Annotated in this window: 103 protein-coding genes and 2 pseudogenes (1 of these 105 running past the window's edge); 50 read left to right on the forward strand and 55 right to left on the reverse strand. The window is 73.9% G+C overall.

All coding sequences use genetic code 11. The features are described from left to right. Positions 1-161: 161 nt before the first annotated feature. Positions 162-473, forward strand: a complete 312-nt coding sequence (locus tag ACGFSC_RS17805) for an MTH1187 family thiamine-binding protein (RefSeq protein ID WP_359912440.1) — start codon at positions 162-164, stop codon at positions 471-473. Between the two features lie 57 nt (positions 474-530). Here the strand turns inward: ACGFSC_RS17805 and ACGFSC_RS17810 are convergent, their stop codons facing one another. Beyond that, entirely contained in the window at positions 531-1004 is a 474-nt protein-coding gene (locus ACGFSC_RS17810; protein ID WP_359912443.1) for a DoxX family protein, read from the reverse strand. A 152-nt stretch (positions 1005-1156) separates the two neighbouring features. On the opposite strand from ACGFSC_RS17810, the gene ACGFSC_RS17815 reads away from it, so the two are divergent. From ACGFSC_RS17815 to ACGFSC_RS17825, 3 genes are all read left to right on the forward strand, one after another. Next, positions 1157-1735 carry a helix-turn-helix domain-containing protein gene (locus tag ACGFSC_RS17815; protein ID WP_359912446.1) on the forward strand — a complete coding sequence of 193 codons (579 nt, stop codon included), beginning with the start codon at positions 1157-1159 and terminating at the stop codon, positions 1733-1735. A 77-nt stretch (positions 1736-1812) separates the two neighbouring features. Beyond that, positions 1813-3240, forward strand: a complete 1428-nt coding sequence (locus ACGFSC_RS17820) for an MFS transporter (protein WP_359912449.1) — start codon at positions 1813-1815, stop codon at positions 3238-3240. After that, positions 3237-3998, forward strand: coding sequence for a glucose 1-dehydrogenase (locus ACGFSC_RS17825; protein ID WP_359912452.1), 762 nt, complete (start codon positions 3237-3239; stop codon positions 3996-3998). Before ACGFSC_RS17820 ends, ACGFSC_RS17825 begins: the two co-directional genes overlap by 4 nt. A gap of 65 nt (positions 3999-4063) precedes the next feature. Here ACGFSC_RS17825 and ACGFSC_RS17830 read toward each other — a convergent pair whose 3' ends face one another. Continuing rightward, a complete protein-coding gene (locus tag ACGFSC_RS17830) occupies positions 4064-4750 on the reverse strand; it encodes an SMI1/KNR4 family protein (RefSeq protein WP_359912455.1) in 687 nt (228 codons plus the stop codon). A gap of 226 nt (positions 4751-4976) precedes the next feature. On the opposite strand from ACGFSC_RS17830, the gene ACGFSC_RS17835 reads away from it, so the two are divergent. The 3 genes from ACGFSC_RS17835 to ACGFSC_RS17845 are packed head-to-tail and all read left to right on the forward strand — an operon-like array spanning position 4977 to position 8266. Further along, positions 4977-5909 carry a sugar ABC transporter permease gene (locus ACGFSC_RS17835; protein WP_359912458.1) on the forward strand — a complete coding sequence of 311 codons (933 nt, stop codon included), beginning with the start codon at positions 4977-4979 and terminating at the stop codon, positions 5907-5909. Then, a complete protein-coding gene (locus tag ACGFSC_RS17840; protein WP_359912461.1) occupies positions 5906-6820 on the forward strand; it encodes a carbohydrate ABC transporter permease in 915 nt (304 codons plus the stop codon). Before ACGFSC_RS17835 ends, ACGFSC_RS17840 begins: the two co-directional genes overlap by 4 nt. A 51-nt stretch (positions 6821-6871) precedes the next feature. Next, positions 6872-8266, forward strand: coding sequence for an ABC transporter substrate-binding protein (locus tag ACGFSC_RS17845; protein WP_359912464.1), 1395 nt, complete (start codon positions 6872-6874; stop codon positions 8264-8266). A 162-nt stretch (positions 8267-8428) separates the two neighbouring features. Here the strand turns inward: ACGFSC_RS17845 and ACGFSC_RS17850 are convergent, their stop codons facing one another. From ACGFSC_RS17850 to ACGFSC_RS17860, 3 genes are all read right to left on the reverse strand, one after another. After that, a complete protein-coding gene (locus ACGFSC_RS17850) occupies positions 8429-9391 on the reverse strand; it encodes a DMT family transporter (RefSeq protein ID WP_359912466.1) in 963 nt (320 codons plus the stop codon). Between the two features lie 106 nt (positions 9392-9497). Next, on the reverse strand, positions 9498-10535 hold the full coding sequence (locus ACGFSC_RS17855) for a lysine-2,3-aminomutase-like protein (RefSeq protein WP_359912469.1): 1038 nt from the start codon (positions 10533-10535) through the stop codon (positions 9498-9500). A 268-nt stretch (positions 10536-10803) separates the two neighbouring features. Beyond that, complete coding sequence (locus tag ACGFSC_RS17860) at positions 10804-11073, reverse strand: helix-turn-helix transcriptional regulator (RefSeq protein ID WP_359912472.1); 270 nt, start codon at positions 11071-11073, stop codon at positions 10804-10806. Positions 11074-11171: 98 nt separating this feature from the next. On the opposite strand from ACGFSC_RS17860, the gene map reads away from it, so the two are divergent. The 5 genes from map to ACGFSC_RS17885 all read left to right on the forward strand — a co-directional run bounded on the left by map (position 11172) and on the right by ACGFSC_RS17885 (position 17371). After that, entirely contained in the window at positions 11172-11939 is a 768-nt protein-coding gene (map, locus tag ACGFSC_RS17865) for a type I methionyl aminopeptidase (protein ID WP_359912475.1), read from the forward strand. Between the two features lie 40 nt (positions 11940-11979). Further along, on the forward strand, positions 11980-12675 hold the full coding sequence (locus ACGFSC_RS17870; protein ID WP_359912478.1) for an HAD-IA family hydrolase: 696 nt from the start codon (positions 11980-11982) through the stop codon (positions 12673-12675). A 99-nt stretch (positions 12676-12774) separates the two neighbouring features. Continuing rightward, entirely contained in the window at positions 12775-13200 is a 426-nt protein-coding gene (locus ACGFSC_RS17875) for a thioesterase family protein (RefSeq protein WP_359912486.1), read from the forward strand. A 178-nt stretch (positions 13201-13378) separates the two neighbouring features. Continuing rightward, the gene (locus ACGFSC_RS17880; RefSeq protein ID WP_359912489.1) at positions 13379-14890 is read left to right on the forward strand and encodes an alpha/beta hydrolase; all 1512 of its coding nucleotides are present in this window, start codon (positions 13379-13381) and stop codon (positions 14888-14890) included. Between the two features lie 171 nt (positions 14891-15061). Further along, complete coding sequence (locus ACGFSC_RS17885; RefSeq protein ID WP_359912492.1) at positions 15062-17371, forward strand: transglycosylase domain-containing protein; 2310 nt, start codon at positions 15062-15064, stop codon at positions 17369-17371. Positions 17372-17465: 94 nt separating this feature from the next. Here the strand turns inward: ACGFSC_RS17885 and ACGFSC_RS17890 are convergent, their stop codons facing one another. Further along, positions 17466-18479 carry an asparaginase gene (locus ACGFSC_RS17890; RefSeq protein ID WP_359912527.1) on the reverse strand — a complete coding sequence of 338 codons (1014 nt, stop codon included), beginning with the start codon at positions 18477-18479 and terminating at the stop codon, positions 17466-17468. Positions 18480-18721: 242 nt separating this feature from the next. Here ACGFSC_RS17890 and ACGFSC_RS17895 point away from each other — a divergent pair, with 242 nt between their 5' ends. Continuing rightward, positions 18722-19372, forward strand: a complete 651-nt coding sequence (locus tag ACGFSC_RS17895; RefSeq protein WP_359912495.1) for a GntR family transcriptional regulator — start codon at positions 18722-18724, stop codon at positions 19370-19372. A 69-nt stretch (positions 19373-19441) separates the two neighbouring features. Here ACGFSC_RS17895 and ACGFSC_RS17900 read toward each other — a convergent pair whose 3' ends face one another. Beyond that, on the reverse strand, positions 19442-20053 hold the full coding sequence (locus tag ACGFSC_RS17900) for a hypothetical protein (protein ID WP_359912498.1): 612 nt from the start codon (positions 20051-20053) through the stop codon (positions 19442-19444). A 41-nt stretch (positions 20054-20094) separates the two neighbouring features. After that, the gene (locus ACGFSC_RS17905) at positions 20095-20643 is read right to left on the reverse strand and encodes an alpha/beta fold hydrolase (protein WP_359912501.1); all 549 of its coding nucleotides are present in this window, start codon (positions 20641-20643) and stop codon (positions 20095-20097) included. Positions 20644-20899: 256 nt separating this feature from the next. Here ACGFSC_RS17905 and ACGFSC_RS17910 point away from each other — a divergent pair, with 256 nt between their 5' ends. From ACGFSC_RS17910 to ACGFSC_RS17920, 3 genes are all read left to right on the forward strand, one after another. Then, complete coding sequence (locus ACGFSC_RS17910) at positions 20900-21466, forward strand: DJ-1/PfpI family protein (RefSeq protein WP_359912504.1); 567 nt, start codon at positions 20900-20902, stop codon at positions 21464-21466. Positions 21467-21687: 221 nt separating this feature from the next. Next, complete coding sequence (locus ACGFSC_RS17915; protein WP_359912507.1) at positions 21688-22995, forward strand: serine hydrolase domain-containing protein; 1308 nt, start codon at positions 21688-21690, stop codon at positions 22993-22995. A gap of 57 nt (positions 22996-23052) precedes the next feature. Continuing rightward, positions 23053-23571 carry a gamma carbonic anhydrase family protein gene (locus ACGFSC_RS17920; protein ID WP_359912510.1) on the forward strand — a complete coding sequence of 173 codons (519 nt, stop codon included), beginning with the start codon at positions 23053-23055 and terminating at the stop codon, positions 23569-23571. A 27-nt stretch (positions 23572-23598) separates the two neighbouring features. On the opposite strand, the gene ACGFSC_RS17925 is transcribed toward ACGFSC_RS17920, so the two are convergent. Continuing rightward, positions 23599-24792 carry an MFS transporter gene (locus tag ACGFSC_RS17925; protein ID WP_359912513.1) on the reverse strand — a complete coding sequence of 398 codons (1194 nt, stop codon included), beginning with the start codon at positions 24790-24792 and terminating at the stop codon, positions 23599-23601. Between the two features lie 199 nt (positions 24793-24991). Between ACGFSC_RS17925 and ACGFSC_RS17930 the strand changes: the two genes are divergently transcribed. From ACGFSC_RS17930 to ACGFSC_RS17945, 4 genes are all read left to right on the forward strand, one after another. Beyond that, positions 24992-25237, forward strand: coding sequence for a DUF2277 domain-containing protein (locus tag ACGFSC_RS17930; RefSeq protein ID WP_359912516.1), 246 nt, complete (start codon positions 24992-24994; stop codon positions 25235-25237). 15 nt (positions 25238-25252) lie between these two features. Beyond that, on the forward strand, positions 25253-25489 hold the full coding sequence (locus ACGFSC_RS17935) for a DUF6296 family protein (protein WP_359912519.1): 237 nt from the start codon (positions 25253-25255) through the stop codon (positions 25487-25489). A gap of 86 nt (positions 25490-25575) precedes the next feature. Next, complete coding sequence (locus ACGFSC_RS17940) at positions 25576-25860, forward strand: DUF427 domain-containing protein (protein ID WP_359912522.1); 285 nt, start codon at positions 25576-25578, stop codon at positions 25858-25860. 51 nt (positions 25861-25911) lie between these two features. Continuing rightward, positions 25912-26808: a hypothetical protein gene (locus ACGFSC_RS17945; RefSeq protein ID WP_359912524.1), complete on the forward strand. Its 897-nt coding sequence runs from the start codon at positions 25912-25914 to the stop codon at positions 26806-26808. A 92-nt stretch (positions 26809-26900) separates the two neighbouring features. Here ACGFSC_RS17945 and ACGFSC_RS17950 read toward each other — a convergent pair whose 3' ends face one another. The 6 genes and pseudogenes from ACGFSC_RS17950 to ACGFSC_RS17975 all read right to left on the reverse strand — a co-directional run. Further along, complete coding sequence (locus tag ACGFSC_RS17950; RefSeq protein WP_359908827.1) at positions 26901-27239, reverse strand: hypothetical protein; 339 nt, start codon at positions 27237-27239, stop codon at positions 26901-26903. A 104-nt stretch (positions 27240-27343) separates the two neighbouring features. Continuing rightward, a complete protein-coding gene (locus ACGFSC_RS17955) occupies positions 27344-27508 on the reverse strand; it encodes a hypothetical protein (protein ID WP_359908824.1) in 165 nt (54 codons plus the stop codon). A gap of 183 nt (positions 27509-27691) precedes the next feature. Continuing rightward, on the reverse strand, positions 27692-28906 hold the full coding sequence (locus ACGFSC_RS17960) for a cytochrome P450 (RefSeq protein ID WP_359908821.1): 1215 nt from the start codon (positions 28904-28906) through the stop codon (positions 27692-27694). Positions 28907-29009: 103 nt separating this feature from the next. Continuing rightward, positions 29010-29225, reverse strand: coding sequence for a ferredoxin (locus tag ACGFSC_RS17965; RefSeq protein WP_359908818.1), 216 nt, complete (start codon positions 29223-29225; stop codon positions 29010-29012). Positions 29226-29525: 300 nt separating this feature from the next. Next, positions 29526-31070, reverse strand: a complete 1545-nt coding sequence (locus tag ACGFSC_RS17970) for an ATP-dependent DNA ligase (protein ID WP_359908815.1) — start codon at positions 31068-31070, stop codon at positions 29526-29528. Between the two features lie 19 nt (positions 31071-31089). Beyond that, positions 31090-31434 (reverse strand): annotated as a pseudogene (locus tag ACGFSC_RS17975) (nuclear transport factor 2 family protein); the annotation flags it as partial. Between the two features lie 346 nt (positions 31435-31780). Between ACGFSC_RS17975 and ACGFSC_RS17980 the strand changes: the two are divergent. The 3 genes from ACGFSC_RS17980 to ACGFSC_RS17990 all read left to right on the forward strand — a co-directional run bounded on the left by ACGFSC_RS17980 (position 31781) and on the right by ACGFSC_RS17990 (position 35122). Then, positions 31781-32260, forward strand: a complete 480-nt coding sequence (locus tag ACGFSC_RS17980) for a GNAT family N-acetyltransferase (protein ID WP_359908812.1) — start codon at positions 31781-31783, stop codon at positions 32258-32260. A gap of 115 nt (positions 32261-32375) precedes the next feature. Continuing rightward, complete coding sequence (locus tag ACGFSC_RS17985) at positions 32376-33368, forward strand: CAP domain-containing protein (RefSeq protein ID WP_359908810.1); 993 nt, start codon at positions 32376-32378, stop codon at positions 33366-33368. Positions 33369-33541: 173 nt separating this feature from the next. Further along, the gene (locus tag ACGFSC_RS17990) at positions 33542-35122 is read left to right on the forward strand and encodes a sigma-70 family RNA polymerase sigma factor (RefSeq protein WP_359908808.1); all 1581 of its coding nucleotides are present in this window, start codon (positions 33542-33544) and stop codon (positions 35120-35122) included. 34 nt (positions 35123-35156) lie between these two features. Here the strand turns inward: ACGFSC_RS17990 and ACGFSC_RS17995 are convergent, their stop codons facing one another. Both ACGFSC_RS17995 and ACGFSC_RS18000 read right to left on the reverse strand, forming a co-directional pair. Then, positions 35157-35393 carry a hypothetical protein gene (locus tag ACGFSC_RS17995; protein WP_359908806.1) on the reverse strand — a complete coding sequence of 79 codons (237 nt, stop codon included), beginning with the start codon at positions 35391-35393 and terminating at the stop codon, positions 35157-35159. Positions 35394-35627: 234 nt separating this feature from the next. Then, positions 35628-37208: a M1 family metallopeptidase gene (locus ACGFSC_RS18000; protein WP_392863588.1), complete on the reverse strand. Its 1581-nt coding sequence runs from the start codon at positions 37206-37208 to the stop codon at positions 35628-35630. Between the two features lie 340 nt (positions 37209-37548). Here ACGFSC_RS18000 and ACGFSC_RS18005 point away from each other — a divergent pair, with 340 nt between their 5' ends. Then, positions 37549-38466: a carbohydrate kinase gene (locus ACGFSC_RS18005; RefSeq protein ID WP_359908801.1), complete on the forward strand. Its 918-nt coding sequence runs from the start codon at positions 37549-37551 to the stop codon at positions 38464-38466. Between the two features lie 15 nt (positions 38467-38481). Here ACGFSC_RS18005 and ACGFSC_RS18010 read toward each other — a convergent pair whose 3' ends face one another. Beyond that, positions 38482-39012 (reverse strand): GNAT family N-acetyltransferase, encoded by a 531-nt coding sequence (locus ACGFSC_RS18010; protein ID WP_359908798.1) that lies wholly within the window; start codon positions 39010-39012, stop codon positions 38482-38484. Between the two features lie 229 nt (positions 39013-39241). Between ACGFSC_RS18010 and ACGFSC_RS18015 the strand changes: the two genes are divergently transcribed. Further along, the gene (locus tag ACGFSC_RS18015) at positions 39242-40297 is read left to right on the forward strand and encodes a polysaccharide deacetylase family protein (RefSeq protein ID WP_359908795.1); all 1056 of its coding nucleotides are present in this window, start codon (positions 39242-39244) and stop codon (positions 40295-40297) included. A gap of 90 nt (positions 40298-40387) precedes the next feature. Here the strand turns inward: ACGFSC_RS18015 and ACGFSC_RS18020 are convergent, their stop codons facing one another. After that, entirely contained in the window at positions 40388-40819 is a 432-nt protein-coding gene (locus tag ACGFSC_RS18020) for a YchJ family metal-binding protein (RefSeq protein WP_359908792.1), read from the reverse strand. Between the two features lie 331 nt (positions 40820-41150). Between ACGFSC_RS18020 and ACGFSC_RS18025 the strand changes: the two genes are divergently transcribed. Further along, on the forward strand, positions 41151-41525 hold the full coding sequence (locus ACGFSC_RS18025) for a cytochrome C oxidase subunit I (RefSeq protein WP_359908789.1): 375 nt from the start codon (positions 41151-41153) through the stop codon (positions 41523-41525). Positions 41526-41614: 89 nt separating this feature from the next. Here the strand turns inward: ACGFSC_RS18025 and ACGFSC_RS18030 are convergent, their stop codons facing one another. Further along, on the reverse strand, positions 41615-43237 hold the full coding sequence (locus ACGFSC_RS18030; protein WP_359908833.1) for a cytochrome bc complex cytochrome b subunit: 1623 nt from the start codon (positions 43235-43237) through the stop codon (positions 41615-41617). Positions 43238-43645: 408 nt separating this feature from the next. On the opposite strand from ACGFSC_RS18030, the gene ACGFSC_RS18035 reads away from it, so the two are divergent. The 3 genes from ACGFSC_RS18035 (at position 43646) to efeB (ending at position 47623) form a co-directional block, all read left to right on the forward strand. Beyond that, complete coding sequence (locus ACGFSC_RS18035; RefSeq protein WP_359908787.1) at positions 43646-43972, forward strand: hypothetical protein; 327 nt, start codon at positions 43646-43648, stop codon at positions 43970-43972. Between the two features lie 241 nt (positions 43973-44213). Then, complete coding sequence (efeU, locus tag ACGFSC_RS18040; RefSeq protein ID WP_359908784.1) at positions 44214-46301, forward strand: iron uptake transporter permease EfeU; 2088 nt, start codon at positions 44214-44216, stop codon at positions 46299-46301. Further along, positions 46301-47623: an iron uptake transporter deferrochelatase/peroxidase subunit gene (gene efeB / locus ACGFSC_RS18045; RefSeq protein WP_359908781.1), complete on the forward strand. Its 1323-nt coding sequence runs from the start codon at positions 46301-46303 to the stop codon at positions 47621-47623. The genes efeU and efeB overlap by 1 nt, the downstream gene beginning before the upstream one ends. Positions 47624-47677: 54 nt before the next feature. On the opposite strand, the gene ACGFSC_RS18050 is transcribed toward efeB, so the two are convergent. Together ACGFSC_RS18050 and ACGFSC_RS18055 are read right to left on the reverse strand one after the other, a co-directional pair. Further along, complete coding sequence (locus tag ACGFSC_RS18050) at positions 47678-49111, reverse strand: ATP-binding protein (protein ID WP_359908778.1); 1434 nt, start codon at positions 49109-49111, stop codon at positions 47678-47680. Next, positions 49108-49788: a response regulator transcription factor gene (locus ACGFSC_RS18055; protein ID WP_359908776.1), complete on the reverse strand. Its 681-nt coding sequence runs from the start codon at positions 49786-49788 to the stop codon at positions 49108-49110. The genes ACGFSC_RS18050 and ACGFSC_RS18055 overlap by 4 nt, the downstream gene beginning before the upstream one ends. A 188-nt stretch (positions 49789-49976) precedes the next feature. Between ACGFSC_RS18055 and ACGFSC_RS18060 the strand changes: the two genes are divergently transcribed. Beyond that, on the forward strand, positions 49977-51527 hold the full coding sequence (locus tag ACGFSC_RS18060; protein WP_359908773.1) for a glutamate synthase subunit beta: 1551 nt from the start codon (positions 49977-49979) through the stop codon (positions 51525-51527). A gap of 79 nt (positions 51528-51606) precedes the next feature. On the opposite strand, the gene ACGFSC_RS18065 is transcribed toward ACGFSC_RS18060, so the two are convergent. Further along, positions 51607-53106 (reverse strand): hypothetical protein, encoded by a 1500-nt coding sequence (locus ACGFSC_RS18065; protein WP_359908770.1) that lies wholly within the window; start codon positions 53104-53106, stop codon positions 51607-51609. A gap of 239 nt (positions 53107-53345) precedes the next feature. Here ACGFSC_RS18065 and ACGFSC_RS18070 point away from each other — a divergent pair, with 239 nt between their 5' ends. Continuing rightward, on the forward strand, positions 53346-53873 hold the full coding sequence (locus tag ACGFSC_RS18070; RefSeq protein ID WP_380356746.1) for a YcxB family protein: 528 nt from the start codon (positions 53346-53348) through the stop codon (positions 53871-53873). A gap of 71 nt (positions 53874-53944) precedes the next feature. On the opposite strand, the gene ACGFSC_RS18075 is transcribed toward ACGFSC_RS18070, so the two are convergent. Further along, positions 53945-55258, reverse strand: coding sequence for an MFS transporter (locus tag ACGFSC_RS18075; protein WP_359908764.1), 1314 nt, complete (start codon positions 55256-55258; stop codon positions 53945-53947). Positions 55259-55385: 127 nt separating this feature from the next. Here ACGFSC_RS18075 and ACGFSC_RS18080 point away from each other — a divergent pair, with 127 nt between their 5' ends. Together ACGFSC_RS18080 and ACGFSC_RS18085 are read left to right on the forward strand one after the other, a co-directional pair. Next, positions 55386-56066, forward strand: coding sequence for a TetR/AcrR family transcriptional regulator C-terminal domain-containing protein (locus tag ACGFSC_RS18080; protein WP_359908761.1), 681 nt, complete (start codon positions 55386-55388; stop codon positions 56064-56066). Between the two features lie 9 nt (positions 56067-56075). Beyond that, complete coding sequence (locus ACGFSC_RS18085; RefSeq protein ID WP_359908758.1) at positions 56076-56588, forward strand: isochorismatase family protein; 513 nt, start codon at positions 56076-56078, stop codon at positions 56586-56588. Positions 56589-56627: 39 nt separating this feature from the next. On the opposite strand, the gene murQ is transcribed toward ACGFSC_RS18085, so the two are convergent. Next, positions 56628-57533, reverse strand: a complete 906-nt coding sequence (murQ, locus tag ACGFSC_RS18090; RefSeq protein WP_359908755.1) for an N-acetylmuramic acid 6-phosphate etherase — start codon at positions 57531-57533, stop codon at positions 56628-56630. A gap of 169 nt (positions 57534-57702) precedes the next feature. On the opposite strand from murQ, the gene ACGFSC_RS18095 reads away from it, so the two are divergent. Next, complete coding sequence (locus tag ACGFSC_RS18095; protein ID WP_359908752.1) at positions 57703-58347, forward strand: endonuclease; 645 nt, start codon at positions 57703-57705, stop codon at positions 58345-58347. A gap of 32 nt (positions 58348-58379) precedes the next feature. Here ACGFSC_RS18095 and ACGFSC_RS18100 read toward each other — a convergent pair whose 3' ends face one another. From ACGFSC_RS18100 to ACGFSC_RS18120, 5 genes are all read right to left on the reverse strand, one after another. Next, entirely contained in the window at positions 58380-59060 is a 681-nt protein-coding gene (locus tag ACGFSC_RS18100) for a DUF6445 family protein (RefSeq protein WP_359908749.1), read from the reverse strand. A 255-nt stretch (positions 59061-59315) separates the two neighbouring features. Then, on the reverse strand, positions 59316-60512 hold the full coding sequence (locus ACGFSC_RS18105) for an ABC transporter permease (protein ID WP_359908746.1): 1197 nt from the start codon (positions 60510-60512) through the stop codon (positions 59316-59318). Further along, the gene (locus ACGFSC_RS18110) at positions 60509-61219 is read right to left on the reverse strand and encodes an ABC transporter ATP-binding protein (RefSeq protein WP_359908743.1); all 711 of its coding nucleotides are present in this window, start codon (positions 61217-61219) and stop codon (positions 60509-60511) included. The genes ACGFSC_RS18105 and ACGFSC_RS18110 overlap by 4 nt, the downstream gene beginning before the upstream one ends. Further along, a complete protein-coding gene (locus ACGFSC_RS18115) occupies positions 61216-62307 on the reverse strand; it encodes a peptidoglycan-binding protein (protein WP_359908740.1) in 1092 nt (363 codons plus the stop codon). The genes ACGFSC_RS18110 and ACGFSC_RS18115 overlap by 4 nt, the downstream gene beginning before the upstream one ends. Further along, positions 62297-62743, reverse strand: coding sequence for a hypothetical protein (locus ACGFSC_RS18120; protein ID WP_359908737.1), 447 nt, complete (start codon positions 62741-62743; stop codon positions 62297-62299). Before ACGFSC_RS18120 ends, ACGFSC_RS18115 begins: the two co-directional genes overlap by 11 nt. A gap of 220 nt (positions 62744-62963) precedes the next feature. Between ACGFSC_RS18120 and ACGFSC_RS18125 the strand changes: the two genes are divergently transcribed. Further along, the gene (locus tag ACGFSC_RS18125; RefSeq protein ID WP_359908734.1) at positions 62964-63629 is read left to right on the forward strand and encodes a response regulator transcription factor; all 666 of its coding nucleotides are present in this window, start codon (positions 62964-62966) and stop codon (positions 63627-63629) included. Between the two features lie 89 nt (positions 63630-63718). Then, the gene (locus ACGFSC_RS18130; protein ID WP_359908830.1) at positions 63719-64891 is read left to right on the forward strand and encodes an ATP-binding protein; all 1173 of its coding nucleotides are present in this window, start codon (positions 63719-63721) and stop codon (positions 64889-64891) included. Positions 64892-65101: 210 nt separating this feature from the next. Here ACGFSC_RS18130 and ACGFSC_RS18135 read toward each other — a convergent pair whose 3' ends face one another. The 6 genes from ACGFSC_RS18135 to ACGFSC_RS18160 all read right to left on the reverse strand — a co-directional run bounded on the left by ACGFSC_RS18135 (position 65102) and on the right by ACGFSC_RS18160 (position 73555). Beyond that, positions 65102-65875: a maleylpyruvate isomerase family mycothiol-dependent enzyme gene (locus tag ACGFSC_RS18135; RefSeq protein ID WP_359908731.1), complete on the reverse strand. Its 774-nt coding sequence runs from the start codon at positions 65873-65875 to the stop codon at positions 65102-65104. A gap of 223 nt (positions 65876-66098) precedes the next feature. Next, positions 66099-67658 carry an alpha/beta hydrolase gene (locus ACGFSC_RS18140; RefSeq protein ID WP_359908729.1) on the reverse strand — a complete coding sequence of 520 codons (1560 nt, stop codon included), beginning with the start codon at positions 67656-67658 and terminating at the stop codon, positions 66099-66101. A gap of 128 nt (positions 67659-67786) precedes the next feature. After that, positions 67787-68557, reverse strand: coding sequence for a CPBP family intramembrane glutamic endopeptidase (locus ACGFSC_RS18145; protein ID WP_359908726.1), 771 nt, complete (start codon positions 68555-68557; stop codon positions 67787-67789). Between the two features lie 508 nt (positions 68558-69065). Then, a complete protein-coding gene (locus tag ACGFSC_RS18150; RefSeq protein WP_359908724.1) occupies positions 69066-70265 on the reverse strand; it encodes a hypothetical protein in 1200 nt (399 codons plus the stop codon). A gap of 368 nt (positions 70266-70633) precedes the next feature. After that, positions 70634-72967 carry a protein translocase subunit SecD gene (gene secD / locus ACGFSC_RS18155; protein ID WP_359903652.1) on the reverse strand — a complete coding sequence of 778 codons (2334 nt, stop codon included), beginning with the start codon at positions 72965-72967 and terminating at the stop codon, positions 70634-70636. A gap of 177 nt (positions 72968-73144) precedes the next feature. After that, on the reverse strand, positions 73145-73555 hold the full coding sequence (locus ACGFSC_RS18160; protein WP_359903654.1) for a hypothetical protein: 411 nt from the start codon (positions 73553-73555) through the stop codon (positions 73145-73147). Between the two features lie 769 nt (positions 73556-74324). Between ACGFSC_RS18160 and ACGFSC_RS18165 the strand changes: the two genes are divergently transcribed. Then, positions 74325-74810 carry a hypothetical protein gene (locus ACGFSC_RS18165; RefSeq protein ID WP_359903656.1) on the forward strand — a complete coding sequence of 162 codons (486 nt, stop codon included), beginning with the start codon at positions 74325-74327 and terminating at the stop codon, positions 74808-74810. A gap of 96 nt (positions 74811-74906) precedes the next feature. Here the strand turns inward: ACGFSC_RS18165 and ACGFSC_RS18170 are convergent, their stop codons facing one another. Beyond that, a complete protein-coding gene (locus tag ACGFSC_RS18170) occupies positions 74907-75278 on the reverse strand; it encodes a hypothetical protein (protein ID WP_359903659.1) in 372 nt (123 codons plus the stop codon). A 1049-nt stretch (positions 75279-76327) separates the two neighbouring features. Between ACGFSC_RS18170 and ACGFSC_RS18175 the strand changes: the two genes are divergently transcribed. The 3 genes from ACGFSC_RS18175 to ACGFSC_RS18185 all read left to right on the forward strand — a co-directional run bounded on the left by ACGFSC_RS18175 (position 76328) and on the right by ACGFSC_RS18185 (position 79204). Further along, entirely contained in the window at positions 76328-76567 is a 240-nt protein-coding gene (locus ACGFSC_RS18175) for a hypothetical protein (protein WP_359903662.1), read from the forward strand. 141 nt (positions 76568-76708) lie between these two features. Then, positions 76709-77527 (forward strand): hypothetical protein, encoded by an 819-nt coding sequence (locus ACGFSC_RS18180; RefSeq protein WP_359903665.1) that lies wholly within the window; start codon positions 76709-76711, stop codon positions 77525-77527. A gap of 1245 nt (positions 77528-78772) precedes the next feature. Then, a complete protein-coding gene (locus ACGFSC_RS18185; protein ID WP_359903668.1) occupies positions 78773-79204 on the forward strand; it encodes an Imm1 family immunity protein in 432 nt (143 codons plus the stop codon). Between the two features lie 131 nt (positions 79205-79335). Here ACGFSC_RS18185 and ACGFSC_RS18190 read toward each other — a convergent pair whose 3' ends face one another. Further along, a complete protein-coding gene (locus tag ACGFSC_RS18190) occupies positions 79336-80835 on the reverse strand; it encodes an MFS transporter (RefSeq protein ID WP_392863597.1) in 1500 nt (499 codons plus the stop codon). A gap of 109 nt (positions 80836-80944) precedes the next feature. On the opposite strand from ACGFSC_RS18190, the gene ACGFSC_RS18195 reads away from it, so the two are divergent. Continuing rightward, positions 80945-81475: a MarR family transcriptional regulator gene (locus ACGFSC_RS18195; RefSeq protein WP_359903673.1), complete on the forward strand. Its 531-nt coding sequence runs from the start codon at positions 80945-80947 to the stop codon at positions 81473-81475. Here ACGFSC_RS18195 and ACGFSC_RS18200 read toward each other — a convergent pair. The 5 genes and pseudogenes from ACGFSC_RS18200 to ACGFSC_RS18220 all read right to left on the reverse strand — a co-directional run. Then, positions 81472-81864: pseudogene (locus ACGFSC_RS18200) on the reverse strand (transposase); the annotation flags it as partial. The gene ACGFSC_RS18195 and the pseudogene ACGFSC_RS18200 overlap by 4 nt on opposite strands. A gap of 143 nt (positions 81865-82007) precedes the next feature. Beyond that, complete coding sequence (locus ACGFSC_RS18205; RefSeq protein WP_359903676.1) at positions 82008-82562, reverse strand: hypothetical protein; 555 nt, start codon at positions 82560-82562, stop codon at positions 82008-82010. A 731-nt stretch (positions 82563-83293) separates the two neighbouring features. Beyond that, positions 83294-83530, reverse strand: a complete 237-nt coding sequence (locus tag ACGFSC_RS18210; protein ID WP_359903680.1) for a hypothetical protein — start codon at positions 83528-83530, stop codon at positions 83294-83296. Positions 83531-83748: 218 nt separating this feature from the next. After that, entirely contained in the window at positions 83749-84600 is an 852-nt protein-coding gene (locus tag ACGFSC_RS18215) for an NAD(P)H-binding protein (RefSeq protein WP_359903683.1), read from the reverse strand. Positions 84601-84814: 214 nt separating this feature from the next. Next, positions 84815-85696, reverse strand: a complete 882-nt coding sequence (locus ACGFSC_RS18220) for an SDR family oxidoreductase (protein WP_359903686.1) — start codon at positions 85694-85696, stop codon at positions 84815-84817. Between the two features lie 86 nt (positions 85697-85782). Here ACGFSC_RS18220 and ACGFSC_RS18225 point away from each other — a divergent pair, with 86 nt between their 5' ends. The 4 genes from ACGFSC_RS18225 to ACGFSC_RS18240 all read left to right on the forward strand — a co-directional run bounded on the left by ACGFSC_RS18225 (position 85783) and on the right by ACGFSC_RS18240 (position 88039). Further along, complete coding sequence (locus ACGFSC_RS18225) at positions 85783-86361, forward strand: helix-turn-helix domain-containing protein (RefSeq protein ID WP_359903689.1); 579 nt, start codon at positions 85783-85785, stop codon at positions 86359-86361. A gap of 29 nt (positions 86362-86390) precedes the next feature. Further along, a complete protein-coding gene (locus ACGFSC_RS18230) occupies positions 86391-86543 on the forward strand; it encodes a hypothetical protein (RefSeq protein ID WP_359903691.1) in 153 nt (50 codons plus the stop codon). Between the two features lie 309 nt (positions 86544-86852). After that, positions 86853-87320, forward strand: a complete 468-nt coding sequence (locus ACGFSC_RS18235; protein ID WP_359903694.1) for a hypothetical protein — start codon at positions 86853-86855, stop codon at positions 87318-87320. 269 nt (positions 87321-87589) lie between these two features. Then, on the forward strand, positions 87590-88039 hold the full coding sequence (locus ACGFSC_RS18240) for a TIGR03618 family F420-dependent PPOX class oxidoreductase (RefSeq protein WP_359903696.1): 450 nt from the start codon (positions 87590-87592) through the stop codon (positions 88037-88039). A 625-nt stretch (positions 88040-88664) separates the two neighbouring features. Here ACGFSC_RS18240 and ACGFSC_RS18245 read toward each other — a convergent pair. After that, on the reverse strand, positions 88665-89240 hold the full coding sequence (locus ACGFSC_RS18245; RefSeq protein ID WP_359903817.1) for a helix-turn-helix transcriptional regulator: 576 nt from the start codon (positions 89238-89240) through the stop codon (positions 88665-88667). A 185-nt stretch (positions 89241-89425) separates the two neighbouring features. On the opposite strand from ACGFSC_RS18245, the gene ACGFSC_RS18250 reads away from it, so the two are divergent. Both ACGFSC_RS18250 and ACGFSC_RS18255 read left to right on the forward strand, forming a co-directional pair. Then, on the forward strand, positions 89426-90415 hold the full coding sequence (locus tag ACGFSC_RS18250) for an alpha/beta hydrolase (protein WP_359903698.1): 990 nt from the start codon (positions 89426-89428) through the stop codon (positions 90413-90415). 340 nt (positions 90416-90755) lie between these two features. Beyond that, positions 90756-91811, forward strand: coding sequence for a hypothetical protein (locus tag ACGFSC_RS18255; protein ID WP_359903701.1), 1056 nt, complete (start codon positions 90756-90758; stop codon positions 91809-91811). 532 nt (positions 91812-92343) lie between these two features. On the opposite strand, the gene ACGFSC_RS18260 is transcribed toward ACGFSC_RS18255, so the two are convergent. Further along, positions 92344-92991, reverse strand: a complete 648-nt coding sequence (locus tag ACGFSC_RS18260; RefSeq protein WP_359903703.1) for a TetR/AcrR family transcriptional regulator — start codon at positions 92989-92991, stop codon at positions 92344-92346. Positions 92992-93187: 196 nt separating this feature from the next. On the opposite strand from ACGFSC_RS18260, the gene ACGFSC_RS18265 reads away from it, so the two are divergent. Together ACGFSC_RS18265 and mca are read left to right on the forward strand one after the other, a co-directional pair. Further along, a complete protein-coding gene (locus tag ACGFSC_RS18265) occupies positions 93188-94633 on the forward strand; it encodes an MDR family MFS transporter (protein WP_359903706.1) in 1446 nt (481 codons plus the stop codon). A gap of 40 nt (positions 94634-94673) precedes the next feature. Next, on the forward strand, positions 94674-95591 hold the full coding sequence (mca, locus tag ACGFSC_RS18270; protein WP_359903709.1) for a mycothiol conjugate amidase Mca: 918 nt from the start codon (positions 94674-94676) through the stop codon (positions 95589-95591). Between the two features lie 104 nt (positions 95592-95695). Here mca and ACGFSC_RS18275 read toward each other — a convergent pair whose 3' ends face one another. From ACGFSC_RS18275 to ACGFSC_RS18290, 4 genes are all read right to left on the reverse strand, one after another. Further along, positions 95696-97204 carry a PHB depolymerase family esterase gene (locus ACGFSC_RS18275; RefSeq protein ID WP_359903711.1) on the reverse strand — a complete coding sequence of 503 codons (1509 nt, stop codon included), beginning with the start codon at positions 97202-97204 and terminating at the stop codon, positions 95696-95698. Positions 97205-97626: 422 nt separating this feature from the next. Next, a complete protein-coding gene (locus tag ACGFSC_RS18280) occupies positions 97627-98625 on the reverse strand; it encodes a YdcF family protein (protein WP_359903714.1) in 999 nt (332 codons plus the stop codon). Positions 98626-98731: 106 nt separating this feature from the next. Then, entirely contained in the window at positions 98732-99694 is a 963-nt protein-coding gene (gene pip / locus ACGFSC_RS18285; RefSeq protein ID WP_359903717.1) for a prolyl aminopeptidase, read from the reverse strand. 71 nt (positions 99695-99765) lie between these two features. Further along, positions 99766-100464, reverse strand: a complete 699-nt coding sequence (locus ACGFSC_RS18290; protein ID WP_359903720.1) for a TetR/AcrR family transcriptional regulator — start codon at positions 100462-100464, stop codon at positions 99766-99768. A 124-nt stretch (positions 100465-100588) separates the two neighbouring features. On the opposite strand from ACGFSC_RS18290, the gene ACGFSC_RS18295 reads away from it, so the two are divergent. After that, positions 100589-102154 carry an MFS transporter gene (locus tag ACGFSC_RS18295; RefSeq protein ID WP_359903723.1) on the forward strand — a complete coding sequence of 522 codons (1566 nt, stop codon included), beginning with the start codon at positions 100589-100591 and terminating at the stop codon, positions 102152-102154. Between the two features lie 82 nt (positions 102155-102236). Here ACGFSC_RS18295 and ACGFSC_RS18300 read toward each other — a convergent pair whose 3' ends face one another. The 6 genes from ACGFSC_RS18300 to ACGFSC_RS18325 all read right to left on the reverse strand — a co-directional run. Beyond that, on the reverse strand, positions 102237-103058 hold the full coding sequence (locus ACGFSC_RS18300; protein ID WP_359903726.1) for a lysophospholipid acyltransferase family protein: 822 nt from the start codon (positions 103056-103058) through the stop codon (positions 102237-102239). Continuing rightward, positions 103055-103888, reverse strand: coding sequence for a GNAT family N-acyltransferase (locus ACGFSC_RS18305; RefSeq protein ID WP_359903728.1), 834 nt, complete (start codon positions 103886-103888; stop codon positions 103055-103057). Before ACGFSC_RS18305 ends, ACGFSC_RS18300 begins: the two co-directional genes overlap by 4 nt. Before the next feature lie 293 nt (positions 103889-104181). After that, the gene (locus ACGFSC_RS18310; protein WP_359903731.1) at positions 104182-105564 is read right to left on the reverse strand and encodes a serine hydrolase domain-containing protein; all 1383 of its coding nucleotides are present in this window, start codon (positions 105562-105564) and stop codon (positions 104182-104184) included. A gap of 215 nt (positions 105565-105779) precedes the next feature. Next, positions 105780-107105 carry a M1 family metallopeptidase gene (locus tag ACGFSC_RS18315; protein ID WP_359903733.1) on the reverse strand — a complete coding sequence of 442 codons (1326 nt, stop codon included), beginning with the start codon at positions 107103-107105 and terminating at the stop codon, positions 105780-105782. A 47-nt stretch (positions 107106-107152) separates the two neighbouring features. Next, complete coding sequence (locus ACGFSC_RS18320) at positions 107153-111124, reverse strand: Pls/PosA family non-ribosomal peptide synthetase (protein ID WP_359903736.1); 3972 nt, start codon at positions 111122-111124, stop codon at positions 107153-107155. 390 nt (positions 111125-111514) lie between these two features. Then, positions 111515-111647: the 3' end of an NmrA family NAD(P)-binding protein gene (locus tag ACGFSC_RS18325; protein ID WP_359903739.1), read on the reverse strand. It continues 734 nt past the right edge of the window; the window shows 133 of its 867 coding nt (coding positions 735-867); its start codon lies beyond the right edge, outside the window; the stop codon is at positions 111515-111517.

Consider the following 111647-nt stretch of genomic DNA (forward strand, 5'->3'; position numbering starts at 1 on the left):
GCTCGGGGGCCCCCCCCCCCGGGGCCCGCACCCCCGGGCCGGGGGGGGCCGCCCCGCGGCTGCGGCGCGTCGCGTGGGGGGGGCGCCGCCGTGCCGGGGGGGGGGGGGGGGGCGGGCCCGCCCCCGCGACCAGTGTCGTCCAGCACAAGGAGCGCAGAGCCGTGATCGCAGCCTTTTCGGTGACCCCGCTGGGGATCGGCGAGGACGTGGGGGAGGCGGTGGCCGCCGCCGTCCGGGTGGTGCGGGAGAGCGGTCTCCCGAACCGCACGGACGCGATGTTCACCAGCATCGAGGGGGAGTGGGACGAGGTGATGCCGGTGATCAGGGCGGCGATCGAGGCGGTGAAGGCGTACGGCAACCGGGTGAGCACGGTCATCAAGATCGACGACCGGGCCGGGGTCACCGACGGCCTCACCGCCAAGGTCGCCTCGGTCGAGCGGCACCTGGCCGCTGGGAGCCCGTCGGACCGCTGATGGCCGATGGACCGTCAGGTGGGCTTTGCTAGACGGTAGTTGGTGCTGGCAAGCCGGTCAGACCGTCGACGTCGGCCGGATCGCCGGTTCGGCCGCGACGGCCGGCGGCCGGCGGGTGAGCAGCCGGTCCAGGGCGTACGGGCCGGAGCCGAGCGTCGCGATGGCCAGGAAGGCCCAGCAGAACAGCACCGAGGCCTCGCCCCCGTTCTGCAGGGGCAGCAGGGCGTGCTCCTGGTGGACGGTGAAGTAGGCGTAGGCCATCGAGCCGGAGCAGAGCAGGGCGGCCACCCTGGTGCCGGCGCCGAGCAGCACCAGGGCGCCGCCGACCAGCTGGATCAGCGCGGCCCACCAGCCGGGCCACTGGCCGAGCGGGACGGTGCCGCCGCCCTTGGCGCCGCCGAGCACGCCGAACAGCGAGGCGGCGCCGTGGCAGGCGAAGAGCAGGCCGACGACGATCCGAAAGGCCGTCAGCACGACGGGTCTGGCGGCGTCGGCGGTCTGCCGGGGGTGGTTGGGGCGGTGTGCGGGCATGCGAAACGCCTCCTGTGGGGGAAGGAGGTGGATGGGAGCGGTAAGGGTAGCCTTGGTCTAGTCCACTTGGCAATGCTCCGTCAGAGATCAGGTCTGGACCAATAGTTGCTCTTTCTTGACCGCTCGGTCCAGAAAGGGCTACTGTTCCCGACATGGCGCGAACGAAGGAATTCGACCCGGACGCGGCGCTGCAGGCGGCCTTGGAGCTGTTCTGGCAGCGCGGCTACGAGGCGACGTCGATGGCCGACCTGGTCGAGCGGCTCGGCATCGCCCGGGCCAGCATCTACGCGACCTTCGGCAGCAAGCGCGAGCTGTACCTGCGGGCGCTGGAGCGCTACTGCGAGCAGAGCGACTCGGCACGGCTGCTCGACCTCTCCCGGCCCGGCCCGGCACTGCCGGCGGTCCGGGCGCTGGTCCGCCGGTACGCCGTGACGGACGAGGAGGAGGGTCGGCGCGGCTGCTTCGTCACCAACACGGCGGTGGAGCTGGCCCCGCACGACCCGGCGGCGTCCCGCCGGGTGGAGGCGAGCCTCGACCGCCTGGAGACGCTGCTCACCGCCGCCCTGGCGCGGGCCGCCGCGCAGGGCGAACTGCCCGCCGGGCGGGATCCGCGGACGCTCGCCCGGATGCTGGTCGTGCTGCTCCAGGGCATCCGGGTGGTGGGCAAGACCGCCGACGGCGCGCCCCGGGCGCGGGACGCCGCCGAGCAGGCGCTGGCGCTGCTGGACTGACGCCGGCCGGTCCGGGCCGGCGTCTTTTCCGGGGCTCATTCTGGACCGAACGGTCTTTATAGGGGGGAGGGTTTTACATGGCCGTCATCACTACCGGCCGGTACGGCTTCGCGCTGCTCGGTGTCGTCCAGGCGGTGCTGATCTTCACGATCATGATCCTGACCGTGCCGCTGCCGCTGGTGGCGCGGGAGTTCGGGCTCGGCCCGTCCGGGGTGCTGCTGCTCAGCGCCGCCTACGGGCTCTCCTTCAGCTCCCTGCTGCTGCTCGGCGGCCGCCTGACGGACCGCCACGGCGGACGCCCGGTGCTCCGCGCCGGCCTGGCGCTGCTCGCCGCAGCCTCGATCGCCTGCGCCCTCGCGCCCGGCTACCCCGTCCTGCTGGCGAGCCGTTTCGTGCAGGGCGTCGGCGCCGCCCTCACCGCCCCGGCGGCGGTCGCGGTGGTCCGGGTGCTGCACCCCGAACCGGCCGCCTACCGGCGGGCGATGGCCACCTGGGGCGGTCTGTCGGTGCTCGGCGCCACCGTCGGCAGCGTGGTCTCGGGCGCGGTCGCCGCGGCGGTCTCCTGGCGCTGGCTGTTCGCGGTGCCCGTCCTGGTCGCGCTGCTCGGCCTCGTCCGTTCCGCGGCCCTGCCCGCGGCCGCCCCGGTCGGCACCCGCCCGGCGCTGGACCTGCGCGGTGCCGCCCTCGCCACCGCCGGTGTCTGCGCGGCGAGTTACGCCCTGGTGGCCTCCACCGAACACGGCTGGCGCAGCCCCGGGACGTACGGCCCGCTGGTCGCCGGGGTGCTCCTGCTGTCGGCCTTCGCCGCCGCCGAACGCCGCACCGCCGACCCGCTGCTGCCGCCCGGCTTCCTCGCCGACCGGCGCCGGGCCACCGCGCTCGCGGCCGTCATGGCCACCGCCGCCGGCACCGCGCTCACCTTCGTCCTGCTGTCGCTCTACCTCCAGCAGCTGCGCGGCTGGAGCGCCGCGGCCACCTCCGCCGCCTTCCTGCCCTACGCGGCCGTCCTGCTGCTCTCCGGTCGGCTCGCCGGCCCGCTGAGCGTCCGGTACGGCCCGGTGGCGGTCACCGCCGGCGGCCTCGCCCTGGCCGCCGCCGGACTCGGCCTGCTGGCCGGGCTCGGCCCCGGCAGCGGCTACGCCCTCGGACTGCTGCCCGGACTGCTCCTGCTGCCCGCCGGCGCCGCCGCGGCCTTCGCCGGTGCGACCGTGCTCGCCACCGGCGGGGTGCCGCCCGAGCGCACCGGACTGGCCGCGGGAGTGTTCAACACGGCCATGGAGCTCGGCCCCACCGCCGGACTGGCCGCCCTGATGGCGCTCGCCGCCACCCGCCCGAGCGTGGTCGGCGGCTACGCCGCGGCCTTCGCGGCGGCCGCCGTCGGGCTGGCGCTCACCGCCGTCGCGGTCGCCGCACTGCCCCGGACCATCGGGCCCACCAGCCCCACCAGCCCCACCAGCTCCACCGCAACCGAACGCACCGACCGCATCAAGGAGTTCACCTCATGACCACGCGTTTCGCCGACAAGTCCGTCCTGGTCACCGGCGCCGGCAGCGGCATCGGCCGGGCCATCGCGCTCGCCTTCGCCCGCGAGGGCGCCCGGGTCGCGGTCGCCGGCCGCGGCGCGGGCCCGCTCGCCGGGACCGTCGAGCTGATCGAGCGGGCCGGCGGCAAGGCGGTCGCGCTCACCGGCGACGTGACGAACGCCCAGGACGCCGCCCGGCTGGTCCGGGAGGCCGTCGAGCGGTTCGGCGGCCTGGACGTCGCCGTCAACAACGCCGGAGTGTTCGGCGCCGCCGGCCCGGTCGCCGACATCGACGAGGCGGAGTGGCAGCGGGTGATCGGCGTCAACGTCACCGGAACCCTGCTCGCCATGCAGGCGCAGATCGCCCACATGCGGGCCCACGGCGGCGGCGCGATCGTCAACGTCTCGTCCAACCTCGGTGCCCACAAGCGGATCGCGGGCGTCGGCGCCTACGCCGCCAGCAAGGCCGCGGTCACCGTGCTGACCCGGGCCGCCGCCCTCGACCACATCGCCGAGGGCGTGCGGATCAACACCGTCAGCCCCGGCGCGGTGGACACCCCGATGTCCTCCCGGCCGGGCGAGGACGCCGAGGCCAAGGCCGAGCGGATGAGGGCCGAGGTCCCGGTCGGCCGGGTCGGCGCGACGGAAGAGGTGGCCGCCGCGGTGCTGTACCTGGCCTCCGACGAGGCGGGGTACACCGTCGGCAGCGACCTGGTGCTGGACGGCGGCTCCTCCGCCTGACCCGCCCCTCCGCCGGGCAGTCCATCCGCCCCTCCGCCCGGCAACCTCCTCCGCCTGACCGTCGGCTACTCGCCCAGCCACTCCCCGGGCAGCACCCCGTAGAGCGCGTCCAGCGCCTGCGGGGTGCGGGCGCGGGCCGCCACCCAGGCCTCCTCGGCCACCCCGACCAGCACCTCCGGGCCCTGGTACCAGCGGAAGTTGCGGCCGAGCGCGGGCAACTCCACGAGACCGTCCGGCAGTTCGTCCTCCAATTCGAGGAAGTCGGTCAGCTCGTGCTCCTCCAGCAGCTTCTCCGTCATCGCCATCGCCGCGGCCGCCGTGGAGAAGCGCTCCTCCCAGGGCTCCCACCGCTCCTGTGACTTGTCCGCCAGGTCGAGCCGGCCCACCGTCGGCGGGTCCTCCCGGTCGAGGGCGTCCAGCGGCACGCCCCAGTGCGCGCAGCCCTGGTTCTCCGCCCGGTACACCAGCGCGCCGTCCAGCACGTGCAGCTCGTCCGGCGTCAGCAGCACGTCCTGGCTGCTGGTCAGGTCCGCCCGGCGGCCGAACAGCCGGTACGCCTCGCGCAGCGCCACCGGCAGCCGCAGGCCCAGCCGCAGCTCGGCCGCGTCCAGCTCCTCGTCCGTGAAGCCGTCGGCCGGCCCCAGGGGCTCGCCCCAGTAGGCGGCGAAGCCCCTGACGAGCGCCCAGGCACCCGCGCGGGAGCGCACACTTTCGGCCATTGCCGCCGGGATGTCGAATTCCGTTTCGTCCACCCGCGCACCGTACGCCACCCCTCCGACAGCGCGGTGAACCGCTCGACAGCCCGCCCGCCGCCGCTGCGCAGCCCCTCCGCAGCCCGTCCGGGCACGACCGGCCGGATCTGACGCGAACGCGTAATCCCGGCGACACCCGTTGATCACCACGGGGTTTCCACGCCGTCGTTCGGGCAAGACACGGTTTCGGCCGGAACCGACATCACGAAAGGCGGACGCGCGAAAGATGCCGACCGCACCGCACACCGGGCCCCTCCCGGGCCGCCGCTCCCCACGGGGAGGGCGCTGGGGCGAACACGGGCTCGCCTGGGCCTTCCTGCTGCCCTCCCTGGTGGTCTTCGTCCTCTTCATCGGCTACCCGCTGGGCCGGACCGTCTACCTCAGCGGGCACGCCAACGACCTCTTCGGCGCGCCCTCCCGCTACGTGGGGACGAAGCACTACACCGACCTGTTCGCCTCGGCGGACTTCGGCCGCACCCTGACGACCACGGCCCTGTTCACCCTGCTCACCGTGGTGCCCGGGGTGCTCGGCGCGCTGGCGCTGGTGCTGCTCCTGGAGAACCGGATCCGCGGCGTGCGGCTGCTGCGCTCGGCGTTCGCGCTGCCCTTCGCGTTCTCGGTGGCCAGCGCCTCGGTGGTCTTCGCGGTGTTCTTCAACCCCGCCAGCGGGGTGCTCAACGGCCTGCTCTCGCACGTCGGCCTCGGCCCGGTCGGCTGGCTGACCGACTCCCGGTACGCGCTGCTCTCGGTGGCCGTCACCACGGTGTGGATGAACCTCGGCTACAACGTGCTGGTGCTCTCCGCGGGCATCGGCTCGATCCCGGGGGAGGTCCTGGAGGCGGCCCGCATCGACGGCGCCTCCGGCCTGCGGCTGGCCCGCTCGATCACCGTCCCGATGCTCGGACCGAACCTGTTCTTCCTGACCGTTGTCTCCACCGTCCACGCGCTCCAGAGCTTCGGCCAGATCCACATCCTCACCAAGGGCGGGCCGGACGGCTCCACCCGGACCCTCGTCTACTCCGTCTACGAGAAGGCCTTCGCCTACGGCTCCAGCGACTTCGGCACCGCGAGCGCCCAGGCCGTGGTGCTGCTCGTGGTCGTCCTCGCCTGCACGGCCGTCCAGTTCGGCGTCCTGGAGCGGAAGGTGCACTACGCATGACCACCCTGACCACCGAGACCGAGACCGAGACCGAGACCGGGGCGCGGGCCGAGGCGCCCCGACCGCGCGCACGTGCCCTCGCCGGGCGCTCCCCGCGCGACCTGCTCGGCCGCGCCGCCGTCTACCTGCTGCTCGCCGTCGCGGTCGTCACCGTGGCCTTCCCGGTCTACTACGCGATCGCCGGCGCCTTCATGGGCCCGTCCGAACTCTCCTCCTACCCGCCGGCCCTGGTGCCGCACTCGGTCACCGGACGGAACTTCTCCGGCGCCGTGGAGGCCATCCCGCTGGCCCGCCAGTACGCCAACTCGGCGATCGTGGCGACCGTCATCACGCTCGCCCAGCTGTTCACCTCGGTGCTCGCCGCGTACGCGTTCGTGTTCCTGCCGATGAAGGCCCGGGCCGTGGTGTTCGGGGTGTTCCTGGCCACGCTGATGGTCCCGTGGGAGGCCATCATCATCCCCAACTACCTGACGCTGTCCGGCTGGGGGCTCGGCAACACCTACTTCGGCCTGGTGCTGCCCTTCCTGGCCTCCGGCTTCGGCACCTTCATGCTGCGCCAGGCCTTCCGCCAGCTGCCCGGCGAACTGCGCGACGCGGCCCGGATCGACGGGGCCGGCCACTGGCGGTTCCTGTGGCGGATCGTCGTCCCGCTCAACAAGCCGGCCCTCGCGGCGCTGTCGATCTACGTCTTCCTGTCGGCCTGGAACCAGTACTTCTGGCCGCTGATCATCACCCGCACGGCGAACATGCAGACCCTCCAGATCGGTCTGACCTCGCTGCGCGACTCCGAGATGGCCGATCCCGGGCTGATCCTGGCCGGTGTCGTGCTCTCCCTGCTGCCCACCCTCGCCCTGGTGGTCTTCGGCCAGCGCTTCATCGTCCGCGGCCTCACCGCGGGCGCCGTCCGCTGACCGCGTGTCCCGTCCACGTCCCCCGCTTTCCCGGATAGAGAGAGAACCCTCGTGAAGAAGAGTGCGCGCGCGCTCGCGGCCCTGCTGGTGGCCGGCCTTTCCCTGACCGCCTGCAGCTCCAGCGGCTCCGGTTCCGGTTCCGGCGGCTCCTCCGACGCCGGAGCGCCCGGCGCCCAGGCGCTCGACCAGGCCTCCGGTGTCACCAGCGTGGAGTTCTGGCACTCGATGACCGGCAAGAACGCCGACGTGCTGAACGGGCTGGTCGGCCAGTTCAACGCCGCCCACCAGGGCAAGATCGAGGTCAAGGCGCAGTTCCAGGGCAAGTACGACGAGCTGGTCACCAAGTACAAGGCCGCCGTGCAGCAGAAGGGCACCCCCGCCCTGGCGCAGGTCTACGACATCGGCACCCGGTTCATGATCGACTCCAAGCAGACCGTCCCGGCCCAGGCCTTCGCCGACAAGGACGGCTACTCGCTGGACGACCTCGACGCCAACATCCGCAACTACTACTCGGTCGGCGGCAAGCTCCAGTCGATGCCGTTCAACTCCTCGATGCCGCTGCTCTACCTGAACAGCGACGCCTTCAAGGAGGCCGGCCTCGACCCGGCGCAGGCGCCCAAGGACCTCAACGAGCTGGGCGAGCTGGCCAAGAAGCTGACGAAGAAGGACGCCGACGGCAAGACCGTCCGGTACGGCTTCGGCGCCGCCATCTACGGCTGGTTCGTGGAGCAGCTGCTCGCCGAGTCCGGCGCCATGTACTGCGACAACGACAACGGCCGCGGCAACAAGGCGGGCAAGGTCGTCTTCGACTCCGCCCAGGGCGCCCGGATCGTCCAGTGGTGGGCCGACCTGGTCAAGGGCGGCTACGCGGCCAACACCGGCCGCACCACCGACGACGCCCAGGCCGCGTTCAAGGCCGGCACGGTCGCGATGCACCTGGAGTCCACCGGCGTGCTGCGCGGCTACACCGAGGCCGCGAAGTTCGGCGTCGGCACGGCGGCCTTCCCCAAGGTCGACGCCGCCGACCAGGGCGGCCCGGTGATCGGCGGCGCCTCGCTGTGGATCAGCGGCCCCGGCCACTCGGACGCCGAGAAGCGCGCCGCCTGGGAGTTCGAGAAGTTCGTCTCCGCCCCCGAGCAGCAGGCCGTCTGGCACACCGGCACCGGCTACTTCCCGGTCAACACCAAGTCCCTGGACGACCCCAAGGACAAGGAGTGGGTGGCCAAGTACCCGCAGTTCCAGACCGCGATCGACCAGCTGAAGGCCACCAAGCCGACCCCGGCCACGGCCGGCTGCCTGCTCGGCGTGATGCCGCAGGCCCGCAAGGGCGTGGAGACCGCGATCGAGCAGGCCATCGCGGGCACCAAGCCGGCCCAGCAGGCCCTGGCCGACGCCGCGAAGGAGCTCCAGCCGGCGATCGAGAGCTACAACAGCTCGGTCGGCTGAACCGCCCCGGCCGAACGACGGAGAGGCCGCGGACGAACCGCCGCGGTCGAACGCCGGAGCCGCCGCGGCTGACCTTCGGAACCGCTGCGGCCGAACGCCGGCACGACGACGGCCCGCCCCGCGCACCGCGCGCAGGGCGGGCCGCCGCCGTCGGGGCCGCCGCTACGCCGTGTCCGCCTCGGAGAAGAGGAAGATCCCGGCCAGGATCAGCGCGGCCCCGCCGTACTGCCAGGCGTCGATGCGCTCGCCCAGCAGCAGCACCGCGAAGGCGAGCCCGAACACCGGGATGATGTTCAGCAGCACGCCCGCCGTGGTGACCGGGGTCCGGGTCACGGCGCGGTTGTACATCAGGAACGCGCCCGCCAGCCCGCCGCCGCAGACCCCGGCCGCGACCAGCCAGTGCAGCGGGCGGGCCCCGCCGGTGGTCAGGTCGCCGCCCAGCAGCCACTGACCGGCGATCAGCGGCACGGTGAACAGCAGCCCGAAGCCGAACTGGTAGGCCGTGGCGACCAGCGGATCGGTGTCCCGGACGATCCGTCCGGTGAGGATGGTGGCCGCCGCGGCCGCCACCGTGCCGAGCAGGACGAGGAGGTCCCCCGTACCGAGCCCGAACACGGCGTGGCTGCCGCCCAGCGCCGCGATGCCCACCGCACCCAGCACCACGCCGCCGACGGCGCGCGGCGTGGGTGCCCGGCGGCCGGCCAGCGCGGCCAGCGCGACCACGAAGCAGGCCTCCGAGCCGCGCAGGACGGAGGCCTGGGTCGCGTCGATGTGCGCCATCCCCAGCCCGATCGCCCCGTACCCGACCATCGGCTCGAACAGCCCGAGGAGGGCGAGCCGCCGCAGCTGGTCGCGCGGCGGGCGCCGGTGGCCCCGGCGGAGCAGGAGGGCCCAGGGCAGGGCGGCGGCGGTGACCAGCGAGACGGCGAGCACCGTCACGACCGGGAGCCCGCGCAGGGCGTACTTCTCCGCGGTGGTCCACAGGCCCCAGATCGCCGAGGCCCCGATCAGGGTCAGCGTTCCGCCCGGGTGGCGGACGGCGTTGCCGATCACGCCGGTCGCGGAGCTCCGGGAGCGGGTCGGGACGGCGGAGTCCGGTCGGCACGGGGTGGGTTCGGTGACCATGGGCCGGTGGGTTCCCTTCGGCGTCGGGCGGTCGGTCCTCGGTGCTCGGTCGTTTCAGTGCTCGGCGCTCGTCGGACCGGTCGGCTCCCCGGGCACTGCCGCAGGGTCAGTCCGTGCTGCTCCGGGGCGGGTAGGTGTGGGTGATGCCCCACGGGTCGGTCACGGTCCCGTCGCCGTTCAGGTAGCCCGGGCCGATCGGCACCTTGCCGTGGCCGCCGGGGATGTCGAGCACGTACGTCGGCTGGCACATGCCCGAGACCCGGCCGCGCAGCCGGCGGACGAGCGCCTGCCCCTCCGCGATGGTGGTGCGGAAGTGGCTGGTGCCGACGGCGAGGTCGCCGTGGTGCAGGTAGTACGGCTTGACCCGGTTCACGATCAGGGTGCGGAACAGGTCCTCCAGCGCCTCGGGGGTGTCGTTGACCCCCTTGAGCAGCACCGTCTGGCTGACCAGCGGGATGCCGGAGCCGGCCAGCAGCCGCAGTGCGCGACGGGCGCCGGGGCCGATCTCCTGGCTGTGGTTGGTGTGCACGACGACCCAGACCGGGGTGTCCAGGGTGAGCGCCCCGACCAGTTCCTCGGTCACCCGGTCCGGATCCACCACCGGCACCCGGGTGTGGAAGCGGATCACCTTGACGTGCTCGATGGCGTCGAGCGCCGCCAGGATCGGCCGCAGCCGGCTCGGGGACATGATCAGCGGGTCGCCCCCGGTGAAGATCACCTCCCAGATCTCCGGGTGACTGCGGATGTAGTCGAGGGCGGCGGCGAGCTGGCCCTCCTTCAGCATGGAGTCGCCCGGGCCGACCACCTCCCGGCGGAAGCAGAAGCGGCAGTACACGGGGCACACCAGCACCGGCTTGAGCAGCACCCGGTCCGGGTAGCGGTGGGTGATGCCCTTGACGGGGGTGAAGGGGTCGTCGCCGATCGGGTCCTCCCGCTCCTCCGGCAGGGAGATCAATTCCTGGCCGGTGGGCACGAACTGACGGGCGATCGGGTCGTCGGGCCCGACGATCCGGTCGCGCATGGCGGGGGTGATGCTCAGGGCGTACTTCTTGGCGACGTCGGTGATCGTCGCGAATTCTTCCTCGGGGACGAGTTGCTGTGCGAGCAGTTCCTTGGGCGTGCGAATCGGGCGCGGGGCGACCATGTCTTCAGCTCCTGGGGAAACCGATGAAGATCGTTCGGCGGACGGTGCCGCGTCGCGTTTCGACGGACACCGAAATTCCCGCGAGCGACATCATCACGGGATTTGAGGAGGGCTTCGGAAATCGATTCGGCGGTGAAAACCAAGAAGGCCGACGAACGACGACGCTAGTCCGGTGGCATAAACGCGTCAAGTTTTGATTGTGACAATATCCGGGAGGCCGCGTCACCGGATGTTAACGGTCCGCGTACGGGCGCCGCGGAGCGGTGCGCTAGGCGGAGAGCGCCTCGCCGCTCTCCGGGGGCGCGCACGCGGCGGCCAGTTCGTCCATGGACAGGTCGAGCGCGAAGGCCAGTGCCGCGATGGTGAAGAAGGACGGTGTCGGCGCCCGGCCGGTCTCGATCTTCCGCAGCGTCTCGGCCGAGACGCCGGCCGCCGCGGCCACCTCGACCATGCTGCGCTCGCCGCGCGCCTCGCGCAGCAGCGCCCCGAAGCGCTCGCCGCGCTCGCGCTCCCACGGGGTCAGCGGAGTCCTCACCATGCCGACGAGTCTACGGCCCCCTCGCCGCCCGGCGTCCATGCCCCGCGACCGTGATACAAATACCGGTATAAGAATTGGATCCAGGGGAGAGAAGCACCATGGTCGAACTCAAGTCGGACGCCGGGCTGGCCGCGATGCGCGAGGCCGGACGGGTGGTCGCGCAGGCGCTGGCAGCCGTCCGGGAGCAGGCGGCGCCCGGCGTGAGCCTGCTGGAGATGGACGAGGTGGCGCGGGGCGTGCTCAAGGCCGCCGGGGCCGCCTCGCCGTTCCTCGGCTACCGCCCGTCCTTCGCGCCCGTTCCGTTCCCGGCCGTCATCTGCGCCTCGGTGAACGACGCCGTGGTGCACGGCATCCCGAACGGCTACCGGCTGCGCGACGGCGACCTGGTGAGCATCGACTGCGGCGCCCTCCTGGACGGCTGGGCCGGGGACTCGGCGGTCAGCTTCACCGTCGGCACCGCCCGCCCCGAGGACACCGCCCTGATCGAGACCACCCGGCGCGCCCTGGAAGCGGGCATCGCCGCCGCCGTGGTCGGCAACCGGACCGGGGACATCGCCCACGCCATCGGCACCGTCGCCCGCGCCGGCCGCTACGGCCTGCTGGACGGCTACGGCGGGCACGGCATCGGCCGCCGGATGCACGAGGACCCGCACGTGGCCAACGAGGGCCGCCCGGGGCGGGGTTACCCGCTGCGCCCCGGACTGGTGCTGGCGATCGAGCCGATGCTGCTGGCCGGCGGGCGCGACGACCACCGCACCGATCCGGACGGCTGGACCCTGCGCACCGTCGACGGCAGCCGCGCCGCCCACGTCGAGCACACCGTCGCCATCACCGAGGACGGTCCGCGCATTCTCACCCTGCTCTGATCCGACAAGATCCACATGGCACGCCCTAAGCTCGGGGTCCATGACCAAAGGCGTGATGTTCGATTTCTCCGGCACCCTCTTCGGCGTCGTCTCCACCGTCGAGTGGCTGGCGGCCCACACCGCCGCCACCGGCCTCGTCCTGCCGGCCCGGGAGGAGGCCGAACTGGTGGCCCGGCTGGAGGAGTTCGGTGCCCTGCCCGGCGGGGTGCCGCCGCGGCGGATCCGGCCGGAGGTCCAGCCGGCGTGGGACACCCGGGACTTGACCCCCGAGCTGCACCGGGCCGCGTACACAGCGCTGACCCGCGACGCCGAGCCGCCCGCCGCCCTCGACGTGGACGCCCTCTACGAGTCCCACTGGGCGCCCGCGAACTGGCGGCCGTACCCGGACACCGCCGCCGTGCTGCGCGAGCTGCGCCGCCGGGGCGTGCCGGTCGCGGTGGTGAGCAACATCGGCTGGGACCTGCGGCCGGTCTTCCGCGCGTACGGTCTGGCGGAGCTGGTCGACGTCTACGTGCTGTCGTACGAGGTCGGCGCGCAGAAGCCCGATCCGGTGATCTTCGAGACCGCCTGCGAGCGGCTCGGGCTCGCCCCGGCCGACGTCCTGATGGTCGGCGACGACCGCACCTGCGACGGCGGTGCGACCGCGCTCGGCTGCGGCTTCCACCCCGTCGAGCACCTGCCCGTCGACCGGCGCCCGGACGCCCTCACGCCGGTGCTGGACGTCCTGACCGGGTGATCCCCGTGGCCGGACCCGACGGGGTGACGGCGTGACGGCATGACCGGGGTGACGCAGGACACGAGGTGGCGCGCCCGCGGCCCGGAGTAGCGTGCGGGCATGAGTGATCAGGACTTCACCACACGCATCACCGTCCGCGGGTACGAGACCGACTCCCAGGGTCACCTCAACCAGGCGGTCTACCTCCAGTACGCCGAGCACGCCCGCTGGGAGTACCTCCGGGCGGCCGGGATCCGCCAGGCGGACCTGGTCGCCGAGGGGGTCGGCCCGGTCGTCCTGGAGACCACGGTCAAGTACCTGCGGGAGCTGCGCGCGGGAGACTCGGTGGAGGTGGGCTGCTCGTTCACCTGGCGGGAGGGCAAGACCTTCCAGCTGGTGCAGCGGCTGGTCCGCGAGGACGGCGTGCTGGCCGCCGAGATCACCGGCGTCGGCGGCATCCTCGACCTGACGGAGCGCAGGCTGGTCGCCGACCCGCGCGAGCCGCTGCGCGCCCTGGCCGCCGACCCGGGCCTGCTCGGCCTCTGAGCGAACAGGCCCGGCGAACCCGGCCCGGCGAAACCGGCCCCGCCCACCGCCCCCACCCTCCACGGCTGGAGACCGCGACCGACGGCGGTCTCCACCCCGTCCCCGGGGGATTTCCCCACCCCCGACCGGCCCGCTGCCCGGATGGGACCAAGTCCCGTACCGCAGCAGACTCTTGGGCATGACGAAGCCCACCCGCACCATCACCGCCGCGGTCACCGCGGCCGCCGCCCTCGCCGTGACCGCGCTGAGCGCCCTGCCCGCCGGCGCGACCGGCACCGCGCCGCCCGGAAGGGACGGCCTGGCCTGGGCCGCCTGTCCGGACGCCCCGGCCGACAGCCCCCAGCGCTGCGCCGAGGTCGCCGTCCCGCTGGACTACGCCGACCCGAACGGCCCCCGCATCACCCTCGCCGTCTCCCGGATCACCGCCGCCGATCCAGGCCTGCGCCGCGGCGTGCTGCTGGCCGTCCCCGGCGGACCGGGCGGCTCCAGCCTCGACCTCGTCCACGGCATGGCGGGGCACCTGCCGCAGTCCGTCCGGGACCGCTACGACGTGGTCGGCTTCGACCCGCGCGGCGTCGGCCGTTCCACCCCGGTCAGCTGCGGACTGGACACCGCCGACCTGTCGATGGTCAAGGTGCGTCCCTGGCCGGCCGCCGACGGCTCGATCGACGGGAACCTGGCCACCGCCCGCCGCGTCGCCGAGACCTGCGCGCGCAACGGCGGCCCGGTGCTGCGCAGCATCTCCACCGCCAACGAGGCCCGCGACATCGACAGTGTCCGCCGCGCCCTCGGCGAGCGCCGCCTCTCCCTGTGGGGCGTCTCGTACGGCACCTACGCGGGCGCGGTCTATGCCACCATGTTCCCCGAGCGCACCGACCGGATCGTGCTGGACAGCAACGACGACCCGGACCCGACCCGGGTCGGGCGCGGCTGGCTGGACAACTACGGCCGGGGCGTGGAGGACCGCTTCCCCGACTTCGCCGCCTGGGCGTCGGCCCCGGACAACCCGGACCGGGTCGCGGACACCCCCGAGGAGGTCCGCCCGCTCTTCCTCGACCTCGCCGCCCGCCTCGACCGGGCCCCGCTGCCCTGGGAGGGCGCCAACCCGGCGGAGCTGAACGGCAACGTGCTGCGCGAGACCCTGCTGGAGAGCATGTACGCGGACGCGAAGTTCCCGGTCCTCGCCCGGCTGATGCTGGCCGGTCTCGGCCGTGCTCCGCTGCCCGCCGCGCCCAAGCCGGGCGAGCGGGAGCTGCGGGCGGTGCAGAACACCCTCGCCGTCTCGGTCGGCACCCTCTGCAACGACGTCAAGTGGCCCACCGACCCGGCGAGCTACGCCAAGGCCGTCACCGCGGACCGCGCCGCCCGTCCGCTCACCGCCGGCCTGCCGGTGAACGTGATGCCCTGTGCCTTCTGGCCGTTCGCGCCCGCCGAGCCGCCGGTGCGGGTGACCGACCGCGGCCCGGCCAACGTGCTGCTCACGCAGAACCTGCGCGACCCCGCGACGCCGTACGCCGGTGCGCTCAAGCTGCGGGCGGCCTTCGGGGACCGGGCGCGGATGGTCGCGGTGGACTCGGGCGGCCACGACGTGTACCGGGCCAACGGGAACGCCTGCGGCGACCAGGTGGTGACGGACTACCTGGTCACCGGCCGCCGTCCGGCCCGGGACGTCTTCTGCCCGGCGGGCTGAGCGGGGGCGGGAGGTGGCGCGCGGGGGCAACGGGCCGTGGACGAACGGCCCTTGTTCCTGCGTGCACGGCCGTTCGGACCTCGGGAATGAGTCGAATCCGTCGCGATTTTGTGACAATCCTTCACCGGCACCCGCCCCCCACGGCCTGTTGACGGCCGTAATGTTCGATCTATGTCACCGAAGAGCCGCATACCCGCCGCCTCGGACCCGGGCGACACCTGGGTGCCGCGCCCGAGGCGCCGCGAGACCCCGCTCGGCATCCTGGGCCACGCGGCCACGTTCCTCGGCGCCAGCGTGCTGGGCGGCATCCTGCTGGCGGGCCTGATCCTCCCGGCGGCCGGGGCGGTCGGACTCGGGGCGAAGAACGGCGCCGAGGGCTTCGAGAGCATCCCCGACGACTTCAAGACCCCGCCGCTGAGCCAGGCGACCCAGATCTTCGACGCCAACGGCGGCCTGATCGCCAAGGTGTACGAGCGCGACCGGACCGTCATACCCGCCGACCAGATGTCCCCGCTGATCCGTACGGCGCAGGTCGACATCGAGGACGCCCGGTTCTACGAGCACGGCGCCGTCGACCTCAAGGGCATCCTGCGCGCGATCACCAAGAACGCGGAGAGCGGAGCCGCCGTCCAGGGCGCCTCCACCCTGACCCAGCAGTACGTGAAGAACGTCAACGTCGAGAAGGCCGGGGACGACCCGGACGCGGTGCGCGAGGCGCAGCGCAAGACGCTCGGCCGCAAGATCCAGGAACTCCGGTACGCCATCAAGCTGGAGGAGGACCTGACCAAGGAGCAGATCCTCACCAACTACCTCAACATCACCTTCTACGGCCACCAGGCGTACGGCATCCAGGCCGCCTCCCAGCGCTACTTCGGCAAGGACGCCAAGGACCTCGTCCTGCCCGAGGCGGCGATGCTCGCCGGGCTGGTGCAGAACCCGTCCCAGTACGACCCGAAGCTGCACCCGGTGGCCGCCCAGAAGCGCCGCGACACCGTCATCGACAAGATGGTGGAGAACAAGCACATCACCGCGGAGCAGGCCAGGGAGGCGAAGGCCGCCCCGCTCGGCCTCAACTACAAGGACCCGCGCAACGGTTGCATCACCGCCCAGGCCGGGATGGGCTTCTTCTGCGACTACGTGCGCCACGTGGTCAAGCAGGACCCGGCGTTCGGCAAGAGCGCGGCGGAGCGCAAGAAGCTGTGGGACACCGGCGGCCTGAACATCTACACCACGATGGACCCGGACAAGCAGGCCGCCGCCCAGAACGCCGTCTCCACCAAGGTGTACGTCACCGACCCGGTCTCGGCCGCGATGACGATGGTCGAGCCCGGCAGCGGCAAGATCCTGGCGATGGCGCAGACCCGCCCGTACGGCCTGGCCAAGGAGAAGAACGAGACCGTCGTCAACTACAACGTGGACGCGGCGATGGGCGGCGGCATCGGCTTCCAGCCCGGCTCCAACTTCAAGCCGATCGTGGCCGCCGCCGCCCTGGAGGCCGGGCTGTCGTCCACCCAGCGGTACGACTCGCCCAACCGGATGGACTGGCCGACGATGCGGACCTGCGACGGCACCTGGAAGAACCTCGGCAAGGGGAAGAAGGAGGGGACCATCCCCAACGAGAGCACCTCCGAGGTCGGCCCGTACGAGCTCAAGCAGGCCATGGCGCTCTCCGTGAACACCTACTTCGTGCAGATGGAGCAGGAGATCGGCCTCTGCGCCGTCAAGCAGATGGCCAACAAGCTGGGCATGGAGGGCAAGGCCGACGGCTCGGCGCTGCAGGAGGTGCCGGCGCTCGGCCTCGGCACCCAGGAGGTCAGCCCGCTGACCATGGCCAACGTGTACGCGACCTTCGCCGCCCGGGGCACCTACTGCGCGCCGATGGCGATCAACCGGATCACCACGGTGGGCGGCGCCGACGTCCCGGTGCCCCAGGCCCGGTGCACCCCGGCGATGTCCGAGGACACCGCCGACGTGATCAACAGCGTGCTGCTCGGGGTGACCGAGAAGGGCGGCACCGCGCGGGACCTCGGCCTGGACGACCGCCGCCAGATCGCCGGCAAGACCGGGACGACGGACGAGAAGAAGTCGGCCTGGTTCACCGGCTACACGGGCAACCTGGCGGGCTCGGTCTGGCTGGGCAGCCCCGGTACCAAGGTGCCGATGCGCAACATCAGGATCGGGGGCAAGTACCAGGCCGAGGTCTTCGGCGCCACCGGCCCCGGCCCGATCTGGCAGCAGGCGATGAGCGACGCGGTGCGGAACATGCCGGAGAAGGACTTCACCACCGTCTACATCCCGGACCCGGTGCGGCGGGACACCAACTGCCCCACCCCCGGCGGCACGCCGGGCACGGCCACCTGCACCGTCGCCCCCGCCACCGGCGGCCCGGGGAACACCGGCAGGCCGCGCGGGGGCACCCCGACCCCCGGCCGCACCGGGCCCTTCGCCCCGCCCGGCACCGCGGACCCCGAGGACCGGTGAGCCGCCCGGCCCCGCACGAGTACCCGTACTCGTGCGGGGCCGCGGCGCGCGGGCGGACGGGGGTTCCGCCGTGCGTCCGGGCGGCGGCAGGCCGTCAGGCCGTCGGGGCGGTGGCGCCGGGCTCGGTGGCGCCGGGTTCGGTGGGCCGGAGCGGCGAACCGTCCAGGAGCGCCCGGGCCGGGCGCACCGCGCCGACCGGTTCGCCGTGTCCGAGGACGGGGACGACGGCCAGTTCGGCGAGGGTGTCGTCGGTGTCCACCGGGACGCCGAGCCGTCGCAGCGCGGCGGCCAGCACCACGGGACGGGCCCGGGTGGAGCCGTCCGCGATCTTGAGCGCGACGGCGGAGCCGTCGGGGAGCGCCAGGGCGTAGACCCCTTCCGCGCCGTCCTTGGCGACCGAGCCGGGAAGCGCGCGCATCAGGCGGGTCACGTCCCGACCGGTCCCGCCGACGTATTCGGCGTGCTGGTTCATCGCCCGGGCGACCCGCCGCTCCGGGGACCCGGCGGGGCCCGTCGCCAGCGCGGCGAAGGCCCGGGCCAGGCCGTGGTAGCCGATGGCGAACAGGGGGGCTCCGCAGCCGTCCACGCCGGTCGCGGCGACCTTCTCGCCGGCCAGGTCCTCGACGGTGTCGAGCAGGGCCCGCTGCAGGGGATGGCCGGGGTCGAGGTAGGTGGCCGTGTCCCAGCCGTTGGCGACGCAGGTGGCGAGCATCGCGGCGTGCTTGCCCGAGCAGTTCATCGTCAGCGGAGTGGGGCCGCCGCCGGCCGCCAGGTGGTCCCGCAGTGCGGCTTCCCCGATGGGCAGCGCGGCCGTGCACCGCAGAGCGCCGGTGTCGAGGCCGGCGCCCCCGAGGATCTCGCGGACGCCGTCGAGGTGGAAGGGCTCGCCGGAGTGGCTGGCGCAGGCCAGGGCCAGCAGTTCGCCGTCCAGGTCGAGTCCGGCACGCAGCATGCCGAGGGCCTGGAGCGGCTTGTTGGACGACCGGGGGTACATCGGGCGGTCGGTCTCGCCGACGCTCAGCACCGTCCGCCCGTCAGGACCGAGCGCGAGGACCGTCCCGTGGTGCACCGACTCCAGGAAGTCACCTCGCCACACCTCCGCCACCATCGCGTGCACAGCGCATTCCCCTCTCCTCGGCCCCACGGCCGAAAGGACGACTCGAAGTGTCAACAGTTATCACTTTAACGTGGTCCGCGCCGATGCCCCCGCCGGGTGCTGACATACTCGGACGCGGCCCTGTGCCACCGTCGGCCGCCGACGCCACGGCGCTCCGGCCCATCACCCCGGGCACACCCCCCGACCTGGCCGGACGACAGCGGCGGCCAGTCCCGAACGGACGGACACCACCCATGCCAGAGACCCTCCGGCGCGGCCTGGCGGGCCAGCTCGTGGGCACGCTCCGCGAGCGCGTCCTCACCGGCGAGATCCCGTCCGGAACGCGGATCAACGAGGTGGAGGTCGCCCGCGAGCTGGGCATCAGCAGGGGACCGCTGCGCGAGGCCATCCGGCAGCTCGTCAGCGAGGGCCTGCTCGTGCACGTGCCCAACAAGGGCGCCGTCGTCTTCGAGGCCGGCCCGCGGGAGGTCGAGGCGCTGTTCGAGCTGCGGTCCGCGCTGGAGACCGCCGCCGCGCGCCTGGCCGCCGAGCGGCGCGACCGCAAGGACGTCACGGCCCTGCGCCGGGCGTGCGAACAGTCGAGGAAGCTGATGACCGGGGGCCGCCGGTTCGTCCACCGCAGCAGTCTCGACTTCCACCAGGCGCTGCTCGACGCGGCCCGCAGCCCCCGGATCGCCGAACAGGTGGAGCGCGTGCACCAGCAGATCGCGGTGCTCCGCAGCCGGCACAACGTGCCGGCCTCGCACACCGAGGCCTCGATAACCGACCACGAGCACCTCGCGGAGGCCGTCGCCGAGGGCCGGGCCGACCGCGCCGCCGAGGTGATGGCCCGCCACCTCGACCGGGTCCGGGAGCAGATGATCGCGCACATGACGGAGCAGTGACGCCCAGCTGACCAGCTGCCCGCGGGCGACGGGCGACGGGCGACGGGCGACGGCCTCGGGCCGGTCGGGCTACCGCGCCGCGACCGGCTCCCCGCTGTCCTGGTCGAGGTTGAACACCCGCCGGTAGGAGTCGGTCACCACGGTGATCTGCTCCCGCCCGGTCCAGCTCGCCTCCACCAGCCGGGCGTCGCCCTGGTCCCTGCCGACGTCCGCCAGTGACCAGCGCCGGGCCGACCAGCCCTCACCGCTCTCCAGCAGCACCTGCCAGTGCTCGCCCGACTCCGGCCCGGTGGCGTACGAGCGGTGCACCACCACCAGGGCGCGCTCGGCCCCGGCCGGGGCGTCCTCCCGGCTGCGGGTCTCGGCCGCCGACACCTTGTGCGCGGCCACCACGCCGAGCAGGAACACCACCCCGGCGGTCACCGTGACGGCCCGGGTGGCCGTCCGCACCGCGGCCCGCAGATCGCCGAGCCAGGCGGCCGCGATCAGCGCCGCCAGCGCACCGCCGAGCAGCAGCTCCGGCCGGTTGAACAGGTCGGCCACCAGCATCCGCCCGCCCGACCGGCTCTCCCACTGCCCCTCGGTGTAGAGCAGCACGGCGGCCAGCCCGCCGGCCGCCAGCAACCGGACCAGGACGCGCCTGGACCGGGACGTGCGTCGGTTCGTCGTCCTCCGGTTCATCGACCCTCCGCCCCCGTTCCCCGTTCCCCCCGTGGTCGCGGTCACAGCTCGGCGAGCAGCTTCCGGCCCTCCGGCCAGTCGCCCAGTCCGGAGTCGGAGTTGAGGTGCCCGTACGCGCCCGGCTCGACGTACCGGGCGCCCCAGGCGGCGGCGAACGCGCGGGCCCGCTCGGGGGAGACCCACGGGTCGTCGGTCGAGGAGACCACCACGGCCGGGAACGGCAAGGGCTCCAGCGCCACCGGGCGGAAGCCCACCAGCTCCGGGACCTCGGCGGTGTCGACGTCCGCCGGGGCCACCAGCAGCGCGCCCCGGACGGCGGCGGTCCGCCCGGCGGCGGCGGTGGCCGCCCAGTGGGCCGCCGTGACGCAGCCCAGGCTGTGGGCGACCAGTACCACCGGGCCCCGGGCGGCGGCCGCGGCCACCGCCGCGTCCACCCGGGCCACCCAGTCCGTCCGGTCCGGGTGGTCCCAGTCCGCCTGTTCGACCCGGCGGAAGGAGTCCGGCTCGGCCGCCTCCCAGCGGGTCTGCCAGTGCTCGGGGCCGGAGTTCTGGTAGCCGGGGAGGACGAGGTAGGTGGTGCGGTCGGGCATGGGCTTCTCCGGGAGGGGGACGGTCGCGGGCAGCAGGAGTCTAGGACCCGGGCCGCCGGCCTCCGCAGCCGGGCGTCCCACCGGCGCGCACTCCCCGCAACCGGCGCGCGCACGTCCGTATGCGCCGTTGCGCGCCCGGTGCGCCCCGTTGCCAACGGTGACCCCGGTACGGGAGGTTGGACCGGGCCCGGGCCGGCTGCCACCGCCCGGCGCCCGTACCCGACCTGAGGCTCGACCACGTGGAGGGATGTCGGCGATGACATCGAAGATCCTGCTCGTCACCGGGGACGCCGCCGAGTCACTGGAGGTGTTCTACCCGTACCAGCGGCTGCGCGAGGAGGGCTACCAGGTCGACATCGCGGCCCCGACGAAGAAGCGCCTCCAGTTCGTGGTGCACGACTTCGTCGAGGGGTTCGACACCTACACCGAGAAGCCCGGCTACACCTGGCCCGCCGACGTGGCCCTCGCCGACGTCGACCCGGCCGACTACGTGGCCCTGGTCATCCCCGGCGGCCGCGCCCCCGAGTACCTGCGCAACGACCCGGACGTGCAGCGGATCGCGCAGCACTTCTTCGCCGAGGACAAGCCCGTCGCCCAGATCTGCCACGGCCCGCTGATCACCGCAGCCGCCGGCGTGCTGAACGGCCGCCGCACCTCGGCCTACCCGGCGCTCGCCCCGGACATCAAGGCGGCGGGCGCCGAGTTCGTGGACGGCGAGGCCGTGGTGGACGGCACGGTCGTCTCGGCCCGCGCCTGGCCCGACCACCCGGGCTGGCTGCGCGCCTTCGTCGAGGTCCTGCGCACCAAGGCGCCGCTCGCCTGACGCGCGCCCCGGAGCCGTTCCCGCCGGCGTTCCCGGAGTCGCACCCCGAGCCGTACCCCGAGCCGTCTCGGGGTACGGCTCCGGGGCCGTTCCGGGTTCGCTCCGGGTCGGACCCCGCCCCCAGGCCGAGGACCGGTGGCGGAAGCCGTGACAGGGTGTCAGAAGTAGGGGCCCGCGCTCCGGTTGACGACTCTGCCACGACCCAGACCAGGGAGGCCGGCATGACCGCCGCCCCGACCGTTCCGTCCACCGCCCGGACCGCGCCGACCACCGGGCGCCGCCGGCCGATCCTCCGCACCGCCGTCGCGGCCGCCGTCGGCGCGGGCCTGCTGGTCGCGCTCGCCCCCGCCGCCGTCGCCCGGCCCGCCGCCGGTCCGGCCGCTGCCGGGTGCGGAGGCCCGCACGGCTCCGCCGCCGTCCGCGCCGGCGCCGTCGCGACCCCCGAGGGCCGCGCCGACTGGGAGGCCGCCGACGCCGCCCTCGCCGGGATGACCGACCCCGGCTACGCGACCTCCGCCCTCGCCGCCGTCCGCCAGGACGGCCGGGTGGTCTGGCGCAACGCCACCGGCGTCGCCGAACTCGCCACCGGTGCGCCCGCCGACCCCCGGGGCTCCTTCCGGATCGGCAGCGCCACCAAGCCCTTCGTCGCCACCACGCTGCTCCAACTGGTCGGCGAGCACCGGCTGGACCTCGACGACCGCCTGGAGTGCCTGCTGCCGGGCGTCGTCCCCAACAGCACCGCGATCACCGTCCGGCAACTGCTCAACCACACCAGCGGCGTCGCCGACTACACCCAGGACCAGGCCTTCGACTTCCGGCGGCCGCAGTGGCTCGACGGCGGCCGCTTCCGGCACTACGGCCTCCAGGACCTGGTGGACATCGCCAACCGGTACCCGTCCGCCTTCCCGCCCGGCCAGGACTGGCAGTACTCCAACACCAACTACATCCTGATCGGGATGATCATCGAGAAGCTCACCGGCCACAGCTGGAACGAGGAGGTGACCCGCCGGATCATCCGCCCGCTCGGCCTCACCGGCACCCGGATGCCCGGCGACTCGCCCCTCCTCCCCGGCCGGTACGCCCACGGCTACTACAAGGCCGACACCGGCCCGGTGGACGTCACCCTGTTCAACCCCTCGATGGCCGGCCCCTCCGGCGCCGGCGTCTCCACCACGGCCGACCTGACCGCCTTCCTCGACGCCCTGCTCGGCGGCCGCCTGCTGCGCCCGGCCGAACTCGCCGCCATGCAGCAGACCACCGCCAACGGCGAGGGCCGCAGCTACGGCCTCGGCCTGCAGCGCCTGGACACCCCCTGCGGCTCCTTCTGGGGCCACGCCGGCGGCATCCCCGGCTACAGCACGATGATGCTCGGCTCGGCGGACGGCAGGCGCGAGTTCGCCGCGAACGCCACCGTCTACGACGCCCCGGACGACGCCGCCAACGCCGCCTGGAACAAGGTGATCGAGACCGCGCTGTGCGGAGCCCGGCCGGCGGCCGCCGGAACCGACCTCGCCCGCACGGCGCCCTGACCGACCCCCTACGCTGACCGGCGGGCGAACGGCCCACCGTCACCAGGAGGACGAGACATGGCAGAGCCGCTGATCGCCGCCGTCGGGGGCAGGGTGCCCGCCGTCGACCCGGGCGCCTTCGTGGCGCCGAACGCCGTCGTGGTCGGGGACGTGACCGTCGCCGCCGGCGCCGGTGTCTGGTACGGCGCGGTGCTGCGCGGCGACGCCGAGTCGATCAGCGTCGGCGCGGGCAGCAACATCCAGGACAACTGCACCCTGCACGCCGACCCCGGCTTCCCGCTGGTGGTCGGCGAGCGGATCTCGGTCGGCCACAACGCCGTGCTGCACGGCTGCACCGTCGAGGACGACGTGCTGGTGGGCATGAACGCCACCGTGCTCAACGGCGCCCGGATCGGCACCGGCTCGCTGGTCGCGGCCGGCGCGGTGGTGCCGCAGGGCATGGTCGTCCCGCCCGGCTCGCTGGTCGCCGGCGTCCCGGCCAGGGTCCGCCGGGAGCTGACCGAGGACGAGAAGGCGGGCATCAGGGCCAACGGCGCCGGCTACCAGCTGCTCGCCGAGGCCCACCGGGAGATATGAGGCCCACCGGGAGACACCGGGCCCGCGCTAGGCGGTGGTCATCGCGGCCGCCGCCGGTTCCGTCGCCACGGGGGCGGGCCGGCGGCGGTCGACCACCCAGGCGAGCACCGCGATCAGCGTCCCCGCGGCGGCCAGGACCGCGCCGACCAGCGTCGGCGCGGTCCAGCCGAGCCCGGCGTCCAGCGCCAGCCCGCCGAAGTACGCGCCCTGGGCGTTGGCCAGGTTGAAGGCGCCCTGGACCGTCGCCGAGGCGAGGGTCGGCGCGCTGCGCGCCTTCCGGAGCACCAGGGTCTGCACGGCCGGCACGATCGCGAAGCCGAACAGCCCGATCAGCACCACCGTGACGGCCGCCGACCAGCGGGCGTGCGCGGTCACCGCGAACAGCGCCAGGGTGGCGGAGAGCAGCACGAAGGCCGCACACACGGTGGGCCGCAGCGCCCGGTCGGCGGCGAACCCGCCCAGCACGTTGCCGATCGTCATGCCGACGCCGAACAGCGCGAGCACCAGGGTCACCGAGCCGGTGGCGTACCCGGAGACATTGGTGAGCAGCGGGGCGATGTAGCTGTAGCAGGCGAAGAAGCCGCCGCAGCCGAACACCACGGTGGCCAGCGCCAGCCAGAGCTGCCCGCTGCGGAAGGCCCGCAGCTCGTTCCGGAGCCCGGACTGGCCGGAGGAGGGCAGCGCGGGCACCAGCCGGGCGATGGCGAGCGTCCCGGCGGCCGCGATCAGCACGACCACCAGCATGGTCGCCCGCCAGCCCAGGTGCTGGCCGAGCAGGGTCGCGGCCGGGACGCCGACGATGTTGGCGACGGTCAGGCCGGAGAACATCACGGCCACCGCCCGGGCCCGGCGGTCCGGTGCGACCAGCTCCGCCGCCGCCACCGCGCCCGCCCCGAAGAAGGCGCCGTGCGGCAGTCCGGTGATCAGCCGGGCGGCGGCCAGGGTCCAGAAGTCCGGCGCCACCGCGCACAGCAGGTTGCCGGTCGCGAACAGTCCGGCCAGCGCCACCAGCACCGCCTTGCGGGGCCGCCCGGCGGCCAGCGCGGTCAGCAGCGGCGCACCGACCACCACCCCCAGGGCGTACGCCGAGATCAGCCAGCCCGCCTGCGGGATGGAGACGTGGAGGCTGTCGGCGACCTGGGGGAGCAGCCCCATGGCGGCGAACTCGGTGGTTCCGATGGCGAACGCGGTGACGGCCAGCGCGAGCAGCGCGAGAGGCAAGGGGGTGACTCCGGAGTGATGCCGACGGACCGGGGAAGCGCGCGGCGGGACGAAGGTGGCACGGTGGTGGGACGGCGGTGGCACGGCGGTGGGACGAATTCGTTCGTCCGGCATCCTAATCCGGCCGGATGACGGCGCTGTGAGGTGCGTGTGACGAAAGGGGGTCGCCGACACGGCTCCCGCGCGCGAGACTGGGAGCATGTGCCGCAACATCAAGACGCTGCGACCCCCCGTCACGCCCGACGCCGACGAGGAGGACTTCCACGCCGCCGCGCTCCAGTACGTCCGCAAGGTGTCCGGGTTCCGCGCCCCCGCGGCGCACAACCGGGAGGCCTTCGACCGGGCGGTGGAGGCGGTCGCGGAGGCCACCGCCCGGCTGCTCGCGGAGTTGGAGGTCCGCGGCCCGCACACGCGGGCCGCCGTGCCGGCCGAGGCCGCCGGGTAGGCAGGAGCAGGTGTGATGAAACCCGCCGAGCGCTACGCCCTCACCTTCCCCGGGACCCCGGGCACCCAGGCCCCGCAGGACGTCGTGGTGGTCACCCGCACCGACGCGAGCGGGCCGGGCGGCCACCCGGTGTACGAGGACGAGAGCGGCATCGTCCGCGCCGAGATCAGCGGCACCGGCGAGGTCCGGATGCTCGCCAGCGGCGGCCACCAGAGTCCCCACGTGCCGGTGCACGCCCACCCGCTGACCTGACCGGCGCCGCCCGGCCGCCGCCGGACCGCCGGACAGCCCGGAACCGGGAAGGGGTGAGGCTGCCCGTGGTCGGGAACAATCGCCGTATGACCACAGCGAGTTGGCAGGGCGTCGTCATCGCCGAGAGCGACGACACCGTCGTCGTCGAGGGCAACCACTACTTCCCGGCCGAGGCGGTGCGCACCGAGTACCTGCGCCCCTCGGACACCACCACGGTCTGCGGCTGGAAGGGCACCGCCGGCTACCACACCCTGGAGGTGGACGGGCGGACCAACCCGGACGCCGCCTGGTTCTACGCCGACCCCGAGCCCGGGGCCGAGCACGTGCGCGGCCGGATCGCCTTCTGGCACGGGGTGGAGGTCGCCGAGTAGGCGGCCCAGGGCCGTGCCGTGCCGTCGTCGCGAAAGGGGTACCGGGTTCCCATGGCAGTCTTCCGCAGGCCGGGCCGCTCCCGGCCGGCCCCCGAGCCCGATCTGAGCGAGCAGCTCGCCGAACTGGTCGAGGAGTCCGAGCAGCCCGTCGGCCCGGTCGCCGAGTACGCCGCGAAGCAGCGCGGCCGCGGCCGGGCCGTGGTGCTGCACACCGCCCGGCTGCTCGGCCACGGCGGGCGGGCCGCCGCCAGGGGAACGGCCAAGGGCGCCGCGTACGGCGGCCGGGCCCTGACCGAACAGCTGGTGCGGACCGCGCCCCGGATCCCGGTGCGCGACCTCGCCACCCTGCGGGCGCAGCACCCGGACGCGGCCTTCCCGGAGCAGCTGGCCGACCTGCTGGTCACCGGCGCCGTCCGGGCCTCCAGCGCGCTCGGCGCGGGCGTCGGTGCGGCGGCGATGCTGCCGGTGCCGCCCGCGATGCCGCTGGAGATCGCCGCCGAGACGCTCGCGGTGGCGGCCGTGGAGATCAAGCTGATCGCCGAGCTGCACGAGGTCTACGGCACTCCGGCGCAGGGCGGCGCCACCCAGCGGACCGGCGCCTACCTCGGCGCCTGGGCCAACCGCCGGGGGATCGACGCGAACCTGCTGGTGCGGCCCGCCGGCTTCGCCGCGCTGGCGATCAGCTCGGAGGTCCGCCAGCAGGTCCGCCGCCGGCTGACCCGCAGCTCGCTGCGCCACCTGCCGGCGGTGATACCGCTGCTGGTCGGCGCCGGCATCGGCGCGACCATGAACCGCCGCGACACCCGCCGGCTGGCCGGCGAGGTGCGGGCGGACCTGCGCGGGCGCCGCCCGGCGGACGGCGGCTACTGGGCCGAGGCCGCGCCGGTGCCGAAGGGCGGGGCGGCGCCGAAGGGCGGGGCGGTGGAGGCCGACGGGAAGGCTCCGTAGCGGCGAGGAGCAGGACGGCGCGCCCGGGACCGGTCCCGGGCGCGCCGTCGTCCTGCCGTTCCTCCTGGAGCTGCCGGGAGCCCCCGGAGTTCCTAGGGTTTGGGCGGGGCCGGGGCACCCGCGCCCCGGCCGGCCTTGACGCCGTTCACCATCGCCTGGTGGACCGCCCGCGCGGTGCTCTCGTCGTGTGCCGGCACCGGGCTGCCGGCGACCGTGTACCAGTCCAGCGCGCCGGTGTACTGGACGGTCAGCCTCGCCTCGCCGTCCACCCAGGTGGTGTGCACGGTGAGGTCGCCGGAGATTGGGCCGACCTCGGTGGTGGTCACCCCACCGGGGCCGCTGATGATCGATTGGGTGGTCCAGGTCGCCCACGACGTGCGCGGGTCCGCGGACGGCCGGGCCTGGCGGTTGCCTTGGTCGTGTTCGGTCATGCGCCTATCCTCCCCCGCGGGTGGCCCGCCGCCGGAGCAGCGACACCCGCGGTCGCGGCGACCGCCCGGTCCCACCGGGCGGTCGAGTCGGTACGGCGGACGATTCAGTCGGGTTGGCCGGGTTCGTCCAGCATGGGGGCGCCCTCCGCCCGGGAGGTGTCCTGGGCGTGCAGGTTCTGCATCGAGGGGATGCCCTCCTCGGGGTCAGCGGCGCGGACGTCCTCGTCGTCCTCGGTGCTCACCTTGGACCGGTCGCTCATGTCGGTCATCGCGGGCTCCGTCTCCTCGGCCGGTCCCGGCGCGCCGGGTCGCGGGCGCGGCAGGACCGGAGGTGTCTCTTCGCCCCTCCAGCCTGCCTCCGCCCCGGCGTCGGGGCCAGCCGGGTGACCCGGCGGGCCTCCGCGGACCTCGCCCGGACCTCGCCCGGACCTCGCCCGGACCTCGCCCGGTCGTCACCAGGTGACGGGCAGTGACCGCATGCCGTAGATGAACGATTCGGTGCGGAACACCAGCTCGCTGCGGGGGACGGTCAGCCGCAGCCCGGGCAGCCGCCGGAACAGCGTGGCCAGCGCGATCTGCAGCTCGGCGCGGGCGAGCGGCTGGCCGAGGCACTGGTGCACGCCGAAGCCGAAGGCCAGGTGCCGCCGGGCGTCCCGGCCCAGGTCCAGCTCGTCCACCGGCAGCCGGTCGGCGCCGCCGAACACCTCCTCGTCCCGGTTGGCGGTGGAGAGCATCGCGATCACGCCCTCCCCGGCGCGGACCGTGGTGCCGCCCAGTTCCACGTCCTCCAGGGCCACCCGGGCCACCCCGGTGTGGACGATGGTGAGGTGGCGCAGCAGTTCCTCCACCGCGCCGGGCAGGGCGGCCGGGTCGGCCAGCCTGGCGATCTGCTCGGGCCGGTCCAGCAGCAGGGCGGTGGAGAGCGAGATCATGTTCGCGGTCGTCTCGTGCCCGGCGATCAGCAGCAGGATGCCGGTGCTGGCGACCTCGCGCGGGGTGAGGTCGTCCCGGACGGCGAGCCGGCTGATGATGTCGTCCCGCGGCTCCGCCCGCTTGCGGGTCGCCAGCCCCTCCAGGTACTCCAGCATCTCGTCCCGGGCCGCCAGGCGCTGCTCGACCTTGCTGGCGTTGCTGAGCAGCGTCCGGCCGACGCGCTGGAAGAACTCGTGGTCCTCGTAGGGGACGCCGAGCAGCAGGCAGATCACCAGGGAGGGGACGGGCAGCGCGAAGTCGGCGACCAGGTCGGCCTCGGTGCGGCCATCGGTCATCGTGTCCAGCGCCTCGTCCACGATCCGCTGGATGTCCGGGCGCATCGCCTGGACCCGTTTGACCAGGAAGTCCCCGGTGACCATGCGGCGCAGCCGGGCGTGCTCGGGGTCGTCCAGGTTCAGGAAGCTCGGGGTGGCGGTGATCTGCTCCCGGTCGCCGGCGACCAGCAGCGGGAAGGAGGGGTGGCGTATGTCGGCGCTGAACCGGCGGTCGGAGAGGATGGTGCGGACCTCGGCGTAGCCGGTGGCCAGCCAGCAGGAATCGCCGCCGGGCAGATCGCCGCGGGTCAGCGGGGCGCTCGCGGCGGCCTCGGTGTACGCGGGCGGCGGGTTGAACGGGCAGCCGGCGGAGTGCCGGGCCGGAAGCGGGACGGCGGGGACGATGGGCGTGCTCGTCAAGGCGGGGTCTCCTTGCGTCGCGATGGTTCTCCGGTGGGGGTGGTGTGGTGACCGGACGTCCGTCGGGGGGCCGTCGCGGTGTCCGGAACGGCCCGGCCTCGGCCTACTCGGCCTGTGCGGGCCCGTCCTCGACCACGGTGATCGCGCCGCCCGGGCAGAGCTGGGCGGCCAGTCTGAGATCGTCGAACTGGTCCGGCCGGAACGAGGTCTGACGGAGTCTCACCAGGCTGTCGTGGTCGTCCTGGTCGAAGACCTCGGGAACGTTCGTGACGCACATCCCGGAGCTGCAGCAGCGGTCCCGGTCGACATTCACCCGCATGGTCGGGCACCTCTCGCCAGTGCGCCGCCGGCTGCCCGGCGGCCGCCTCTCGTTGTCATTGCCAACCTAACCGGCGCTGCTCCGTCCACGGAGGGCGCGGTGGCGGGATCACCGAGAATGGCCGATTCGGCTCCCGTCGGAGCCTCCGGGCGGTGAACCAGGTTTGAATTGACGCCGTGGTGACAAGTGCGCGCCCCGCAGCCACCGGCACCTGAGCCGGCCCGGATCCGGCCCGGCACGCGGCCCTTCGGCGACGGCTCACCGCCTCTCGACGACGGCCCACCGCCCTTCGCCAGCGGCTCACAGCCCCTCGGCGGCGGCGATCTCCCGTACGGTCGCGACGGTGTCGGCCTCGTCGGCGCTCTTGTCCGGCCGGTAGCGCACCACCCGGGCGAACCGCAGGGTGAGACCGGCCGGATATCGGGAGCTGCGCTGCACCCCGTCGAAGGCGATCTCGACGACCAGTTCCGGTCGGACCCGCACCGTCCAGGCGTCCCGCCCGGTCTCCCGGGCCAGCAGTTCGGCGGTCTGCCGGGCGAGCGTCTCGTCGGTCAGGCCCTTGAAGGTCTTGCCGAGCATCACCCACGGGCCCAGCCCCGGTTCGCCCGCCGCCCGGGCGCCCAGGTGCAGGTTGCTGAGGAAGCCGCGCCGCCGCCCGCTGCCCCACTCGGCGGCCAGCACCACCAGGTCCAGGGTGTGCCGGGGCTTGACCTTGATCCAGCCCGCGCCGCGCCGCCCGGCCGCGTACGGGGCCGCCGGATCCTTCACCAGCACGCCCTCGTGGCCGAGCGCCAGCGTCTCCCGGAAGAAGGCCAGCGCCCGGTCGCGGTCCCCGGTCTCGACGCGGGCCGGCCGCAGGCCGTCCGGCACCGCCTCGGCCAGCGCCGCCCAGCGCTCCCGGCCGGGACGGTCCACCAGGTCCTCGCCGTCCCGGTGCAGCAGGTCGAAGAAGTAGGCGTCGAGCGGGACTTCGGCACGCAGCCGGTCCGGCTCCCGCCGGGAGGCGGTGCGTGCGGCGGTCTCCTGGAAGGGGCGCGGCCGGCCGTCCGGGCCGAGCGCGATCGCCTCACCGTCCAGCACCGCCGAGCGCAGCGGCAGCGCCAGCGCGGCCTCGGCCACCTCGGGGACGCGGGCGGTGATGTCCTCCAGGCCGCGGGTGAACACCGCGACCTCCCCGCCCTCCCGGTGCACCTGCACCCGGACGCCGTCCAGCTTCCATTCCACCGCGGCCGGGCCGGTGCGCTCCAGCGCGGTGGCCACGTCCGGCGCCGAGGCGGCCAGCATCGGCCGCACCGCCCGTCCCACCTCCAGCCGGAACGCCGCGAGCGCCGGCTGCCCACCGGTCAGCGCGGCCTGCGCCACCGCGCGGGCCGAGCCCCGGAACATCAACGCCCGCCGCACCGCCGCCGCCGGCACCCCGGCCGCCCGCGCCACGGCGTCCCCCACCACCGCGTCCAGCGCCCCCTGCCGCAGGTCCCCGACCAGCACCGCCCGCAGGAACCCCTGCTCCACGGCGGTCGCCCGCGCGAACAGCCCGTGCAACAAGCGCCGCCGCTCCGCCTGGGCCCCCGCCCCGTGCACCCCCGCGATCAGCTCCAGCTCCCGCTCCACCTCCCGGACCCCGAGCGAGGCCTCCGCCGCCGGCTCCGGCAGCCCCCGCAGTGCCGCGGGCCCGATCCCGGTCCGCAGCCGCTGCGACTCCCCGGACAGCAGGGCGACCGCCGCCGCCCCCTCCACCGGCCCCAGGTCCCGCAGACAACCGGCCAACAACTCCGTCTTCGCCCGCCGTCCGGCCTCCGCCGCCACCTCCCGCGACACCGACGCCAGCCGCAGCAACCCCGCCACTGCACCACCTCCACCCCCCTCAGCATCCGCCCCGGCCGCCGGCCCCGCACCACGGTCGGCGCTCCCGGGGCGCGCCGGGCCGCGGCGGAGCGCGTCGTCCCGGGGCCCGGGCGGCCGCCCACCGGATCGCGTCGGCCCGGGACCGCACCACCTGCCACCGGCCGTCGGTCCTCTCGTAGGTGTCGGTGCGCCAGTACTGCTCCCTCGGTATGGCGATGCCGTCGAAGACGACCTCCGGGGTGGCCCGGTAGCGGACGACCGCGGCGTCGCCGTGGACGCGCACCTCGATGGGGCCGGGCTCCCACTCCGGGTGGTCGATGCCGTCGTCGGCGATCGCCGCGAGGCAGGCCGGCCCCGGGCAGGGCCGTCCCGACGGGCGTGCTCAGCTGGCGGTCGGGCGCGTGCGGCCGTCGACGCCACGCCCGAGGACGTCGTGCGGTTGCTGCTGCTCCTCGCCGACGCGCTGAAGGGGAGCGCGCCCGGCCCCCGGGTCCGGCGCGAACGCAGGGCCCTGTTCTTCCGTCTGATCCGGGCGGGGCCACGACCCCCGCCCTCCCGCCGCCCCTCCCGCGCGGCACCGAGCGCCCGTCGCCGCAAGGCGCCGCGATGGCGCAGGGGGCGGGTGCTCTTGGCCGGGCCGGTGATCAGCGACGGGGCGACGGGGCGTCATGCTGAGGGCCCGCACCGCCTTCCGAGTGATGGAGACCGAGATGAGCGACACCCCCACGACCCGCTGGAGCGTCGGCGCGCCCGAGGCCGGCGACTTCGAGGCCTGGCGCGAATTGTTCCGGGGGTACGGCGAGTTCTACCGGGTCCCGGTTCCGGAGGAGAAGGCCGAGCTGGTCTGGTCCTGGCTGATGGACCCGGGGCACGAGGTGGCGGGGCTCCTGGTGCGGGACGGCGACGGTAGGCCGGTCGGCCTCGCGCACTACCGGCCGTTCGCGCGACCTCTGCACGGGGCCGTCGGGTGCTTCCTGGACGATCTGTTCGTGGCACCGGAGGTCCGGGGCGGCGGCGCGGTGGACGCGCTGTTGGGCCGGCTGCGGGAAATCGCGGCGGAACGCGGCTGGAACACCGTCCGCTGGATCACCTCCGAGGACAATTACCGGGCCCGTGGAAAATACGACAAGGTCGCCGTACGGACCAGGTTCCTCACCTACGACATGGCCCCGGAGGCACCGGTCGGCTGAGGCCGCGGCCCGACCGCCGGACATTCGTCCGGAGTTTCTGTTATCGGCGCCCGGCCGGGAGGTCTCCCATGTGTCGACACCCGACCAGTCGACCCGGAACAGAAAGCGTGGCCACGTGAACAGCGACGACAGGACGACCATCCTCCCGGCGAGCGGAGGCGGTGCCGGCAGCGACAACGGGAGTGGAGCCGGCGGCCGCTCCGGCGGCCGGGCGGCACGGCGGGCTGCCGAGCGGCACACCGGGCGGGGCCGGCGGGCGCGTCGGCGCGGCGGGATCGTGCCGGTCACCGCGGTCGTCGCGGCCGTGGCCGGCACCGGGCTGTTCGCCGCGCTGGCCGGCGCGGGCTACGCGGCGTACGGCGGCAAGCAGACCGACCGGGACACGGCGGCCCAGTCGCTCTCCGCCGACATGCTGATCTCCGCGGAGCTGGGCACGCGCGAGGGCATCCAGGTGCCCGGAGCCGGCGGGACGAACCCGGACGTCCTTCCCCCGGCCACCCCCACCGCCACCGACCCGGCGGCCGTTCCGAGCACCTCGCTCACGCCGACCACGCCCGCTCCGGCCTCCCCGGCGGCCGCGGCCACCGCCGCCCCGAACGCCGCGCCCGCCCCCACGGCCTCCGCGCCCAAGGCGGCCTCGAACGCCGCCCGGGCCGCCACCGGCGGCTTCCCGTTCCCGCCCAAGCGGCCCACCGCGCCCCCGCCGGCGGGCGGCGGCGCGGCTCCGTCGTACGTCCAGCAGGTCGTGGACCTGGTCAACGTCGAGCGCAGCAAGGCCGGCTGCGGGCCGGTCAGCGCCGAGCCCCGGCTGGCGAGCGCCGCCCAGACGCACAGCGACGACATGGCCAACCGCAACTACTTCGACCACGCCAGCCCCGAGGGTTACCACGCCGACCACCGGATCGAGGCGGCCGGCTACAGCTGGAGCACCTGGGGCGAGAACATCGCCCGCGGCCAGAAGGACCCGGCCGACGTGATGAACTCCTGGATGAACAGCCCCGGCCACCGGGCCAACATCCTCAACTGCTCGTTCAAGCAGCTCGGCGTGGGCGTGCGGACCGGCGCCAACGGTCCGTGGTGGACCCAGGTGTTCGCGTCCCCGGCGTGAATCGGCCAGGCCGGGCCCGGCCAGGCCTGGCCCGGCCGGTCCGGGCTCCGGCTCGGGCCGAGTAGTCCGGACCGATTTTCCGATTCCGTGCACATTGTTGTTATCTGATCACTCCACACGGGTCTCCGAGGAGGCAGCGGCGGACGGATACACGGCAAGACGGAGTGCGGACCATGAACGCTGATGTGCAGAACAGGACCGGGACCACCCTGGTGCTAGCGGCGCAGGCAGGTGACCGGCAGGCCCAGGAGGCGCTGGTCGCCGCCTGGCTGCCGCTCGTCTACAACGTGGCCGGCCGCGCCCTCGGCGGCCACGCCGACGTGGACGACGTCGCGCAGGAGACCATGATCCGCGCCCTGGACGGCCTGGACGGGCTCCGCGACCCCGAGTCCTTCCGGTCCTGGCTGGTCGCCATCACCATGAACCAGGTGCGCCGTCGGCACGCCGCCGGCCAGCAGCAGCCGACCGTCGGCGGGCTGGACGAGACCTGGGAGGTCGCCGACCCCCGGGCCGACTTCACGGACCTCACCATCCTGCGCCTCGGCCTGTCCGGCCAGCGCCGCGAGGTGGCCGAGGCCACCCGCTGGCTGGACCCGGACGACCGGGAACTGCTCGCCCTCTGGTGGCTGGAGGCCGCCGGCGAACTGACCCGGGCCGAACTCGCCGACGCCCTAGACCTGAGCCCGCAGCACACCGCCGTGCGCGTACAGCGGATGAAGAAGCAGCTCGAAGCGGGCCGCATCGTCGTCCGCGCGCTCTGCGCCTACCCCCGCTGCCCCGGACTGACCGAGCTCACCGCGGGCTTCGACGGCACCCCGAACTCGGTCTGGCGCAAGCGCATAGCCCGCCACATCCGCGACTGCGCCGACTGCGACGGCCTCGGCCGGGACCTCTTCCCGGCGGAGGGACTGCTGGCCGGCCTCGCCCTGGTGCCGATCCCGCTCGACTGGCCCGTGCTGCTGCACTTCCAGCACACCGCGGCCGCCGTCGTCTCCTCGGCGGCCGCCACCGGAACGGGAGCCTCCACCGGAGCGGGGGCCGGGGCGCATGCCGGTGCCGGGGCGCATGCGGGAGGGCACGGCGGCTGGGCCGGCACCGCGGCCCGCAAGGCCGTCCTGGCGAGCGGGGCGGCCGCGGCGGTCGCGGTGACCACCCTGGCCCTGGTCTGGCCGCAGGCCGAACCCCCGCAGCCGGCGGCACCCGAGCCCACCGCTCCGGCCGCGGCACCGGACACCCCGACGGCCGCCGCCGCACCCGCTGCCGTCGTCCCCGAGCCGACCCCGCTGCCCGCGGAGAGCCCGACGGCGACGGCGACGCCCGCACCGACGCCCACCGCGACCCGCACCGCCGCCGCGACACCGCAGCCCAACCCGGAACGCCAGCTGGTGGACCTGGTCAACGCCGAACGCGCCAGGGCGGGTTGCGCCCCGCTGCGGATCGACCCCCGGCTGCACGGCACGGCCCAGAAGCACGCGGACGACATGGCCACCCGCGGCTTCTTCGACCACGTCAACCCGGATGGCGTCCGCACCGAGGCCCGGATCACCGCCGCCGGCTACCGCTGGTCCCAGTGGGGCGAGAACCTCGACCGGGGCCCGACCACCCCGGCCGCCGTCTTCGCCCGCTGGATGGACGGCGGAATCCACCAGTCCAACATGCTCGACTGCGGATTCAAGGACATCGGCGTCGGCTTCGCCACCAGCTCCGCCGGCACCCCCTACTGGACCCAGGACCTCGGAGCCCCGATGTCCTGAACCGTGACCGGGGTGGTGGGCGGTGGGCGCCGGACTACGCGGGAGTGGCCGCCACCAGGCCGTTCGCCGACCCGGTCACATAGCCGGTGGCGTCCCCGAGGACGCCGCCCGCGTCACCGACCTGCCCGGGCACCACGTCCGGAGCGCTGCTCAGCGGCCCGGGCAGTCCCTCCTGCCCGCCCACGGCACTGGCGTGCGCACTCGGCGCGGTGAGGGAGGCCACGACACCAACGGCGAGCGAGGCAACGGCGAGCATGCTGCGCTTCTTCATGGCCGGTCCAACGACGCTGCGCCGGAAGGGTTACGGCCCGGACCTGCCGCGGGCCCGCGGCGGGAGTGTCCGGAAAGGTTGGACGGCCCGCGAACCGACCGGGACTCTGCCGGGCGGCGGGCGGGCCGTGGGAACCACCATGGCCCCACCCGCCCCTGCCGGTCAGGGGCGCGTACGGGGCGACCGGACGCACGGCGGCGCGCCGGGCGTGCACCAGCAGCCCCAGCCGCGCCGTCAGAGCGTTCCGGAGCCCCGCGCCACCCCGGGCCCGCCCGCCCCTGCGGCCCCACGCTCCCAAGCCGAGGGCCCGGGAACCGCCACCCCCGCAGCGCCCGGCGCGGCCGGAACCGCCGGCACCGCCCCCGTCGGGCCGACCGGGCCCACCACCCAGTCCGGATGCCCCGGCATCGGCGGTGTCCGCAGCCCGTGCAGCCAGTCGTGGAGGAAGCCGCGCAGGTCCTGCCCGGACACCGCGGAGGCCGTCCGCACGTAGTCCTCGGTGGTCGCGTTCCCGTAGCGGTGGGTGCCCAGGAAGGTGCGCTCGATTCGGTCGAAGGCCTCCGCCCCGACCTTCTCCCGCAGCGCGAACAGCACCAGAGCGCCGCCGGTGTACCGCTGGCTGTCGAAGAGGTCGGCGGCGGTGGGGGAGGCGACCGGCCCGGAGTCGTGCCGCCACTGGTCGCCCAGCCCGTAGACGTAGCGCATCCGGTCGACCAGCGTGGTGTGACCCCAGGCGTCCGGCCACCCGCGCTCGTAGCGGTACATCAGCCCGTAGAAGTCGGCGTGGCCCTCGTTGAGCCAGAGGTCGGACCACCGGGCGGGGGAGACGCTGTTGCCGAACCAGGAGTGGACCAGCTCGTGCATCATGTGCGAGCCGATCGCCGGCTCCGCCTGCCGCAGGAAGTTCGGCTTGTACAGGGTGAGCGTCTGGGTCTCCAGACCGGTGAAGGCGAACGCGGCCGGGTCGTCCGTGTTGACCGGCAGGATCCCGTACACCTCGAACGGGAACCGCCCCAGGTGGGCTTCCGCCCACACGAGCTGGCCGGGGGTGAGGGCGAGTGCGGGCTCCAGCTCGGCGGCGCGGGCGGTCGGCACGACGTCGCGCAGGGGCAGGCCGTGCGGGCCGGTGCGCTCGCGCACGGTGTAGTCGCCGACCGAGACCTGGACCAGTTCGGTGGCCATCGGCTCGCGGGAGACGTACCGGCGGGTGGTGCGGCCGTCGCCCAGCCGCTCGGTGGCCGTCAACTCGCCGTTGGCCACGCCGAGGAGAGCGTCCGGGGCGGTCACCGCGATGGTGAACCGGGCCTTGTCGCCCGGGTGGTCGTTGCACGGGAAGACGGTGTGCGCGCTGTTGGGCTGGCCGGCCACCGCGAAGCCGTCCGGGGTGGGGACCCAGCCGGTGTGCGGCAGCGCGGCACGGGGATCGGCGCTGTACTCGACGGTGAGCCGGGTGACGGCGCCCGGCAGGAACCGCCCGGCCGGGGTGACCGTCAGCTTCTCGTCGTGGGCCGCGAAGTCCGCCGGCCGTCCGTCGACCCGGACGCCGCGCACGGTCAGCCCGAGCGCGTCCAGCTCCAGCCGGGCGAGGGCGCGGTCCGGCCGTACGGTGATCACGGCCGTGCCGTCCACCGTCCTGGTCCCGGCCCGGTAGTCGAGGGCCAGGTCGTACCGGAGCGCCCGGTACCCGGTGTTCCCGAGCGAGGGGAAGACCGGATCGCCCGGCCCGTCGGCGGCGCCGGCCGTCGGCACGCTCGCGGAGAGCACGACCGCGCTGAGCACGAGCGAGGGAAGGAGACCGGCGCGGGGCCTGAACAAGGGTGATCACCGCACTTCACGAGCGGGAGCGGGGGAGAGGTCGGGAGCCGCCGGAACGGGAGCCCGGCCACGGATGCTAGTGGACTGCCGCAGGGCCCGGGCGCGATCGGTGCGCTTCGACGACACCCCGTGGTCCCCCGGACGGCCCAGAGTGATGGCGCGGCCGCCGCACGCGGTCTACCGTGAGGAGTGCATCGTCCCCTGACGGACGATCCACGGCCGTCGGAAAACCTGGCCAGGTCCGGCGGCCGTACTCTCTTGCCCCGGCACCGCGTGCCCGGCCGCACCCCGTAGGCTGGCGGCTCTGACGACGCCCGCGTACCGGATGCCAGGAGCCGCCGTGACCAGCCCAGCTTCACCCGTTCTGGTGATCGGCGAGTGCGTGGCCGACATCGTCCGATCGGGTGCGGAGCCGGACCGGGTGCACCCCGGCGGCAGTCCCGCGAACGTCGCCTACGGCCTGGCCCGGCTGGGCCGCCCGGCCGTGCTGCTCACCGAACTGGGGCCGGACGCCAACGGCCGGCTGATCCGGCGGCACCTGGAGTCGGCGGGTGTGCGGGTGCGGGCGGCCGAGGTCGCCCGGACGCCCTCGGCGGTGGTGGAGCTGGACGAACAGGGGCGGGCCCGCTACACCTTCGACATCCGCTGGACGCTCCCGCCGACCGAACTCGCCGAGCCGCCCGCCGCGATCCACCTCGGCTCGATCGCGGCGGTCACCGAGCCCGGCGCGGGTTCGGTGCTGGCGCTGGTCGAGCGCTGGCGCGGGCGGGCGCGGATCAGCTACGACCCGAACGTGCGCCCGGCGCTGATGGGCGACCGGGCCGAGTCCGTCCGCCGGGTCGAGCGCTGGGTGGCGCTGAGCGACCTGGTCAAGGCCAGCGACGAGGACCTCGCCTGGCTCTACCCGGGCGAGCGGCCCGAGGCGGTCGTCGAGCGCTGGCTGGCCCTCGGCCCGGCCGTGGTCGCGGTCACCCTCGGGGCCGAGGGCGCGTTCGCCCGCACCGCCGGGGGTGGACACGCCGAGGCCGCGGCCCTCCGGGTGCCGGTCGCCGACACCGTGGGTGCCGGCGACTCCTTCATGGCCGCCTTCCTGCACGCCCGCACGGCCGGCGCCGGCCTCGCGGTCTGCCTCACCCACGGGGTGACGGCGGCCGCGCTGACCGTCGCCCGCCCGGGCGCCAACCCGCCCTCGGCGGCCGAACTCGCGGCCGCCCTGACGGACGGGCCGCCGTCCCACGCCCCGGCGAGTGCCGGGTAGCCGGGCCCAACCCGCCTACCGCGCAAGGGCGGTGAGGTCCTTCCCGTACCAGATCTCGGCGTACGGGCCGCTGCTGTAGGCGGGGATCTCCCGGTACCCGTTCCTCAGGTAGAGCGCGCGGGCCTCGGTCAGGTCGAGGCGGGTGTCGAGGACGATCCGGTCCGCACCCAGGGAGCGGGCGGCCCGGTCGACGGCGGCCAGCAGTTCGGCGCCGCCGCCGGTGCCGCGCAGGCCGGGGCGGACGAAGACGCGGGTGAGTTCGGCGGTGGTGGCGTCGAGCCGCCGCAGGCCGGCGCAGGAGTGGGCGACGCCGTCGTGACGGCCGATCAGGAAGAGGCCGTCCGGGGCGGCGAGGTCGTCGCTGGGGGAGCCGGCCAGGCCGGCCTCCAGCTCCTCGGGGGTGCCCTCCCGGTCGAAGTGCAGGCGGTAGTAGCGGTTGGCCACGTCGTAGTAGTACTCGCGCAGCAGGTCCAGGGCCTCGGGGGCGGTCACGTCGGCGGTGGCGACGGTCCAGGGGGCGGAGCTGCGGGGCGCGGTGTCGGTCATGCGCGCATGATCCACTTCATGGCGCCGCCCCCGCAATCGGTTTTCCCGGCGGCCCGGCCCGGCCCGGCTCGAACCGCCTCTGCTCCACCCCGACCGCCCTGGTCCACCCCGGTCGTCCGTCCGGTCGGCCGCCGCCCGGGCAAAGGAACGGCAAGGCTCCGGTGCGTCGTTGCCCCGCGCGGGTGACGTGGGGATTGGCGGTGGTGCGCGGCGGGGGAGCAGTGCAGCTATGAACAGACCATCAGGTTGTCGTATTAGTGGGGATCTGAGGGGGAATCAGCAGCGCCGGAGCGGCGTACGGACCGGCCTGCTGGCCACCGTCTGCCTCTCCGCCGTCCTCGCCGGCTGCGCCGGTCCGGCCGCTCCCGCCCGACCGAAGCCCGCCCCGGCCGCCGACGCGAACGCGGCGCCCGCCGCCGAAGCCGCCGCGGCTCCGGAAGGTGCCGCAGCGGTACAGGCCGCCGAGGGCCCCGCCCGCGCGGGCGCCCCGCCCGTGGAGCGGCCGCAGCTGCCCGGCCTGGCCCGCAAGGAGGAGCAGAGCGGCGGCGAGGCCACGGCCCGTCAGGAGGTGGCCGCCCGCGCCGCGGTGGAGACCGCGCAGCGCTGGGGACTGGAACGCCCGCCCCTGAAGGCCCCGCCGCGCCCGGCGACCAGGCCCGCGCTCACCCAGGGGCAGGGAGTCAAGCTCGCGGAGGGCCGTCCGCCCGTCGTCTACCGGGTCCCGACCGACGACAAGGTGGTCTTCCTGACCGTCGACGACGGCGCCGAGAAGGACCCCGAGTTCTCCCGGATGGCCGAGGAGTTGGGCATCCCGCTCAGCACGTACGTCTCCGACTACCTCGCCCGCGAGAACTACGGCTACTTCCGGGACCTGCACGCCCACGGCGTGGAGATCAACAACCACACGATCAACCACCGCAACCTGAAGGTGCTGGACTACGAGACCCAGCGCCAGGAGATCTGCAACCAGCAGGACCAGCTGGAGCAGCAGATCGGTGTCCGTCCCCGGCTGTTCCGTCCGCCGTACGGCGAGTACAACGACGACACCCTGCGCGCCGCGGCCTCCTGCGGGGTGGAGGCGGTGCCGTTGTGGAACGAGGAGGCCTTCCCGGACCACATGGAATGGCGCTACGACGACCAGCAGCTGCATCCGGGCGACATCATCCTGACCCACTTCCGGGGCACCGACATCTGGAAGGCCTCCATGCCGGACCTGCTGCGCAAGGTCGTCAACGACGTCACCGCGCAGGGCTTCGCCCTGGCCCGGCTGGACGACTACCTGTAGCACCTGTCGGCAGGGGCCACCCGCCGCGGCCACCCGGCGGCCGCGGTCCGGGTGGCTCGGGGGGCGGGCGGTGGCTCGGGGCCGGGCGGCTCAGCCGAGCGAGAGGGCGTCGAGGTACACCCAGGCGCCCTCGTGCCGCACGAAGCGGCTGTTCTCGGTGAGCACGCCCTCCTCGCCGCCCTCGGTCCAGTGGGCCCGGAAGGCGACCGTGCCCTGCGCGTGGAACGCGCCGCCCTCGGTGGTGGCGACCACCTCCAGCGCGGTCCAGCGCAGCCCCGGGTCGAAGTCGACCTCCGCGGGCCGGGTGTCCGGGTGCCAGGTGCGCAGCAGGTACGCCTCGTCCTGCGCGGCGAAGGCGCTGAACCGGGAGCGCATCAGGGACTCGGCGGTGGTGGCCGTCGACTGGCCCCGGTGCAGCCGGCCGCAGCAGTCGCCGTAGCCGGCGGAGAGGCCGCACGGGCAGGGGGAGGAGGGCAGCAGCCGCGGCGCTGCGGCGCGGGGAGCGGAACGACGTCGGGACATGGCGTCCATTGTCCCCCACGCGCCGGACGGCTCCCCGGCCGCCCCGCGCACGGCGGGAACGGGCCCGCCCCCGGGCGCACCGGGGGCGGGCCCGTCCGTGTCACCCGGAGGTCCGTCCCGGTGGACCGGCCGGCCCTTCGTCGCGGGCTCCACCGTCCGGCAAGAATCGCGCGGGTTGTGGCGAGCCGCCCGCCACCTGCTGTTCGTCGCTGATAGTAGTTGCCTGGTCGCGGAGCGATCCCCGTCAGGAGCCCGTCCCCCGCAGGCTTCTCCGGCGGGCCGCCTTACAACGTACGGAGCGGTCATGGGTGGCAGACAGCGTCCGCCGAGAGTGCGGACCCCTCGCCGGGGCAGGCCCGCCGGCGCCCGCCCCCGGGTGAACTCCCGGGCGGAGTTCGCCCGCATCGAGGGCTTCCTGGCCTGGGAGGCGGAGGTCGCGGCGGCCGAGCGGGACGCCCGCGCGTTCGCCGCGCAGTTCCCGTGGCTGCCGGCGGCGGAGCGGGAGAGCCTCGAACAGGCCTACGCCGCCGATCGGTTGCGCTACGCCGAGGAGGTCGTCGACCGCGCGGTCGAGCGATGCCGCCGGCTGGCCGCCCGGTACCGCGTCGAGTGCCGCCGGATCTGCGCCCGCTGGGCGGCGCTCTGCCTCTCCGTCACCGTGACGGCGGCGCTGTTCGCCGTCGTCCCGGCCGTTCTGCGCGGCTGAGCGGACCGGGCCCGCCGCCGGCGGGCCCGGGCACGACGAGGGCCCGCCGCACCGTTCCCGGCGCGGCGGGCCCTCGTCGTGCCCGGGAATCAGTGGTGGCCGTGGCCGCTGCTGATCTCCTCGTGCTCCTCGACGGTGGGCTTGGCGATCTGGCTGCCCTTGCCGTAGAAGCCGCGGGAGAGCTTCACCCGCGTGCGGGTCCACAGCCCGGTCTTGCGGGCCACCCCGTTCTCGTCCACCTCGGGCGGCAGCTCGGAGGGCTGGGGCTGGTCGTGCGCGGTGAGGGTGTAGAGCCGGCCCGGCGGCAGCGGGGCGTGGATCTCGACGAACTCGCCGTGCTGGAGCCGGTTGATGACGCCGGTCTCCCGGCCGTGCAGCACCTTCTCCTTGTCCCGCCGCTGGAGGCCCAGGCACCACCGCTTGGTGATCACGAAGACGACGACCGGCACGGTGAAGAAGCCGATCCGCACCGCGTAGGTGATCGCGTTGATCGAGAGGTGGAAGTGGGTGGCCAGCAGGTCGTTGCCGCCGCCGGCCAGCAGGAGCAGGTAGAGGCCGATCCAGGCGGCGCCGAAGGCGGTGCGGACCGGGGCGTTGCGCGGCCGGTCGGCGATGTGGTGCTCGCCCCGGTCCCCGGTGATCCAGGCCTCCAGGAAGGGGTAGCCCCAGACGACCATCAGCACGAGCGGGAAGACCATCAGCGGGATGAACACCCCGAGGTTGAGGGTGTGGCCGCCCCAGACGCTGATCTCCCAGCCGGGCATCACGCGGATCAGGCCCTCGGAGAAGCCCATGTACCAGTCCGGCTGGGCGTCGGTGGACACCTGGTCCGGACGGTACGGCCCGTACGCCCAGATCGGGTTGACCGTGGCGATCGCGGACATCACCGCGACCACGCCGAAGACCAGGAAGAAGAAGCCGCCCGCCTTGGCCGTGTAGACCGGCAGCAGCGGCATGCCGACCACGTTCTGGTTGGTCCGGCCGGGCCCGGCGAACTGGGTGTGCTTGTGGTAGAAGACCAGGATCAGGTGTGCCGCGAGCAGGCCCAGCATGATGCCCGGGATCAGCAGGACGTGGACGGTGAACAGCCGGGGGATGATCTCGGTGCCCGGGAACTCGCCGCCGAACATGAAGAACTGCAGGTACGACCCGACGATCGGGACGGCGAGGATGGCACCCTCCATGAAGCGGATGCCGGTACCGGAGAGCAGGTCGTCCGGCAGCGAGTAGCCCATGAAGCCGTCGAACATGCCGAGGATCAGCAGCAGCGCGCCGAAGACCCAGTTGATCTCGCGCGGCTTGCGGAACGCGCCGGTGAAGAAGACGCGCATCATGTGCGTCAGCATCGCGGCGACGAAGACGATGGCCGCCCAGTGGTGGATCTGGCGCATCAGCAGGCCGCCGCGCACGTCGAAGCTGATCCTGAGCGTCGACGAGTAGGCCTCGGACATCGCGATGCCCCTGAGCGGGACGTACGTCCCCTCGTAGACGACCTCGCCCATGCTCGGGGTGAAGAACATGGTCAGCCAGACGCCGGTGAGGATGATGATGACGAAGGTGTAGAGCGCGATCTCACCCAGCATGAAGGACCAGTGGTCGGGAAAGATCTTGCGCAGATTGGACTTGGCCAGGGAGTAGATGCCCAGTCGGCCGTCGGTCCAGTCGGCCAGGGCCTCGGCCTTGTTGGCGGGGTCGGCGCGCGTGCTGGTCACCGGTCCCGGCTGCGACTGCTGGTCGGTTCTCACGACGGGCTCCCCGGCGTCCTCGGCGTGCCGTGCTGGAGGCCCGCCGGCGGGAACACCGGCCGGCGAAGTGTTGTGATCATGGGACCTCTCGATACGGGCCCGCCGGCCGGACCGGCGCGCGGACCAGGTGTTCCACTGGACCCGTTGCTCAGGGTGATGGAGCGCTTACTCTGTCATGCTGTCGGCAGGGGGCCGACTGTGCACGTCCATCGGCCCGTCCGGCCGCTCGTGTCGGGCCGGACGGGGGCCCCTGACGCCCGATCGGCTGGCCGCCGCTCGGCCCAACGGGTGCCGATGCTGCGGTCGAGTGCCGCTGAACCGTTTCGGCGCGCGCCGCGGCCGGGGGTCGCGTGGTCCCGGGCCTACGCTGCGCCAATGGTGGATCACCGTGAACTCTTCGAGGACGTCACCGAGGCCCTGGCCCGCGCCGGGTTCGACACCGGACCGGGGCCCTCACCGCTGTGGATCGACCGTCACCCCGAGGGCGTGGTGGTCGGCTGGACGCCGGGCGCGGAGCCGGGCGGACCACCCTCCCGGGAGGCGCTCGCGGCGCTGAGCGGCGCGGCCGCGGTCGTGCTCCGCGAGTGCGGCTACCTCGTCGCCGGGACGGAGGAGGGCGATCTGCTGGTGCGCTGCGCCGAACCGGTGACGGTCCCGGAGTCGTCCGAGCCGGAGCCGGTCCCGGAGCAGTGGTGGGGGTGACCGCGGACTCCTGACGACCCCTGAGGCCCGCGGGCCCGGTCAACGCGAGGGCGGGCTCATACCGAATCCTTACCCGAAGCGGGGGTGCGGTTGACCTTGCCGGCTCTAAGGTTTGCCTAAGCTAAGCCGTCGCCCCGGACCCCGGTGTCCGGGGCGTTCGGCTGTGCCGCTCCACCGCCACCGCGGCGGAGGCGAGAACAGGTGAACGACCCGGGCCGGGCCCGGGGAAGGAGCCCGCCGCATGTGGGACGAGGCGTTTCCCAGCTTCCTGATCGGGCTGCGCGAGGGCCTGGAAGCCGGACTGATCGTGTCGATCCTGGTCGCCACCCTGGTCCGGGCGGACCAGAGGGCCCGGCTGCCCCAGGTGTGGACGGGCGTCGCGGCGGCCGTCGCGCTCAGCCTGAGCTTCGGCGCGGTGCTCACCTTCACCGCCGCCAACCTCTCCGGCCACGCGCAGGAGGCCTTCGGCGGGGTGCTCAGCCTGATCGCGGTCGGCTTCGTCACCGCGATGGTGTTCTGGATGCGACGCTCGGCGCGCACCCTCTCCGCCGAGATCAAGGAGAAGGTCCGGGCCTCGCTGGCGATGGGCGCCGGTGCGCTGGTGCTCACCAGCTTCCTCGCGGTCGCCCGGGAGGGCCTGGAGACCTCGCTCTTCCTGTGGACCAACGTGCGCACCGCCGGCGAGTCCACCGGGCCGCTGATCGGCGCGGCCCTCGGCCTGCTGCTCTCGGCCGGGCTCTGCTGGGGCCTGTACCGGCGAGCCCTGCGGATGAACCTCACCCGGTTCTTCACCATCACCGGCATCGGCCTGATCGTCGTCGCGGCGGGCGTGCTCGGCTACGGCCTGCGGGACCTCCAGGAGTCCGGGCTGATCGGCGGCGGCACCTCGTACGCCTTCGACCTGGGCGGGCACCTGGACGCCTCGTCCTGGTACGCGACGCTCGTCCAGGGCACGCTCAACCTGACCGTCACCATGACGGTGCTCCAGGTCGTCGGCTACGTCGCCTACCTGGGCATCGTGATGACGCTGTTCGTCGAGGGCGTCCGCGGCGGCACCAGTGCCCCGGCCGCCGCGCCCGCCGCGCCCGCCGCTGCGGCCGCGGCGGTTGCGGCGGTCGCCGAGAAGCCCGCCGGGGCCGACGCGGAGTCCGAGGCCCCGCCGGCGCGGGCCGGCCGGCCGCGCTGGGTGCTGCCGACCGCGGCGGTCGCCGTCCCGGTGGTGCTGGCCGGCGCCGTGATCGCGATCAGCGACGGCAAGCAGGGCGGCTCCGCCACCGTCGCCGTCTCCGAGCAGGAGTGCGGCAAGGGCTTCGCCGCCCCGCGGCCCGGCCAGCAGGTGTTCCAGATGCGCAACACCGGCGACAAGGTCGCCGAGGTCTACCTCGTCGACCCGGGCACCGGCTCGGTCTACGGGGAGATCGAGGGCCTGGCCCCCGGCACCACCCGCGCCCTGACCGCCACCATCGGCTCCGGCGACTACGCCTGGCGCTGCGTGCCCACCGGCGGGAAGCCCGTCACCTCGGCCGCCGTGCACGTCAGCGGCGCCGCCGTGGTCAAGGCCGTCAAGCCGGTCGCCGAGGACGACCTCAAGGCCCCGCTCGACAGCTACAAGCAGTACGTCGGCCAGGGCCTCGCGACGCTCGTCACGCAGAGCCGGAAGCTCCAGGCCGACGTGCGCTCCGGCGACCTCGCCACCGCGAAGGCCGACTGGCTCGCCGCCCACCTCCAGTACGCCTCCCTCGGCGCCGCGTACGGCACCTTCGCCGACCTCGACGGCAAGATCGACGGCCGCCCGGACGGCCTCGCCGACAAGGAGAAGGACCCGGGCTTCACCGGCTTCCTGCGCCTGGAGTACGGCCTCTGGCACGACCGGTCCGCCGAGGAGCTGACGCCCGTCGCCGACGACCTGGCGCAGAACGTCGACCAGCTGGCGCGCGACTTCCCCGGGCAGGACTTCGCCCCCGGCGACCTGCCGCTGCGCGCCCACGAGATCCTGGAGAACACCCTCCAGTTCGAGCTGACCGGCGACACCGACATGGGCAGCGGCACCAACCTGGCCACCGCCCAGGCCAACCTGACCGGCACCCAGGAGCTGCTGACGCTGCTCCAGCCGCTGCTCGACGAGCGGGACCCGCAGGTGCTCGTCAAGGCGAACGCCGGGATGAAGCGGGTCGGCGACCTGCTCGCCGCCGCGCACCGGCCCGAGGGGTGGACCCCGGTCGACCGGCTGCCCGCCGACGCCCGCCGCCAGCTCAACGGGGCCACCGGCGAACTGCTCGAAGACCTCGCCCCCGTCCCCGCCCTGCTCGAAATCCGGAAGGCCGCCTGATGACCGACCACACCGCAGCCACCGGGTCCTGCCACTTCCCGCACGCCGCGCCGGCCGAGGCCACCGCGGAGGGCGGCTGCCCGGCCGGACCGGCCCGGCGCAGCTTCGTCCGGGCCGCGCTCGGCGCCGGTGCCGGCGCGGCCGTGCTGGCCGGTGGCGGCCTCGCCCTCGGCGCCGGCCGGGCCGCCGCCGGGGACGGCAAGCAGGACAAGACCGGGGCGGTGCCGTTCCACGGGGCCCACCAGGCCGGCGTCACCACCCCGGCCCCCGGCTTCGCGGCCTTCGTCTCCTGCCAGGTGATCGCCCAGGACCGCAAGGGCCTCGAAACGCTGTTCCGGACCCTGACCGAGCGGATCCGCTTCCTCACCGCCGGCGGCACCCCGCCGGACCTCGGGGTCGGCGCGCCGCCCTCGGACAGCGGCATCCTCGGCCCGACCGTCCCCGCCGACCACCTGACCGTCACGGTCGGCGTCGGCGCCTCGCTCTTCGACGACCGCTACGGGCTGGCCAAGGCCAAGCCGGTCAGGCTCGCGCCGATGAAGACCTTCCCGAACGACAACCTCCGGGCCGCCGAACTGCACGGCGACCTCTCGCTGCAGATCTGCGCCGACCGCCAGGACACCGTGCTGCACGCACTGCGCGACATCACCCGGCACACCCGGGGCGCGATGCAGATCCTCTGGCGGATCGACGGCTTCCAGAACCAGTCCCGCCCGGACGGCGCGCAGCGCAACCTGCTCGGCTTCAAGGACGGCATCGTCAACCCCGACACCGGCTCCGCGCGCGAGATGGACCGGCTGGTCTGGGTCGCCGACGGGACGGGAGAACCCGGCTGGGCGACCGGCGGCAGCTACCAGGTGATCCGCATCATCCGGATGCTGATCGAGTTCTGGGACCGCGTCACCCTCACCGAGCAGGAGAAGATGTTCGGCCGCCGCCGCGACACCGGCGCGCCGCTGGACGGCGCCCGGGAGACCGACGCGCCCGACTACGCCAAGGACCCGGACGGCAAGGCGATCCCGCTCGACGCGCACATCCGGCTGGCCAACCCGCGCACCGCAGACACCGACACCTCGCGCATCCTGCGCCGGGGCTTCAACTACGACCGGGGCGTCGACCAGGCGGGCAACCTGGACATGGGCCTGGTGTTCTGCTGCTACCAGCAGGACGTGGTCCGGCAGTTCGAGGCCACCCAGACCCGGCTGATCGGCGAGCCGCTGGTGGACTACATCTCGCCGACCGGCGGCGGGTACTTCTTCGTCCTGCCGGGCGCGAGGGACGAGGCCGACTGGCTCGGGCGGGGGCTGCTGGCCGCCGTCTGACGGCGGGTCCCACCGCGGGCCCGGCGCTGCCACGCGCCGGGACGGTCCGCGCCGTCAGCCGCCGAGGGTGAAGCCGATCACCGCGCCGCCGCCCTCCCGGTTGGCGGCGAAGGCCGTCCCGCCGTGCGAGCGGGCCACCTCGTGCACGATGGCCAGGCCCAGCCCGGAGCCGGGCAGGCTGCGAGCGGCGGTGGCCCGGTAGAAGCGGTCGAAGACCCGGTCGAGGTCGGCCGCGTCGATGCCCGGGCCGCGGTCGCGCACCTCCACCCGCGGGCCGCGCACCACCACCTCGATCGGGCCGGTCCCGGAGGGGTCGAACTTGGCGGCGTTGTCCAGCAGGTTGCCCACCGCGCGGGCCAGCGCGTCCGGCCGGGCGGTGACGACGGTTCCGTCCGCGTCCACCACGATCTGCCGGTCGCTGCGCCGCCGGGCCTGGGCGGCGGCCTGCCGGACCACGTCGGCGAGCAGCACCCCGGTCGGCTGCTCGTCCGCCCTGCGGTCCGCCGCGAGCGCCACCAGCTCCTCCACCAGCTGGGCCAACTCCCGTGACTCCTCCAGCAGATCGGCCATCAGCGCGGCACGTTCGGCGGGCGGCAGCCGGTCCAGGCCGGGCAGCACCGAGAGGTTGGTGCGCAGGCTGGTCAGCGGTGTGCGCAGCTCGTGCCCGGCGTCCTGCACCAGGCGGCGCTGGTTCTCCTTCGCGGTGGCGAGCCGGACCAGCATCCGGTCGAAGGCCCGGCCGAGCCGGCCCACCTCGTCCGTTCCGGCGGCGGGCACCGCGACGTCCAACCGCCCACTGGTGGCGACCAGTTCGGCCGCTTCGGTGAGCCGGACCAGCCGTCGGGTGATCCGTCGGGCGAGCAGCCGCCCGGCCCCGCCAGCGAGCACCGCGACGATCGCCACCAGGGCGACCGTGCGGGTCCGCAGGGTGCTCAGCAGCTTCTCGGAGGGTCCGACCTGCTGGATGATCTGGACCGCCCCGCGCCGCCCGCCGAGCGAGACCACGCCGACCCGGTAGGCCTCGCGGTGCCGGTGGCGCAGCCCGATCGAGGTGCGGCCCGGCTGGTCGGCGTGGGCGAGCTCGTGGTCGGACGGGCTCGGCGGCAGGTCGAGCCGGGCGGTGCCGGGCAGCACCGCGCCGTCGGGGTCGAGCGACTGGGTGGTGACCCGGATCGGGCGGACCAGGTCGGCGCTCAGGCCGCTCGGGCCGGCGAAGTCGCCGGGGAAGAGGACCTCCCGCTGGACCTGCCGGCCGACGGAGTCGACGGCGGCGCCGAAGTCGGCGGTCTCGTCGTCCCGGATCAGCCGCGCGGCGGCGTCGTAGCCGAGTGCGCCGATCAGCACCGCGACCAGCGCGGCGATCGCGGCGAAGGCCAGCGCGAGGGTGGTGGGCAGGCCCGGGCGCGGCAGCCGGGGGAGGCGGCGGGCGGGGCGCGGGAACCGCGGGAACCGCAGGAACCGGGGGAGGCGGCGGGCGGGGCCGGTCACGGCTCGCGCAGCGTGTAGCCGACGCCGCGGACGGTGTGGATCAGCGGCACGAGGCCCGGACGGTCGAGCTTGCGGCGCAGGTAGCCGATGAACACCGCGAGGTTCTTCGAGCCGGGGCCGAAGTCGTAGCCCCAGATCTGCTCGTACAGGGTGGCCTGGTCGAGGACGGCGCCGGCGTGCCGGACGAGCAGCTCCAGCAGGTCGAACTCGGTGCGGGAGAGTTCGAGCTCCCGGCCGGCGCGCCAGGCCCGACGGGCCGGCGGCTCGACCCGCAGGTCGGCGACGGTCAGCGCCTCGGCGGCGGGCTCGGGCGGGTGGCGGCGCAGGAGGGCGCGCAGGCGGGCGAAGAGCTCGTCCACGTCGAAGGGCTTGACCAGGTAGTCGTCGGCGCCGGCGTCGAGGCCGGCGATCCGGTCGGGGACCTCCACCCGGGCGGTGAGCATCAGCACCGGGGTGCGGTCGCCGGCCGCGCGCAGCCGGCGGCAGACCTCCAGGCCGTCCGGCTCGGGCATCATCACGTCGAGCACCAGGACGTCCGGGCGCTGTTCGGCGTGGACGGCCAGGGTCTGGGTGCCGTCGGCGGCGACCCGCACCCGGTAGCCCTCCAGCATCAGGGCGCGGGCGAGCGAGTCGCGGATGGCCCGGTCGTCCTCGGCGATCAGCACGGTGTGCGTCATGGCGGAGATTCTCCCTGACGTGCTCACGGCGCCTCCGGTCGGGGCCGAGGTGTTCCGGGTCCGCTCCGCGGCCCTCCCCGACGCCCGCGGCTGTTGCGCGGTGCTTCGCGGGCGTACGGTGGCCGTACGGTGGCGCGCCGCCGGGTGGGCCGCCTGGTTCGAGTCGGCACGCCCTGCCGGAGGCCGCGATGGCAGACCGGATGGCCTTCTTCACCACCCCGCGCGCGGAGCGGGCGCGGCGGGACGCGCGGGAGCGCCTGGGGGACTGGCGGGAGGTGTACCGGCCGGGCGAACTGCTGCCGGTGGTGGGCGGGCAGGCGGGGCGGTGCATGGACTGCGGGCTGCCGTTCTGCCACCACGCCTGTCCGCTGGGGAACCTGGTGCCGGACTGGAACCGGCTGGTGGCGGAATCGGGGACGGGCCAGGAGCCGGGTACGGGTACGGGAACCGGGGCGGGTACGAGGGCGGAGGCGGACGCGGGAGCGGATTGGCGGGCGGCCGCGGCACGGCTGCTGGCCACCAACAACTTCCCGGAGTTCACCGGGCGGCTCTGCCCGGCGCCCTGCGAGAGCGCCTGCGTCCTGGCGATCGACGGCGCCGCGGTGGCGATCAAGAACGTGGAGCTGGCGATCGCCGACCGGGCCTGGGAGGCGGGCTGGGACGGGCCCCGGCCGCCCGACCGCCCCGAGCGGGCCGCTGGGCGGCGGATCGCGGTGATCGGCTCGGGCCCGGCCGGGCTGGCCGCCGCCCAGCAACTGACCAGGGCCGGGCACATTGTCACGGTGTACGAACGGGCCGACCGCGCGGGCGGACTGCTGCGGTACGGCATCCCGCCGTTCCGGCTGGAGAAGCACCGGCTGGAGCGCCGACTGGACCAGCTGCGGGCCGAGGGCACCGCCTTCCGCACCGGGGTGTGGGTCGGCCGGGACGTCCCGGGCGAGGAACTGCGATCGGGGTGCGACGCGGTGGTGGTCGCGGTGGGGGCGACCGCCTGCCGGGAGCTGGCGGTGCCGGGCCGGGACCTGTCCGGGGTGCACCAGGCGATCGACTACCTGACCTGGGCGAACCGGGTGGACGAGGGCGACCGCCCGGTCTCGCCGGTGTCCGCCGAGGGGCTGGACGTGGTCATCGTCGGCGGCGGGGACACGGCGGCGGACTGCCTGGGAACGGCGCTCCGTCAACGCGCCGCCACCGTCACCCAACTGGACATCAACCCCCGCCCGCCGCAGGACCGGGCCGCCGGACAGCCCTGGCCGGTGCACCCCAAGGTGTACCGGGAGACCACCTCGCACGAGGAGTCCGGCGCCGCGGCGGCCGGGCCCCGGGTGTTCGCGGCGACCACCGTCGGCTTCGAAGCCGGCCCGGACGGCCGGCTGGCCGCCGTCCGCTTCGCCGAGGCCGAACCGGCCGACCGCAGCCCGCGGACGGGCACCGAACGGAGCCTGCCCGCGCAGCTGGTGCTGCTCGCGCTGGGCTTCACCGGGCCGGAGCCGGACCGGCGGCTGTTCGCCCAGCTCGGCCTCGCCACCGGGCCGGCGGGCACCCTGGCCAGGGACGACGGCTTCGCCACGGAGGCGCAGGGCGTGTTCGTGGCGGGGGACGCCGGACGCGGGCAGTCACTGATCGTCTGGGCGATCGCCGAGGGGCGGGCAGTGGCGGCGGCGGTGGACCGCTACCTGCGCGGGTGGACGGAGCTTCCGGCGCCGATCCGGGCCTCGACGCGGGCGCTCACGGTGTGAGTCCGGGAGCACCCGCGCCGGGGCCGGGCCGGGTCGGGGTGGCCGGGGCGGGGCGAGGGTGGGGCCGTCGGACCGGGTGTCAGAACAGCGGCAGGCGGCGGAGGAACGCGTCCTCGACGCCGTTGGTGTCCGCGGGGACGAGGGTGCCGTCGGAGGAGGTGAACACCACCGCGGTGCCGAGGGCGTCGGCGTACGGGGCGTGCGAGGGACCGGCGCTCTGCGCACCGTCGCCCGCCACGCTGACCCGCTCGGTGCGGCCGGTCCACAGGTCGTGCCGGAACACGTCCTCGGCGTTGTTGGTGTCGCCGGGGACGAGGTTGTCCGCCTCCGAGCTGAAGAGGACCCACCGGTCGTCCGCCGTGATCCGGCCGCCGTAGGAGCCGAGGGTGGTCGTCGTCCCGGGCAGGCCGGTGCTGACCAGGGTCTCGGTGCCCTGCTTCAGGTCGCGGACGTAGACCTCGAAGTGACGGTCCCACTGGGTGCCGCCGTGCAGGACCCAGGAGGAGTAGACCGCGTAGCGGCCGTCGGGGCTGATCGAGGGGTTGACCGCGCCCTTGTAGCCGCCGTCGCCGTCCGGGCTGGCCAGGCTCGTCCGCTCGGTGCGCAGGTCGCGGACGTACAGCGGGTAGGTGCGCGGCTTGAGGATCTCCGCGCGGGCCCCCGGCCGGAGGGTGGCCGCCGGGTGGAAGGAGTCGGCGACGAACTCCCGGTCGGAGCCGGCCCTGAGCTCGGCGACCGCGGCGGGGGAGAGGGCGCCGGCCCCGCCCGCGCCGAGGAGGTTGGTCGCCTTGGAGATGAAGACGACGGTGCTGCCGTCCGCGCTGATCTCCGGAGCGGAGGAGGAGGCGTCCGCCTCCTTGCCGTCGGCGCCGATGCTGACCAGGCGGGTGTCGCCGGTCCAGCGGTCGGTGACGTAGATGTTGCCGCCGAACCAGGTGACCGTGCCGGGGGCGAGGTCGCCGCGGTTGGACTGGTAGGCCACGTACCGGCCGTCCCAGCTGATCGAGGGGACGCCGGACAGCTTGCCGGTCTGCGGAACCCCCGTCCTTCCGACGCTGACCAGGCGGGTGTCGCCGGTCCAGCGGTCGTGGACGTAGACGTCCTCGGAGCCGCGGTTGGCACCGGGGGCGAGGTTGGTGGCGGTGGAACTGAACGCCACGTAGCGGCCGCTGCCGCTGATCGTGGCCTCGTAGGAGTCCCCGTCGGCCTGGACGCCGTCCGGGCCGGTGTCCACCCGCTCGGTGCGGCCGGTCCACAGGTCGCGGACGAAGACGTCCGACCTGCCGTTGGTGTCGCCGGGCACCAGGTCGGCGGCCTCCGAGGTGAAGACGGTGAAGCGCCCGTCCGCGCTCAGGCCGCCGGCCTGCGAGGCGCCGGTGGCCTGGGCCTGTCCGAGGCCGACGGAGACGCGTTCGGTGCGGGCAGCGCCCGGCAGGGCGGCCAGGCCCGCTCCGGTCGGGGCCGCTTCGGACGGGGCCGCTCCGGTCGGGCCCGCCTGGGCGGGCACGGCGACGGCGGCGGCCAGTGCGGCGGCCGCGAGGACGCAGGCCGCGCGCAGCGGGCGGCGGATGAGGTTCATCTGGTTCCCTCCCCTGGGATCGGCCGTGCCGCGTCGGCGGTGGACGCCGAACTCCCCGGCGGCCGGCTCGGGGTGAGCCAACCGCCGGGCGGGGCGGTCGGTCAACGGGTGGGCGCCGGGAGCGGCGTTTTCCCGCCGGGGGAGCGCGGACGCGGTCGCATCGGGTACGTACGGTCTTTGCTACGATCCGGCGAAGCTGGTGTCAGGAGTTGTGCGTGTACGGGTCGGAGGGTGGGGACGTGGGTTCCGATGGGCGGGCGGTGACGTATGTCGAGGTTCGCTACACCCCGACGGACGCCGACTTCCGGGAGGCCTTCGCGGCGTGGGACCGGCACACGGCGGTCGGACGCCGGTCGCGGCGAGCCGTGTACACGGTGGCCGTCGGCGGGACGGCGGTTGCCGGACTGCTCGTCGTCCTCGGCGGGACGGTGCCGCTGCTGGTCGCCCTGCTGGTGGTGCTCGCGCTGCTCGTGGTTCTCGCGGTGCCCGCGACACGGGTGCGGCGGGTGACGAGGGCGGCGGCGGACAAGGGCGAGTTCAGGGTCCTGCTGGACGACGACGGGGTGGTCGTGAGCACCGAGGCCTCGGTCACCGAGTTCGCCTGGCCGGAGCAGCGGTACTACCTGGAGACGCCCCGGCTGTTCCTGCTGCTGAGCGGCAACGAGGAGGCGGGGGTGCTGACCATGCTGCCCAAGCGCGGGGTCGACGACCTCCGGGGGCTGGGGGAGCTGATCGACCGGCACGCGACGGCGCTCGTCCCGGACTGAGCGGTGGTTCCTGGGGCGGTCCCTGGGGCGGTCCCTTCGGTGGGGCCGGTGCGGCCGGGGCGTGGGGCGCGTCACGGGGTGGGCTCCGCCGGGGCCGGCCCGGTGCGGTGCGCCCGCCGGTCGTAGCGCCAGAGCGCGGGGATCGCGGCGGACAGCGCGGCCGAGCTGCCGAGGCAGAGCAGGCCGCCGGTGCGCAGGGCCGCCCGGATGCCCTGGCGGGCGGCGAGCCCGCCCGCCCGCAGGTCGCCCAGGGCCGGCCCGGCGGAGCCGATCAGCATCTCCAACCCGGCGGCGCGGCCCCGGAGTTCGTCCGGAATGGACTGGTTCCAGATGGCGCTGCGGAAGGTGTCGCCGATCCAGTGGGCACCGCCCGCGACGGCCAGGCAGAGCAGGACGGCCCACAGGCCCGGGGCGAACGCGGCCGCCGCCGTCGCCGCGCCGACCAGGGCGGCGGAGAACAGGACGAGTCGGCCGTGCCGGTGGACCCGCTCCGCCCACCCCCCGGTCGCGGCGGCGATCAGGCTGCCGACCGCGCCGGCCGAGTAGAGCAGGCCGAGCGCCCAGGTGGCGTCCAGGTCCGCGGCCAGGAACGGGAAGAGCGCGGTGGGCAGGGCGAGGACGGTGGCCGTGAGGTCGGCCAGGTAGGTGCCGATCAGGTCCGGGCGCCGGGCCGCGTACCGGGCGCCGTCGAGGAACTCGGTGAGCTGCGGCACCTCGGCGTCCCGCTCCGAGGGGACCGGCCGGACCCGGGCGAGCAGGGCGATCGAGAGCAGGAAGGTGCCGAGGTCGACCAGGTACGCCGCCGGGACGCCGGCGGTCGCGATCAGCAGGCCGGCCGCCGCCGGGGCCGCCACGCCGCCGATGCTCCAGCGCAGCGAGAGCAGGGAGCCGGCCGCCACCAGCTGGTCCTGGGGCACCAGCCGGGGGATCATCGCCTCCACCGAGGGCTGCTGGACGCCCTGGAGCGCCGCCGCCACCCCGGCGGCGACGTACAGCGGCCAGACGGCGGGGGTGCCGAGCAGCGCGTTGGCCAGCAGCAGGGCGCTGAGCGCGGCCAGGGCGACCTCGGTGACCAGGGCGACGGTGCGGCGGTCGGCGCGGTCGGCGAGGACGCCGCCGTAGAGGCCGAACAGGACGGTGGGTACGAGTTCGACCGCGCCGACCGCGCCCACGGCCAGCGGCGAACCGGTGAGGTCGGCGATCTGGAGCGGGATCGCCGTCATGGTGAAGATCGAGCCGAGCAGGGTGACGGTGCCCGAGGTCCAGGTCAGCCGGAAGTCGCGGGAGGACCGCCAGGGCGCGGTGTTCGGCAGCAGTCGGGACCAGAAGCGGTCCGTTCCGGAGGTGCTGTCCGTTCCGGAGGTCGGGTTCGGTCCGGAGGTCATGAGGGGTGGGATCCCTTCGCGGCCGTCGGTGTCGCGACGGCTCTCCTTATCGCTGATAAATTCCAGCTCGGGAACTTATCGGCGATAAGGTGGATCTGGCAAGCGGACGACCCAGGAGGCCGATCGGATGGCGCTGAAGCGCGACGAGGTGGTGCGCACGGCGCTGCGCCTGCTCAACGAGGAGGGCATCGACGGGCTGACCACCCGGCGGCTCGCCCGCGAACTCGGCGTCCAGTCACCGGCGTTGTACTGGCACTTCAAGAGCAAGCGGGAACTGCTCGACCTGATGGCCGAGGCGATGCTCGCCGAAGCCCTCCCGCCCGACCGCGAGCCGGACCCGGCGCACTGGCCCGAGTGGATCGCCGCCGACGCCCGCGCCAAGCGCAACGCCCTGCTCGCCTACCGCGACGGCGCCCGGGTGCACGCCGGAACCCTCCCGACCGAGGACGAACTCCCGGCGGTCGAGGCACAGTTGAGCGCCCTCTGCGGAGCGGGACTGCGCCCGCGAACGGCGCTGCGCCTGCTGCTGACCGTCGACCGGTACATCATGGGCTGGGTCACCGAGGAGCAGGCCTGGCGACAGGACTCCGCGGGCCGCGACCGGCCGCCGTTCCCGGACGAAGCACTGCGCGAACTGCCCTTGCTGCGCGAGGCGGTCGACGTCCTGCGGATGACCGACCACGACGCCGACTTCGAGTACGGGCTGCGGGTGCTGATCGAGGGGTTCAGGACGGAGATCGCGCGGGAGGCGGCGCAGAGCGCCCCGGCGCCGGACCGGGCCTCGGGGGCCACTCGTCCGATGGACTAGCGTGACCCCATGACCACCCTTGACCCCCGCAGCACGGCCCTGGTCCTGATCGACCTGATGGACCGGATCGTCGCCAACCCGCTCGCGCCGCGCACCGGTTCGGAGGTGGTGAAGGCCTCGCTGGAGCTGGCCCGGGAGTTCCGGGCGGCGGGCGCGCCCGTGATCGCGGTACGGGTCGAGCGGCCGAACGTGACCGAGCAGCCGCCCGGGAGCGGGCTGCCCGCGGAGGTCGCGGCGGCGGCCGACGAGGTCGTGGTGAAGCGCACCATCGGCGCCTTCCAGGGCACCGGCCTGGACGAGCTGCTCCGGGCGCGGGGCGTGGAGACCGTGGTGTTCGCCGGGATCGCGACCAACCTCGGCGTGGAGTCGAGTGCCCGGGCCGCCTGCGACCACGGGTACCGGCTGGTGTTCGTCGAGGACGCGATGGCCGCGCTCACGGCGGAGGAGCACCGGGCTTCGGTGGAGCTGGACTTCCCGCGCCTCGGCGAGGTCGTCGCGGCCGCGGACGTGCGGCTGGGGTGAGCCGGCGGGGCGGGTCGCCGCCGGTGCGGCGGCGAGCCGCTACGGCCGGGCGAGGCGGAGGGCTTCGCGCAGCCGTCCGTCCGAGGCCGTGAGCAGGCGGGCGGCGGTGGACGCGTCCACGTCCGCGAGCAGGGACAGGATCGCGTCCTTGGCCCGGCCGCCGGTCGCGGTCAGGGCGCGGTCGACCGCGGCCTCGTCGGCGCCGGTCGCCTCGGCGACGATCCGTCGGGCGCGGTCGCGCAGCTTGTCGTTGGTGGCGCGGAGGTCGACCATCAGATTGCCGTACGTCCGGCCGAGCCGGACCATCACGGCCGTGGAGAGCAGGTTGAGCACCAGCTTCTGGGCCGTGCCCGCCTTGAGCCGGGTCGATCCGGCCAGCACCTCCGGGCCGACCTCCACCTCGATGCCCAGCTCGGCCGCGGCCGAGAGCGCCGAGCCGCGGTTGCACGCCAACCCGACGGTCAGCGCCCCGGCCGCCCGCGCGGCACGGACGGCGGCCAGCGGATAGGGCGTCCGGCCGGACGCGGAGACGCCCACCAGGGTGTCGGCGGGGGTGAGGGCGAGCGCGGCCACGTCGGCCCCGGCGAGGTCGGTGCGGTCCTCGGCGCCCTCGGCCGCCGCGGTGACGGCCGAGCGCCCGCCCGCGATCAGACCGACGACCCGCGCCGGATCGGTGCCGAAGGTCGGCGGGCACTCGACGGCGTCCAGCACACCGAGCCGTCCGGCCGTCCCCGCGCCGGCGTAGACCAGCCGGCCACCACGCGCCATCCGGGCGGCCACGGCGTCGACCACGGCGGCGATCCGCTCCAACTCCCCGGCGACGGCGACCGGAACCGTGCGGTCCTCGGCGTTCATCAGGCGGAGCAGCTCGACGGTGGGCAGTCGGTCGATCGCGGCCCAGTCGGGGCGGACGGTCTCGGTCGCGGGTACGGCGTCCCGGCTCATGCGCCCGCCCCGCTCCGCCCGGCAGGGGCCTGTGCCCGCGCGTACCCGTCGACGATCCGCCCCCGGCCTCCGGCCGGGGGTGTCCCCGTGCTTCGCTCACTCATGCGGCGAGCCTCCCCGGGTGCGGGGCGTCCGAATCCGGGCAAGCGTGGGGGAGGAGGTGAAGGCCGTGGAACCGACCGTTGCCGAACTCCTGGACCGGTTCGGCCGCACCTACGCGGAGGAGGCCGGGATCACGCTGCGCGACAAGCCCTCGCCGCTCTACCGGCTGCTCGTCCTGACCGTGCTGTGCTCGGTGCGGATCGGCGCCGGCACCGCCACGGCGGCGGCCCGGGAGCTGTCGGCCGCCGGACTGCGGACCCCGCGCGCGATGGCGGACGCCCGGCGCCGGACGCTGATCGCCGCCCTGGGCCGGGCCCACTACGTGCGCTACGACGAGAGCACCGCCACGGCGCTCGGCCAGGGGGCCGGGCTGCTGCTCGACCGCTGGCACGGCGATCTGCGGCGGCTGCGGGAGGAGGCCGGGGGCGATTCGGAGCGGATCGGCGAGCTGCTCCGGGAGTTCCCCCGGATCGGGCCGGTCGGCGCCGGGATCTTCCGGCGCGAGGCGCAGGCGGTCTGGCCCTCGCTGCGGCCGTACGTCGACGAGCGGGCGCTGGCGGAGGCCCGGACGCTCGGGTTGCCGGGCGAACCGGACGGGCTGGCGGCGCTGGTCGGGCCGGGGGACCTGGCCCGGTTGGCGGCGGCGCTGACCAGGGCGAGCCTGGCGCACGTGGGGGCCGGGTGGGGGGTGGGTCGGCCCGGTGCCGGGTGAGGGCCCGGCGGTCCGAGAGGGTGCGTGCCGGGTCAGGCCATCCAGAAGAAGACCGCCGTCATCCGCCGCTCGGCCAGGTCGGTGCCGTAGTAGCCGGTGGCGCTGTGGATCAGGTTGGCGTGGTAGAGGAGCAGCTGGTTGTAGCGGTTGGGGACGCGGACGTCCTCGGTGAAGTGGTCGGCCGGTACGTGGCGGGTGCCGAGCGCCTCGACCAGGTTGTTGTGCGGGGCGTTGACCAGGTTGCCGCCGAGGCGGCCGCCGGGGAACTGCTGGCGGTAGAAGCTGGTGCCGGCGTCCTTGGGGGCGCCGGGGCTGAGGTAGAGGACGGCGGCGTAGCGGCAGAGCGCGCGGGAGTCGGTGTGCGGGCGGGACTCCGACTCCCCGGCGCCGACGACCTGGACGCAGTTGTGGTTGAGGGTGCCGCCGCCCGGGGTGCTCTGCACCCAGAGCCGGGAGGCCCCGGTGGCCTTGCGGACCTGCGACTCGACCCGGGCCAGCTCCGCGGGTTCCAGGCCCGGCATGGTGCGCAGTCCGGGCCAGGTCTCGGGGCGGTGCGGGTAGCCCTCGGTCCAGTCCCCGCGGGCCAGGCAGCGCTCCCGGACGGCGTCCGGGTCCGGCAGCACGTTGTCCAGGACCCAGTAGTCCCGTCCGCGGGTGGGCTTGCGGTAGGGCAGGACCGGCAGGGTGGTGGGCCTGATGGGCTGTGAGGGCATGGGCCGACCATAGAGGCGGTGATCGTCAACCTTCTGCCGTGAGCAGGTCAACCTTTCGTCAAGGGTGACCAGGCCCGGGACCCGGCCGGGGCTCCGGTGCGAACCCGCTGCGACTTCACGTGGACAGAGCCACGCGTCCTCCGGTTGGCCGCCCGAAGCCTTCCGGGACGGCCAACCAGGCGTACCTTCGACGCCTTCCCGAACAGGCCTGCGGGGTCTGTCTTCAAACCCCCGCCTGCGGGCCGACGAGAGGCCCTAGCCGGTGCGGAGGGCGAGGGTCGGGGAGAGGCGGGAGGCCCGGACGGCCGGGTAGAGGCCTGCCACCGTCCCGATGAGCAGGGTGGCGGCGAAGCCCCCGGTGACGGCCCACAGGGGGACCACCCAGGGCAGGTCGCCCGAGACGGCGAAGGCGTAGGTGGCGGCCGCGCCCAGGGCCACGCCGGCCAGCCCGCCCAGTCCGGAGAGCAGGAGGGACTCCGTCACGAACTGGAGACGGATCTGGCCCCTGGTGGCGCCCAGGGAGCGGCGCAGTCCGATCTCGTGGCGCCTCTCCAATACCGAGATGATCATCGTGTTGGCGACCCCGACGCCGCCGACCAGGAGCGCCACCCCGCCCAGCCCGAGCAGGAGGTCGGTGAACGCCCCCTCGGTGGCGGCCTTGGCCTGGAGCGCCGAGGAGGGGTCGGTGACCTGCACGTTGTGCGGGTTCTGCGGGTCGACGGTGCGCGGGATCAGCTCGCGGACCGCGCCGACCGTCCGGTCCGTCGACCGTTCGTAGATCTGGGTCGGATGGCCGTCGAAGCCCAGCAGCGCGCCGGCGCCGTCCCAGCCGACCAGGGCGGCCCGCTCGATCTCGGGAGCCAGCGGCAGCGGGTCGAGGATGCCGATGACGGTGAAGTACCGGCCGCCGATGTGGACCTGCTGACCGGGGGCGGTGATGCCCAGGCGCTGGGCCGCGACGTGTCCGAGCACCGTCGACGGATAGCGCCCGTTGGCCTCGTTGAGCCAGGTGCCCGAGCCGACCGCGCCGCGCACGACGTCCAGCAGTCCTTCGGTGGCGGCCTTCACGGTGATGCCGCCGGTTTCGTCGCTGGGGATCTTCTCGCTGCGCCTGACGGACTGCGCCAGGTCACCGGTTGCGCCGACCTGCTCGACCCCGGGGACGCGGCTCAGCATGCCGATCGACTCCTCGGGCAGCTTCACCTTCTCGCCGAACAGCCCCTGGCCGGGGGAGGCCACCAGCATGTTGGTTCCCAACTGGTCGAGCTGCCTCAGGAGTTGGGCCTTACTGGAGGAGGAGATGCCGACCACCGCGATCATGGTGGCGATGCCGATGGCGATGCCCAGCGCGGACAGCACCACCCGCAGCGGCCGGGTGCGCAGGCCGGCCGATCCGACGTGGAGGACGTCACGGGGGCCGAGCCGGGCCGGGGAGAGCCGGGTGCGGCTCATCGCTCCCCACCCCGATCGGCCGGTTCGGCGGCGCCGGTGCGCAGATCCGCCACGATGTGACCGTCGCGGATACGGACCTGGCGCGGCAGGCTGTCGGCGATCTCGCCGTCGTGGGTGATCACCGCGATGGTGGCGCCCTCGGCGTTGAGGTCGTGCAGCAGCTCCATCACCGCTTCGCTCGAGGCGGAGTCCAGCGCGCCGGTCGGCTCGTCGGCCAGCAGCAGGTCCGGCTCGCCGACCACCGCCCGGGCGATGGCCACCCGCTGCCGCTGGCCGCCCGACAGCTCGTGCGGACGGTGGTGCATGCGGTCCGCGAGCCCGACCCGCTCCAGGGCCGCGGCCGCGCGCCTGCGGCGCTGGGCGCGCGGCAGGCCCGAGTAGAGCAGGCCCTCGGCGACGTTGTCCTGGGCGCTGACCCCGGCCACCAGGTGGAAGGACTGGAAGACGAAGCCGATGTGCCGGGCGCGCAGTGCGGACAGCCGGCGGTCGGAGAGGGCGGCGACGTCGTGGCCCGCCAGGGTGACGGATCCGGCGCTCGGCCGGTCCAGGGTGCCGACGATGTGCAGCAGGGTGGACTTGCCCGACCCCGAAGGGCCGACGATGGCGAGCAGTTCGCCGCGTCCGACGCGCAGGTCCACGCCGTGCAGCGCCACGACCCCGCCCGGATACTCCTTGGTGACCTGGTTCAACTCGACCACGGCGCTCATGACTTGGGCACCCCGACCTTCATTCCCTCGGCCAGGCCGGTCCCGCTGACCTCGACCCGGCCCTGTCCGAACATGCCGAGCTCGACCGGGACTTCGCGTACCTTCCCGTCCTCCACGACCTGGACGCCGAAGCCCCCGCCGGACAGTGCGAGCAGTGCGTTGACCGGTACCGTGAGCACGTCCTTGCGGACCTCTCCTTCGAGCTCGACGGTGACCGGCGCCTGGTCGAAGCCCTCCGCCTGCCCCGGGTCGTCGAAGAGCACCCGGGCGGTGATCCTGGCGGGCTTGTCCTGGGAGCCCTGCTCCTTGCCGTCCTCGCCGATGGTGCGGTCGACGGAGGCGACCTTGCCCTTGGCCCTGCCGCCGCCGGGCAGGTCGACCTCGACCCGGGTACCGGGCTTGGCGAGGTCGGCCCGGGAGACCTCGATCTTGATCTGCACCTGCCGTTCGGAGCCGGTGGTGGTGAGGACCGGCTTGCCGGGAGCGGCCTGGTCGCCGACGGCCGCATCGTTCTTCTTGATCCGCACCGGACCGGGCGAGAAGGCGATCTGCTCGGGGCCGATCTCGCCGGTCCGGGCCAGACCGTGGGCCTTCTGCCAGCGCTTGACCGCTTCTGCGGTGCCGGGGGTGAACTCCTCGTCCGCGGCCAGCCCCTTGCCGTAGCCCAGGTCGCGGAGGTTCTCCTTCAGCTGTCCGACGTCCGGCCCCTTGTCGCCGGTCTTCATCGTCCGGTACACGGGGCGCTCGCCGTCCATGAGCCGGACCTTCCGGCCGTCGACCTCGTAGAGAACCCCGTCGCGTTTCACCACCGCGCCGGCCTCCGGGAGCCAGGTGAGGGTGCCCGGCACACCGGCGTTGAGCCGGCGCTCCTCGGCATAGCCGAGGGTCCCGTCCACCTGGGTCCGGCTGCTCAGGTCCTGTCGTTCCACCGAGCCCGTGCTCGGCGGCAGCCCGCCGGTGCGGTCCGTGCCGGCGCTGCTGACGCCGCCGGTCTGCGAGAGGGCCGTGACCCCGCCCACCAGCGAGACCGAGGTGACCAGCGCGGCGATCAGGTACGTTCGGCGGCCCCGCCCGCGCTCACTCCGCATTCTGACCACTGCACGCCTTGTTCGCCTTGTCGAACCTGTCCTTCTCGGCGCCCTCCGGGACCTTCATCGCCTGTCCCGACATCGCCGAGTCGCCGTCGAACTTCGGATCCGGCATGTCCACACCGTTACCGCGCATGCACCGGGCGAATTCGAGGGCCCTGTCCTTGTCGGCCTGGGACATCTTCGTGCCGCCCGAGCCGCCGGCTCCCCCGCAGGCCTTGAGGGCCTCCGCCATCTTGTCCTGGCCGCCCTCGAGGACCAGGCCCCGCGGGTCCTGGCCCGGCTCCGGCTCCTTCACCTGGGCGCCGTGTTCGCGCAGGCACTTGCGGTGCTCGTAGGCCCGGTCCGCCGCCGCGCCCTTGCCCGACGAGTCCGAGCCGCCGCCCCCGCCCGTGCCCGTGGCGCCTCCGCCGCAGGCTGCGGTGAACAGCGCCATCCCCGCCACCAGCACGGCCGCCGCGCCGTACCTGTGGTTCCGCAAGTGGTTCCGCATGTGGTTCCGCATGGAATTCCTCCGTGTCCGATTGCGAGTGACCGACCACCGTGTCCGATACCGGGTGACCGACCACGCAGAGGCTGGCACGCACCCGCATTTCGCCGCTGTCAGCCGAGACCTTTACGGCAACGAAAGGTGGTTCTCAGGTACACCTGATGTCATGCGTGTACTGATCGTGGAGGACGAGGAATTCCTGGCGGACATGATCGCCGAGGGATTGCGGCGCGACGCCCTGGCCGTCGACGTCGTGTACAACGGCGCCGACGCGCTGGAGCGGCTGCGCTTCACGGACTACGACGTGCTCGTGCTCGACCGCGACCTGCCCGGAGCGCACGGCGACGAGGTGTGCCGGAGCGTCGTCGAGCAGCGGTTGCTGACCCGGGTACTGATGCTCACCGCCGCCGGCACCGTCCGCGACCGCGTCGACGGCCTGGACCTGGGCGCGGACGACTACCTCACCAAGCCGTTCGCCTACGAGGAACTGCTGGCCCGGGTACTGGCGCTCGGCCGCCGCACCCACCCCGCCCTTCCGCCGGTCCTCGAACGTGCGGGCATCACCCTCGACACCGCTCGCCGCCAGGCCTTCCGGGAGGGCCGCTACCTCGCCCTGTCCCGCAAGGAGTTCGGCGTACTGGAGGCGCTGATGCAGGCCGAGGGCGCCGTGGTCAGCGGTGAGGACCTGATCGAGCGGGTGTGGGAGCGGAACATGGGATACCGCACCAACGCGGTCCGGGTCGCCCTCAGCAAACTCCGCGCCAAGCTCGGCGAGCCCTCGGTCATCGACACCGTGCCCGGCCACGGCTACCGCATCGGCGTCCCGGCATGAGGCGCTCCGCCCCGGTCGGCCCGAACCGCCCTCCACTGCCCTGCCGACCACGCCCGCGGCTGCCGGGCGGGGAGCGGGGCCGGCTGACCATGCTCTACGGCGGGCTGCTCGTCCTCGCCGGGGCCATGCTCATCGTCCTGGTCAACTTCCTGGTCCGGGAGGGTCTGTACACCTCGATCAGCACGGCCGTCGCCGTCGAACCGCGACTGGCCACACTGGCGACCCCGGACCCCGCCGCGGCGAAAACCCTCACGGTGGGAACCGCCGCACCCGCGAACGCTCCACCCGGAACCACCCCCGCCGACGGCGGACAGTCCCACTTCCAGGCCGTCAAGGTCGTCACCCAGGCCGCCGAGCAGGCCGCCCAGAACCAGCTGCTGACCGTCTCCCTGATCGCTCTGGCCGCCTTCGCCGTCATCTCGATGGCACTGGCCTGGTGGATGTCGGGACGGGTGCTGCGCCCGGTGGCGGTGATCACCAACACGGCGCGGCGGCTCTCGGGCGAGAACCTGCACGAGCGGATCGCCCTCGACGCACCCCCGGGCGAGCTCAAACAGCTCGCCGACACCTTCGACGCCATGCTCGACCGCATGGAGCAACTGGTGGGCGCGCAGCAGCGGTTCGCAGCCAACGCCGCACACGAACTGCGGACTCCGCTCGCGGTTCAGCGGGCCGCGGCCGAAATCGGGCTGGCCACCGAGGACCCGGCCGCCGTCGCCCGGATCCGCCGCAAACTGATCGAGGTCTCCGAGAGCAGCGAACGGCTCATCGAGGGTCTGCTGCTGCTGTCCGTCTCCGACCAGAGGCTGGACCACCGCGAACCGGTCGCACTGGACCAGCTGGCCCGCGCGGTGGCCGCCGAGTGCGCCGCCTCGGAGGAAGCCCGGGCGAACCGCGTCACCGTCCGAACCGACACCGCCCCCGTGTCCGTCGAGGGTGATCCGGTGCTGCTGGCACACCTGGTACGCAACCTGGTCGGCAACGCCCTGCGCCACAACCACGACGGCGGCCGGGTCGAGGTCGGCGTGCGCGACGGCGTCCTGGAGGTCGGCAACACCGGCCCCCAGGTGCCGCCGGAGACGGTCCCCTACCTCTTCGAGCCCTTCCGCCGCCTGCAGGAGCGTCGACACGGCCCGCGTGAGGGCGCGGGCCTGGGCCTGTCCATCGTCGCCTCCATCGCGCGTGCCCACCACGCCGACGTCACCGCCGTCCCCGGCAGCACGGGCGGACTGCGGGTCCGGGTCGAATTCCCCATGGCCTGATCCGGCTGCCGGGGGCACCAGTACGTCCTTCGAACGGAGCCCGCACCGGACGGCCCCTGAACAGCGGGCCCGCAGCCTGCCCGCGGCCGCGCGATGTCCGCGACCCCGGGCCCGCAGCCTGCCCGCGGCCGCGCGATGTCCGCGACCCCGGGCCCGGTGACGCCCGCAGGAGCGCGCGCACCACCGACAGCTGCGTCACGAGCGCGCGTTCTACGCGTTCGGGTCCCACTCCGCGAGCTGCTCCATCGGCTCGGTGCTGCCGGTGTTCTCCAGGCTGTCGAGCGGGACGCGATCGTAGAAGTAGAGGACCAGTTCGCTCGCCGCGCCTCGCATCACCATGTCGCCCGGCTCCGCGTCGGCGGCGAGGTCGTCGCAGCGGACACCGTCGGCGTCGAGGGTCAGGCGCCAGGAGCGGCCCTCGGTCGCGTGCAGGTCGATGGTCGCCGGCTTGAACGGCCAGGGGACGGTCGTCGCCGAGACGGTCGTCAGGAACTCGTCGACGCCCTCGACCGCGACGTCCGTCGGCAGCGGCTGTGCGGCGCCCAGGACGAGCTGGACGTCGTAGGTGTGGACGGCTATCTCCTGGATCTGGTGCCGGGCCAGGGCTCCGCTGGTCTCCGGGGCCTGCGAGCGGCCCCACCAGGTCCAGCAGCCGCGGTCCGGGCCGGCCTCGCGCAGCGCGTCGAGCATGAGCTCGGTCGACTCGGCGAGCCAGGCGTCCAGGGCTTCGCGGTCGCGGGGCGCGGTCGGGGCGCCCTTCGGGGACGTCTTCGCCGGGGGCTCGGCGCCCGGGCCCGCCGCGACGATGGCGGCCTGGCGGCGGCGGCCGTCGCCGAGGTGCTGCACCAGTTCGCGCAGCGTCCAGTCCGGGCAGGTCGGGACCTGGACGTCGAGGTCGGGGGCGGCCGCGATCGCGGCGCGGAAAGCGGCCGACCGGTCCTCGATCAGCCGCAGGACCTCGGGAAACTCCACAATGTTTTGCACGCCGGTTGTCTATCACGGCGCTCCGGCCGTCTGATAGCGATTTTGTCGGGCGACGACGACCGAGGCCCCTGCACGGGCGGCTCCCCAGTCCACTCCTCCATCGCCTCCTCCATCGTCTCCTCCATCGCCACGAAACGAGTCCGGCCCCACCGCACACGCGATGGGGCCGGAACCTGAAAGACCGTCAGCGGGCCTCCAGGACAAGCGGGCCGGGACGCCTCGGCTACGCCTTGGTGCAGGTCAGGTCGGCCTCCGGCAGGCGTCCGCCGGCCAGGTAGGCGTTGACCGCGTCGTCCACGCACGCGTTGCCGTACGTCCCGTAGAGCCCGTGCTGGTCGGCGCCCCGCAGGGTCAGCAGCCGGGAGCCGGGCAGCAGCCCGTGCAGCGCGACGCCGTCCCGGTAGGGGGTGCGCGGGTCCCCGGTGGCGGAGAGGATCAGCGCCGGGGCGTCGCGGCGCACCTCGGTGGGCGCCTCGCGCGGGGGGTCCAGGAAGGCGCACGGGGAGATGTTGTCGAGCAGCGGGCCGGACAGCGGGTACCGGGCGCGGTCGCGCTCGATCCGGCGCCAGTAGTCCTCCGGGTCGCGCGGCGCCGTACCGTCCGCGCACAGGATGGCCTGCGAGATGCTGCCGGCCTGCGACCCCTGCGGGGTGAAGAGGAAGCGCAGCATGGCGGTGATCCCGTCCGAGGGGGTGACCGGCCGGCCCGACGCGGCCTCGGCGAGCGTCGCCACCAGCTCGGCGAGGCCCGCCCGATCCGCGTCGGAGTCGCCCGCGAGGTTCATGAACACCACCATCGGCACCCGGGTGTCGTCGAGCTCGAAGGCGTCCGCGCCGGCGCCGACCACGAGCGGGCGCGCCGCGGCCGCCCGGACCGTGCGCAGCACCCCGGCGACCACGTCCTCGCGGGTGCGGCCCAGCCCGTAGGTGTCGTGGCGGGCCGCCGCCCAGTCCGCCCAGTCGGCGAACGCCCGCTCGTTCTCCGGCGCCATGTTGGGGAGCAGCGCCGGCCCGGCGTGGGCCGGGTACAGCGCGCTGTCCAGGACCACCCGGTCGTAGCGGCCGGGGAACATCTGGGTGTACACCGTGCCGAGGTAGGTGCCGTACGAGAGGCCGAGGTAGGAGATCCGCCGCTCGCCGAGCGCGCCCCGCACCACGTCCATGTCCCGGGCCGCGTCGCGGGTGCTCGCGTGCGGCAGCAGGTCCCCGGCCGCCGAACGGCACCGGGTCGCGAGGTCCCGCTGGAGGGCGACCTGGCGCTCGAAGGAGGCCCGGCCGGTCCCGGCGGAGGTGATGCTGAAGCCGATCGGCCAGCCGCAGTCGAGGGGGGCGCTGCGGCCGACGAAGCGCGGGTCCAGCCCGACGATGTCGAAGCGGGCGGCGGTGTCCTTCAACGCGGCGTGCACCCGCGGCGGCGCACCGAGCGTCGGACTGCCGGGGCCGCCGTCGTTGAGCAGCAGCGTGCCGATCCGGTGGCGGGTGTCGGTGGCCTTGATCCGGGAGAGCGCCAGCGTGACGGTGCGTCCGCCGGGGGCGCCGTAGTCGAGCGGCACGGTGACCTCCGCGCAGCGGGCGCCGGCCCGTTCCAGCGCGGCGCCCTCCTCGTCCTGCGGGCCCTGGACGCAGCTGTGCCAGTCCGGGCGCTGCTGGTAGTAGCGGTCGAGCCCCTGAGGAACGCCGGCGGCCTGTGCGGCGGCTTCTGCCGGTGCGGTGGCGGCGGCCGCGGTCAGGCCGGCCACGAGGGCGAGAGCGGCCGCGGCGGCGCGGCGGCGGAGGTAGGTCAAGACGTCTCCTCGGCGGTGCGGGGCCCGGTCCGGGCGCCTCCGTACAGGACGCGTGCGGGGCAAACAATATGACGGTCCGTCGGAAAAAGCTTCGCTGACGACGAAGCCGGGCGGGCGTAGCGGCGGGATCAGGTTTGCGGCGCGGGCGCGGGAGCGGGTGCGGGTGCGGGTGCGGGAGCGGGAGCGGTACGGGCGCGGAGCAGCAGCGCCAGCCCCAACGCCAGGTCGACGGCCACGTCCAGCGCCCGCAGCCAGTCGGCCGTCTTCCCGGGCGAGTAGACCTCCAGGTAGTCGGCCAGCGCGTGCAGCAGCACCAGCGGCCAGACACTCCCGATGTACAGCCGCGCGCCGCACAGGAAGAAGCCGAACGCGCCGGCCTCCAGCACCTGCCACAGCGTGTTGCCCAGGGGCGCGTCGAAGAACAGCCAGTTGTCGAGGTGCCCGACCCCGAACAGCACCGCCGTCAGCGTCCCCGCGCGCACTGGGCCGAGCGGCCGTGCGACCTCCAGCACCAGCGCCCGGCTGCTCAGCTCCTCGCTGACCCCGATGGCGAGCATCAGCACCACCCCGCCCGCCAGGGCCGCCGTGCCGCCCTCGACCCCGGGCAGCGCCGCCAGCCCCGCCAGCACCGTCACCGGCAGCAGCACCGGCCAGCGCGCCATCACCCCTGGGCCCGCCACCCCGCCGGCCGCCAGCAGCCCCCAGGTCCGGAGCAGCGCCAACACCACCGCCGCGCCCGCCAGATTGACCACGGTCGGCCCCAACTGCGGGAACCACCCCGGATCCAACGGCGGCAGCACCTTCGCCACCACCACGATCGTCGCCTGCCAGACGACCGCGGCCCCGACCGCCCCCGCCACCGGATGCCGGCGCACCTGGCTCCCCCACCGCGTCAACACAGCTCGATGGTAGGCACGACACCGTCAAGTCGGCGTCAGTTCCTTCGAGTTGGGCCTACAAGTGTGCTGATGGCCTTTCAGGTTCCGGCCCCATCGCGTGTGCGGTGGGGCCGGACTCGTTTCGTGGCGACGGGGGAGTGGGCCGGGGATCCGGTCGGGGATCCGGTCGGGCCGGACGTCCGGGAGACGGGCCGGGAGCCGATCCCGGCGGGGAGTGGGTTCGCGTTCCTGGCCGAGCACCGGGAGACGCTGTTCCCGGGCTCGATGTTCGCGGACGTGTACCCGTCGAGGAACGGCCGGCCGAACACGGCGAGGTGGTACGCCACTACGTCGTGCACAACGCGGAGGAGGAGGGCGAACGAAGACCGGTCCGACTGTTCCCCGGCGTGCCGGGCCGAGGGGCCGGGCCGCGTGACGGCGCCTGGCCGGGCGCCCTTCGACGGGGCTCGGCCCGGCCTCCCGGGCGGGGGAGGCCGGGCCCTTCGGCTCGCGGTGGGGGTGTGCGGTGTCAGCGTGCGTCGCGCAGGAAGACGGACCGCTCGACGGACTGGTGGCCGTTCGACGCCGCGCTCACCCGGATGTCCACGTCGGTGCCGTACTTCGGGGCCTCCTTGAACGTGGCCCGGAAGGTGTACTCGACCGTGTTGCCGTCGCGGACGCCCGGAACGTTCGGGTCGACCGTGACCAGGCCGCAGTCGTCCTTCAGCTCGACCGGCTTCCACACGTCGCCGACCCGGGCCTCGACCGTGACGTCGTTCGGGGTCAGCGCGTCGGAGCTCCACACGGCCACCCGGGGGCGCAGACCCGTGGTGCCGTCGGGCGAGGAGACCCGGAAGCTGAACGGGATCGGGTCCGTGGTGACCACGCCCTTGGCCGGCGGCATCACCGAGAGCATCTGCGGGCTGTGGCTGTCGACGACCGTGGCGTTCAGCTCGGCCTTCGCCATGTCGCGGTAGTCCCTGGAGTGCGGCACGGGGGCGTCCGCCTCGATCGTGATCCGCCCCGGACGGTTGGCCAGGGACAGCCGCATCCGGTACTCGACGGTCCGGCTCTGGCCGGCGGCCAGGGTGAAGGCCGCGTCGTCGGCGGTGCCCGCGTAGTCCATCCCGCCGCCCTGGCTGAGGTGGTCGAGCTTCTTCCAGCCGGAGGCGTCCTTGCGCTCCAGGGTGCCCTGCGCCATCGCGAGCACCATGGTGCAGGGCGCGCCCTCGTACTGCTGGGTCGCCACCACGGGGGCCACGCTGCGGGTGCCGGTGGCGTCGTTGTTCTTCCAGGTGACGGTGAAGGGGACCAGGTCGTTCAGTCCGATCTTCCCGCCCTCGTGCAGGCCGCCGAAGGTGATGCCGATGCCGCTTCCGCTTCCGCCGGACTGGGCGGGGGCCTTCGGCGCGGCCGGCTTGGCCGGGGCCTTCGCGGCGGCCTTGACGTCGGTCCTGGCGGCCGCGGCCGCGGGGGCCTCGGCGGCGGGCGCGGCGGCGGGCGGGGCCGTCTCGGTGGTCGGTGCGGCCGGGGTGGTCGGCGCGGCCGGGGCGGGGGTGGTCGGGACGGCGCCCGCGCCGGGGGTGGCGGAGGAGGTGACGGCCGGGGTGGAGGCGGGGGCGGCGACGGACGCTCCGCCGTTCGTCGGGCCGCAGGCGGCGACACCGACGGCGGCGACGACGGCCAGCGGGACGATCTTCGCAATACGGGTGATAACGGACGCGTTCATGTGACAGTCCCCCCAAGGACACGTGGTGATGAAGGTGATGGTGATCGGATGAGCGGGCGCCTGATGTCGCGCCCCGAGGAGCCGGCCCGAGCCCCCCGGCTCCGCCGGCTCGCTCTCCCCGCCTCTCACCCTGATAGACGTCCATCCCGTCGGGGGGTTGCAGGTCGGTTCGAAGAAATTTTCCGCGGACTTCTCCCGGAACGAGGACACGCCCTTCCAAGCACACTGCCGGCTCTGCGGCGGCACGTACGACAGGTCGAGCCCATGGCGCGGTCAGCGCGCAGCAGCCCTCCCCGGCGACCGGCCGGCCGACCGCAGTCGGCCGGCCGGTCGCAGGACGCACGGCCTCCCCGCCGAACCGGCGCCGCTCAGACCACCGCCCCGTTGTGGTCGCGCGCCCGCGCCGCGCCCGCCGCGTGAGGAGCCCGTGCCGCCCTGGCCTCCCGCGGCCGGTCCGGGAACCGGTCCTGGAGCAGCACGACCACCGGCATCGCGGTGAACACCGTCGACGCCGTGCCCATCAGGACCCCGGCCAGCAGCGCCACCGAGAAGTCGGCGAGCGAGTCGCCGCCGAGGGCCGCCAGGGCCACCAGGACGAACAGCGCCCCCATGCCGGTGTTCACCGTCCGGGGGAGGGTCTGCGCCACGGCGCGGTCCGCGAGAGCCGCCCAGCTCGCCTTCGTCCCGGTCCGGCGCAGCTCGCGCAGCCGGTCCAGGACCACCACCGTGTCGTTGACCGAGTACCCGACGATGGTGAGCAGCGCGGCGAGGAAGACGCTGTCCACCGGCTTGCCCAGCCAGGCGAAGAGGCCGAGGACGAGCAGCAGGTCCTGCGCCATCGCGATCACCGCGGCGGTCGCGAAGGTCCACCGGAAGCGGATCGTGAGGTAGAGCAACTGGGCGGCGACCGCGAGCCCGAGCGCGGCCAGCGCGTAGCCGCGCAGCTCGCTGCCGAGGCTCGGCCCGATCAGTTCGTCGCGCTCCACGGACAGTTCGCCGGTGACGCCGGTGAGCGCCTCCCGGATGCGCTGCTGCTGGTCGTCGCCGGTCTCCTTGGTGCGGACGGACACGCCGGTGTCGCCGGTGGTCTGCACCACGGCCTGCGGGAACCCGGCGCCGACCACCGCCGCGCGGGCGGCGTCCGCGTCGACCCGCTGCGCGGCCGTGTATTGCGCCACCCGGCCGCCGGTGAACTCGACGCCGAAGTCCAGGCCGCGCCCGCCGATCCCGGCCAGGGCGAGCAGCAGCAGGCCGGCGCAGGCGCCCAGCCAGCGCCGCCGGTGGCGCATCAGCCGGGGCGGCCGCCGGGTCAGCCGGGTCCGGAGCCGGCCGACGGTGGCCATGCCGGTCAGGGTGGGCCGCCGGACGACGGCGGGCCGGCGCACCGCCCACTCGGCGAGCAGCCGGGTGATCAGCATGGCCGAGAACATCGAGGCCAGCACGCCGATCGAGAGCGTCACCCCGAAGCCCTTGACCGGGCCGGTGGCGAACACGAAGAGCAGACCGGCGGCGAGCAGCGTCGTCACGTTGGAGTCGGCCACCGCGCTCCATGCCTTCGCGAACCCGACGCGGAGCGGGCGCCGCAGGTCGCGCTCCTTGCCGGGGCCGGCCGCCCGAGGAGCGGTGTACTCCTCCCTGGCCCGTTCGAAGACCAGCACGTTGGCGTCCACCGCCATGCCGATGGCGAGGACGAAGCCGGCCAGCCCGGGCAGGGTGAGCGTCGTGCCGAGCGCGACCACGGCGGCGTACGAGATCAGTCCGTAGAGGGCGAGCGCGACGGTGGCCAGCACGCCGAGCAGGCGGTACACCGCGATGATGAAGGCCCCGGTGCAGAGCAGGCCGATGGCCGCGGCCAGGGCGCTGGCCCGGATCGCCTCGGCGCCGAGGGTGGGGCCGACGGTGCTCTGCTCGATCACCGTCACCGGGACGGGCAGGGCGCCGCCCTTGACCAGGGCGGCGAGGTCGCGGGCCTCGTCGGCCGAGAAGCCGCCGGTGATCTGCGTCGAACCGCCGGTGATCCCCTGCCCGCAGAGCACGCTGTCCTGGACACCGGGGGCGGACAGGACACGGTCGTCGAGCACGATGGCGACCCGGCGGGCGGGGTCGGCCGGCGCGGCGCACGCCGCCTCCCCGGTGAGCCGGGCCCAGGCGTCGCCGGCCGAGCCGCGGAAGGAGAGGTCGACGCTCCAGCCGAGGCCCGTCCGGGTGTCGAGGACGGCCGAGGCGTCCTTGACGCCGTCGCCGGTCAGCGCCGGCGGGCCCAGCCGCAGGTGGCCGCCGGGGAGGCCGGGGTCGGCGAGGACCCGGGACCCGTCCGCCGCGGGGGGACCGGCCGGGCCGTCGGCGGTCGCGACGACGGGGTGGAAGGTGAGCTGGGCGGTGCGGCCGATGACCCCGGCGGCCTCGCGGGGGTCCTGGACGCCGGGGAGTTCGACGACGATGCGCCGCTCCCCGGCGCGGGCGAGCGAGGGTTCGACGACGCCGAGGCCGTCGACCCGGCGGCGCAGCACCTCCAGCGTCCGGTCGGTGGCGTCCGCGTCGGCGCGGACGGTGGGCGAGTCCTGGGTCTCCAGGACGATCCGGGTGCCGCCGCGCAGGTCGAGGCCGAGGCGGGGCGGGGTGGTCAGGGCGATGCAGAGCGAGACACCGACGACGGCGAGCGCGACGAGCGCGCGCCAGAACGCGGTACGGCGAGAAGGCATGGGTACTCCACGGGCGGTCCGCGGGAGCCGGGCGTCCTCGGGGGGACGCCGCACCCGGGACGGGCGGACGCGAGGGGACGGCGCGCCGCCGGGAACGCTCCGGGCACGGTGGCCGGAGCCCTCCCGTCCGGGCCGCGGGCAGGCCGCGGCACCCGGGTCGGCGGGCGCGATGGGACGTCAGCTGGACCGGGTGGAGGGGGGACCGCGGGTGTGGCGGGGGTCGTAGCGGTCGAACGGCGGCGCCCGCTCCTGACGCGGACCCGCGGCGTACACCCCGGGCCGGAACCGGGGGGCGTCCGTCCCTGCGGCCGGAAGCACAGCCGGCGGGAGCGCGGGCAGCCGGACACCGGGCTCGGCGGCGGCCGACTGCCGCTGGACGACATCGGAGCCGGTGCGGTCCGCGGAGCGCCGGACCTCCGCGCCCGCCGGACCGAGCCGTACAGCGGCCGGGGCGGCCGGGGCAGTGACGGCGGGCGGCGCACCGAGGGCCGGCTGCGCCGCGCCCGTTGCCGTGCCGAGGAGGACCTGGCAGACGGCCCAGGCCGCGAGGAACGCCCAGGACAGCGCGGCCGCCGCGGTCCGACGCACGCGTCGCTCCACTCCGGCCCCCTCCCCGCTCGTGCCGTCACCCGGTCCCGTCCGCAAGAAGCTCTCACTGTAGGCGACGGCGCAGCCGCATGGGGACGTTCGGGCGGCGGACCGGACCGGACCGGACCGGACTGGACTGGACTGGACTGGACCGATCGGGGCAGGGGCCGGGGTCACGGTCCGGCGGGGGTCCGCGCGGTGCTCTCCATCAGTGGGCGTCCGCTGCTGTGCTGCCCGCGCACCGAACCGGGGCAGGCGGTCAATTTCCGGCATCGGTGGCGATCCGTCAGTTCTCCGGGCCGCTTCCACGCAGGCTGGCCTGATGGGAGGCACACCTGGCGAGAGGTCAAGGCCTGAGGGTCACCCCCCCCGGCACGGGTGGGGCCGATCTCATCCGCTCTGCCGCGTTGTCGATCTGGCTGTCACCCCCCCCGTGCGGGTGTGGCCGATGAGCCACCGCAGTGGGCGGGCAGACCCCCTGGCAGCTGCCACTTCGCCTCCGCTTTGCCGCGCCGTGTCGCTTTGGTGGGCGGGGTACGAGGGGCGGCCAGGGGCCCGGACTCACGGCGGGGTAGGGGTGTTGGGCCTGGTCGTTGGGGACGGGAGCGCCTGGCGGGACCGGCCGCGGTCCGCAGACGCTCGGAGTGCGATGCCTTCGCTACCGCGGGATCAGCGAGGCCGGTGCGGCGTCCTGGTCTGCCGGGGCTCGGCGGGCCAGGCCCGAGCCCGGGTTACGGTCGGTGTCGGTGATGCCTGCTACGAAGGCCCCGTGATGGATGACGAGATCATCGAGAGGCTCCGGGAGCACCACGCCGGAGAGCTGCCTCCGCCCGCGCCTCCCGAGGCCGTGTCCGAACTCGAAGCGGTCGTGGGGCATTCGATGCCGCTCTTGCTCAAGCGGATCTATCTCGAAGTTGCCAATGGCGGGTTCGGCCGATGGGGCGGTGCCCTGTCCCTGACCGAGGACACCGACGACCCGCCGGTTCTGGAGGCGTACTCGGAGTGGGCCAAGGGTTGTGGAGTCGGATATCCGACATCGGTCGTGCCACTGCTCACCTGGGGCTGTGCGATCTGGTCCCTCGTCGATTTCAGCACCGCGGAAGGCCGCATGTGGGGCTGGGACCCGAACGTACGGTGTCTACGACACGCGCTGTTCCCGGAGGACTTCACCCTGGCCGATCGTCTCACTGGCTGGCTCGACGGTCGGGAGGACTTCCCGCAGCCGCCGGCCCCCACCGACTGCCCGGACTGCTGACGGGACGCGGTGATGACGGGTGTCACGCCGTGTCACGTCGATGACAGCGAGGCCCGCCACAGCGGCACCTGGAGGACCTGAGGACGGTGTGTTTCCCTACGCGGGGCCTGGATCGAGGGTGGCCACAAGGCGTTCCCGGAGTTCCGGAGGGCAGATCGGGTTGGTGGCGACCTTGTAGCGAATGCCCTGCGACGGATCCGTGGCGAGCGCCGTGAGCACGTCGAGCGGGAGGTTCGGGTTGCCGGCCAGCCAGCTCCGGTTCTCCGTGCCGGCGGACGCCGCCGCGCTTCTCATCAGCTTCTGGCCGGTCGTCCGGTGCAAGGCCCACCAGCGGACGTGGTCCAGCTTGCTGCCCACCGCGGCGTCGACCAGCCGGCGTGGCGTGGAGGGGTTGAGGACGACTGCGACCCGTACGTGCTGGAACGGGCTGCCGCACTCCTGTACCGGCCTGCACAACGTGCCCGACACCCCCGACATCCTCCGAGGGCTGCTCGCCGCCGACCGAACCCGCCGAGCCCGGTCGGTCCGGGACCTGTACCGGCTGCTCCTCGACCAGGAGCGGCTGTTCCCGGCGACCGCCCCGGCAGCCCTGGTCGTCGCCGCCCTTCTCGACGACCCGCGGACCCTCGCCGAGGACCGGTGGGAGCGCAGAGCCGGCACGCGGCCGCTGCGCGCGGAACTGCTGAACTGGCTGGCCAATTTCGCCGACCTCGCCCGCCAGGACGTCCGGGACGGTGTCGGCACGCCGCAGGACCTGGCCGCCGACCGCGCCGTGCGGCCGGCGCTCCATGCTCGCGTAGCGCCCTTCTGCGAGGACGGGGATCCGCGGGTACGGGAGGCAGCCGTCGCGGCCAGCGCCCTGCTGCTCGCTGACCTTGTCCTCGCCGCGTCCGTCCCGCGGCACGCGCCCGCCGTTCGCGATGTCCTGGCTCCGAGTGCGGACTCGTACTACCGGTGGATCGCCCGGGAACGGCTGGAGGCCTGGGGCGAGGGCAGCTCGGACCTCCTCGCTGTGGAGCAGGAACGCCGCGCAGCCGCCGGGCGGGCACACGCACTGGCGCGGGACCCGTTCGACGAGGGCGGGGAACGGGCGGCCCGATGGCCGGCCGGGCAGCCGGAGGACACCGCAGCCCTGGAGCCGCCCGGCCGGTGGCGCCCGGCCCGGGCGGCAGTCGAGCGGGCGGCACCGCCCGGACCGGCACCCGAACCGCCCACAGCCGTCCGGGGCGCCAAACCGGACCGCCGAAGCCCGTGGCAGACCACGATGCCGCACCACGACGAGTGGACGTTCACCCCGTACATCGGCGTCGGCCCACTGCACCTCGGCATGAGCCTGCAGGAGATCGCCGCCACCCTCCGCGAAACCGGGACGGTCCTGTCCACCTACGATCCCGGGAGCGGCGAGCACTCGCTCACCCTCGCCGAGTTCCCCACCACCGGCATCAGAGCCCTCTTCGGGAGGAGCAACGGCCTGGCGTGCGTGGCCGTGGGCGCGCAGAACGGCCCCCCAGGTCAGGTTGGACGGTACCCCGCTGACCGGCGGCCTGCCGCACGTGGTGGAGAACCGGCTCGCTCACCGACCGGCCCGCAGCGACCCGAGGTACAGCAGCGCAGGAGCCCTGTCCGTCTCCGGTTACGGTCTCGCGATCCGCTCCCAATGCGTCGGCGACATCGAACCGACCCGACCGCTCTTCCTACCGCACGAATGGCTCGACCTCTGGCACTACCTGCCCCGCGAGGAGTGGGACCTCCGGTAGAGCCGGTTCGCAAGCACCACACGACGGCACGGTACCTCGCCGGAGAACCTGACGGCGGACCACGTGGGGCCTTGAACCCAGGGCACCCTCGGCCTGCCGGTTCCCGCGGCCTCCGCACAGTCCGGGCACTACGCTGCACGCGTGATCGACAACTCGAACGTGTGTCTCGCCGACCTTCTCGATCGCCGCACGGACGGGCACGAGCCCGCTCCGGAGGCGGTGCTCGCCGCGCTGTTCGAGGGCGGGGTGTTCGTTCCCGTCACCGACACCGGATCGGTGATCTTTCTCCCCGACGACGAACAGTCGCCCACGCTGCTCGCGTTCACCGACGCGGCACTCGGCGCGCAACTGCTGCCGGACGCCGCCGGGACGGTGCACTGCGACGCGGCACGGCTGAGGGACATCCTGGAGAAGACCGGCGTCACCGTACTCGCGGTCCGCTCCGGAAACGGTCAGGCGATCCTTCCCGAGCAGGTGCTGCGGAACTGGGCGACCCGCGGGCCCGGAGCGGAGATGAAGCTCAGTCGGTCCACCGACCCGGTGGCCGTCGCCCTGCGCGACGCGTTGGTTCGGCGGATCCGGGAGTTCCCCGCCGTCCGCTCGGTGTGGGTGGCGCACGCCCGGTTGCGGGCCAGCGGTGAGGAACACCTGTTGCTGCACGTCGCCGTGGACGAGGACCTGCCCTCGGCCTCCGCCGACCGCCTGATGCAGATCCTGCTCGGCCAGGAGGTCGAGCCCGGCCCGAGGCACCCGAAGGTCGGGATGCTCGCCCTGAACACCACCACCCACGCCGACACCATCGCCGAACTCGACCGCCAGGGCCTCGACACCGTGCGCCACGACCCCGAGTCGGGCCGGATCCAGGTGATCTCCCGCGAGTACGACGACCCGTCCGCGGCCCCGGCGAAGAACGCCACGCCCCAGCCCCGGCCCAAGCACCGCTGGTTCGGCCGCTCCTGACAGGACGCCGTCCGTGAGGCGAAACGACCACCTGTCACTCGGTCCGACGGCCTGGTCCACGCACGAGGCAACCGGTGAACACCCGAAGGTTGACGACGCATACGATCCGATAACTCTCTGCAAGCTACCCAGTCGTCCTACGGTGTCCCGATGCGCCGATCGAGACTCTTCCACTCGCCAGTCATCCCGCTCCTGGGCGCAGCATCGGTTGCCGTTGCGAGGACCGCTCAGGTTGATGCCGATGAGACCCGTATGGCTCCGACAGTGCTGCTGAGCCGGGAGTACCACGAGAAGCATCCGAGGCCTGGCTTAATCACCAGTCGTGGTTCTGGCTCAACTTCCGGGCTCTGTCGCTGATTGAGGGGTTCGCGCGGGGCCACAGACAGGTGGGCATCACCTGGGCGTGGCTGATGGAGTTCGGGTCGCTGACCTGCTCTTCCCGGGTGTCGGGGTGGAGATCGAAGCGATGATTGTCGGGGAGGGCGAGGTTCGCCTTGCCGTACGGTCCGTGGCGGCGTCGGCCGCCTGTCCGGGATGCGAGCACAGATCGTCGCGGTTGCACTGCTACTACAAGCGGCGACTGGCAGATCGCCCCGTAGCCGGCAGGCGGGTGCGCCTGGAGCTCAGAGCGCGGCATCCGGTGTGCGGCAACGACCGCTGCGGGCAGCGGACGTTCGCCGAGCAGATCCCGGATCTGACGTCCCGACACGCTCGCCGCACGACCGCCCTCACCGCTCAACTCACTGACATCGCCCTGTACCTGGGAGGGCGGGCCGGAGCCCGGCTCCCGGGACGCCTGGCCATGACCGCGTGCAGGGACACACTGCTGCGCCTCATCCGAGCACTGCCCCTCCCATCATCAGGCACTCAGGGGGAAGCCGACTCAGGGCGCGTGTGTCCGGGTACAACCGCCGTGCGCAACGAGAGGGGCCCGTGGACCACAAGGTCCGCGGGGCCCCTCTGTGTCGTGCGCGGCGGGCGGCTGCGCGGGTGCGGCGGCCAGCTGGTCGCGCAGTCCGGCGGACACGATCCGCCTCACGGGCAGCCGGCAGGCATCAGCGATTTCTTCGACCTGGAGGGGGCGATGTCATCAGCGCCTGTTGTGAACACGTACAGGAAGTCCTTGAGGATGACAATACGGGCCTCGCGGTCCACTTCCCCGAATAAGGATGGAAGCGGCCGGGATTCGAAGACCTTCGGGACTGCCGGGAATGAGAAGAAGGGTTGAGTGGGGAAGGAGTGGCGATGCGAGCTGAACTCCGGTACAGGGAAGATCGAATTGTGGAGCCCGATTATCTTCATTCGGTCGATGAGGTCGGTGTCCTGATCGAGGATCTTCTGACTGGGCCGGTTCACCAAAACCTGGCCCAGATCATTCATCTGGACCGCCCCTCGATGATGCCGGAATGGCCCGATCACGAGTTTCTGATCGGAGTGGACAGGGCGGTCCAGCTCGGAGTGGTCGCCTTCGCCGATAGCGGGGGCAGTGTCATTTCCGCAGGGGGTCCCGAAACCAGGAATGCGCCGGTGTACTATCTTGCCGGACACTGGACCGATTTCTCGGACCGGGTTGAGATTTCGATCGACATCGTTCGAAATGCCGTCGAGGAGTTCCTGGCTTCGGGAGGGAAGCGGCCCACATGTGTCCCGTGGAAAGAGCGGTTCCCTGACGGCTGAAGGCCGTCCCGTAATCCAACAGTGGCCTTCGCCTGGGCTCTGCTCGTGGCGTGCGGTCGGGTTGGGTTGCCCAGCTGGCCAGTGTCGGTGCAGGGGAGGGGGCTTTCGTGGGCGCTCTCCCCGGCTGTGTTTCACGCGGTGAGGTGCTGCTCCGCGTCGGAGCCGGTGGCGGGCTGGGTGGCGGCGCCGTGCTGTTCTTCTTCGGGGCGGCCCTTTGGGGGCAGGAGGAAGGTGATCGCGAGGAAGACCGTCAGCAGGCATGCCTGGACGATCAGGGCGCGGTGGAAGCCGTCGATGAAGTCACCGGTCCTGGCCTGGGCGAAGAACACCGAGCCGAAGACCGCGACACCGATGGAGCCGCCGACTGCCTGGACCGCGGACAGGACACCGGAGGCGGAGCCGATCTCGTCGTCGTCGACGGCGGCCAGGATGAAGCTGAACAGGGCGGCGATCACCATGCCGGCGCCGACGCCCGCCACTGCCACGCCGGGGGCGATGTCCCGGATCGCGAACGAGGCGGCGTCGAGGCGGTCGAGCTCGGCCCACAACAGGGCCGCGCCGGCCAGTTGGACCAGCGGTCCGATCTGTAGCACCCTGCGGCCGATCCTGTCCGCGAGGAACGCGCCGCTGACGGCGCCGCCGATCGCGGTTCCCACCGCGAGGGGCAGGTTGCCCAGGCCCGCTTCACCGGCGGTGAAGTGCCGGCCGATCTGGAGGAAGAGGGTCAGCACGAGCTGGGTGCCGATGAGCCCGCCGAAGAACAGGGCGATGCCGCCGAGTCCGACGGTGAAGGCCGGCTTGCGAAGCAGGCCCGGGGTCACCAGCGGCTCGCGGCCTGCGGCGGCCGTGCGGCGCTGCTGGAGGGCGAAGAGGGCGAAACCGATCGCCGAGGCGGCCATGGACAGCCATGTCCACAGCGGCCAGCCGTCCTCCTGCCCCTGGTTGAGCGGCAACACCAGCAGACCGCAGGAGAGTGCGACCAGGGCGGCGCCGGTCAGGTCGACCCGAACCGCGCGGTCGCCCGGCTGCTTCGGCACGAACTTCGCGGCGACGATCAGTGCCGTGAGCCCGATGGGCAGGTTGACCAGGAACACCGACCGCCAGCCCAGGCCGAAAAAGTCGCCCTCGATGAGGAAGCCGCCCAGGACCGGGCCGATGATGCCGCCCAGGCCGAGTACGGGTCCGAAGACCGCGAAGACCTTGGTCAGCTCGGGGCCGGAGAAGTTCTCCCGCAGCAGACCCAGCCCCTGGGGCAGGAGCATGGCCCCGGCGGTGCCCTGCAGCAGGCGGAAGGCGATCAGCGACTCGATGTTCGGCGCGAGTGCGCACAGCAGCGAGGCCGCGGTGAAGGCCGCCAGGCCGATCAGGAATATCCGGCGCCGTCCGTAGCGGTCGCCGAGCCGGCCGCCGAGCACGAGCCCTGCGCCCAGGGTGAGGGCGTAGCCGCCGATCACCCACTGCAGTCCGACGGAACCGGCACCGAGGGACTTCTCCAGGTCCGGTCCGGCCACGTTGACGATCGAGGCGTCCAGGAGATCCATGACCTCCGCGACGATCATCGCCACCAGGATCAGCCATCGCCACTGGTAGGGCTCGGTCGTCTCGTCGGGGGTGGGGGACGGGGCACGCACGCCAGATACCTCCATGGTGAAGTAATTCCATGATGAAGGTAAATTGGTGGAGGTAGGTTGTCAAAGCGGGCCGCCCACCTGGACGCCCGGCAGGTGAGACGAGGTGGCAATGCCTGTGGAGGAAGCGATGGGCGACGGTGTCGCGGCGCGGCGCGAGCGGCTGATGGAAGGGCTGCGGATCTATGGCGGCCACTACGCCGAGCTCAGCCGGCGCTTCGCCGCCTGGCTGGGCCTGCACTCCACCGACGCGACCGCGGTGCTGGAGATCGCCGCCGCCGAGGAACGCGGGACTCCGCTGTCACCGGCCCGGCTGAGCGAGCGCATCTCCCTGTCCACGGGCGCCACCACCGCACTCCTGAACCGCCTTGAAGCGGCCGGACACATCGTCCGCACCCGCGAGCACTCCGACCGGCGCATCGTCACCCTGCGGAGCGGCCCGCACATCCAGGAGCGGGCGGACGAGTTCTTCGGCCCGCTCGCCCACCGCCTCGACGCCGCGATGTCCCCCTATCCGCCACAACTCCTGCAACAGTTCGAGCAGTTCATCACCGATCTGAACGCCACCATGGACGCCCACCTCGCCGAGCGGAGCCCGGTGGCCCCGTGCCCCCCCGGCTCCCTCGGGGACCGCCGGCGCTAGAGGCCGCCCCGGGTGGGGCGGGCCAGCGCGAGGTTGTGGAGGCGGGCAATGCCGAGCACGGCGTGATGCACACCGGTTCCGCGCAGGCGGCATTCGCGGAGGATCTTCCAAGTCCTTCATGCGGAAGAAGGTGTGCTCGACGCGGGCTCGTGCCCATCGGTGGACGACGTTGTCGGCTTCCTGTCGAGGCGTCGGACGTTCCTGGCCCGGGCGCCGGCGGTGCGGCATGAGAGTCCTGTGCCTTGGTAGCCGCCGTCGGCCGGTACCGGGGCGTCGCGGCAGGCCAGATCGACACCGGACTCGGTGAAGGCCCGGCAGTCGTTGCGGTTGACGGGCACAGGAAGGCCGACGGCAACGACGAACCTGCTGTTGGCGTCGATCACCCGTGCAGGCCGCGTGCGGCATCGGCGGAACCGGTTGCGGTGGCCCGTGGAGGTGCCTTGAGAACGCGTCGGAGTCGGGCGCGGTGAGGCCGTGACCACGGTGCTCGTGTCGGTTCACGAGGCTGTCCCTTGTCCGCTCGGCGGACCTGTCAGCCGATCTGCTGCGGCAGTCGGCGGTCCTCGAAGGGGTCGTCGCGGTCGTGGGGCTCGTACGGCTCGAAGTCGGGGCGGCCGATGAGCTCGGCGACCGAGAAGGGGTGCCGGTGGTCGGTGAGGAGCCGGTGGACGAACTCGGCGGTGGAACCGTCGAACCGCGCACAGCTGTCGCCGTCCTCGTTGCGGGCGACGACCGGCCACCGGTTCGGGTCCGCGCCCTCCGTCAGCCAGTAGAACTGGTGGGCCCGGACGGAGTCGGGCCACTGCCGCGACCGCGGCCGGCCCGTCACGGCGGCGAGCCGCCGCACCCAGCGCCCACCCGGCACCTCGGCCCCTTCCTCCGATTCCCCGCCGGGCAGGAAGGCCGTCGCCGGGTCGGCCCGGCGGGCCGTCACCGCGACCAGGTGCGACCCGCCGCCGCCGTTGTCCCGGACGATCCCGCAGCCGATCCACCGCCCGCCCACCACCCACCCGCACAACTCGACGAGCCGCCCGGCGAGCGGCGCGACCAGCGGCAACCCGCTGCCGTCGTCCAGGGCGGGGTCCACGAAACCACCGGCCGCAAGGACACGCGACGACCCCAGCGCGGGCGCAACGCCTCGACGAGACGGCGATGGGCGGTGACGAGGTCGCCGTCGGCGGGCAGCCGGGCGACGGCGGAGCCGGGCGGTCCAACAGCGCGTCGATGCGGTGCAGATGGTCGGTGGTGTTGTCCATGACGTCAGTCAACCGCGAGCCGCCGACAGGGCTACCGGCAGTCCTCGCCCTGGCGATCACAGCCGGCCACCAGCTCGCCGGACTCCTCGGGGAACCGGCGCCGGCCGCGGACAGCTGCGCCGTCGTGGCCGCGTTGACCGACGGCGCGGCCGTCGTCGAGCGGCTGGAGCGCGAGGACGGCCGGATCCGGCCGATGCCGCACACCTCGGCGTACGGGCCGATCAACGGCGACACGCGACCGTCCTCGACAAGGTCGCCGCAGTCCTGCGCAGCCCGTGACGGTCGGCCTCGCCACCGACTCCCGTGCCCGCTTGAGTACGGCTGCTCAGGCGCCGGTCCGAGTCGCACTCCTAGCGTGGTGGCACGAGGTGAGACGGAGGGACCGGAGTGCTCGACAAGAGGTTGCTGAAGGGCTGCCTGGGGACCGTGATGGTTCTCGCCGCCCTGGCGGGGATCGTGTTCGCGCTCTACATCGGCATGTGGATCTACATCGGTCCTGCCGGCTGAACAGCGCAGTGCGCAGCTCGGGTGGTCGACGGCGTTCGGCGGCGGATCCGCTCGGTCAGGTCCGGCTTCCGCCGGCTGCGGCTCTCCGTACGCCGTTGCGGATCCATTGCCGGTTGCCCGCACATGCCAGGGCCGGACCGACGAGCATGGACAGCATCCACAGTGCGACGCTGGCGGGCGAGTAGATGTAGTACTGCCATCGATTCGGCAGCAGCGTCGGCAGGAGAAGGAGCGCGACGAGTGTCGCCCAGGTTGTGAGCACGGTGATCACTGCGCGCGCCGCCACATCCACACCGTTTCCTGGTGCCACGTGTCCCCCTGGCCGAGTTCGGAGCGGATCCCGGAGCGGATCCCGCCCATCAAGTTTGAACGTGTTCAATATAGCAGCGCGGCTGCGGGTGGTCGGCAGCTGGTGCTGCCGACCACCCCGCAGGGGGTACTGGCCAGGGCGGCGGAATCCGGAGTGTCGAGCAGCCGGGCCGCCCCGTACGGCCGGTCGGCACGGCAGGCTCAGCGGAAGTCGTCGGCGTGGTCGACGGCCCACTGGGCGTAGGTGTGTGCCGGAGCGCCGGTGATCTTCTCGGTGATGACGGACGTCGTGGCCACGATGCCGTCGGCGGCGGCCCACTGACTCACGATCGCCTCGGCCACGACCGGATGCATGGTTCTGGCGACTTCCGCGCGGGCCTGCTCGTCGGAGATGTGCTCGATCCGGATGTGACGGCCGATGGCCTCGCCGATGTGCTCGACCTGGCGTCGCAGGGTCAGGGACTCTGCCCCGTAGACGGTGTAGGCCTGGTGCGAGTGGCCCGGTTCGGTCAGGGCGGTCACCGCCAGCGCCGCGATGTCCTTCTCGTGCACCGGTGCCGACTGCGCGAGCGGACGGGGAAGGCGGACGACGTTGTCGGTGCGGATCGATTCGGCCCACCAGGTGCGGGTGTTGGTCGCGAACGTCCCCGGCCTGAGGAACGTCCAGTCCATGCCGGACCGTTGGACGGCCTGCTCGATCGTGCGGTTCAGGCGGGTGACCGGGTGGTCGGCGTCGGGGTCCAGGGAGACCGACACCGACGAGAGCAGGACCACCTGCCGGATCCCCGCGGCTGCGGCCGTTGCGGCGACCTTCTCGATGTCGTAGGGCTTCCGGGGGTCGAGCATTCCGTACAGGAACACCTTGTCGGCACCGTCGAGCGCTGCGGGGAGCGTCTCGGGGCGCTCAAGGTCGGCGACGACTGCTTCGCACCCGGGCGTCGAGCCCGCGGCCGGGGTCCTGCTGACCGCTCTGACCTGCTCACCGGCGGCCAGCAGGCCACCGGCCACATGACGACCGACGTTGCCGCGGGCGCCGAAGACGACTGCCACCATGATGGAACCTCCTGCTTGTTGTGGACATGAATTGCCGCATCGACGGGGGTGCTGCGGGATGTGTCGCTGCCCCGCGGGTGGCGGACCGGCGCCGGCGGGCCCGGTCGTCCGTGCCGGTACGGGGGGAACGGGTCGGGAGCCGGAGCGCGCCGACCGCGGGATGCGCGGATGCGCGGATGCGAGATGTCGCTGCGGCGGGACGGTCGGTCGCCGGTCAGGGCTGGATGTTCTCCAGGTCCTCCAGGAGGCCGGGGTGGTTCGGCTCCCAGCCGAGCGCCTGCCGGGTGCGGGTGCTGGACGAGGGCTGGTCGGCCCTGAAGATCGGGCCGAGCGGGCCGTAGGTCTCCTCCGGCACCGACTCGACCGGCAGGCCCAGCCGTCGGCCGATGACGGCCGCGATGTCCCGAACCCGGTCCCCCTCGTCGGCCACCGCGTGCCAGGCGGTGCCGGCCGGCGCCTGCTCCAGGGCGAGCCGGAAGAGAACGGCCGCGTCGAGCGCGTGGACCGCGGGCCAGCGCTGGGTGCCGTCGCCGGGGTAGCCGGAGATCCCGCTTCGGCGTGCGATGTCGGTCAGTAGGCCGGCGAACCCTCCCGTGCCCTCGTTGTGAACCGTGCGCGGCAGGCGTACGGACGTGCTGCGGACCCCGCGCGAGGCCAGGCCCAGGATCGCCGTGACCGTGCGACCGCGGCCGCCGACCGGCCCGTCGGTCGGTACCGGGTCGGCCTCGGTGGAGGTACGGCCCGGCACCCAGGGCGTTCCCGAGACGGTGACCAGGGGGCGGTCGCTGCCGACGAGTTCCTCGCCGAGGGCGGTGAGGCCGGCGGTCTCCTCGGCGACGTTCCGGGCGAGGGCCTCGGGGCTGCTGAAGTCGTTGCCGAAGGCCAGGTGGATCACCCCGTCGGCCCGGGCGGCACCGGAACGCAGGACGTCCAGGTCGGCGAGGCCTCCCCGCAGCGGTTCGGCGCCGGCTGCCTCGGCGGCCCGTGCGGAGGCGTCGGAGCGGGCGAGTGCGAGGACGGTGTGGCCGTTGCCGAGGAGTTCGGCGACGACGGCGGAACCGATCAGGCCGGTGCCGCCGGTGACGAAGACGCGCATGGAACCCTCCCAGAAGTGATGGGACTCTTGTCCCATCACCGTAGCAGAGTGATGGGACAAGAGTCCCATCACGTATGCTGAACCCCATGGGTCGATGGGAACCAGGTGCGCGTGAACGCCTCGTCGTGGCCGCGGTCGACCTGTTCACGGAGCAGGGGTACGACGCCACCACGGTCGCGCAGATCGCCGAGCGTGCCGGGGTCACCAAGAGCACCTTCTTCCGGCACTTCCCCGACAAGCGCGAACTGCTGGTCGCCGGGCAGGAGACGCTCAGCCGGCTGCTGGCCGAGGGGATCGCCGACGCGCCCGGTGACGCCAGCCCGCTCGAGGCGGTCGCCGCCGGTCTCGAACGCGCCTCGACCGCGATGGGCCCCGGGAGCCGCGAGCTCGCCCCCCGCCTGAAGGCCGCCGTCGCCGCCAGCGCCGAGCTGCAGGAGCGCGACGCCCTCAAGACCGTCAGCCTCGCGGCCGCGATGACAACCGCCCTGGTCGCCCGCGGCGTGCCCGACCCGACCGCGGCCCTCGCGGGCGAGCTGGGCGTCCTCGCCTTCAAGCGGGGGTACGCCGAATGGGCCGAGGACGACCGCGGCGCCGAGGGCGAGCTCGCCGGGTACACCCTCGCGGCCCTGGACGAACTGCGCGCGGCGAGCGCATCGCTGGGCTGACCGGACGAGCACCGCCCAGCGCCGGTGCGGTGGACGAGAAGCAGACCTCACAGCTCTTCGAGCCCGCCGGCCCGATCCTGGTCGTCGGCCGCCGCATCCAGGCGAAGCTCTTGCGGGCTCCCTTGAGCGGATGGTGGAAGCGGGGCCGGTGGATCATCCTGCACTTCTGGCAGGGCTTGTAGCAGCACGGCGCGGCCACCGGGATCCGACGGCGGGAGCGTCCCCGGGCACGGACGAGGGGTGCGTGCCCGCGCCGGCCCCAGGTGCGGGCGTTCGGCGGCGTCACCGAGGTGCTCTCGCCTGCCTCGAACAGGGCGGCGGCCTCGAACCGCACCTGTTCGGGGATCACTACCTGTCCTGTCACTGCCCGGCAGCCGAACGAAAACCCCAGTGGCTGACGGTTTCAAAATGATCTGCGGCTGCGGTTGCGGCCAAGGAAGATCATGATGTGAGAGCACACTGATCCTCGCAAGCGAATCGAGCCCGCATCGATGGCAAGGCCCCCTGGCGCGTTTCAGTCGATCACGTTCGCGGCCTGGCGTGATCGTCCTCCTGGGCAGGACCGTGCCTCCACGCGGTACTACGTCACGCTGGCGGAACTCCTTGTGCGCCTCGGGAGCTTCGGACTCGGTCTCACTTGGAGGGTGCGGATCGACGATGCTCGACTGGTCACCAGGTTTGCCGAGATCGAGAAGGCTTCCTCCGGTGCCGGGATCGGCACCCTTGAGCTACTGGCCCTGGTCGCGCCGGACCTTCAGTTCGTTGACGCGGACTTCGTGGGGTACGCGGGCGATGAGCTGAGGGTGGTGCTGCGGGAGTTCGACAGCACGAGCTGGGACCTCTGCACCGCGGATGCCTCGGTGGTCCGGGAGATCCGCCAGCACTACCCGGACGCGGTGCCGACTCCTGAGGATGTTCTCCAGGAGATCTCCTGGACGAACAACCGGCGCGAGATGTGATCCAACGTTCCTGCTGATCCTTTCTGGGTGAGCCGACCTGTGGGTCTTGCGCTCGGCAATCCTGGCCTGCGGGGCTGCCGACCTTGCTCAGCTGGCGTTCTGCCACTTCAGCCGCCTGAACGAACTGCTGAGGATTCGCCTCGCCGCCGAGGCCGCCAGCGCGAACGCCTCTACCCCACCCCCGACCGGCAGAACAGACCCTCACGGCTTCATCAGTGGCTCCACCCGAGTACGCGGTTGGCACCCTTCGTGGTTGGTAGCCTCCCGGGATGACCGCGACATTCGACGAAGCCGTCCGCGCTCGGTTGCAGGCACCCAACATCTGGTACATCGGCACCGTGTTCGCCGACGGGGCACCGCAGGTCAGCCCGATGTGGGTGGATCTGGAGGGAGAGGGGGAACTGACGTTCAACACCTCGGTGGGGCGGGTGAAGGAGGAGAACCTGCGTCGCGACCCGCGCGTCTATCTCTCGCACGCGGACGCCACCGACCCCTTCGACCGCGTGCAGATCAGCGGTGTGGTGGCCCGCTTCATCGAGGGCGAGGAGGCGCACGAGCGGATGGACCGGCTGGCCCGCAAGTACCTGGGCGTGGAGCACTACGAGTGGACCATGCCGGGTGAGCAGCGGGTCGCGGTGATCGTGCGCCCGGTCAAGGTGCGGCACATTGTCGGGGTGGAGCGGTTCCGACCCGGCGGCCCCGTCCCCGCCCCCGAGTAGTGCACCTGCCGGGTGTCGCTGACAGGATGCGCGGCCCCCGGCCCGTCCAGCAGCTGCGCCGCTCACAGTCGGACACCGAGGGCGCCGACCACCATCGGGGGGCCGGCGCCCGGACTCCGCCGTCTCGGTGGGTGTGCGGTGGGTGTGCGGTGGGTGTGTGCGGTGGGTGTGTGCGGTGGGAACCGCCCGTCGGAGCTCGTGCCAGCTGATTCCCTCCTCCATGAGCGCCTGGCCGAGGCGGGCGAAGGCAGAGCGGTGACGGTCGAGGCCTTCGGCGTCGTTGCGAGCCTGGTCGTAGAGGAGTCCCACCGATATCGAAAGTCCCATGGGCCGGAGTCCAGGAACGACCTCTGACGGTGACGGGTCCGCCGCCGCGCCGACAGCCGGGCCGTCCGGGAGAAATTCAGCCCCGCCGACGAGCCCGGCCACCGGCGTGACGAGGACGTGACTCGCCTCTCAGCGGTCGTGCGGCACCACATCAACATGCTCGGCCGGCACTCCTTCCACCTCCCTGCCCCGCCCGGCGGCCTGCGACCACCGCGTGATCCGGCCACCACGTGATCCGGCCGCCGCCGAGGCGTGAAGCCGCAGGCACCGGCGCGGGGCCCGGACGTTGTGCTCCGCGCTACCGGACCCCGCGGTCGGGGGCTGGGGTGCGCGGTCGTAGGCGCTCTCCCTGCGGCCCGAACATGATCAGGTATTCGACCGGTCCGCCGGGTCCGGCGTTCGCGACTCCGTGGGCGGTGCGGGTGTCGAACTCGGCCACGTCCCCGGCGCTCAGGACGAGGTCCTGCTCGCCGAGCGCCAGCCACAGCCGCCCGTACAGGACGCACAGCCATTCGTACCCGTCGTGGGAGACCTGCCGCGGCCGCGCCGGCGGCGCGTCGACGGCGGGCAGGACGTGCTTGTGGGCGTGCAGGCCCCCGACGTACCGGGTCAGCGGTAGCACCGTCTTGTCGTTGCCGGAACGCTGCGGCACCGGGGTACGCGGTCCGGACGCCGCCGAGGCGGGTGCGGTGCCGGCCAGCTCGTCGAGGGAGACGTCGTACGCCTTCGCGAGCTGCAGCAGTACCTCCAGGGTCGGCTTGCGCCGGCCGGTCTCGATCCGCGACAGCGTGCTCAGCGAGATGCCGGTCGCGCGGCTGACGCCGGTGAGTGTGGCGCCGTGCTGCTCACGCGCGGTCCGCAGCCGGGGGCCCATGGCCGCCAGCGTGTCGGCTGTGCTGTCGTCCGTCACCGTCACCGTCGCCCCGCTCCCTGCGGCCGTGCCGCCTCCACCGTCCTGTCCTGCCAGTTTGCCACGATGGCAAGGGTGTTCGCGTCGTGCGGCCGCCGCGCCGCATGATCGGTGGGTAACCGCGGCCGCCCGTGAACCGAGGAGAAGCGATGCACCAGCCCGCACCGTCCGCCGACCTGTGCCACCGCACCATCGAGGCGCCCGCCGGGCGCCTGCACCTGGTCGAGCAGGGCACCGGACCGCTGGTCCTGCTCGTTCACGGCTTCCCCGAGTCCTGGTACTCCTGGCGCCGCCAACTCCCGGCCCTCGCGGCGGCGGGATACCGGGCCGTGGCGCTCGACGTGCGCGGCTACGGCCGCTCCTCCAAGCCGGCCGCGACGGACGCCTACCGGATGCTCGACCTCGTGGAGGACAACGTCGCCCTGGTACGCGCCCTGGGCGAGGAGACGGCAGTGGTCGTCGGGCACGACTGGGGCTCCAGCATCGCGGCGGCCTCCGCCCTGCTCCACCCCGAGGTCTTCCGCGCCGTCGCACTGCTGAGCGTCCCCTACGCGCCGCCCGGCGGCCCCCGCCCCACCGACGTCTTCGCGCAGATGGGCGGCGACCAGGAGTTCTACGTCTCGTACTTCCAGGAGCCCGGCCGGGCCGAAGCAGAGATGGAGCCCGACCTCCGGGGCTGGCTCGCGGGCTTCTACGCGGCCATGTCCGCCGACACCATGCCCGCCCAGGGCGAGCCCGACCCGCACTTCGTGACCCGCACCGGCGGCCGGCTGCGCGACCGCTTCCCCGGCGGCAAGCTGCCCGCCTGGCTGACCGAGGACGACCTCGACGTGTACGCCGGGGAGTTCGAGCGCACCGGCATGACCGGGGCCCTCAACCGCTACCGCAACATGGACCGCGACTGGGAGGACCTCGCCCAGTACGGCGGAGCCCCGATCACGCAGCCGTCCCTGTTCATCGGCGGCGCCCTGGACGCTTCCACGACCTGGATGGCCGACGCCATCGACGCCTACCCGGCCACCCTCCCCGCCCTGGCCTCCACCCACATCCTGGACGGCTGCGGGCACTGGATCCAGCAGGAGCGTCCCGAGGAGGTCAACCGCCTGCTGACCGCCTGGCTCGCCTCCCTCCAGAGCTGAACCGGCGGGTGTGCCGGCCGGCCTCCGCCGCAAGGGCTTGCCACTGTTCGTCATGGTCACCCCCGCCACACCGGACGTGTCGACGTGCCGGGCCGGCTCACCAGGCTTCATGCAGTGGGATGGTTTCGGACCGGCGCCTGTGACCGGTGGCCGACTCCGTGGAACGACCTGTGCAGGACGCGGCGCACCTCCGCCCCCGAACACCAGCGGGTCCGCCGGCCGGCCGCGGCGCGGGGTCGCCGGGTGAGCGCACGTGCCGGCCGGCGCAAGGGCGCCTCCTCTCGTCCGTCGGATCACAGGCCACGGCATCAGGCCGTCGGCGCGCACAGGAGGAACCACCATGCCCAGAACGAAGACAACCCTGACCGGCGCGGCCATCGCCGTCGTCGCCGCTCTGACAGCCCTGAGTACCGGCCCGGCGCACAGCGCAACGGGCCGGGCCGGCGACAAGGGGACCACCCCGGCAGTCTCGGTGACCAACGGCAGCCCCACCCCGGACGGGACCGCACCCGCCAAGGTCACCGGGCCACCCGCCGATCAAGTGCTGAGCGACGCGCAGCCGGACATCCTCTGGTACAACACCAGCCTCGACCAGCTCCAGATCTGGTACATGGACGACACCCGCGTCACCGGCCGGCAGACCGTGGTCGGCCCGGACGGCAGCCCCATTGGGGCCCCGGCACCCTGGCAGGTCGCCGGCGCGGCAGACTTCGACCACAACGGAACCGCGGACGTCATCACGCACCTCAGCGACACCGGTGAGACCGTGATCAGATACTTGGACAGCAACGGTCGCAACCTCACCAGCCGGATCGTGCGCGACGAGAACGGCAACGCCGCGCACGCCGGAACACCCTGGCAGATCGCCGGCGTCGCAAACTTCAACCGGAGCGACTCATACCCGGACATCCTCTGGCACAACACCAGCACCAACGAGACCCAGATCTGGTTCATGAACGACATGAGCATCATCGGCCGAGCCGATGTGCTGGAGGAGAACGGCAGCCCCACCCACGTCGGAGCACCCTGGCAGATCGCCGGCGTGTCAGGCCTCAACCCGTACGGCGGCCCGGACATCCTCTGGCACAACACCAACACCAACGAGTCCCAGATCTGGTCCATGGACTACGCCCACCGCATCGCCCGACGGCAGAGCGTGCTCGAGGAGAACGGCAGCCCCACCCACGTCGGAGCGCCCTGGCAGATCGCCGGCACCGCAGACTTCGACAGCGACGGAAGCCCGGACATCCTCTGGCACAACACCAGCACCGATGAGACCCAGATCTGGCACATGGCCGGCAACAGCATCATCGGCCGAGCCGATGTGCTGGAGGAGAACGGCAGCCCCACCCACGTCGGAGCACCCTGGCAGATCGCCGGCATCGGATACTTCTAGTCCCGATCCTCGACGACCGGTCGTCAGGATGGGCGCAGGTCTCGCACCGGCGTGTGGGACCTGTGCCGAGTGGACGGCGGCGGTTACGTGGCACCTGCCGAGGAGCCCCGACCCTCTGCCCCCGGACGGCGCCGGATCTACGGACCATCCACGGCTGCCGCCGCCACGGCCATCCAACCCCCTCATCACAGCGCCGATCCGCCTGTTCCATTTCTGACCTCGGCAAGCACCGCTAGGACCTTGGAACACAGCCACTCACTGCGGACCGGGACGATCCGCCCGTGCTGAAGGCGTATCCCTCCTGGCGGGAGGGGCGTCGTGGACGGTGGCGCCGTCCCGGACCGCCTCGATCGCCACGACACGGCCGGGGCAGCCGCGGCACGAAACGCCAGGGACTCCAGGTCGAGGGGGCTGTCCGGGCTTCGGGCGATCCGGTCGCCGTGGTGGGTGTAGCGGTCGAACTGCAATGCACGGTGTGAAGCGGCGGGGACTGGAATCGGAGCGTCAGCCACCGGGCCAGTCCCGACCCTGCTCAGGCGTTCCGGACGGCGAAGTTCCCGAGGGGGCTCTCCAGGCGGTCGTAGGCCCGGAGGGCCGAGGGGCGGACCGCGGCGGCGATCGCCGCCTGCTCCTCGCCGGCCAGGGTGCGGCGGAACACCTCGGCGAACACCGCACGGTCCACGGCGGCGAGCAGCGCGGCGGCGACCCGGCACTCGAAGCCGACGGGTCTCTCGTGCACCGCCTCGGCCAGCGCCTCGGCGAGTGCCGTCTCGCTGTGCTCGTGCAGCTCGCGCAGCCGGGCGCCCAGGGCGGGGCTGTCGAAGACGGTGCGGGCGAACTCCGGGCCGGAGAAGCCGAGTCGGGCGTCGTGCCGGTCGAGCCCGGCGAGGCAGTCGCGGCGCAGCGCGGCGAGCGCGGACTCGCCCGGTGCGCGCTCGGAGACCGTTGCGGCGAGCCGGACGACGAGCTCCTCGTGCAGGTCGAAGAAGAGGTCCTCCTTGCGCGGGAAGTGGTTGGTGACGGTCATCTTGGCGACGCCCGCGGCGGCCGCGACCTCGGCGATGGTCGTGCGGTCGAAGCCCCGCTCGATGAAGAGCCTGGTCGCGGCGTGCGAGATCGCCTCACGGGTGCGGCGCTTGTTGAGCTCGCGCAGGTTCGGAGTCGTCCCGGTCTCGGTCATGCCGGGAGCCTAGCGCAGGAGTCTGGGTCGAGTACAGAAATTAGATTTGACCTAATCGATGGGTCCGTCCTAAGTTCTTCCCGGGGCGGCCGGAGAGGCTGCCCGGGTGGGCGTCCGAGAGTGTGCCGGGTGAGCGTCGAAGTGGCGGCACGCGGGTTCGGGGGCGACTCGCCCAAGGGCGACCAGGGGAGGGCGCATGACCGCATCCGTTGCTGCGAAGGGCCGGCCGGGAGGAGTCCGGGAGGGGGAGCCGGAGCCGATTCCGCCGGGCCTGTGGAAGATGGGCGGGGTGCTCGCGCTGGGGCCGGTGCTCGCGCTGCTGGACAGCACGATCGTCAACGTCGGCATCGACTCCGTCGGGCGCGATCTGCACGGCTCGATCGCGGAGATGCAGTGGGTGGCCACGGGGTACCTGCTGGCGATCTCGCTGACCATGCCGCTCTCGGGTTGGGCCGCCGGCCGCTTCGGGGGGCGGCGGGCGTGGCTGGCCTCGGTCGTCCTGTTCGTGCTCGGGTCGGCGCTGTGCGGCCTGGCCTGGTCGACGGGCAGTCTGATCGCCTTCCGGGTGCTGCAGGGGATCGGCGGCGGGATGATTCAACCGCTCGGCCAGGCGATCATCATACAAGCGGCCGGGCCGTCCAGGGTCGGGCGGGTGATGGGCACGCTGATGCTTCCGATCAGCCTGGCCCCGGTCCTGGGGCCGATCCTCGGCGGGCTGGTGCTGGAGCACTTCGACTGGCGCTGGATGTTCCTGCTGAACGTGCCGGTCGGGCTGGTGATCCTGCTGCTCGCCGCCCGCTGGCTGCCGTCCGACGAGACGTCGGACGCACCGAAGCCCCGGCTGGACGTGACCGGCCTGGTGCTGCTCTCGCCCGGCCTGACCGGGCTGGTCTACGGGCTCGCGACGATCGGTGACGGCGCAACGGCCGGCTGGGTCGCTCTGGCGGCGGGCGCGGTGCTGGTGGCGGCCTACGGCTGGTACGCGCTGCGGGTGGGGCGCGGGGGCGTCCGGACGCCGCTGATCGACCTGCGGCTGTTCGCCCGGCGCGGCTTCAGCGTGGCGACGGCGAACAGCTTCCTGCAGGGCGCCGCGCTCTACAGCTCGATGTTCCTGGTGCCGCTCTACTACCAGCAGGTGAAGCACGCCGGCGCGGTGGAGGCCGGTCTGCTGCTGGCGCCGCAGGCCCTCGGCACGGCGGTCACCGCCATGCTGGCCGCCCGGATGACCGACCGCATCGCGCCGCGTCCGCTGATCATGATCGGCATCGGCTGCTCCCTGGTCGGCACGATCGCGTTCACCCAGCTGGGCAGCGGCTCCGAACCGGCCGCCTGGCTGATCGCCGGCTCGCTGGCACTGCGCGGCGCGGGCATGGGGATGATCGCGATCCCCGGCCTGGCAGTGGTGTACGGGAGCGTCGAGAAGGACCAGGTGCCGGCGGCGGCGGGTGCGGTCAACGTGCTGAACCGGGTGGGCGGGGCGCTCGGCACGGCGGTGCTGACGCTGGCGCTCCAGCAGGCGCAGGACGGGCACCCGGGCCGGCCGGGTGCGGCCTTCGGCGAGACCTTCTGGTGGGTCCTGGCCCTGTCCGCGCTCGCCATCGCTCCGGCGCTGCTCTACCCGAACACCCGCCGATCCGGCTGACCACCGGCCGGTTCCCGACCACCCAGACCTGGAGGCACCCGTGTCCATCCGCCACCCCGACGGCCTTCGCCTGCTCAGCGTCCACGCGCACCCCGACGACGAGTCCAGCAAGGGTGCGGCCACCCTCGCCCGGTACGCGGCCGAGGGCGTGGACGTCCTGGTCGCCACCTGCACCGGCGGCGAGCGCGGCTCGGTGCTCAACCCGGCCATGGACCGGCCCGAGGTCCGGGCCGACATCGCCCGCGTCCGGCGCGAGGAGATGGCGGCCGCCCGGGAGATCCTCGGTGTGCGCCAGCGGTTCCTCGGCTTCGTCGACTCCGGGATGCCCGGCCCGGACGAGCCCCTTCCCGAGGGCTGCTTCGCCGCCCGGCCGGTGGAGCTCGCGGCGGCGCCGCTGGTCGCACTGATCCGGGAGTTCCGCCCGCAGGTGGTGATCACCTACGACGAGACCGGCGGCTACCCGCACCCGGACCACGTGATGACCCACCGGGTCACGGTGGCGGCCGTCGAAGCCGCCGCCGACCCGGAGCACGATCCCGGGCCGGGCGAGCCCTGGCAGGTGTCCAAGCTCTACTACCACCTGGCGCTCTCCCGGGCCTGGTTCCGGGCCCTGCACGAGGCCATGACGGAACGGGGCGTCCCCTCGGGGATGGGCGAGCTGCTCGCCGGCTGGCCCGACACCCCGCCGGCCCTGGCCACCACCACCCGGGTGGCATGCGCCGAGCAGTTCGCCGTACGGGACGCGGCGATGCTGGCGCACGCCACCCAGGTCCAGCCGGGCGTGGCCTTCATGGCCCACCCACGGGACATCGAGCGCGAGGTCTGGCCGACCGAGGACTACCACCTGGCCCGGAGCCTGGTGCCGGTGGTGGGTGCGGCGGCCGGGGACGGCGTGATCGAGACCGACCTGTTCGCCGGGCTACGGGCGGAGGCGCGGGTGGGGGTGGGGGCGGGATGAGCCGGACGGCGGGCGCGGCGGCGCGGGCGTTCGCGGCGTCACCGGGTGGCGCGGTGACCGCCGTCCGCTCGGCAGCGATGGTCCGCTCGGCAGCGGCCCTCCGCTCAGCACTGGCCGTCGGCGAGCACGTAGTAGCCCGGTCCGGTCTGCTTCAGAGTGTGGGTGACGAAGGTGTTCCAGAGCCCCATGCTCTGGCCCGAACCGAGCGCGTAGGTCTGGCCGCCGGTCTGGGTCGCACGGCCGGCCGAGACGTGCGCGTAGTTGCTGGCGGTGAAGCACTGGGGGGTGCCCCCGCCCGGAGTGGTCGCCGTCACCGCCGCCGACCGGGGGCCGGCGGCGCCCGACCCGTCGACCGCCGCCACGGTGTAGCGGTACGTGGTGCCGGCCGCGAGTCCGGTGTCGGTGAAGGCCGTGCCGGTCGTGCTGCCCACCTGGGTGTCATCGCGGAAGACTTGGTACGAGGAGGCGCCGCTGACGGACTGCCAGCCGAGGGCGACCGACCCGGCGGTCGCGGTCGCGGTCAGCCCGGTCGGGGCGGGCAGCCCGGGGTCGGTGGGGCCGGAGCCACCGTCCAGCCCCCAGAACTGCGCGGTGTAGTAGCCGGAGCAGATCGTGTCGAGGAAGTAGGCGCCGGTCGTCCCGCACTGGTCGGCCCCGGAGCCCGGGTCGACGGCCAGGCCGTGGCCCATCCCGCTGATCGTGAACACGGCCACCGCGGGCCTTCCGTTCGCATCGGCGTAGACCTCCTGGGTGGTGCCGCCGGGCAGGCTCCGGGTGCCGGTCGGCTGACGGCCGAGGCCCTGGACGTTCGTCCACTGGTCCCGCAGCTCGGCCGCGTTCACCGGCCTGACCACGGTGTCGGCGGTGCCCTGCCAGATCGCCACCCTGGGCCACGGCCCGGTGTAACCCGGGTACGCGGCCCGGACCTTGTCGCCCCACTGGGCCGGAGTGAGCCCCTGGTCGGAGTTCTGGCAGCCGGAGGCGGCGGCCTGGGTGGCGGCGCAGTGCGCGGGCAGCCCGGAGTCGATCGCCCCGCCGGCGAACACGTCGGGGTAGTCCGCCAACAGGTCGGCGGCCATCCCGCCGCCCGCCGAGAGCCCGGTGACGAACACCCGGTGGGCGTCCGAGCCGTACATGGACTCGGCCTTGGCGACCATCTCGACCACCGACCTGGCCTCGCCGACGCCCCGGGCGGCCCGGCTCGCGTCGAACCAGCTGAAGCAGGAGAGGCTGTTGTTGACACTGCTGGTCTGCGGGAACACCACCGCGAAGCCGTACTGGTCGGCGAACTTGGTCCAGCCCGAGTTGCGGTAGTAGTCGGTGGCGCTCTGGACGCAGCCGTGCAGCGCGACCACCAGGGGAGCGCCGCCGGGCAAGCCGGCGGGGGTGTAGGTGTACATCGCGAGGTTGCCCGGGTTGGTGCCGAACCCGGTGACCTGCTGGAAGCTGCCGCTGGCGGCCGCCGCCACGGAGGATGCGGCGGAGGCCGTGACGGGGGAAACCGTGGTGGCGGAGGGTGCGGCGGGGGAGGCGACGGCTGCGGAGGGCGCGGCGGCGCCGAGCGCGAGAGCGACGGTGGTGAGCAGCGCCGCGGCGGTGGGGCGCAGTGGCATGGGGACTCCAACGTGGGGGAGGAGTGGGGGCCGGTCCCGTGCAGCGTGGCGCGCCCGCAGGCCCGGTGCCATGTGACGGTCATCCGGGGTCCACCGCCCGGGCATGGCGCAGGCCGCCATGGTCCTACTCCCGCGCCCCGCGCCGTGGTCCTACTGCCCGTGCCCCGCGGCCCGCGCCGTGGTCCTGCGGCCCGTGCCCCGCGGCCCGCGCCGTGGTCCTGCGGCCCGGCCGCGCGTCATGCGGAGCGCCGAAGGCCGTACCTGCCCCGCACCGGAACGCACTTGAGGCGAGGTGGCGTCGGGACGGCGGTGTTCCGGGGCGAACCCGGGAGCCACCTCCACAAGCCGATGTCGGATGGAAAAGAACCGGCCCCGGCCGCCGGAGCGACCGGGGCCCGCCCGGGTGGGGGTCCCGGGGCGGCTCACAGGGCCGCGAGCACTCCGCAGAGGGCGATGAAGCCGCAGATCCCGAAGTTGACCAGCTTGTGGGACAGGAAGATCGCGGCGAACTCGCGGATGGTGGCGCTCGGCCAGTAGTACCGGGCGGTGGGAGAGCCGAAGACGTGGCCGTTGACGCCGGTCTGGCGGGCGAGCAGTGCCGCCCGGAAGGCGTGGAAGTTGTTGGTGACCACGACGCAGCGGTAGTCGGGCTTGGCCTGCTCCATGATGGCCTTGCTGAACAGCAGGTTCTCCTCGGTGGTGCGCGAGCGGTCCTCCCGCTCGATGTGCTCGTCGGGGAAGCCGCGTTCGACCAGGTAGTCGGCCATCGCGTGGGACTCCGGCAGCTTCTCGTCCGGCCCCTGGCCGCCCGAGGTGATGAGCACCGGCGGGTTGCCGCGGGCGGCCTGCTTCTCGTACACCTCGCGGCCCCGGTTCAGTCGGCTGGCGAGCAGCGGCGGGACGCGCTCGCCGCCGATCAGCCCGGAGCCGAGCACGATCACGAAGTCCACGTCCCGGCGCGGCCGGTGGCGGCTGTACAGGAAGGCGTAGCCGACGAAGCAGGTGAACAGGAAGGAGATGTAGCCGACCACGAGCACCGCGGTGCCCGCGAGCGCGGCCAGCGGCCGCGAGTGGACGATGAGGGCGGCGACCAGCAGTCCGATGACGCCGAGGATGCCCAGCCCGGCGAGCAGTGACAGCAGGTTGGCCGGCCGTCTGCCCTCCTTGCGGATCATGGTCAGGCCGTTGGCGAGCAGGAACCAGACCAGGGCCGCCGTGCCGAGGGCCGGGAGGAGGACGATGACCGCCGCCGCGAGTGTGATCACCATGCTGGGCGCCTTGCGGAGCTCGGCGAGCAGGGCGAGGGACAGGAGGGAGACGGCGATGCCGAGCAGGACGGCGTTGCTGAACTGGCGACGGTCGCGTACTACCCCGATTCCGAACAACAGGAAGAACAGGGCGGCTGGGGCATAGGCGATCATGCGTCGTATCGTAGGGGAATCCCACCTGTACGAACCGGCCGGGCGTTCGGAGGAACCGAGGGCCCCGGTGAGCGCCCGGCGGGTGCCCCGGACGCCCGGCCGGGGTTCAGGCGAAGCGCTCGATCGCGGCCAGGATCGCGTCCCGCATCCGCGGGCTGCCGGTGTGTCCGGAGTCGTCGATGACCGTCAGCCGGGCGTCCGGCCAGGCCTTGACCAGCTGCCAGGCCGTGTCGACCGGCCCGCCGAGGTCCAGCCGGCCGTGGATCAGTTCGCCGGGGATTCCGGACAGCCGCCCGGCGTCGCGCAGCAGTTGGCCGTCCGGCAGGAAGGCCCGGTGCGAGAAGTAGTGCGCGGTGATCCGGGCGAAGGCCATCAGCGCGTCGGAGGGCCGGTCGGTGTACGCGTTCGGCTTGCCCAGCGTCTCGTGCGAGATGACCGCGTCCTCCCAGGTGGCCCAGGCGTTGGCGGCGGCCCGCCGGACGGGCTCGTCGGTGCTGTTGAGCAGCCGGCTGTAGGCGGCGAGCAGTTCGAAGGTGTCCCCGTCGCGGTCGGCGGGCGGAAGGAAGTCCCGGAACGCCTCCCAGGCCGCGGGCAGGAAGCGGCCCACGCCGCGGTACAGCCAGTCGGTCTCCTCGGGACGGGTCATGGTGACCCCGCAGATCACGATCGCGGAGACCCGTTCCGGGTGGGCCTGCGCGTAGGCGAGGATCAGCGTGGAGCCCCAGGAGCCGCCGTAGAGCAGCCACTTGTCGATGCCGAGGTGCTCGCGCAGCCGCTCCATGTCGGCGATCAGGTGCGCGGTGGTGTTGTGCTCCAGGCTGGTCGAGGGGTCGGCGGCGGCCGGGCGGCTGAGCCCGCAGCCGCGCTGGTCGAACTGGACGAGGTGGTAGCGCTCCGGGTCGAAGTACCGCCGGGTGCCCGGGCTGTGGCCGGAGCCGGGCCCGCCGTGCACCACCACGGCCGGCCTGCCCGCCGGGTCGCCGGAGGCGTTCCAGTGCATCAGCTGCCCGTCGCCGACGTCCAACAGGCCTTGTGCGTACGGTTCGTAGAGGGGGTACGGCTCGGGCATCGGTGACTCCTCCGTGGTCGTACGGGGTGGGCCCGGCGAGCCTACCCCGGTGTCGGATCCCGGGGAGGGGCTCAGCGGTGCTCCGGCGGGAGCAGGGCGGCCAGGCCGTCGAGGACCCGCTGGAGGCCGAACTCGAAGCGGGCGTCCATGTCCGGCGCGGTGAGGTCGTCGGCGAGGGCGACCAGGTTGGGGAAGGTCTCGGCGGGCAGGGCGCGGAACAGGTCGCCGGCGGCGTCGGCGATGTCCCGGCGGCTGGTGCCGAGCACCTCGGCGGCCGAGATCGGCGACTGTTCCTGGAGCACGAAGCCCTGGACGAAGGCGCCCAGCAGGTAGCTGGCCATGGCGGCGTCGGCGTCGGAGAAGCCGGCCGCGCGGAGGCGGTCCAGCTGGTCCTCCATGAGCCCGAGCAGGTGGGGCCCGGGGGCGAGCCGGCCGGCGACGACCTTGGCCGCGTCCCGGGTGTCGAGCAGCAGGCGGCGGTAGCGCCAGCAGTACGCGTGGAACTGTTCGCGCCAGCCGCCGGTGCGCGGCGGGGGCTCGGCGGAGCCCAACAGGGCGTCGGTGAGCAGGTCGAGGAGCTCCTGCTTGTTGCGGACGTGCCAGTACAGCGAGGCCGCCTTGACGCCGACCTCGGCGGCGACCTTGCGCATGGACAGCCCGGCCAGGCCGTCCCGTTGCAGGACGCGCAGGGCGGCCTGGGCGAGGGCGTCCCTGGTCAGGGCGGGTGTCGTGTCGTCGGTCCCGGGCGTGTCGGGGTGGTTCTGCGGCATGGGTGTGCGGACGCCTCCGGCCGTGTGGTGGATTCCCGCTTGCAATCTAACACCGTTAGGTGCAGTCTGTGGCTGTCGCGCCGACCCCTAACAGTGTTAGGGGCTCATGACCGGGAGGGAACCCATGGAGGAATCGAGCGCCCGCCGCCGACGGCTCGCGCTGCTCACGCTCTGCGTCACCATGTTCATGTCCATGCTGGACAACGTCATCGTCAACAACGCCCTGCCCCGCATCGGCCAGGAACTGGACGCCGGGATCAGCGGCCTGCAATGGGTCGCCGAGGGCTACAGCCTGGTCTACGCGGCCTTCGTGCTGACCGGTGGCGCACTCGGCGACCGGTACGGCCGCACCCGGGTGTTCCGGCTCGGCCTCGCCCTCTTCACGGTCGGATCGGCCCTGGCCGCGCTCGCCGACACGATCGGCGTGCTGGTCGGCGCCCGGATGCTCCAGGGCGTCGGCGCCGCGCTGCTCACCCCCGGCAGTCTCGCCCTGCTGCGGCACGTGTTCACCGACGAGCAGGAGCGGGCCAAGGCCATCGCCACCTGGTCCGGGGTCTCCGCGCTCGGCCTCTCGGTCGGACCGGTGGTCGGCGGCCCGATGGTCGAACACCTCGGCTGGGCCAGCGTGTTCTGGATCAACGTGCCGATCGGGGTCGCCGGACTGCTGCTCGCCACCCGGGTGCTCCCGGACATCCCGCCGCGCGCCCGCCGGATCGACCTCGGCGGCCTCGCCCTGTCCGCCACCGGACTCGGCCTGCTGGTCTACGCGCTGATCGAGGGCCCGTCCCGCGGCTGGACCGACGCCCGGGTGCTCGGGTGCGGCGCCGCGGCCGCCGTGCTGCTGATCGCCTTCCTGCTGCTCGAACTGCGGCTCGCCGAACCGATGCTGGAGCTGCGGCTGTTCCGCGACGGCATGCTGGGCGGCGCGCTGCTCAGCGGGTTCATGGTCAGCTTCGGGATGTTCGGCGCGCTGTTCTTCCTGCCGCTGATGATGCAGGGCACCCTCGGCTGGTCCCCGGCCGCCGCGGGCTACGCGGGGTTGCCGATGACCGCGATGCTGGTGCTCGCCGCGCCGCTCTCCGGCCGGCTGACCGCCCGCCACGGGCCCCGGCCGCCGCTGGTGCTCGGCCTCGTCCTCTGCGCGGCGGGTCTCGGCGGCCTGTCACTGTACGGCGACCACGCGCACTACCTCGAATACCTGTGGACGCTGTTCGCGATGGGCCTCGGGATGGGGCTCACCTTCACCCCGGTGTCGATCGGGGTGATGCAGCGGGTCGCCCCGGCCCAGACCGGGATGGCCTCGGCCGCCATCAACACCCTGCGCGAGCTCGGCGGGGTGCTCGGGATCGCCGTGCTGGGCGCCGTCCTGACCGGCCGGCTGACCGACTCCCTGACGGCCGCCCTGCACCGGATCGGCGTCCCGCCGGACGCCGTCGGTCCGATCGCGGACGCGCCCACCGGCGCGGTGCACGGCGGTGGTGCAGCCGCGGCGGCACTGCCCGGTCCGCTCCAGGAGGCGGTGGACGGCGCCTTCATCGACGGCATCCACCTCGCCGTGCGCTGCGGGGCGGTCGCGCTCGCGGTGACCGCCGTCCTGGTCACCGTCCTGCTCGGCCGGGCCCGTCCGATCGCCCCGCCGGAGGCCGTCCGTCCTCGGCCGGCGGAGCCGGCCGAGGCCCGTTCCGCCTGATCGGCGATCCGGCCGGCGGCCCGGCCGGGCGCACGGCACGCCCGGACGCGCCCGTCGCACGGGCCGCCGCACCGGCGGCCCGTCAGCGGATGCCCTCGATCGCCGCCTGCGCCCTGCGGGCCAGCTCGCGCCGGGCGCCCGCCCGGGCGGGCTGCGGGCCGGGCGGCGCGATCGGCGGCAGGAAGGTGACGTCGGCGACCAGCCCGCGGGCCGCGACCACCCGGGCGAGCGAGGTGAGCAGCCCGTCGTCCCCGATGAAGGCGGGCACACTGGTCGGCCGCCCGTCCGCCAGCCGGTAGCGGATCGTCACCGGCTGGACGTCGGCGCCCGCCTCCACCGCCGCCTGGAACAGGGCGGGCCGGAACCGGCCGCTCTCCCGCCCGCACCAGGTCGACCCCTCCGGGAAGACGATCACCGGTTGCCCGGAGCGCAGCACTCCGGCCACCGCGGCGACGGTGTCCGGCAGCGTCCGCAGCCGGTCGCGGTCCAGGAAGACGGTGCCGCACCCGGCGATCAGCGGGCCGAGCACCGGCCACTGCCGGACCTCGGTCTTGGCCAGCGACCGGCCCGGCCGACCGGCGACGAGCAGCGGTATGTCCAGCCAGGACACGTGGTTGGCCACCACCAGCACCCCGCCGTCCGCGCCGGGACCCGGTCCGTCGGGCCCCGCGAGGTGGACGGTCACCCCGAGGGCGCGCAGCACCGCCCGCGCCCAGAGCCGGACCAGCAGGATCCGGGCGCGGTACGGGAACAGCCGGACCGGCAGGCCGAGCACGACCCCCGCCAGCACGGTGGTCAGACAGGCCGCCAGCCGCAGCGCCCGCCGGGGGTGGGAGACCTCCGGCGAGGCCTCGGCCAGGCAGGTCTCGGGCCGGCAGGTCGCCGTGGGCAGCCAGATGCTCATGACGAGGCACCCGAGGCGGGTACGCCGGACAGGAAGTGCCGCAGGTAGCGCGGGTCGGTGCGCTCCAGCGACAGCAGCACGTACAGGTCGGCGCAGTCGAAGTCCGGGTCGTACGCGGGCTCGCCGCATACCCAGGCGCCCAGCCGCAGGTAGCCTCGGAGCAGGGCCGGCAGCGCGCCCCGCTCGGCGCGCGCCACCCCGGTGGCGTCCCAGCGGCGGTGCGGGGTGACCCGGTACTCCTCGGGCGCCAGGTGCTTGGCGCTGACGGTGTCCCAGACCCGGGCCGCGGTGGCGCCGCCGTCCGCCAGCTCGATCGAGCAGCAGCCGCCGACCCAGGTGTTGCCGGTGTCGGCCAGGTAGCGGGCGATGCCGCCCCACATCAGGTTGATGACGGCGCCGTTGCCCCGGTGGTCCGGGCGGATGCAGGAGCGCCCGAGCTCGACCAGGCCGGGGCGCACCGGCGCGAGCGCGGAGAGGTCGAACTCCCCGTCGGAGTACAGCCGGCCGGCCCGGCGGGCGGCCTCGGGCCGCAGCAGCCGGTAGGTGCCGACGACGGCGCCCTGCTCGCCCTCGCGGACCAGCAGGTGGTCGCAGTACTCGTCGAACGGGTCGACGTCCAGGCCCTCGACCGGGCTGTGCAGCACCGCGCCCAGCTCGGCGCCGAAGACCTGGTGGCGCAGCCGCTGGGCGGCGCGCACGTCGTCCTCGTCGCGGGCGAGGGAGACGGTGTACGCGGCCGGGGCGGCGGGCCGGGGGCGGGGCGCGGGGACCGTCCGGGCGTCGTGGGTGGGGGCGACTGCGGACGGAGCGTACGTGGGGACGGTGGTCATGGCGGACCCTCCAGGGCAGCACGATCGGCGGTGCCGTGGATCACCAGGGCACCGTCCCGGTCCGCAGGCGGTTGGGCATGGACGCGAACCGGTCCCCGTATGTCTCTCCGAGCCGGTTGGCATTTATGTTGCGGCCCGGCGGAGCGCAGATGTGCACCTGTTGAATGGGAACACCCGTGGCCCGGCGGTCACTTGTCCGGCACCCGGCGCTCGCCCGCCGGGGGTGGACAACTCCCGCCGCAGGGGCGTACGGCCGCACCGTGCGCCCCTGCGGAACGATCGCTACGCGCGGCTCAGAACGTCCGCCAGCCCTCCGGGTCGACCCCGCCCGGGACGGCGCCGGCCGGGCCGTACGGCTCGCGGGTGTACACGAAGGAGCCGATGTCGAGGTGGCTGACCGTGCCGTCGGGGTGGCGGACCACCCGCAGGGTCTCGCCCGCGAAGTAGTTCTCCACGCCGGTCCAGGTGCCGTCCGGTTCGGGCCGGAAGCGCGAGCCCCGGCCGGCGGCGGTGAGCGGGGTGAGCTCCAGCACCCGCCCGGGACGCAGCCGCAGGGCGGCCGGCGCGGCGCCCCAGTACCAGGGGCCGGTGAGCTCCAGCGGTTCCGCGTCCACCGCGGGCAGCGGGCGCCACGGTTCGGGCAGCCGGGGCTCCAGTTCGGCGGTGAGCGCGATCAGCTGCGCCGCCAGGGCCGAGGCGCTGGCGGCTCCGCTGGTGGCGTTGGAGAGGGCGTAGGCGGCCAGGCCGTCGGCCTCGCTGATCCACAGGCCCGCCGTGAATCCGGGCATCGAGCCGGTGTGCCCGTACAGCAACCGGCCTTCGTGGCGGCGCAGTTGCAGGCCGAGGCCGTAGCCGCTGGTCCACTCGGCGTCGTCCGGGGCGACGGCCGGGCTGCGCATCTCGGCGAGGGAGTCGGCGGACAGCACCTTGTCGTCGCCGGCCGTCAGGAAGGCCGCCCAGCGGGCCAGGTCGGCGACGGTGGACCAGAGTTGACCGGCCGGGCCCATCAGGCCGGTGTCGGTGAGCGGCTCGGGCAGCAGGACGTCGGCCCAGGGATGGACGGCGAAGCCCCCGGCGTGCGGGTGCTCGGGCAGCAGCGTGGTGCGGTCCATGCCGAGCGGGGCCAGCACCTCGCGGCGCAGCACCTCGCCCCAGGGCTCGCCGCGCAGCTTCGCCACCAGCGCGCCGAGCAACGCGTAGCCGGGGTTGGAATAGTGGTGCAGCCGCCCGGCCGGGTGCTTCAGCGGCCGTTCGGCCTCCAGGAGGTCGCCGAGGTCCGGCCGCAGCGAGCCCTCGGTCCGCTCCCACCAGGGGCCGGGGGTCTCGGCGGTCAGGCCGGAGGAGTGCGCGAGCAGCTGGGCGACGGTCGCCTCGTCGGCGGGGGTGCCGGGCAGGTGGCGCGAGAGCGGGTCGGCGAGGTCGAGCAGGCCCTCGTCGCGCAGCCGCAGCACCAGCACGGCGACGAAGGTCTTGGTGAGCGAACCGATGCGGTACTGGACGTCCGGGGTGGGGGCGTGCCCGTCGACCATGCTGCGGGCTCCGCTCCACACCGGCTGCCCGTCGCGCAGCACCCCGGCGACCATGGAGGGCGTGCGACCCTCGGCCTGGGCGACGGCGAGCCGGTGCAGCAGCGCGCGGCGGGTGGCGGGCAGCAGCTCGGCGGGCAGGTCGGTCATGTGGGCTTCTGGACTCATCGACATATGCACGGACAGTAGCCCAGCCCGGGCCCGGGGCCGACCGATTAATCCGGTCCAGGCCCAGGCCCATGCCCACACCCAGGACCACGCCCCGGCCCCGGTCCAGGCCCCGGCCCCGGTCCAGGCCCCGGCCCCGGTCCAGGCCCGCGCCCCGGCCGCGGGCGAACCGCGCGGCGCCGGGCCGGGTGGAGCGCTCAGCCCGGCAGCGGCGGCAGTTCCGGCCGCTCCAGCCAGGCCTCGAAGAGCGGGCCGAGCGGAGCGGTGGTGTAGCGGGCGGCGTGGGCGCGCAGGTCGGAGGTGGCGACCACGCCGTGCCGGTTGGCGCCCGTCCAGTCCCGCAGCATCGCGAAGAACGCGTCCTCGCCGAGCGTTTGCCGCAGCGCGTGCACCACCAGTCCGCCGCGCTGGTAGAGCCGGTCGTCGAACATCAGCTTCCGGCCCGGGTCGTCGAGCCGGAGGTCCTGCGGCAGCCCGGCCAGCAGCCGGTGCGCGGCGGCGGCGTGGACAGCCGCGCCCGGGCCGCCGGCGTGCTCGGACCAGAGCCACTCCGCGTACTTGGCGAAGCCCTCGTTGAGCCAGATGTGCCGCCAGTCGGCGATCGTGACGCTGTTGCCGAACCACTGGTGGGCCAGCTCGTGCGCGATCAGCCGTTCGTGCTCCCAGCCGGCGCCGAGGTGGTTGGTGCCGAAGGTGGCGACGCCCTGCGCCTCCACCGGGACGTCCAGCTCCTCGTCCGCGATCACCACCGCGTACTCGCCGAACGGGTACGGGCCGAAGACCTCGCCGAAGTACGCCGTCATCTCCGGCTGCCGGGCGAAGTCCCGGGCGAACGCGGCCGCCAGCCGCTCCGGGACGTAGCCGGTCTGCGGCACCGCCGGTCGCACCGCCAGCGGCACCGGCCGGTAGTGCCCGATCGACACCGTCACCAGGTACGTCGGGGTGGGCGCGCTCTGCTCGTACACCCAGGTGGTGCTGGACGCCCTGGTGGTGCGGGTCAGCAGCCGGCCGCTCGCCACCACCGTGAACGGGGACGGCGTGGTGACGGCCAGCTGGTAGGTGGCCTTGTCGGCGGGCCGGTCGTTGCACGGGAACCAGGACGGTGCGCCGACCGGCTGGCTCGCCACCAGCGCGCCCTCGGTCAGCTCCTCCCAGCCCAGGCCGCCCCACGGGCTGCGCACCGGGCGCGGGTTGCCGGTGTAGTGCACCTCGACGGTGAACGCGGCGCCCGGCACGAGCGCCCTGGCCGGGCGGATCCGCAGCTTGCCGCCGCGGTGGGTGTAGCGGGCGGCCCGGCCGTCGACCAGCACCCGGCCGATCCGGAACTCGGCGAGGTCGAGCGCGAACTCCGCCAGCGCCGTGTCCGCCACCGCGCTCAGCCGGGCCGAGCCGGCCAGCCGGTTGGGGCCGGGCCGGTAGTCCAGCGCCAGCTCGTAGCGGTGCACCCGGTAGCGGTGGTCGCCGCTGTTCGGGAAGTACGGGTCCGGGGCACCGGCGGCCGCGGGGACGTGCTTGGGCTTCACGGGGGCGTGCGCTTCCTGCGGGCCGGGACGGGGGGACGGGGAGGTGGTCACGACGTGGTCTGCCACGCCTCGATCGGGTTGCCCAGCCACCGCGTGTCGGCGGGGACGGACTCGGCGCGCATCACCAGCGAGGCCGGGCCCAGCGTGCTGCGCGCGCCCACCGTGCTGCCGGGCAGCACGATGCCGCCCGGGCCCAGGGTGGCGCCCTCGCGGAGGACCACAGTATCCATCCGCATGATCCGGTCGTGGAAGAGGTGCGTCTGCACCACGCAGCCGCGGTTGATGGTGACCCCGTCGCCGAGGGTGACCAGGTCCGCCTCCGGCAGCCAGTAGCTCTCGCACCAGACGCCGTGCCCGACGTGCGCGCCGAGCGAGCGCAGCCACAGGTTCAGCACCGGGGTGCCGGGCACCGCGCCGACCAGCCACGGCACCGCCAGCATCTCCACGAAGGTGTCCGCCAGCTCGTTGCGCCACACGAAACCGCTCCACAGCGGGTGCTCCACCGCGCGGAACCGCCCGACCAGCAGCCACTTGGCCGCCACCGCGACCGCGCAGGCCACCGCGCCGGCCGCCAGCAGGACCAGGCCGGACAGCAGCGCGGCGGTCAGCGGCGAGCCGGCCGCCAGCCAGGACAGCGCCGCCACGGTCAGCAGACCCAGCGCCGCCGAGGCCAGCACCGGCACCAGCCGGCCCACCTCGACCAGCCCGCGCGCCCACAGCAGCCGGGCCGGCGGCTCGTAGGTCAGGCTCTGGTCGGCCTGGTCCGCCGAGCGCGGCAGCCGCATCGGCGGCATGCCCAGGTACGACCCGCCCTTCTTCGCCTTCGCCGGCGTCGCCGACAGCACGCCCACCAGGCCGCGCTTGGGCACCGAGCGGCCCGGCGCGGTCATCCCCGAGTTGCCGAGGAACGCCCGCTCGCCGACCTTCGCCTCGCCGAGCCGCACCCAGCCGCCGCCCAGCTCGTACGGGGCCATCAGGGTGTCGTCGGCCAGGAACGCGCCGTCGCCGACCGTGGTCAGGCTGGGCAGTGCCAGCACCGTGGACACCTCCGCGCCCCGGCCGACCCGCATCCCGAGGGCGCGCAGCCACAGCGGCGTGACCAGTCCGGCGTAGAGCGGGAACAGCACCTCGCGGGCCCGGTCCATCAGCTGGGTGACGGTCCACGCCTGCCAGCCCACCCGGCCGTGCAGCGGGTGCGTCCCGGGCACCAGGCCGATGCTCAGCAGCCGGACCAGCAGCACCAGCTGCGCCGCGTACACCGCGCCGAACGCCAGTGTGGCGGGCAGCAGCCCGAGCAGCGCGCCGCCGAGCGCCGGGCCGAGGGCCGCGCCCTGGTCGACGAAGCGGGAGAGCACGGCCAGCGCGGCGAGCGAGGGCAGCACCGGGAGCAGGCCGAGCACGGCACCGCTGGCGCCGTACAGCGAGGCCCAGCGGGCCCGGCGGACCGGGCGGTCCTTGGGCCAGGTGCGCTCGGCGCGGCCCAGCTTGACGGCGGGCGCGCCGCCCCAGCGCTGGCCGGTCGGCACCTGGCCGGTGACGCTGGAGCCGGCCGCCACCTGGGCGCGCTTGCCGACCCGGGCGCCGGGCAGCAGGGTCGAGCGGGTGCCGACCACGGCACCGGAACCGATCTTGACCTGGCCGATCAGCAGCCGGTCGCCGTCCAGCCAGTAGCCGCACAGGTCCACCTCGGCCTCGACCGCGCAGCCGCGGCCCAGCTTCAGCATCCCGGTGACCGGCGGCAGCGAGTGCAGGTCCACCTCGGGCGCCACCTTGGCGCCCAGCACCCGGGCGTAGCGCACCAGCCAGGCGCCGGACAGCGAGTCCGCGCCGCTCAGCTCGGTGAGCCGCTCGGCGGTCCACAGCCGCAGGTGGACCGAGCCGCCGCGCGGGTGGCTGCCCGGGCGCACGCCGCGCAGCAGCAGTCGGGCGCCTCCCGCCGCGAGGGCCAGCCGGCCCGGCGGGGTGTACAGCGCGAGCGCGCCCGCGCCGACCCACCACCACGAGGCGGTGGGGGCCCACGGGAAGTCGCCGAGGTGGGTGAGGAGGTTCCCGGCGGCCAGCAGGGCGACCGTCCAGCGCAGGCCGACCACGGTGAACAGCGGGACCAGCAGGAACAGCTGGAGCAGCTTGGCCCTGGTCGGCACCAGGGCGACGGTGCGGGCCTCGGTGCTCTCGCCGGCGGTGCGCTCCAGGTGCCGGGCGAGCTTGCGCAGCGTCGGGTGCTGGTAGATGTCCAGCACCGCCGCGCTCGGGTAGCGGGTGCGCAGCAGGGTGGTCAGCCGGGCGGCGGCCAGGCTGCCGCCGCCGATCGCGAAGAAGTCGTCGCGCGGGCCGCCGACCCGGACGCCGAGGATCTCCGACCACTGCTCGGCCAGCCAGGCCTCGGTGCCGTACAGCTCCTCGCTCGGGCCGGCGCTCTCCAGCTCCGGCAGCGGCCACGGCAGGGCGTTGCGGTCGACCTTGCCGGAGGTCCGGGTGGGCAGGGTCTCGACGGTCGCCAGCAGCGGCACGAGGGCGGCCGGCAGCTCGGCGCGCAGCCGTTCGACGGCCTGCTCGCGGTCGAAGCCGTCCTGGACCACCAGGTAGCCGACCAGCAGCTGGTTGCCGCCGCGCGCGGTCCGCACGGCGGCCGCCGCGCCCGCCACACCGGGCAGGGCCTGCAGGGCCGCGTCGACCTCGCCGAGCTCGATCCGGCGGCCGCCCAGCTTGATCTGCTCGTCGGTGCGGCCGAGGAAGAGCAGACCGGCCGGGTCGGCCTGGACCAGGTCACCGCTGCGGTAGGCGCGCTCCCAGCCCAGCGAGGGCAGCGGTGCGTACTTCTCGGCGTCCTTCTCCGGGTCGAGGTAGCGGGCCAGGCCCACGCCGCCGATCACCAGCTGTCCGGTGCCGCCGGGGGCGACCGGCACACCGGCCTCGTCCACCACGGCGAGGTCCCAGCCGTCCAGCGGCAGGCCGATCCGCACCGGGCCCTCGCCGGTCAGCAGGGCGGCGCAGGCGACCACGGTGGCCTCGGTGGGGCCGTAGGTGTTCCACACCTCGCGGCCCTCGGTGACCAGGCGCTGCACCAGCTCGGGCGGGCAGGCCTCGCCGCCGAAGATCAGCAGGCGCACCTCGTTGAGCGCCTCGGCCGGCCACAGCGCGGCCAGGGTCGGGACGGTGGAGACCACGGTGATCTCCTGCTCGGCCAGCCAGGGGCCGAGGTCGGCGCCGCTGCGCACCTGGGAGCGGGGGACCGGCACCAGGCAGGCGCCGTGCCGCCAGGCCAGCCACATCTCCTCGCAGGAGGCGTCGAAGGCGACCGAGAGGCCGGCCATCACCCGGTCACCGGGGCCGATCGGCTCCTCCTGGAGGAAGAGCGCGGCCTCGGCGTCCACGAAGGCGGCGGCGTTGTGGTGGGTGACGGCCACGCCCTTGGGCTTGCCGGTCGACCCGGAGGTGAAGATGATCCAGGCGTCGTCGGCCGGGGTGGGGCGGCGTTCCAGGGCGGGAGCGCGCTCGCCGGTGGTCGCCAGGCCGCGGTCGGCGCCGAGCACGGCGGCGACGGCGGCCTCGCCGAAGACCAGCTCGGCGCGCTCGTCCGGGTCCTCGGCGTCCACCGGGACGTAGGCGGCGCCGGCGGCGAGCACCGCGAGGATCGAGACGTAGAGGTCGTTGGTGCCGGAGGGCACGCGCACGCCCACCCGGTCGCCCGGGCCGATCCCGACGGCGGCCAGCCGGCGGCGCAGCTGCTCGACCTCGGTGGCCAGCGCGCGGTAGCTGAGCACGGTGTGCCCGTCGTCCAGGGCGGGCTCGTCGGGGTGGGCGCGCACGGTGGCGTCCAGCACGTCGACCAGGGTGCGCGGGGCGGCGGCCGGGCGGCCGGGGAACAGGGCGTGGGCCTGCTGCGGCCGTGGCTGCGGCTCTGGTTCCGGCTGCGGCTCTGGTTCCGGGTCCGGCTGCGGTGGCGCGGGCGGTGCGGCCTGGGTGGGCTGCTGCGGTGGCGTGGCGTACTGCTCAGGGTGGCTCGGTTCAGCTGTCATGGCAGCCGTGCGCTCCTCGTCCTCGCCCCGTTCCGACCGATGCCCGGCCCCTGGGGCGGTGGGAGCACCGCCTGATCGGGTGACCCCACTCCGGGGCCGGAGCGGACAACCTGACCGATGGTAGTCCCGGGGCGGCGAGCGGACAGGAGCGGACACTCGGCCCAACTGGCGCCCAAATGGCCGAATCTGACAGAAGGTCAGTCAATAACTGACGCCTCTTGATGCGGAAGTGATGGGGCGTCAGCAGAATTGACGGATCGTCAGGTCGATTTTCCGACCGTGACCCATGCCACAGCGATTCCTGCTCCCTTCGGGTGGCGGGAGGCGGCGGGCCGGGTTTCCCGGGCCGATTTCTCCGGTCCGTGCCCGGCCCGCCGCCCTGCCCGGTGGTCAGCGGAACCGGTGCAGGTTCTCGCCGAGGAAGGCCTCCAGGGTACGCGGGGCGCGTCCGGTGAGGCCAAGGAAGGAGCCGTCCGGGGTCTCCTTGCGGACCACCGCGAGCTGCTGGATCTCCACCACGTGG

It is taken from the genome of Kitasatospora sp. NPDC048715, from assembly GCF_043198905.1.
Classification (GTDB): Bacteria; Actinomycetota; Actinomycetes; order Streptomycetales; family Streptomycetaceae; genus Kitasatospora; species Kitasatospora lactacystinica.

Bases quoted from the DNA above. Each gene is read 5' to 3' on its own strand.
- ACGFSC_RS17810 (WP_359912443.1), bottom strand. From the start codon at position 1,004: ATGCCCGCACACCGCCCCAACCACCCCCGGCAGACCGCCGACGCCGCC.
- ACGFSC_RS17815 (WP_359912446.1), top strand. From the start codon at position 1,157: ATGGCGCGAACGAAGGAATTCGACCCGGACGCGGCGCTGCAGGCGGCC.
- ACGFSC_RS17820 (WP_359912449.1), top strand. From the start codon at position 1,813: ATGGCCGTCATCACTACCGGCCGGTACGGCTTCGCGCTGCTCGGTGTC.
- ACGFSC_RS17825 (WP_359912452.1), top strand. From the start codon at position 3,237: ATGACCACGCGTTTCGCCGACAAGTCCGTCCTGGTCACCGGCGCCGGC.
- ACGFSC_RS17835 (WP_359912458.1), top strand. From the start codon at position 4,977: ATGCCGACCGCACCGCACACCGGGCCCCTCCCGGGCCGCCGCTCCCCA.
- ACGFSC_RS17840 (WP_359912461.1), top strand. From the start codon at position 5,906: ATGACCACCCTGACCACCGAGACCGAGACCGAGACCGAGACCGGGGCG.
- ACGFSC_RS17850 (WP_359912466.1), bottom strand. From the start codon at position 9,391: ATGGTCACCGAACCCACCCCGTGCCGACCGGACTCCGCCGTCCCGACC.
- ACGFSC_RS17855 (WP_359912469.1), bottom strand. From the start codon at position 10,535: ATGGTCGCCCCGCGCCCGATTCGCACGCCCAAGGAACTGCTCGCACAG.
- ACGFSC_RS17860 (WP_359912472.1), bottom strand. From the start codon at position 11,073: ATGGTGAGGACTCCGCTGACCCCGTGGGAGCGCGAGCGCGGCGAGCGC.
- map (WP_359912475.1), top strand. From the start codon at position 11,172: ATGGTCGAACTCAAGTCGGACGCCGGGCTGGCCGCGATGCGCGAGGCC.
- ACGFSC_RS17870 (WP_359912478.1), top strand. From the start codon at position 11,980: ATGACCAAAGGCGTGATGTTCGATTTCTCCGGCACCCTCTTCGGCGTC.
- ACGFSC_RS17875 (WP_359912486.1), top strand. From the start codon at position 12,775: ATGAGTGATCAGGACTTCACCACACGCATCACCGTCCGCGGGTACGAG.
- ACGFSC_RS17880 (WP_359912489.1), top strand. From the start codon at position 13,379: ATGACGAAGCCCACCCGCACCATCACCGCCGCGGTCACCGCGGCCGCC.
- ACGFSC_RS17885 (WP_359912492.1), top strand. From the start codon at position 15,062: ATGTCACCGAAGAGCCGCATACCCGCCGCCTCGGACCCGGGCGACACC.
- ACGFSC_RS17890 (WP_359912527.1), bottom strand. From the start codon at position 18,479: ATGGTGGCGGAGGTGTGGCGAGGTGACTTCCTGGAGTCGGTGCACCAC.
- ACGFSC_RS17895 (WP_359912495.1), top strand. From the start codon at position 18,722: ATGCCAGAGACCCTCCGGCGCGGCCTGGCGGGCCAGCTCGTGGGCACG.
- ACGFSC_RS17900 (WP_359912498.1), bottom strand. From the start codon at position 20,053: ATGAACCGGAGGACGACGAACCGACGCACGTCCCGGTCCAGGCGCGTC.
- ACGFSC_RS17905 (WP_359912501.1), bottom strand. From the start codon at position 20,643: ATGCCCGACCGCACCACCTACCTCGTCCTCCCCGGCTACCAGAACTCC.
- ACGFSC_RS17910 (WP_359912504.1), top strand. From the start codon at position 20,900: ATGACATCGAAGATCCTGCTCGTCACCGGGGACGCCGCCGAGTCACTG.
- ACGFSC_RS17915 (WP_359912507.1), top strand. From the start codon at position 21,688: ATGACCGCCGCCCCGACCGTTCCGTCCACCGCCCGGACCGCGCCGACC.
- ACGFSC_RS17920 (WP_359912510.1), top strand. From the start codon at position 23,053: ATGGCAGAGCCGCTGATCGCCGCCGTCGGGGGCAGGGTGCCCGCCGTC.
- ACGFSC_RS17930 (WP_359912516.1), top strand. From the start codon at position 24,992: ATGTGCCGCAACATCAAGACGCTGCGACCCCCCGTCACGCCCGACGCC.
- ACGFSC_RS17935 (WP_359912519.1), top strand. From the start codon at position 25,253: ATGAAACCCGCCGAGCGCTACGCCCTCACCTTCCCCGGGACCCCGGGC.
- ACGFSC_RS17940 (WP_359912522.1), top strand. From the start codon at position 25,576: ATGACCACAGCGAGTTGGCAGGGCGTCGTCATCGCCGAGAGCGACGAC.
- ACGFSC_RS17945 (WP_359912524.1), top strand. From the start codon at position 25,912: ATGGCAGTCTTCCGCAGGCCGGGCCGCTCCCGGCCGGCCCCCGAGCCC.
- ACGFSC_RS17950 (WP_359908827.1), bottom strand. From the start codon at position 27,239: ATGACCGAACACGACCAAGGCAACCGCCAGGCCCGGCCGTCCGCGGAC.
- ACGFSC_RS17955 (WP_359908824.1), bottom strand. From the start codon at position 27,508: ATGACCGACATGAGCGACCGGTCCAAGGTGAGCACCGAGGACGACGAG.
- ACGFSC_RS17965 (WP_359908818.1), bottom strand. From the start codon at position 29,225: ATGCGGGTGAATGTCGACCGGGACCGCTGCTGCAGCTCCGGGATGTGC.
- ACGFSC_RS17980 (WP_359908812.1), top strand. From the start codon at position 31,781: ATGAGCGACACCCCCACGACCCGCTGGAGCGTCGGCGCGCCCGAGGCC.
- ACGFSC_RS17990 (WP_359908808.1), top strand. From the start codon at position 33,542: ATGAACGCTGATGTGCAGAACAGGACCGGGACCACCCTGGTGCTAGCG.
- ACGFSC_RS17995 (WP_359908806.1), bottom strand. From the start codon at position 35,393: ATGAAGAAGCGCAGCATGCTCGCCGTTGCCTCGCTCGCCGTTGGTGTC.
- ACGFSC_RS18010 (WP_359908798.1), bottom strand. From the start codon at position 39,012: ATGACCGACACCGCGCCCCGCAGCTCCGCCCCCTGGACCGTCGCCACC.
- ACGFSC_RS18015 (WP_359908795.1), top strand. From the start codon at position 39,242: ATGAACAGACCATCAGGTTGTCGTATTAGTGGGGATCTGAGGGGGAAT.
- ACGFSC_RS18020 (WP_359908792.1), bottom strand. From the start codon at position 40,819: ATGTCCCGACGTCGTTCCGCTCCCCGCGCCGCAGCGCCGCGGCTGCTG.
- ACGFSC_RS18035 (WP_359908787.1), top strand. From the start codon at position 43,646: ATGGTGGATCACCGTGAACTCTTCGAGGACGTCACCGAGGCCCTGGCC.
- efeU (WP_359908784.1), top strand. From the start codon at position 44,214: ATGTGGGACGAGGCGTTTCCCAGCTTCCTGATCGGGCTGCGCGAGGGC.
- efeB (WP_359908781.1), top strand. From the start codon at position 46,301: ATGACCGACCACACCGCAGCCACCGGGTCCTGCCACTTCCCGCACGCC.
- ACGFSC_RS18055 (WP_359908776.1), bottom strand. From the start codon at position 49,788: ATGACGCACACCGTGCTGATCGCCGAGGACGACCGGGCCATCCGCGAC.
- ACGFSC_RS18060 (WP_359908773.1), top strand. From the start codon at position 49,977: ATGGCAGACCGGATGGCCTTCTTCACCACCCCGCGCGCGGAGCGGGCG.
- ACGFSC_RS18065 (WP_359908770.1), bottom strand. From the start codon at position 53,106: ATGAACCTCATCCGCCGCCCGCTGCGCGCGGCCTGCGTCCTCGCGGCC.
- ACGFSC_RS18075 (WP_359908764.1), bottom strand. From the start codon at position 55,258: ATGACCTCCGGACCGAACCCGACCTCCGGAACGGACAGCACCTCCGGA.
- ACGFSC_RS18080 (WP_359908761.1), top strand. From the start codon at position 55,386: ATGGCGCTGAAGCGCGACGAGGTGGTGCGCACGGCGCTGCGCCTGCTC.
- ACGFSC_RS18085 (WP_359908758.1), top strand. From the start codon at position 56,076: ATGACCACCCTTGACCCCCGCAGCACGGCCCTGGTCCTGATCGACCTG.
- murQ (WP_359908755.1), bottom strand. From the start codon at position 57,533: ATGAGCCGGGACGCCGTACCCGCGACCGAGACCGTCCGCCCCGACTGG.
- ACGFSC_RS18100 (WP_359908749.1), bottom strand. From the start codon at position 59,060: ATGCCCTCACAGCCCATCAGGCCCACCACCCTGCCGGTCCTGCCCTAC.
- ACGFSC_RS18105 (WP_359908746.1), bottom strand. From the start codon at position 60,512: ATGAGCCGCACCCGGCTCTCCCCGGCCCGGCTCGGCCCCCGTGACGTC.
- ACGFSC_RS18110 (WP_359908743.1), bottom strand. From the start codon at position 61,219: ATGAGCGCCGTGGTCGAGTTGAACCAGGTCACCAAGGAGTATCCGGGC.
- ACGFSC_RS18115 (WP_359908740.1), bottom strand. From the start codon at position 62,307: ATGCGGAGTGAGCGCGGGCGGGGCCGCCGAACGTACCTGATCGCCGCG.
- ACGFSC_RS18120 (WP_359908737.1), bottom strand. From the start codon at position 62,743: ATGGCGCTGTTCACCGCAGCCTGCGGCGGAGGCGCCACGGGCACGGGC.
- ACGFSC_RS18125 (WP_359908734.1), top strand. From the start codon at position 62,964: ATGCGTGTACTGATCGTGGAGGACGAGGAATTCCTGGCGGACATGATC.
- ACGFSC_RS18130 (WP_359908830.1), top strand. From the start codon at position 63,719: ATGCTCTACGGCGGGCTGCTCGTCCTCGCCGGGGCCATGCTCATCGTC.
- ACGFSC_RS18150 (WP_359908724.1), bottom strand. From the start codon at position 70,265: ATGAACGCGTCCGTTATCACCCGTATTGCGAAGATCGTCCCGCTGGCC.
- secD (WP_359903652.1), bottom strand. From the start codon at position 72,967: ATGCCTTCTCGCCGTACCGCGTTCTGGCGCGCGCTCGTCGCGCTCGCC.
- ACGFSC_RS18185 (WP_359903668.1), top strand. From the start codon at position 78,773: ATGCGAGCTGAACTCCGGTACAGGGAAGATCGAATTGTGGAGCCCGAT.
- ACGFSC_RS18195 (WP_359903673.1), top strand. From the start codon at position 80,945: ATGCCTGTGGAGGAAGCGATGGGCGACGGTGTCGCGGCGCGGCGCGAG.
- ACGFSC_RS18215 (WP_359903683.1), bottom strand. From the start codon at position 84,600: ATGGTGGCAGTCGTCTTCGGCGCCCGCGGCAACGTCGGTCGTCATGTG.
- ACGFSC_RS18220 (WP_359903686.1), bottom strand. From the start codon at position 85,696: ATGCGCGTCTTCGTCACCGGCGGCACCGGCCTGATCGGTTCCGCCGTC.
- ACGFSC_RS18225 (WP_359903689.1), top strand. From the start codon at position 85,783: ATGGGTCGATGGGAACCAGGTGCGCGTGAACGCCTCGTCGTGGCCGCG.
- ACGFSC_RS18235 (WP_359903694.1), top strand. From the start codon at position 86,853: ATGGCAAGGCCCCCTGGCGCGTTTCAGTCGATCACGTTCGCGGCCTGG.
- ACGFSC_RS18240 (WP_359903696.1), top strand. From the start codon at position 87,590: ATGACCGCGACATTCGACGAAGCCGTCCGCGCTCGGTTGCAGGCACCC.
- ACGFSC_RS18245 (WP_359903817.1), bottom strand. From the start codon at position 89,240: ATGGGCCCCCGGCTGCGGACCGCGCGTGAGCAGCACGGCGCCACACTC.
- ACGFSC_RS18250 (WP_359903698.1), top strand. From the start codon at position 89,426: ATGCACCAGCCCGCACCGTCCGCCGACCTGTGCCACCGCACCATCGAG.
- ACGFSC_RS18255 (WP_359903701.1), top strand. From the start codon at position 90,756: ATGCCCAGAACGAAGACAACCCTGACCGGCGCGGCCATCGCCGTCGTC.
- ACGFSC_RS18260 (WP_359903703.1), bottom strand. From the start codon at position 92,991: ATGACCGAGACCGGGACGACTCCGAACCTGCGCGAGCTCAACAAGCGC.
- ACGFSC_RS18265 (WP_359903706.1), top strand. From the start codon at position 93,188: ATGACCGCATCCGTTGCTGCGAAGGGCCGGCCGGGAGGAGTCCGGGAG.
- ACGFSC_RS18275 (WP_359903711.1), bottom strand. From the start codon at position 97,204: ATGCCACTGCGCCCCACCGCCGCGGCGCTGCTCACCACCGTCGCTCTC.
- ACGFSC_RS18280 (WP_359903714.1), bottom strand. From the start codon at position 98,625: ATGATCGCCTATGCCCCAGCCGCCCTGTTCTTCCTGTTGTTCGGAATC.
- pip (WP_359903717.1), bottom strand. From the start codon at position 99,694: ATGCCCGAGCCGTACCCCCTCTACGAACCGTACGCACAAGGCCTGTTG.
- ACGFSC_RS18290 (WP_359903720.1), bottom strand. From the start codon at position 100,464: ATGCCGCAGAACCACCCCGACACGCCCGGGACCGACGACACGACACCC.
- ACGFSC_RS18295 (WP_359903723.1), top strand. From the start codon at position 100,589: ATGGAGGAATCGAGCGCCCGCCGCCGACGGCTCGCGCTGCTCACGCTC.
- ACGFSC_RS18300 (WP_359903726.1), bottom strand. From the start codon at position 103,058: ATGAGCATCTGGCTGCCCACGGCGACCTGCCGGCCCGAGACCTGCCTG.
- ACGFSC_RS18305 (WP_359903728.1), bottom strand. From the start codon at position 103,888: ATGACCACCGTCCCCACGTACGCTCCGTCCGCAGTCGCCCCCACCCAC.
- ACGFSC_RS18310 (WP_359903731.1), bottom strand. From the start codon at position 105,564: ATGACCGACCTGCCCGCCGAGCTGCTGCCCGCCACCCGCCGCGCGCTG.
- ACGFSC_RS18320 (WP_359903736.1), bottom strand. From the start codon at position 111,124: ATGACAGCTGAACCGAGCCACCCTGAGCAGTACGCCACGCCACCGCAG.